The following is a 114,329-nucleotide window of genomic DNA, read 5'->3' on the forward strand; positions in this document are numbered from 1 at the left end:
GTGATCGGGGAATCGGACTCGATCACCTTCGCGGTGCGGGTGGACAACGACAAGCAGCCGTCCGCGCGCTGGTACACCGGCAGCGGGATCTATGCCCACACCTGGCTCGACGTTAAGGAAAAAGTGCATGTCCAGCGCGACGGAATTTTTATCCGCACCCAAGGCGACACCGTTGAAGTCGATACCGAAGTGGTCAACGGCTGCGAGAAGATGGGAAAGATGGAGATTCGCACCTCGATCATTGATCCATCGAACACCGTGATTGCCAACGTGCAGGCCGAGTTGGATGTCCCCTGTGGGGAAACCGGCGTTTCCAAGCAAAAGATTGCGCTTTCAAACCCGGCGCGCTGGTCGGTTGAGCATCCCGTGCTCTACACCGCCATGAGCGAGGTTTTCATTAACGGGGTCCTTGTGGATTGCGTAACGACCCGCTTCGGTGTGCGCGATGTTGAATGGAATCCGAAGACCGGCCTGTGGATCAACGGCAAGAACGTCAAGTTGCAGGGCGTCTGCAACCATCAGGACGCCGGCGCGCTGGGGGCCGCGGTGCCGGACAAGATCCTGCGCTTCCGCATCGGGCAGTTGAAGGCGATGGGTTGCAACGCCATCCGCACCGCGCACAATCCGCAAACGCCGGTCTTCTACGAAATCTGCGACGAGCTGGGCATGCTGGTGATGGACGAGATTTTCGACGGGTGGAAGCGCAAGGCCTTCGAGGACTATGGGGCGCACGCCTTCGATGAATGGTGGGAACGCGACGTCACCGACTGGATCCGGCGCGACCGCAACCATCCTTCGATCGTCATCTATAGCGTCGGCAACGAAACCCATGGCGATGTTGCGCCCGAGCTGGTGGCCAAGTGCCACGAGCACGATCCAACCCGACCGGTCACCTCCGGCCACTCCAATTCGGAAGACATGGATATCGTTGGCGTGAACGGCCACAGCGAAAAGATGGGCTGGTTCGACGAGATTGGCGACCGTACCTGGATCGGAACCGAGAACACCCACACCTGGCAGGTGCGCGGCTTCTACCGCACCAAGACCTGGTTCCGCGACGGCTTCCCGAACGCCAAGCAAAAACCCTATCCGTGCCCCGACCTCACCGACGAGGAAATCTTTACCTACGACTGGATCATCGATGCCGACCGCTCAAACCGGAAACAGATCTTCAACTCCAGTTATGACAACGCGATGGTGCGCCTGACCGCCCGGCAAAACATCGAGCAGATCCGCGACAACCCGAACTATGCCGGCTCCTTCCGCTGGACGGGCTACGACTATATCGGCGAGGCCGGCTATGTGCATGGCGGCTGGCCCTTTAAATCGTTCATGGGGGGCGCGATCGACATGGCCAACTTCGAGAAGGATCTTTACTACCTCTACCAAAGCCAGTGGACGGACAAACCGATGGTTCACATGCTTCCGCACTGGACGCACCCGTCCATGAAGCAAGGTACGCTCGTTCCGGTGCAGGTCTATTCCAATTGCGACCAGGTGCAACTGTTCGTCAATGGCAAAGGGCTCGATAAGCAGGCGCCCGGCACAGCCTGGGACAAGATGCAGTGCCAGTGGATGGTGCCGTGGCAGCCGGGCGAGCTGAAGGCCGTCGGTACGAAAGACGGAAAGCGATTTGAAGAGACGATTCGCACCGCCGGCGCACCGGCGAAGATTGCCCTTTCCGTCGATGGCGAGCCGCTGGCCACCCAGGGCAAAGACATTGTTCAGGTTCGCGTCACCACGCAGGACAAGGATGGCGAATTCTATCCCTACGGCGAAAACCGCACCTGGTTCCATGTGGTTGGCGCCGGTCGCATCAAGGCGCTCGACAACGGTAGCCCGGTGGACGTCGAGCCGCACTTCGGCACCGACAACCGCATTGCCTTCTACGGCCTTACCCGTGCCTACATCGAATCGACCGGCGAGGGCGATGTCGCGTTGCTGGCCAGCTGCATCCTCGGCGAAAAGAAACTGGTTTATTCCGATCGGGTGAGCATCGATGCCCGGTTGCTGGCATTGCGCGGCGCGTTGCCGAAGCCGAAGGTTGAAATCTTTTACACGACCGATCAGTCGGAACCGACCGATCAATCGACTCCCTACACCGGTGCGTTCAAGGTTGAGCCGGGCACCACGGTCAAGGCGCTGGTGGTGCTCAACGGCCAGCTGGTTCAGCGGCTGGAGGAACGCTTTGCCGCCGACGAAGGTTTCATCTGGGAAGGGGGCGGCCAGCCTTCGGGCACCCCGCCCGGCGAACAGGCCGAGACGGCCGCCTTCAAGGGGGCGGAGGTTATGGGCAACGGCGAATATTTCCGGGGCAAGGGGTTTCTGCGCTTCGGCAAGGATAAGGGGGCCTATGTCGAGTGGTATCAGGAAAACGATGGCGGCGCCGGCGAGGCCGACCTGTCGATCCGCTATGGCGGAAAGATCAAGACCGAAAAAGGCCACTTGGTGAAGGTCACGGTGAACGGCGCGGTTGCGCACGAAGAACTCCTGCTGCCGAACACCCGAAACCCGGGGCGCGAATGGGCAAAGATCACGGTACCGATCCAGATGGGCCGCGGCGCAAACACCATCCGCATCGAACCGCTCTCCGGCGGCGGCCTCTGCATCGACGAAATCCTGGTTCGCTAGCAAATGAAGATGACTCTACATCGACGGAATTTTATTGGTGGCCTGGTGGTTGGCGGGACGGTGCTGCCCCGGTTGGGCATGGCCAACGAGGCCGAATGGAAGCATCTGGTTCAGCGGCTTGCGGCGAAGAAGGAGCGGCTCGCGTCAATGATCGACGAAGCGCAGCGCAAGCAACTGTGCATCGATTATGCGGAAACCTCGTTCAACGTGATTACGCTATTCCAGCAGGCGGCGCAGCACGACCATGACCACATGGACCGGGTGCGCGAAATCTTCAAGACGTATGGCCGCTACCCGAAAATCGATCCCGTCCACACGGAGCGCCTGCCGCTGACCGAGTTGGAGGGGTGCATCGACGTGGCCGAAAGCGCGATGGCCGAACTCGAACTGCAGCTTGCGCGGAAGGCGCGGCCGGCCGCTCCGCCGGATCTGGGCCAAGGCCAAATGGAACTGGCGCCGTTTGCCTACAGGTTGGATGGCAAACCCGTGTTTCCCAGCTCGCTGGTTTGGGCGCCGGAAACCGACATCCATCGGCAGGCGTTCGGCCACATGGGCGGCGGCTATCTGCAGATTTCCCAGCTGGAACCGGATGGAACCCCCGACCCGCGCAATCTGCAGCGTTCGATTGAACGCACCCGGGAGCAGGTTGAAAAGAACGTGGCGCCGATCGTCTATCTGATGGGGCACTCCCCCGGCAAATGGCAGCAGGAAAAGCATCCGGAAATCCTGCACGGCGGCCGCAACTTTACCCAGTACGACATCGACAGCCCGTTGGTCCGCGGTTGGATCAAGAACCTGTGCGAGGGCATGCTGCCGGCATTGTCCAAGGCCTGCGGCGACCAGCCGATGATGCACCTCGTGGCGAACGAGCCGCACTTTGCCACGGCCAAGGGCGGGTGGAAGGCCTCGAATGGTCTCTCGGATATCACTCTCGAAAAGTTCCACCGCTGGCTGGAGGCGAAGTATGAAAGCATTGCCGCGCTGAACCAGGTTTATGGAACCTCCCATTCCGGGTGGGACGAGGTGTTGTTCCACAACCAGCCGGTTGGGAATCGGCAGATCGATCCGAGGCTGCGCGGCACCCCGGTCTGGTACGACTGGAACCGCTTCAACCAGGAACGGGTGAGCGATTGGTTCACCTATCTAAAGGAACAAAGCCAAGCCAACGACGCCGGGCGCAAGGCGCCGATGTCGATCAAGATGCTCGGCTTCACCCTCTCGCGCAACACGCGCGACGGCGGTATGGATATTGAATATCTCACCAAGCTGCAGGATGTGATGGGCGCCGATCTGCGCGTCGCCCCCAGCGGTGCCCAGTTTTTCGGCAAGCACGAAGAGGGGATGGATCCGGAAACGGGGTGGCAAGCGCACTATGCCTACGACTGGAGCGAACAGTCGATGTATCTCGATTTCTCGAAATCGCTCTGTCCGGAAAAGGTCTTCTACGATTCCGAGTGGCACGGCTTCGGCGCGGTGAGCTGGCGACACTTCGGCATGGGCCGCGCCTATGTGCGCTCCGCGCTTTGGCTGGCGTTCACCCATGGCATGGGCGTCATCAAACCGTGGCTGTGGGGGCGCGGCGAGGACGGTGCCTTGAGCTCCAAGACCGACCATGTCGGCGAGCTTGCCACACAGCCCATTGCAGTCGATGCCTTCGGCCGCACCATGAAGGAACTCAATGCGCATGCGGAGCATGTGGTTGCCCTGGTGCCGGCGCGGCGCGATTTCCTGATCTATTATTGCGAGGAATCCGCCATCCAGGATGAAGGCTACACGGCCGGATTCAAGGAACTCTACGAGGCGCTCAAACTGCTGAATCTCAACGTGGGGTTCACCACCCCGAACGAGATGGGCCGGTTGGATGCCGCAACACAAACCGTGCTCGTCCCGCCCACGCCGTTTATTTCCACCAATAGCCTTGAACGGCTAAAGGCGTTCAAGGGGCGGGTGGTGCTGGTTGGCGAAAGCTTCGGTAAAAACGAAGTGGGGGCGCCGCGCGCCGCCGGGGGCATTCCTGCGCCGTTTGCAACCCTGAAGCACGACCACTCCTTTGCGCTGGTGCAACCCCTGGAGACCGTGCTGTCCCCTGTTGCGCCGAAGCCCTTGGTTGCGGTTGCCGTAACCGACAAGGGCGGACGCAAGGCCGTGGGGGTGGCCATGGGCCAAGCGACGGATGCGAAGAGCGGAAACATGTTGCTCGTGCTCAACAACCTCGGCAAGGATCCCCGCGTCGTCTCGATTGATCCGGATCTAAAGGTTGCCGATTTGATCCACCACCGTAAAATACAGAACCGCATTAAACTCCAACCGTGCGATGTGCGGTTGCTGATGGTGGCGATGTAGCACGGTTTAAATGGGAAAGGAAACGTGATGATGAATAGACTTGTATGGTGTTGCTTCGCGATGGTGGTTTCGGGCGTGGCCTGGGGCGGGGAGGTTCCGGAACTCGACAACCCGATGTCGGTGGAATATTTGGAGGCGAACCTTCGCTCGGGGCATCCGCGGTTGGTTTTCACGCCGGAGCTTGTTGCCGACCTGAAAGCGAAAACAAAGACCGACCCGGTTTTGCGGAACCTGTATGCGGCCATCAAGCTGAACGCCGAAAAGATCCATGGCCAACCGTTGCTGGAGCGGAAGATGGTGGGCCGGCGTTTGCTGGGAACCTCGCGCGAAATGCTCTACCGAATCAATATGCTCGGGGTGGTCTACCTGGTCGATGGCGACCCGCGAACCCTGGGGCGGATCAATGACGAGCTGTTGGCGGTTTGTGCCTTCAAGGATTGGAACCCGAAACATTTCCTCGATGTGGCGGAAATGTCGCTGGCGGTGGCGCTGGCGCTGGACTGGACCGACGGCAACCTGCCGGCGGAAACCATCAAGACGGCGGAGGCGGCCTTGTTGAGTAAAGGTCTTCTGGCCGATGGAAAGCCGCAGGCGCGCATTTTTCAGAACGACAACAACTGGAACCAGGTGTGCAATGGCGGAATGATTGCCGCATCGATCGCCTTGGCGGACACGCATCCCGAACTGGCCGCGGAAACCATCCGAAGGGCAATCGATGCATTGCCCAACGCGCTCAAGGAATACATGCCGGATGGCGTCTATCCGGAAGGTTCAACCTATTGGGCGTATGCCACAAGCTATTCCACCGTGACGGCGGCCATGCTCGAAAGCGCGCTGGGCTCCGACTTTGGCCATCTCGACTATCCCGGCTTCAAGGAGAGCGCGGTCTTCCGCGCTTTGTGCAACGCGCCGTCGGGCATGTACTACAACTATGCCGACTGCGGTGATGGGCGTAACCGGAACGGGGATGTGGCCTTGGCCTGGTTCGCCGCCAAAACCGGCAACAAAACCTTTTTTGAAAAAGAGCGGTTCCTGCGAGCCCCGGAGGGGATGGACAAACTCGCGCGGTTGGATGGCGCGGGCATGGCCTGGCTTTGCCAGTATGAAGAGCGGGCCGAGGAAGCGGTGCCGACCGCCTGGAAGGGGGAGGGCGCGAACCCGATCGTGATCTTCAGGGGGGCGGAAGGCGATCCGCGTCAATACTACTTCGGTGGCAAGGGCGGCAAGGCCACCACCAGCCACGGCAACATGGATGCCGGCTCGTTCGTCTTCGAACTCGATGGCGTCCGCTGGGTGGTGGATCCCGGCAACCAAAGCTACCACGCATTGGAACAGACCGGTTTCAATCTGTGGGATCGCGGGCAGGGCAGCGATCGCTGGACACTACTGACCAAAAACAACTTTGGGCACAGCACCATTACCGTGAACGACGAGTTGTTTGTGAACGAGGGTTTTGCACCGCTGGTTGAATTCAAGGATGGCGACACGCCGCAGGCGGCGTTCGACCTCACTGCGGTCCATGGCAAAAACCTCAAGGGCGCCAAGCGGACGTTTGTGAAGGAGGGCCCGGCCGCGCTGGTAATTGCCGACTCGATCGAAATCTCCGAAACGACAAAGACGGTCACCTGGCAGCTCATGACCACGGCGGAGGTCGAGGTTGTGGATGGGGGCGCCGTATTGCGGCAGGCTGGCAAGACCCTGAAGGTGGAAAACATGACACACCCGCAGCATTCCATGTCGGTGGTGCCGCTCGATCCGCCGCCGCTGGAGCTGGATCGCCGGATCGAAGGCCTGAAGCGGCTGGAGCTGCGTCTTCCCGCCCGTGCGGCAAGCCAGCGGCTAATCAACCTGAAGGTTCGCTTGTCCGCGATGGACTAGCCCCGATGCTCCACGATTCCGTGTTCGCCATGCCGCTCGAAGAATGGCATCCCGTTCCAGCTTATACCATCTTCACTTTGTATTCGGCCAAAACTTCCCTGTCGGATTGATCCCTCGCAGAGTCGCTGAGGTCGCAGAGCCATACAGATTAGAAAGAATTCTCTGCGCTCTCTGCGCCTCAGCGAGGAATATACCGATAGCTAACTGAATGTGGTATTACGCCGGCTTTGCAAGCGGTTGGATGTGTTTTTGTGGGCGTTGTTTGGATAGTTCGTGGGTGGTCTGGAGGTTCAGCCAGAACTCAGGCGAAGTGGAAAGCGCTTCAGAGAGTAGCCAGGCCGTGTCCGGCGTTACGCCACGCTTGCCGCGAACGATTTCATTCACCCGTTGCACCGGAATGCCGATATGCTCCGCCAGCGCCTTTTGGCTGATGCCCAGCGGTTGCAGGAACTCGTTCAAAAGGATCAAGCCCGGATGGGTCGCTATTCTGTTTGTCGGGATCATGTTGTCCTACCTTCCGTTCTAATGATAATCGACGATGGCTACGTCGGTTGCATTCACTTCCTGCCATCGGAAAACAATCCGCCATTGCGAATTGATGCGTATGCTGTGGAATCCTTTGTAATCACCTTTCAGGGCTTCCAGCCGGTTTCCGGGTGGGGAGCGCAGATCCTCCAGCGACGTTGCGGCGTTCAACAAATCAAGTTTGTACAAGGCCTGTTGGATGATGCTCACGGGAATCCGCCGTGCCTTGGAACTTGAGTGCCCATGAAACAGATCCGACGTTGCCCGGTCTCCAAACGAAACGATCATGAACATGGCTTAACGGATTCACGGTATCCATGCAAGCATGGGGTTGTAATATTGTGGAGGACGGGGGAATCGCTTCGCCGGGCGAAATGATTTCCGAGCTACGGTTTCCCGCTCTGTAGCCAGACCGGAACCATGCCGAAGGGCGGACAAGTGGGACACTTGTCCCTACCCGATTGGAGCGAGAGGCTCTGTCTGAGCCAAACCGTTGCAGCGCATGGCTCGGACAGAGCCTCGCCCTCCAGTTGTTTACATCCTTTTCCCCTGATTTTCCTGTGACTTTCCCTTGGGTTTATGGCTAAATGCGCGCTTTTCATTCCAAAGTAAAAGATTCCTGCATTGGGGAAACTATGAATATTGAAGAACAATTGGATTTTCTGGCATCGCGCGCCGTTGATTTCATCAACCGCGACGACCTGAAGAAAAAGCTCGAGAAATGCGCCGCCGAAGGGCGTGGCTTGCGCGTGAAATATGGCGCCGACCCGTCCGCTCCGGACATCCACCTCGGCCACGTGGTCGGGCTCAACAAGCTTCGCGAATTCCAGGATGCCGGCCACACCGTCGTCTTCATCATCGGCGATTTTACCGGCATGATCGGCGACCCCTCGGGCAAGTCGGCCACGCGCCCCGCGCTCTCGAAGGAGCAGGTGGCGAAAAATGCCGAGAGCTACAAGGAACAGGTGTTCAAGATTCTCGACCCGGAAAAAACCGAAGTCCGCTTCAACTCGGAGTGGCTTGGGGAAATGAAGTTCGAAGATGTGATCCGCCTGACCGCCCACGTTACCGTGGCGCAATTGCTCGCCCGCGACGACTTTTCCAAGCGCTATGCGGATAACCGTCCGATTTCGCTGGTGGAGTTCCTCTACCCGCTCGTGCAGGCCTACGATTCCGTGATGGTCGAGGCCGACATCGAGCTCGGCGGTACCGACCAGCTGTTCAACCTGCTGCTCGGTCGCGAGCTGCAGAAGGTGATGGGGCAGGAGCCGCAGTGCGTCATGACCCTCCCGCTGATCGAAGGCCTCGATGGTGTCCAGAAAATGTCGAAGAGCCTCCACAACTATGTGGGAGTCGATGAAGCGCCGCGCGACATGTACGGCAAGCTCATGAGCGTTCCGGACGATCTGATGTGGAAATATTTCGAATACATCCTCTGCTGGCCGAAGGACAAGGTGCAGGAAACCCATGCAAAGGTCGCCGGAGGCGAGCTGCACCCGCGCGTCGTGAAGGATATGCTCGGCCAGGAAGTGGTTGCGCGCTTCATCGGAGCCGACGAGGCGAAGGCCGCCTCGGAAGAATTTACGCGCATCTTTGCGCAGAAGGAATTGCCGGATGAGATTCCGGAAGTGGTCGTGCCCGCCGAAGAGATCGGCCTGCTGAACCTGATGGTTCTGGCCGGCCTCTGCAAAAGCAACGGCGAGGCCCGGCGCCTCGTCAAGCAAGGCGCGGTGAAGATCAACGACGAAAAGGTAGACGACGAACGCGCGCAAATCATACCCGAGGACGGAATGATCATCCGTTCCGGCAAGCGCGGCTTCGCTCAAGTGACGATTGGATAACAACGTGAAGAGTGACGATTGAGTCGTGAAGGGAAATCACGCCTCACGTTTCACGTCTCACGAAAGCAACACGGAGGTTTAGACATGGCCGGACATAGTAAATGGGCAAACATCAAGCATCGTAAAGGCAAGGCCGACGCAGCGCGCGGCAAGGTCTTCAGCAAACTCGCCAAGGAAATAATGGTTGCGGCATCGGCGGGCGGCGGAAACGTGGACGACAACATATCCTTGCGCGCATTGGTGCAGAAAGCCAAGGGCGTCTCGATGCCGAAGGACAACATCGACCGCGCCATCCTCAAGGGCACCGGCGAGCTCGAGGGCGGCCAGCTGACGGAAGGTTCCTACGAAGGCTACGCCGCCGGCGGCATCGCCGTGGTGGTCAAGGTTTTGACCGACAACAAGAACCGCTCGATCGCGGAAGTGCGCCATGCCTTCACCAAGGCCAATGCCAGCATGGCCGACCAAGGTGCCGTCAGCCGCATGTTCCAGCGCAAGGGGCAGATCTACATTGATAAAGAGCTGGTCTCGGAAGACAAGCTGATGGGCATTGTGCTTGAAGCCGGCGCCGAAGACCTCAAGACCGATGGCGACCAGTTTGAAATCATCACCGATCCAAACGATTTTGATAATGTATCCGATGCCATCACCAAGGCCGGCATCGACATGGCCGAGTCCGAAATCACCCTGATCCCCGATCTGGTCGTTGAGGTAACCGACCTTTCGCAGGCGCAGTCGATCATGAAGTTTGTCGAAGCCCTCGAAGAGCTTGACGATGTCCAGGATGTCTATACCAACTTCGACATTTCCGACGAAATCGCCGCCCAACTCGAAGCAGAGTAGGTAACCACGAGCGCTTGAGAATGCCCGCCTTTCGAGGCGGGCTTTTTTGCTATCTAGTCAACCCGCACATCGTGTTTCGCTGCCAGCATTTTCAATGCACCATCCCGGGTCAGTAGCAGGGCGTTGTTGCGGCGGGCGAGGACGAGGTAGAGCATGTCGTATACCGGGTGCCGGGTGCGGCATGCCATTGCAAAAGCTTCCGTATAAAGTTCACGGACATCGGCCAGAGAGTCAGGAAGCTCCAGTGCCAGCTCCATGGCCGCCTCGGCATGTTCCATCGGCATGTTTTGGAACGCATGGTATTTCCAGAAGACATTGGCGACTTCTGAAGCAAACAGGTCTGGGGCAATCACCCATTTTCCTTCAGCCTGAAGATGGCTCTCTGTTTCTCTTTCGGATGGGTGAAGAACCAGGTCAACCGCGGCCGAGGGTTCCAGAACAATCCTCATCGGGCTCGGTCTTCCTTTACCATGTCCGCCGCATCCGGAAGCTCCAACGCAGGTAGATGAGCCTCTTTTATGCGGGCCAAAAGGGCCTGCCGACGCTCGCGCGGATCTACCGTCAACTCCATTCCCCGGGCCAGGGTAACCACCGCCTGTTGAGCCAGGCTTCGGTGTTCGCGTTTAGCATGTTCCTGCAAGGTGCCATAAAGCACTGCGGGCATTTCCCTTACTTGTAACGAGGGCATCGTGGGCCTCCTGTTCTTTCACTTATCGGGAGAGTTCTGCATTTTGCATGCAGAATGCAAGCGCCGTCCTGCTGGGCCGCGTTCCGGTTGTTCCGTGCTTCTTCCCATTGCCCGGTTGCGGAGACCTGGACACGGCTTTGCCCGCATCCCCTGCGACCACTGAAAAAAATCCATGCGCCAATCTGTAATCGTGCCGTGCCCATGCCGTTGTAATGGGTGGAAGAAAACAAATGAAGCACCAGGTTTGAAGCCGCTGACCGGGAGCTTCCGTGTTGAGCGGCATAAGCAGAGGAAATAGGCATGAAAATGGATGGTGGAATTGAAAAAGTTGTACGGCGGACGGTAATCTTTGCCCTGATCATTATTGGCACGTTCGGGTTAACTGGCTGCAATGGTGATGGTGGAGATGATGGGGGTTATGGAGACCTGGATTCCTCCCACCTTGGCGAATGGGTTATTGTTGAAGTTGAAGACGAAGATGGAACCCGCACCAGTTTCCCCCATGGGACTGGCCTGTCCATAGGATTTAACGACGGTTACTGCTATCTATATTTGGGTAACGTGGCCGGAACTGGAGCTCCGTATACTGCTTCCGGCAATACCGTTGAGGCAACGTGGACTGGCGATACGCTCTTCAGGGGGACGATCAGCGGCAATACAATGACCGGCACGCTTACAGATTTGGACGACGGGGGAGTCACAAGGTTCAAGGCGACCAAAGCTTAGGTCGCATTCCAACGGCATCATCAACAAATGGCACTTGCTGAACCTTTCTGCAAGTGCCTTTTGGCTTCTTTCCGAACCCGGAATACCGGGCAGCTTTTCAAATCAGCGCCGTGCTGAAGTAGCGCTCGGCGCGGTCGGGCAGGACGGTGACGATGTTCTTATCCTTGCCGATCTTGTGGGAGAGCTGGATGGACGACCAAATGTTGGCGCCGGACGAGGTGCCCACCAGCGCGCCCTCTTTCAGCGTGAGGTTCCGCGCGGTTTTGATGGCATCGTCGTCGGTAACGGTGATGACGTCGTCGATCATGGAAACATCCAGCACGTCGGGTATGAAGCCATCGCCGATGCCCTCGATTTTATGCAGGCCGGGTTCATGGCCGAGCAGGGCGGACACGTTGGCGGGCTCGACGGCAACAACCATGATGTCCGGATCTTTTTCCTTCAGGAATTTTCCGACGCCGGCCAGCGTTCCGCCGCTGCCGATTCCCGCGACGAATGCATCGACCTGCCCCTCCATCTGTTTCCAGATTTCGGCGGCGGTCGTCTTGTAGTGGATTTCCGGATTTCCGGGATTGGTGAATTGGCCGGGGATGTAGAGGTTGGGAATCTCCTGCTTCAACTCTTCCAACTTGGCCAGGCAGCCGTTGAGGCTCTCTTCGGCCGGCGTGCAGATCAGTTCGCCACCGAAGGCCTGGATAATCTTGCGGCGTTCCTCGCTCATGTTTTCGGGCATGACGATAATGACGCGGTAGCCCTTTTGAACGCCCACGAACGTCACGCCGATACCGGTGTTGCCGGAGGTCGCCTCCGCAATGACCATGCCCGGTTTCAGTTCGCCGCTCTTCTCGGCTTGCTCGATCAGGTGCCGGGCCACGCGATCCTTCACGCTACCAGCCGGGTTCAGGTATTCCGCCTTGGCATAGATGGGAAAGTCGGTGATTTTTTCAAGGCGCAACATCGGCGTGTTGCCGATCGTGTTCAAGATGTTGGTGTAATATTCCATTCCCAGTTCCCCAAAAGGAAACACGTTACGGCGGACAGGGCATGTTAGGCAAAATGATTATGAGCTAAATGAGGAAGCGGCCCAGGTTCTTGGAGCGTTCAAAATGCTGCATGAAATGTTTTGCCGATTATTCCGTTCCACAGAACCTTGGTTGACACCCATCGCTTCCTGCTGGATATTCGTGCGGATACGTGGAGATGGGTGGCGATATGGCAAAACAAACGGTCAGGATTTTGGGGATTGATACGTCGCTTCGTTCGACGGGCGTCGGGATTATCGAGGTGCGGGGCGCGGAGATGCGGGCACTGGCCTATGGCCGGATCCAGAACAAGCCCAAGGTGCCGCACTCCGAGTGCCTGGAAAACATCTACAAGACCATCTCCGACCTGATCGAGGATCATAAACCCGATTGCGCCGCGATCGAGGGGGCCTTCTTTGCCAAAAATCCGAAGACGGCCATGGTGCTGGGACAGGCGCGCGGGGCGGCCATTGCCGCCTGCGCCGTCCAGCAGTTGACCATTTCCGAGCACACGCCGCGCAAGGTGAAGTCGGCCGTTGTCGGAACCGGTACGGCCGATAAAACGCAAGTGGCCAAGATGGTGATGCGCCTGCTGAATTTAAAAGAGCAACCGCAGGAAGACGCGGCCGATGCGCTCGCCATCGCCATCTGCCACCACCACCAACTCGCCCTTCCTAAAGAGATGCAGGCAAAAACCATTTAACCACAAAGCCACGAAGGACTCGAAGAAACCGCTTTGAGACTCTTGGTGCACTTCGTGACTTTGTGGTTTAATTTTCCCATGTCCGATCAAGTAAAACCCGAGTGGCACGCGGAGCATTTGATTGCATCCTACGACGTGGATCCCAATTGCGTTGCGCGTTTGCCGGTGTTCTGCCGGTTCATGCAGGAGGCGGCCTATTTCCATGCCGAGCATCTCGGGGTGGGGCACTCGCAGCTTTCACCGTCCGGTATCTCGTGGGTGTTGGCGAGAATGCGCATCGAGATCGGACGGTTGCCGAAATGGGGCGAATCCATCCGCTTGCGGACGTGGCCCTCGAACCGCGACCGCCTGTTCTACCACCGGGATTTCGAAATTACGGATGGGGACGGCAAGCTTCTGCTACTGGCCAGCACGGCTTGGTTCGTTATCGATATCCGAAAGCGGCAGCGTATCATTCCGGACTGGTGGGAGACGGCGAATTTTCCGGTTGGGGCCAAGGTGTTCCGCTCGAAGCTGGAACGGTTGAAAAGCTACGGATGCGAGGGGGGAGAACCCATGGCCGTCAACTATGGCGACCTCGACCAAAATGGGCACGTCAACAATGTCCGCTACATGGAATGGATCCTAAACAGCCTTCCCCGCGAGTTCCATCAGTCAAACCGGCTCCAATCCATCGAGGTCAACTATCTTGCGGAAGCGGTGTACGGCCACCAGGTTTCTATTTGTGCATCGGAACCCGAACCGTTGGTTTTCGATCACGCCATCCGTGCGGATGGTGCCGACCTGTTCCGGGCAAGGTCTGTCTGGAAACCCGTTTAAGTTTCGTCTATTTTGCTGAATCACCAAACCAAGGGAAGGAAGGGCACAATGAACCGAAAAAACTTCATCAATACCGTGGCAGCCGCCTCTGCCGTATCCGCATTGGGAGCCCGGGCCGCAGGCCATGCACCCAAGTCCGAATTCAAGATTTCGCTCGCGCAATGGTCGATCCGCAACCTGCATCGCGGAAAAGAGCCGGGGGCGGATCTGCTCGATCCGCTCGATTTCGCGAAGTATGCCAAGAACACGTGCGGCATCGATGGCATTGAATATGTCAACTCCTTCTATTTCGGGAAAGAGGGCGACGCAACCTATTTCGCCGAACTCAAGAAGCGCGCCGAGGGCGAAGGGGTCAAGAGCCTGTTGATCATGTGCGACGGTTGCGGCCGCGTTGGCGATCCAAAGGAAGCCTCCCGCATTGAAACGGTTGAAAAACACAAGCCATGGATGGCCGCCGCCGCGCAGCTCGGCTGCCACTCCATCCGCGTTAACGCCGGTAGCACCGGCAGCTTCGAGGAGCAGCAAAAGCTGGCGGCCGACGGCCTGGCCAAGCTGGCCGATGCGGCCAAGCCCTACGGCCTGAACGTCATCGTCGAAAACCATGGCGGGCTGTCGAGCAACGGTGCCTGGTTGGCGGGTGTGATGAAGATGGTCGACCTGCCGACGGTTGGAACGCTTCCGGACTTTGGGAACTTTAAGATCGATCGTAAAACCGGCGAAGAATACGACCGCTATCTGGGCATGAAGGAACTCATGCCGTTTGCCAAAGGGGTCAGTGCCAAGAGCCACGCGTTCGATGCCGAAGGCAACGAAACCAAGAGCGACTATTTCCGCATCATGAAGATCGTGGCCGACTCCGGCTACCGGGGTTATGTTGGTGTCGAGTGGGAAGGCTCCAAGCCCGGTGCCACGGAAGGCATCCTGCTGACCAAGGCGCTGATCGAGCGCGCCGTCGCGGAACTTTAATTTTTTTACCACAGAGGGCGCCGAGATCACCGAGGAAAAGCCTCTGTACTACTATCCGTCAATTTCTTGTTTTCCTGGCAAATTTTTTCACCACCCGCTGCGCTAGAGGACTCTGAGGCACAGAGGGTTAGGATGCTCTGTGTCTCTGAGATCTCTGTGGTAAAAAATCCGTGTCTTCGGTGTTCATCTGTAGCTTCAAATAATTTGGTTGCGGCACCGCTGCTCCAGGCTCTCCGTGTCCTCTAGCGAAGCGGGAGGTTTAATTATTTTTCGCTTTGCCATAGACAAAGCAGTCGCAGGTTTCGCCGTTGAGCATGAGTTTACCTTTGGCGATGCCTTCTTTGCGGTAGCCGGATTTTTCTGCAACCCGCGCGCTGGCTTTATTGGCTTTTATCATGTTGATTTCGATACGTGTGATGCCGAACTCTTCAAAGGCCATCTTTTCGATGAGCTTCACGGCTTCAACTGCGATGCCTTTACCCCAGTATTCTTCATCTACAAAATAACCGACCTCTCCGCAGTAGGGCCGGTGCGACTCCCGGTGCACGCCGACAGCACCGACAATTGTATCTCCGTATAGGATCGTGAAGTTGAACCAGACCTTCTGCTCGCGCCATTCCTTGTTCTTTCGCAGGAAGTCCCGCTCTTCCTTGATGGTCTTAGGTTTGGCCGGGAAGTAGGTGAAGTTCTGGCTGTTCAGGATTTCATAAAACCGCTTGGCATCCCCGAGCTGCTGGTATCGTATGGTTACGCTCTTTTTCATGGATGGAATATGAGCAAAGAAAAAGCCGAGGTCAATGACCCCGGCTTTACTGTTTTCCAATGGTTGGAAACGCTTAGTAGTTTTCGCCCAGGACTTCGAAGTGCGCCTGCGGGTGTGCGCAGGCCGGGCACATGCCGGGAGCCTCTGCCGCCTCGTGGATGAAGCCGCAGTTACGGCACTGCCAGATGACCACGCCGTCTTTCTTGAAGACCTTTCCGGCTTCGAGGTTGGCCAGCAGATCGCGGTACTGTTTTTCATGCTGTTTTTCGGCAATGGCGATCTTTTCCCAGATCACGGCCGCGGCTTCGAATCCTTCCTCGCGGGCCTTGGCCGCGAAGGCCGGATAGAGCTCCGTCCACTCTTCGTTTTCGCCATCGGCCGAAGCTTTCAGGTTTTCAGCCGTGGTGCCGATCACACCGGCCGGGAACATGGCCGTGATCTCCACGCCGCCGCCTTCGAGCTGTTTGAAGAAACGCTTGGCGTGTTCCTTTTCCTGGTCCGCGGTTCTTTCGAACATGGCGGAAATCTGCACGAGGCCTTCCTTTTTCGCGGCGGATGCGAAGTAGGTGTAGCGGTTGCGCGCCTGGGATTCCCCCGCGAAGGATTTCAGCAGGTTCTGTTCGGTTTCCGTGCCTTTGAGGCTTTTCATGTTTTTCTCCTTGGTTAGTTAGTTCTGTTAATCCCGAACGCTTCGGCTGCCCCTGCAACCGAAGCGATTCATATACTCTCTTAAACGAGATCGAAGCGATCAAGGTTCATCACCTTGTTCCAGGCCGCAACGAAGTCGTTTACGAATTTTTTCTTTGAATCGTCCTGTGCATAGACTTCCGCCAGAGCACGAAGTTGCGAGTTTGCGCCGAAGACCAGATCCACCCGGGTTGCCGTCCATTTGCGCCTGCCCGTTTTGCGGTCGAATCCTTCGTAGAGGCCGTCCTCTTCCGCCGAAGGCTTCCATTCGGTGCCCATGTCGCACAGATTCACGAAGAAGTCGTTCGTCAGCGTTTCCTTCTGTTTGGTTAAAACGCCGTTCTTCGACTTCTTGTAGTTGGCGTTCAATACGCGGAGGCCTCCGACCAGCACCGTCATTTCGGGGGCGGTCAGTGTCAGCAGCTGCGCACGGTCAATCAGCAGTTCTTCCGCCGGGATGGAATAATTCTTCGGAAGATAGTTGCGGAACCCGTCGGCTACCGGCTCGAGGTAGGCGAACGAATCCACCTCGGTCATTTCCTGCGAAGCATCCGTCCGTCCCGGTTTAAAGGGCACGGTCACCTTTGGGCCGCTTTTTTCGGCAGCCTTTTCGATGGCCGCGCAGCCGCCCAGCACGATGAGGTCGGCCAGCGAGATCTGCTTGTTCTGTTTCTTGTGCTTGCGGTTAAACGTGCCCTGGATTTCTTCGAGCACCTTGAGCACTTTACGCAGTTGCGCAGGTTGGTTGACTTCCCAGCTCTTCTGCGGCGCCAGCCGGATGCGTGCACCGTTTGCTCCGCCGCGCTTATCGGAGCCGCGGAAGGTGGAGGCCGAGTTCCAGGCGGTCGAAACCAATTGGGGAATCGGCAGTCCAGACTTGAGAATCTGTTGCTTGAGTTCTTTGACGTCGGCTGCGCTGGCCAACTTATGGTTTACCGGTGGAACCGGATCTTGCCAGATCAGGTTTTCGGCCGGTACTTCGGAACCAAGATAGCGCGATTTAGGGCCCATGTCGCGGTGCGTCAGCTTGAACCACGCCCGTGCAAACGCATCATAAAACGCATCCGGGTTTTCCAGATAGCGCTTGGCGATCTTTTGGTATTGCGGATCGAACTTCAGCGAGAGATCCGCCGTTGTCATCATGGGCGGATGCTTTTTTGACGGATCGTGCGCATCGACAATCAAATCTTCCTCATCCACATCGATGGCATACCACTGGTGCGCGCCGGCCGGACTCTTGACCAGCTCATAGTCGTATTTAAGCAGTACCTTCAGGTAACCCATATCCCATTTCGTGGGATTAGGCTTCCAAGCGCCTTCGATGCCACTGGTGATCGTGTCGCCGCCCTTGCCGCTCTTGTAGTTGCTCTTCCAGCCCAGCCCCATCTCTTCGAGCGGAGCCGCCTCGGGTTCGGGGCCCACATGCTTGGCGGGCCCCGCGCCGTGGCACTTGCCGAACGTATGGCCGCCCGCAACAAGCGCAACCGTCTCTTCGTCGTTCATGGCCATGCGCGCAAAGGTTTCGCGGACATCCTTGCCGGAGGCCACCGGATCCGGATTGCCGTTCGGGCCTTCAGGGTTCACGTAGATCAGCCCCATCTGTACGGCGGCCAGTGGATTATCCTTCTTTTTAACGTCAAGGTCCCGGTCATCGTTTTCAAGCCAGCCTCTTTCGGAGCCCCAGTTGACGTCATGGTCGGGCTCCCATACATCCTCGCGTCCGCCGCCGAAACCGAAGCATTTGAAGCCCATCGATTCAAGCGCAACATTACCGGCAAGGATGATCAGGTCGGCCCAGGAAATGTTGTTTCCATATTTTTGCTTGATCGGCCAAAGCAGCCGCCTTGCCTTGTCTAGGCTAACATTGTCCGGCCAGCTGTTGACCGGAGCGAAGCGTTGCTGGCCGCGTCCGCCGCCGCCCCGGCCATCGCCGACGCGGTAGGTTCCGGCGCTATGCCACGCCATGCGGATCATGAGGCCGCCGTAATGGCCCCAGTCCGCAGGCCACCATGCCTGGGAGTCGGTCATCAGCTCGGTCAAATCCTTCTTGACCGCTTTCAAATTCAGTTTCTTGAACGCTTCGGCATAGTTGAAGTCCTCTCCCATGGGGTTGGACTTCGACGAATGTGCGTGCAGGAGATCGAGCCGTAGTTCATTCGGCCACCAGTCCCTGTTTGCCGTTCCCCCGCTGGAATGGCCCATTCCCGTCACCGGGCATTTGCTTTCGGTGTTCATGGTTTGTTCCTCATGGTTGGGTTGCATGTATGGCAGACGCCGCGCACCTGCACATGCAGGCTTTCGGCGCTGCCGAGAGCTTCGATGCCATCCGGCAGGGTGGGTTCGTCGTTTAAGTAGATGTCCGAAATGCTGCCGCATTTCGTGCAGATGAAATGGTGGTGCGTATCGCCGTTGGCGTCGTAGCGCGCGCGGCCGCCGATGGGATCGACCCGGCTGACGAGCCCCATTTCCTCCAGCGATGCCAGCGTGCGGTAGACCGTGTCGTGCGAGATGGTCGTCAACCGTTTTCGCACGCGCCGGAAGATGGTGTCGGCATCGGGATGCTCCCCGGTGCTCGCCACCTCGCGGAAGACTTCCAGCCGCTGGTGTGTCATGCGCAGGCCGTTTTCGCGACAGACTTCCGTCAGCCGCCCCAGCCGGGCTTCCACTTCACTTGGATCGATGTCAGGCATGTTCGATATTCGTGTGGTTCGAGATTTCCGAGTTGGTGGTGAACAGCGATTTGCTGTTCAGCCCGTGCACGTCGGCGTTGCCGGTGATGCGGGCGAAGGTTTTGAGCTCTTCGGTGCAGACGGTCAGATAGTTGGCCAGACGCTGGGCCGATTGGTCGATGTTGAGCCGCTTGCGCAGCTCGGGTTCCTGGGTGGCGATGCCCATGGGGCACTTGCCGGAGTTGCACATGCGGTATTGCTGGCAACCGATCGCCATCATTGCCGCGCTGGCGATGGCAACGGCGTCGGCCCCCATGGCGAGCGCCTTGGCCATGTCGGACGAAACGCGGAGGCCGCCGGTGATGATCAGGTCGACGGTGGCGTTGTTTGCATCGAGGAATTTCCGGGCGCGGTGGAGGGCATGGATGGTCGGAACCGAGGTGGCGGCCTTGATGTGTTTTGGTGCCGAGCCGGTTGCTCCCGCGCGCCCGTCGAAGGTGATGAAATCCGGGCCGGCCGACAGCGCGAATTCAAGATCGGCCTCAATGTTGCCGGCCGCCATCTTGATGCCGATGGGCCGCCCTCCGGAACGTTCGCGCAGCCAGTCCACCTTGGTCTTCAGGTCTGTTGCCGATTGAATGTCGCTGAAGGAGGAAGGACTGATGATATCCAGCCCTTTTTCACGTCCGCGAACCGCCGCAATTTCATCCGTCACCTTGTTGCCGGGCAGGTGGCCGCCCATACCGGGCTTGGCCGACTGGCCGATCTTGATTTCGATGGCGTCGGCGTTCCGGAGGTTTTCCTCGGTCACGCTGTATTGGTTCGGGACGTATTCGAAAATATATTTGTGCGCCAGCGCGCGGCTTTCGGGCAGGATGCCGCCTTCGCCGGAACACATGCCGGTGCCGACCATGCCGCTCCCCTTGGCCAGCGCCATTTTGGCCTCTTTCGAGAGCGCGCCGTACGACATGTGCGAGACCATCACCGGGGTATCCAGCTCCATCGGCCTGGCCGCATTTTTCCCGATGATGGTCTTGGTGGAAACGTCGGCATCGTGCGCCAGCGGCATCGGGTTGAGCTGCGCGCCTTTAATCAGGATATCGCCCCACGAAACCACCGGCAGCTTCGTGCGCATCGGCTCATGGATGGAATGGCCGGTTTGCGCCATTTCGTGGATATCCTTCATCCAGTCTTCCGTGTCGTCGGAGGGCCGCTCCCAGTCTTTCAGATAGGTGGACGGATCCTGTTCCTTGGGTTTGTCGGACGGAATCAGTTGGGTTGAATGGCCGACCGGTTCGCCTTCGGCCGGCTTCTTATTGAACAGCGCCTTGCTGGCTCCGCAGACCGGGCAGGCCCAATCGTCGGGCAGCTCGTTGCTGTCGCTGTGTTCAAAACCGCAAACTGTGCAAACGTAAGTGACCATTCTTTTCCTCGTTGTTCGGGGTGCGAATTAAAGCCCTATCGACCCCGTCTGTAAAACCTTGTTCATTGTTTTGCCTATTTAGGATTGAATCCTAATAGTGGAGTTCCTAGACCAACTCCGGGTCGCACATGATCTCCACCAGGGCTGCTCCTTCATGGGCCAATGCCGCTTTCACGGCTTCGGCAATCTCTTCGGGTTTTTCCACGCGGAATCCTTTTGCGCCGCAGATCTCGGCATATTCCGCGAAGTTTGGATTATGCAGTCCGGTTTCCCAGACTTCCATTTCGGCCATGCGTTGCTCGGTGCTGATTTTGCCAAGCTCATTGTTGTTGATCAGGATATGGGTGATGTTCATGTTGTATTTGACCGCCGTGCACAACTCGCCCATGTACTGGCCGAAGCCGCCGTCGCCGGTGAGCGCAACGATCGGCCGTTCCGGCGCGGCCGCCCAGGCGCCCATGGCGGCGGGATAGCCGAAGCCGATGGAGCCGAGGTAGCCCGACATCAGAACCGGCTGGCCCTTGCTCTCGAAATATCGACCGAACGAATAGGTGTTGTTGCCCACGTCCACGGCGATCACCGCATTGTCTGGGATCAGCTCGCTGAGTTGGGCAAAGACGGAGGATGCGTTGAGCCCCTTGCCGTTATCTTTTGTTGCGCGGTTTTCCTTCTCGGCTTTCCACTCCGCCTTCTTCGCCGCGATCTCTTCGCGCCGGTCGATGCTCTTCGGGTTTTCCAACCCTTTGGAAAGGAGGTTGGCTGTAATCCCGATTTCTCCGACCACCGGAACATCCACGGAATGGAACTTGCCCAGTGTGATCGGATCGAGGTCGACCTGGATCGTTGGGATGTCTTTATTGATGCCGGTGTGCTGCGAGAACGACGCGCCGAATACAACCAGCAGGTCGGCGCTGTTCATGAAGTGCGCCGAAACCAACGTTCCGCTACGGCCGAGAACGCCGCAACCCAGCGGGTCGTCATCGCGGATCAGCCCTTTGCCTTTAAAGGTGGTGATGACCGGGCAGTTCAGTTCATTGGCCAGTCTTTTCACGGCATCCATCTGGAAGCGTGCGCCGTGGCCGACGATGATGGCCGGGCGTTTCGCTTGGTTCAACCGTTCCAGTGCTTGGGACAGCGCGCTTTCCGGTGGGGTAATGTCGAGGGCGGGAAGCCGGCCTTCCGGGGTGCCGGCTTCTTGATCCGGCGCAGGGAGGGTCTGCACTTCGTTGGGATAGATCAGGTGGCCAACGTCGCGCTGGAGGATCGCGTTTTTCAGCGCCAGGTTCATCAACTCTGCGTGGTGGCTGGTATCGAGCACGGTCTGGCTCCAGCAGGCGACGCTGGAAAAGGCCGAGGCTAGATCGACCTCCTGGAACGCGCCGGGGCCGAGCACCTGCGTGTCGATCTGTCCGGTCAGCGCGAGGATCGGTATCCGATCCATCCGCGCATCCCACAGTCCCGTCAGCAGGTTGGTTGCGCCGGGGCCGGCGATGGAGAGGCAGGCGGCGGGCTTGCCGGTCAGCTTGCCGAAGGCCGAAGCGGCGAACGAGGCCGCACCCTCGTGGCGGATGCCGATATACTTCAATTTGCCGGCCTCGCACTGTTTGCGGATGGCATCGGCGAGTCCAAGGTTGGAGTGGCCCACCATTCCGAAGACCGTGGTGACGCCCCAGTTGATCATGGTTTCGACCATCACGTCCGAAACGGTCGGTTGCTCGGTGGATTCCGGCACCGTCTCTTCAGGGGTCTCGGAAGTCATCGGCGAAAACTCGGAGGCGGGGACGCCGCAGACGGGGCAGGTTTCCGGAGGTTCGGGGCCATCGTGTTCATAGCCGCAGACATTGCATTTCCATTTCATCGCCAATCTCCAGATTAAGGATGGTTCCTATATCGGAGATGGTCGCAATAAGCCAGAAATAAAACCCTTACATCAATATACGTATTTTATCTAAAAAGGGCTAGGCCTTGCGGGCAATGAACTGGACGACGGCGGCGGGGCCGGAGTGTTTGGTGCCTTCGTTGACTTCGCGTTCGGTTTCCAGCGCCTGCACGATGTCCAGCGCCTGGAAATCCTGCTTAAGCATTTCAGCCGAGAACAACAACTCCGGAACCGGGGGGCCACCTGTGCCGGAGGTTTTGAGCTGTTCCACGGTATAGGCTTCGAGCAGGAAGACCCCGCCGTCGGTCAGGCTCTTTGCGGAAGCTTCGTGCACTTTTTGGCGCAAAGATTCCGGCAGGTGGCAAAAGATGGATACGACGTTGTCCCAGCGATTCGGCTCGATCGCAAAGTCGTTCAGATCGGCATGGACGGTTTCAATTTCCACCCCGTTATCGGATGCAAGCTTCCGGGCTTTTTCCAGCCCCACCAAGGACATATCGACGGCGGTAACATTGAAGCCCTGCTTGGCGAGATACACGCTGTTTCTCCCTTCGCCATCCGCCAGGCAAAGCACGCTGCCCGGTTTAAGTTTGCCGACATTGGTACCTAGAAAATCATTCGGCTCGGTGCCGAAAATATATTCATCGGCTGAATAGCGTTCGTCCCACATCTATTTTTCCAAGGGTTGTATGTTGCCACGCGCGAAATCCTCGAAGGCGGAAAGCCCGGCTTTGGCTCCTTCGCCCATGGCGATGATAATCTGCTTGTAGGGCACGGTGGTCAAGTCCCCGGCGGCATAAACGCCGGTCTTGTTTGTACGGCAATGGCCATCGACCACGATCTCGCCCATGGGATTGAGTTCCACCAAATCCGCAAACGGTGCGCTGTTGGGTACGAGCCCGATCTGCACGAAGATGCCATCGGCCACGACCGTTTCGAGTTGGCCAGAAGCCCGGTTTTCGAATTCGATGCCCGTCACTTTGTCGCCATTGTCGATCACTTTGGCTGCGGCGGCGTTGGTGTGGATGGTTACATTTTCCAAAGACTGGGCTTTCTCGACCAGAACGCCGTCGGCTTTTAGCTGGTCGGCGAATTCGAGCAGGGTGACCTTGGAACAGATGCCCGCCAAATCGATGGCCGCCTCGACGCCGGAGTTGCCACCGCCGACCACGACGACGGGTTTGTCTTTATAGAAGGGGCCGTCGCAGTGCGGGCAGAAGGCCACGCCGCGGCCAATGTTTTCTTTTTCGCCGGGAATGCCGAGCTGTCGCCACTTGGCACCGGTGGCCAGAACCAATGCGCCGGTGGTGACCACTTCGCCGCCTTTCATCTGCAGCGTTTTGCGGTCGCCATCTACGATGCGTTCCACGCGGCGGTGTTCGAGAATATCGATCGGATATTCGCTGATGTGCTCGAACAGGCTGTTGGCCAGGTGCGGCCCTTCGGTGTAGGGGATCGAGATCAGGTTTTCAATGCCCTTGGTCTCGTTGACCTGGCCGCCGATCTTCTCGGCAATGATGGCGGTCTTGAGGCCCTTGCGGGCGGTGTAGATCGCGGCCGATGCTCCGGCCGGGCCGCCACCGATGATCGCCACGTCGTATTGCTTGGTTTCGGTGGTCTCGATTTCGCCGGCACCATAGTGCGCTTCCAGCTTGTCGAGCAGCTCGGCCAGATCCGCTTTCCCGGCATGCAGCAACGTATCGCCCGCAACGACGGCGGGTACGCCCTGGATTTTTCGCTCGGAAATCTCGGGTTGGAAATGGGTGCCTTCCACCATCTCGTGCTGGAAGTCGGGATGGATCAGCGCCATCTGGTTGAGCGCCTGCACCACGTCCGGGCAGTTGACGCAGCCGGTGGAGACATAGCTAACGAGCTTGATCGGCCCTTTGAGGGCGGCGATCCGGTTCTTGATTCCATCATCCGGCCACTTGCCTTTTCCGTCGGCGTTGAGGATGGCAAGAATCAGCGTCGTGAATTCGTGGCCCCCGGGAACGCCGCGGATGACGATGGGCAGCGCCTCGCCATTGCGCTCGAAGCGGGTTTCAAAGCCTTCGGCATCCTGCTCAACGAGTTCGATCTTATCGGAGACCGACGCCACGTCGTGCATCATTCCAACCAGTTCCTTCTCCGCCGCATGGCCCTTGGCGGAAACCAGCAGTCGGTAGGATGATTCGAGATCGGCATATACGGTTTTGAGTTGGTTGAGTGTGGCTTGGTCGAGCATGGGATTTCTCTTATATGTGAATTGTTTTGCTAAAGAAAATGCCGCCCCCCGCAAAAGGGAGGAGTAGCGGGGGGCGGCGGGTGTTGCGGGGTGGGGGATTGATTAGATTTTGCCGACGAGATCGAGGCCGGGCTTCAGGGTGTCGCCGCCGGGCGTCCAGTTTGCCGGGCAAACCTGGTCTCCGTTCTCGTGCACAAACTTGGCGGCTTCCAGCTTGCGCAGCGCTTCGGCGGCGGAGCGGCCGATGCCGAGGTCGTGGATCTCTGCGGTTTTCAGGTTGCCGTCGGGATCGATGATGAAGGTGCCGCGCAGCGCCAGACCTTCTTCTTCGATGTATACGCCGAACTGCTTGGAAACCGCGCCCGTCGGATCGGCGCCCATCGGATAGTCCACCTTGCCGATGGCGGGCGACTCGTCGTGCCAGGCCTTGTGGACGAACGCGGTGTCGGTGGAAACGGAGATGACTTCCGCGCCGGCTTCCTGGAATTTCGGGTAGAGAGCGGCCAGGTCTTCAAGCTCGGTCGGGCAGACGAAGGTGAAGTCGGCCGGGTAGAAAGCCAGCACGACCCACTTGCCCTTGTAGTCGGACAGTTTGATGTCCTTGATTTCGTCGTTCTGGAAGGCGGCCATTTTGAACTCTTCTACGGGTTGTCCTACTTTGATCATTTTCTTTCTCCTGTGTTGGTTGGTGTTTCTGGTCAGTTTTCTCTTCGTTTTCATCTCTAAACTACTTCTCTTGATTGGGGGTTGATGCCTTCGGCGTCTTCTCCCCTGTTTTATCCCGAGTTTTGATTGGATAAGATGGGGTCGTTCCAAGCCCTTTTGCCGCACGCAAAAAAAACAGGGAAGACCCCATGAAAAATGATCTAAGGAAACTGCTTCGCTGGGTATGTCGCAAGCTTACCTACAACGATCTGGCTTCGGTGGTGCCGGTGCTGCTCGAAGTACTCAACGGTTCAAGGCAGGATATCGAACTCAAGCCGCAGGAAGTGCGGCCTCCGCACTATCGCCAGTTCCGGGTCGATCCTCAACCGCCGCTATGCGAACCATTGCTGCCGCACGCACCGCAAAAGGACTGGGAGGAGCTTCAGGCCGACCATTTGCGCGCCACGGGAAAAACAATCGCCAAGGTAGCGCGTCGGACGGGTTCGCCCATGCCGCCTGAAAAATGCCGATGCCGGCACTGCCATGCCCCCGTGCGCTATCTCTACCTCAACAACGGAAAGCTTGGGTCGCAGGTTCAGTGCAAGATCTGCAAAAGGACTTCGCCAACCGACAAGCCCCGGCGCGAAAGCAAGGCGCGCTACTGGTGCCCGCATTGCGGCTATGCACTCTTTCGATGGAAGGAGGATGGCCTGTGCACCGCCTTCAAGTGCCCGAACGACCACTGCCCCGTCTACGTACGGAACCTCGCCCAGCTCACGCCCGAAGAGCACGCCATGCGCAAAGCCGGAAACATCAGCCAGTTCAAGCTGCGCTACCACTTCCGCGAATACCACTTCGCCTCGCAACACCTTCCGCTCAAACGCCCCGAAGACGCCCCGGTCGATCTCAACCGCATCCCCCCCAGCCTGCATACCCTCGGACTCTGCCTCACCTTCTCCATCAGCCTCGGACTCAGCGCAAGGCTCACCGCCCAGGCGCTCGAACGCGTCTTCGGGATCCGCATCTCGCACCAGACCGTCGTCAACTACATCAAGGCCGCAGCCTGCCAGCTCGCCGACTTCACCGATGAAAACAGTCCCGTTCCCGAAGGAACCTGCGCGGCGGACGAAACCTACATCAAGATCGGCGGGAAAACCCGCTACACCTGGCTCGTCATCACCGAAACACGGCGGGCCATCTGCGGCTACAACCTCTCCGAAACCCGTGGGGCCGAACCGGCGCTCGGACTCATCCAAAGCATGTGCGGCCCGCCGGACGCGCCCCGGGCCGAAGCCTTCGAACTCGTCACCGACGGCCTGCCGTCCTACGACAGCGCCACCGTCGCCTACAACACCGCCGCCGTGGTGGCCGGAGGCGAAGCAGTCCTGAATAAACGTACCGTCATCGGACTCAAGAACCTCGATCCCGAAAGCGAGACCTACCGCGTCTACAAGCAGCTCATCGAGCGGCTCAACCGCACCTATAAATACCACACGCGACCCCGCGCCGGCTTCAAGAGCTTCGACGGAGCCACGGCACTCACCACGCTCTTCGTCGCCTACTACAACTTCATGCGCCCGCACGGCAGCCTCGGCGGGCATCCGCCCGTCGCGATCGCCTGCCTCAAAGGCAAGAGGCTCTACCCCGACATGTGGGTCGAGCTCCTCCGGCAAGCCGCATGAACAATCAAAACTCGGATGTCAAAGAACACGAGGCTTTCGCCTCAGCTACCCACAGCCCCGCTGTGCGTCGCCGCCCTCATCAGGGCTAAAAAACAACAATCAAATCATCGCCGACACAGAAACCATCCCCATCAAAAGCCTTCTTTCGGCCCAGTAAGGGGACCCATCTCACCTTGCTTCTCTGCCATCGGCTCTTTCATCGAAAATTTTACAGAACCTGGTTGGTTAACGCTGTTTCTTTCGATGCGCAATAACCTGCACTAGGCCATGGGTTTTGTAAAATATATAGAATTTACTAGTATGATAAATATTGCTTATCGAACAGGGGTGTGTGATTTTTCATTTTTTGGTGAAGTAATATGAATCTACAGGCATTCAAATATCTATTGGCACTCGAAGCGGAAGGTGGGTTCCACCGAGCGGCCGAGGCGTGCAACGTCAGCCAACCCGCGTTGAGCATCCAGATCAAGAAGTTCGAGGAGGAATTGGACATCCGGTTGCTTGAGCGTGGCCACAAGGGGTTCTTCTTCACCCCCGCCGGCAAGGAGGTGCTGGAGCGCGCCCGGATCGTGATGCAGCAGGTGGCGGAGATTGAAGAACTCTCCGAGCTTTGGAACGATCCCTACGCCGGCCAGCTTTCCATCGGGGCCTTCCCGACGTTGGCTCCCTATTATTTGCCGTCGATCATCGACCACCTGGTTGATTCCTATCCCAACCTGCAGGTCAACCTGGTTGAGGAAAAGACGCATGTGTTGCTGGAGCGGTTGAAGGCCGGCACCATCGACGCCGCGTTCCTCGCGCTGCCGGAGGATGAACCCGCGCTTGAATGCGGGACGATTTTCTCGGAGGAGTTCCATGTTGGCGTTGCGCCTAACCACCCATTGGCCAAACGGAAAACCATCACGCCCGAAAAACTATCGGAAGAAAAACTGCTGTTGCTGGAAGAGGGGCACTGTTTGAGAGGGCAGGCCTTGGAATATTGCGCCACGGCGGGCATTGGCGAAGTGCTGAACTTCCGTGCCTCTTCGATGGAGACATTGCTGCAGATGGTTTCCATGGGGAGGGCCGTGTCGCTGATCCCCGACTGTGTCGCCAAGCGCAACCCGCACCTGCACTATCTCAAGCTCAAGGGCGGCGGTGCCGAGCGTACCATCGCCCTCTTCTGGCGCAGGTCCAGCGTCCGCCGCGACCTCATGCTCGAGCTCGTCGACGATCTGGGCCGCGAGTATGCGTAATGCCCGGGCTTGAACCTAATCCGGGGATAATTTGACAAATCTAAAGTATTGAATTAGATATGTCATATGAAGTTTATCGAACGCCAAATCACATCGGAGCTAAAAAGGGCCGCCATGCATTTTCCGGCGGCGATCGTTAGCGGCCCTCGCCGTTCGGGAAAGACAACGCTGTTACGGCATCTGTTCGCGGTGCCGTTTTCGAAGAGTTCGTTGCGTCAGAAATCCTGAAACATCGCTTGAATCGGGGTCTGGATCGAAACCTCTACTATTTCCGGGACCGCCAAGGCTTGGAAGTCGATTTCCTGATCGACAATGGGAACAATGCAATTCAGAGGCTGGAGGTGAAGGCTTCCAGAACTCCAAGAAGCGACGATGCCACCCCCATGCGTTCGCTCATGAAAAACATGGGCGGGAAAAACGTGTCGGCATGGCTGGCGCATGATGGGCCGAGCCAAGCGTTAACGGTGCTCGCTCCCGGGGTGAAAGCCATTGGAATTGAGGACTGACAGCCATATTATAAATGGTCGCACGAAGTCTGTCGCGAAAGCACTATGACAGTAAGGAGGGTGATGCAGAATGAACAAATGTCCAGAACGGCTCTATATGTATTTGCGATTGGATACCTTTGGGCTGAAGAAGTTAATCGCGTTGCTAAATGGAACGGTACCTTTAACCAAGGTGTCGTGGTTCAACGATCCCTTTGATTCTCAACTTTCATTTGATCATACTGGTACGCAATATGAGCAGACCGAGGATATTCAGCGATCGATTGATAGGGGGCAAATTGGAGAAGAACGGGTTCAGTCAATGGAGTCGCGCATCTTTGAAGATGGCTTCATTTCAACTCGGGCAGTCTTCTGTGTTACCGAGTGCTGGGACTCGTGTCTAATGTGGTCGCATTATGCCGATTCACATAAAGGTATATGTGTTGAATTAGCGTACGATAAGGATACGCGTTTACCTGATGGATGCGAATTTGGGAAAGTTCGTTATTCCACGCACTATCCACGTCCCGTGGCGAATCGGATTGAAGATCCATCTGAGTTCCAGACTTTGTTTTTAACCAAATCAACCGATTGGATGTATGAGCATGAGTGGCGCCTCATCGCTACCGTTGACAACCATTTGGACAAGACGAAAACCTTTGATGGCCTAATCTCGAGATCTCCGTTTACTGTAGCTCGGATCCTATGTGGGGTTAAGTGTCAAAATAGTATGGATGTCAGGGATTTGTACCAAGGGGCCGGATTGCCGGGGAGCAAAGAAATCTTGAGCGATGAGGATTGTGGCTTTGTTGAGAAACTTGAGCAGAGATATTTGGACGGAGATGTGAATGGAGCTTATACCTCATTGCTGAGGTATCTTGAAAAATTCAAAGTTGACCGGAAGAAAGATACTCTTGAAAGGGCAAGTGCCAAAGAAGAAATCATCTCAACGGCGATTCTGCAGATTCTGAATTTTGATGGCTACATCGTTAGGCTCAAGAAGTCCGATGTGAGATTCGCTATTACGCAACTGTAAGTTAAAGTTTCAAGGATACATCATCATGAGCGACGACATTAAATCCATACACGAGTTCGACCTGAACCTGATCTGCGAATATTTCGCGCAGGTGGAGCGGCAGGGCCCGGGGAGCCCGGAGATCACGCGCAAGGCGCTGGGCTTTGTTGAGGGGCTCACCGACGAATCGCGAATCGCCGACATCGGTTGCGGAAGCGGCGGGCAGACGATGACGCTGGCGCAGGCTGTGCCCGGAACCATTACGGGCGTCGATCTGTTCCAAACCTTCATCGATCTTTTCAACCGAAACGCGGCGGGGCTTGGGCTTCAGGATCGCGTGCGGGGCGTGGTCGGTTCCATGGATGCGCTCTCGTTCGCGGATGAAGAGCTGGATCTGATCTGGTCGGAGGGGGCCATCTACAACATGGGCTTTGAGCGCGGATTGAACGAGTGGCGCAAGTTCCTGAAGCCCGGTGGAACCATTGCCGTTTCCGAAGCCTCGTGGTTCACGGAAGAGCGGCCGGCCGAGATCAACGATTTTTGGATGAGCGAATATCCGGGGATCGACACCATTCCGAACAAGGTGGCGCAGCTGCAAAAGGCGGGCTACGTTCCCGTTGCTACCTTCATCGTGCCCGAGACGTGCTGGATCGATCATTTCTACGCACCGCAGGTGGAAGCCATGGAGCGGTTTCTCGAAAAGCACAAAGGGAATCCGGCGGCGGAGGGTTTCATCGCCAACCAACGGCATGAGATGAAACTGTACCATAAATACAAGGAATACTACGGCTATGTGTTTTACATCGGGAAGAAAAGGTAGAACGGTGTTTGTCTTATATGCATGAATGGGGGCTGGGCATGAAGCAAGTTTGTTTGATCGGTGTGTTGGTCTTGGCGGTTGCTGTGTCGCATGCACATGTGCAGCGGGGCACGGGGGAACGCTTTACGTGCCTGGGAAAAACCTACGAACAGGAGCTGCCGAAGCTGGGGAGCGGGGCTTATCCCAAATGGAATCCGGCAGCGGGGGCCTGCCCGTTGCATCCAACCAACGCCGTTGCCATCGCAGGCCATGCCGCAACCAACGCGATTCCCGACAGCATGGTTCGAAAAGGCTCGAATCCGAAACTCTCCCTGCATTCCGACTCGGGCGAATGGTATTATCTGGTTGGTTTATCCATAACCACGGAGGAGGCTGCCGGAAACCGGTTTCGCCGGGGCGGTTCTGCGTCGATCATGGTCGGACTCGACGGCAAGGTTCCGCCCATCAAGTTTATTCCCAAGGAAGAGCTGAATGCCGAACGGGAGGAGGTCCGCGCAAACCTGCGGCAATACCAGATGGAGGTGATCCGGGCCGGCATGCCTCCATTGGCGATTCCGTTGACGCAGGAGATGGACGACCAGCTGGTGGCGGAAGGCGTGCTCCCTCCGGCAAAAACGAACACCACCCCCCGTCGTTTTGGCAGTGGTTTTCGCCGGGCACCCGGCCCAAATCCGGAGGTGCCCCCCGGGGTAAAGCGCAAGCAGGCTCAGGACGCCTTGCGGGAATACCAGGAAGAGGCCATGCGCGCAGGCATGCCGCCGCTCGCCGAGCTGTTCCCCCAAACCAATGCACCCGCGGCCACAGGAAAATAGGTTCTAAAAACTTGAACCGCATGGCAAGTTGGCCAACATTCTGGAGCCATCATGAAATATGTTTTTAGATTTGTTGTGTCGGGTCTCGCCCTCGTGATGCTTTCCATTATGGGGGCCACGTTGTTCCAGGGCACCAAAACCGTGCAGGATCTGCTGGCCGGAAGCGAAGAGCTGAAGGAGGCGATCGCCACCCTGACCCACGAAGACCAGATCGGCTTTGCCAAGGTGGTCAAGCAGGAGGAGCGCGACGGGCAGCTCTACACCACCATCAAGTTTGTCGAGACCGCGCGCGACAACATGCTCAACCGGGTGCTCGAAAAAGAATACGAGATCGAGGGCGACGTGGTGCATTTCGATGCCCTCATCGTCACCTTTGCCGACCAGGCCGTTATGAACGGCGACAAGCGGTCGCTCTATCTCTGGCGGCGCGTCTTTGGCGAAAACATGAATCCGGCCGACGGCTTCGACATCGCAACGCCGGGAACGCACCCCGAACGCTATGCCGACCTGCTCCGCAACCTGAAGCAGTCCGAGCAGGATGTGTTTTGGGAGGCCGTCTGGAACCTGGCCAACGATCCCAACGCGCTGCAGGAATACGGCGTAAAAGCCATCTATGGCAACGCCGTCTACAAGCGCCTGCGCCCCGGCCTTATCTACGTCTTCAAAATCGGCGCCGACGGCCAGATCTATCCCGAAACCGTGCTGGATATGTGATGCGTATTTCGTATTGCTTATTGCGTAACCTGTTGCTCGGTTTGGCATGCGCGTCTTTTTGTGTTGCGGAAGAGGAACGGAAGGTGGTGGCGCTTACGTTCGACGATGGCCCGAATCCTCCCTATACGGATAAGCTCCTCCAAGTGTTGGAGACGAACAAGGTTGTGGCCACGTTCTTTTGCCTTGCCGATGATCATCAATGCCTTGAGAGAGCAGGGATATGGTTTTGTTGGTGTGAGTGAGCTTGTGCTGTAGAACGGTGCTCCGCGTTCTACTTACTTGGTGTCCTTTGTATCTTAGTGTTTAATCCCGGCCATGTTGGAAATCATTTACCAGGACGAGGCATTTATTGCCGTGAACAAGCCGACGGGGATGCTGAGCGTACCGGGCAGGGGGCCGGACAAGCAGGATTGCTGCCTGGCGCGCGTGCAGGCGGAATTCCCCGAGGCGCTGATGGTGCATCGATTGGATATGGATACCTCCGGCCTGATGCTGTTTGCCCGTTCGCTGGAGGTGCAGCGGAATCTTTCCCTGCAATTCGAGAAGCGCGAGATTCATAAAACCTATGTGGCGATCGTGGAGGGCGTGATTGAAAAGGAGGTCGGCAGGATCGATTTCCCGATGCGCAAGGATATGGAACAGCGCCTGCCGCCGAAACATATCGTGGATTGCGTGCGCGGCAAGAAGGCGGTCACCGAATGGCAGGTGCTGGAGCGGACGGCAACAACGACGCGCCTCGCGCTGTTTCCGCAGACCGGCCGCTCGCACCAGTTGCGCGTACACATGCAGAGCATCGGCCATCCCATCGTCGGCGACAATATCTACGGCACCGCCGCCGAACGCCTCATGCTCCATGCCCAGTCGTTGGAGATGCGCCATCCGCTAACCGGCGAGCCGATCCGGCTGGAATGTCCCGCAACGTTTTAAAGCAAAAAAGCGGCCCGGCATTGGTATGCCGGGCCGCACGGTCAGCTCCTTTGGCGCTCTATTCAAGAATGCCCAGTTGGTAGAACTGTTGGTGGGTTCGGATTGGTGGACAATTTAGATCGCGTCCAGTTTTTGCTATCCTACTGGCCAGCAGCTTCGTTTGTTGCGGGCGGCGGGAGAGGACAGTCAAAGGCCGGATCCACAACACACCTGTAGGATACTCTGAACCCTTCCACCGCTTGGTCGAGCCCGGGGATGGTTGCCATGACGTCGGACTCGCTGTAATAGTCCCGCGAGTAGTACGTCTGTGTGCTCCAGTCACTGAACTTGAGAATCGACATACCCTTGGCACTGTAAGGTACGCCATTGAATTGTCCGACCATCGTCCACGTCGCCGTGTAGATGTCGCCGATCAGCATTTCGTCCTCGACCGTGGTGACCAGATCGGGCGAACTGGCAAAGAGTCGCGCGAAGAAGGGCACCAGCGTGTCGAAGCCATAAATATCGACGATCGGGTCATGATACTCGTAATCGTCGGCATAGTACGGGAGCAACGATTGCCAATTTGCGGCGTTGATCTCGACAAGCTCGCGGCCGATACTTAGACGGTCCCGGCGCAACTTGAGAAAGGAGCGGAAATTGCGGCTGTATTTCTTCGGCGCCGATGCATCGGCTAGCGGATGCATTTCGGGCTGGGAGTCGGTAGTGGCCAGTTCGATGGGGCAGTCGAAGGTTGGATCGACGGCGCACCGATAGTAGGTACGGAACCCCAGGATCGCTTGATCGAATCCCGGGATATTGGACATAATGTCGCCTTCGGAGTAGTAGTCTCTCCAGTAGTAAACCTCCTTGGTCCAGCGCCGGAATTTGATAATTGAAATACCTTTAGCTTCATAGGGCACGCCGTTGAAGGAGCCGACCATCGTCCAGGTTGCCGAATACACGTCGCCCGCCAGAGTTTCGTCCTCAATCGTCGTGACAAGGTCTGGCGAACTGCCGTAGAGCCGTCCGAGGAACTGCGTCAGCATGTCGATACCGTAGACATCGACGATCGAATCATGATACTCGATATCTTCAGCGTAATATTGCAAAAGCGTAGTCCAATCGACATTCTGCACCTCGAGCATGCCGCGCCCGATCTCTAGTCGATCCTGGCGGAGTTGGTGCAGTTCACGCAACCTGCCTGCCTCCGCATCCTCAACAAAAGGAAAGAGTATGAACGTGCAAGCAAGCAATAAAGTTGTGTTGATGATTTTTTTCATTTTGATCCTCCTAAGTTTGCATTCTAGTGGGTGATTAAAGCATGTATTCCAAATGGATGGGTTCCCTGGGGCCGTCAAGCATCGCGGCCACGCATTTGGGTGTTTCATGCTGTAGCTTCATTAGGCCTTTGAGCTTGGAGATGAAAGAGCACATCCGCTCCAAGTATTGATTATGATTGAAATGCGGTAGGGCCTGGAATTTCCAGGCATCGCCTGACCGTTTGGATTGTACGGCAGTCGACATAAATAGAACGCTCGCGATGAGCACGGTAAGTATTCGGTCTTTTATAGTTTTACCTCCTGTCGTTGATGTTTCAACCGAGCCGGCCAAACTACCCCAACCCGCCCGGTCTCAGGTGTTCTCTGCGTTTAAAACGCATGTCGTTGTATATAAAGAATGTCCGAATTAGTCAACCCTTAATAAGGGTTCGGGGGAAAAGGATTTTGTCTAAGAAAGCGACCCGGCGATGCAGTGAAGGCGGTTTGCGCTTGCAACCTGTTCCCCGTTCTGAAAAATCACGCTTTATGAACGATTTACTTTATAAAGGCCATTTCAAGGGACTCGACATTGCCTTCACCTATGCGGTGACGACGCAGGCGGTGAACGAGTCCATCGTGCGGCACAACTGCGACCCCGCGGCGGCCCATATCCTCGGGCGCGCCACCACCGGCGCGCTGCTGGCGGCGGCCATCCTGCCGGAGGGGCAGCGGCTCAATGCATGCTGGAAATACCAGGGCGCGCTCAAGACCATCGTGGCCGATGCCGGGCGGGACGGCTCCGTCCGTTCCTTGATTTCGCCGACCCAACTGGGCGATTTAAGCGATGCCCACGACGGGCTCTATGGCGAGATGGGCGACCTCCAGGTGGTGGTCTCAACGGATGGGAAAATCGCCAACTCGGGCACGACGCCGGTTTCGCTGCACGATGCCGTGGGCGATCTCGCCTACCACTATTGCATCTCCGACCAGGTGGAAACCGGCATGAGCGTGATGATCGGCTTCCAGCCGGATCCCGCCGCTCCCGTCAAGCTCTGCCAGGGCTGGATGATCCAGGCGTTGCCGGGCACCGACCTGGAGCGGTTCGACCGCATTCGCCACCACATGGACGACCGCGGATTCCGCGAGCTGCTCGGGCACGATAGCGCATCGGAACACTATTTCGAGCAGATTGCCCAGGCGCTGATCGGTGATGAAAAGGGATATGAAGGCATCCAGGTTGAATCCTGCCCCGCACCCAAGTTTGCATGCACCTGCAGCAAGCAAAAGATGACGGCCGTGCTGCGAAGCATCCCGATCCCCGACCGTATGACGATCGTCAAGCGCAAGGAGCCCGTCGGCATCAGCTGCCAGTTCTGCAACGAGCGCTACGAAATGAGCATCGAAGAATGCATCGTCGCCTGGAACCAGAAACCGGAATAAACATTTTCCCACAAAAGAACGCAAAGGTCGCGAAAGCCGTTGCATCAGGATTCTTTGAGGTCTTTGTGCTGTTTCGTGGCTAGAAAAACCCATGGAATTGCCGCCCGTCATTTTTGGAACGTTGATCAAGCGCTATAAACGGTTTTTGGCCGATGTGGAATTGGACGACGGTTCAATTATTACCGCTCACTGTCCCAACACGGGGCGGATGACGACCTGCGCCGAACCGGGCTGGCGCGTGGCGCTTTCCGATAGCCAAAACCCGAAACGCAAATACCGCTACACCTGGGAGCTGGTTCACAACGGCGACTGCTGGATCTGCGTCAACACCGGCCGCGCCAACGAGATGGCCTTCGAGGCGGTTTCCAACAAGGTGATCCCGGAATTGGCCGGCTACGACGAAGTCCTGCGCGAGCAAACCTTCGGCAACAGCCGCTTCGACCTGCTGCTAAAGAGGGGCGACGACCTCTGCTACGTCGAGGTCAAGAACGTCACCCTGCTGGCGGACGACGGCTGTTATGCCTTTCCCGACGCCGTCACCGAACGCGGCCGCAAGCACCTCAACGAATTGGTCGATGTCGTAAAAGCCGGCCACCGTGCCGCGATGCTGTTCGTCATCCCGCGCTCAGACGGCACCACCTTCCGCGCCGCCCACGAAATCGACCCGCAATATGCCGACGCGCTTGAGCATGCCGCCAGTAATGGCGTTGAGGTGCACGCGTGGGGGGGCGAGGTCTCTCCTGGCGGTTTGAAGCTGGTTAAACCGGCTGAAATTATTTTTTAAAAAGGTTCGTCACTTCGGCTTCTATCGATAAGGCTGATTTATGCGTGGAGCGCATTAGGTCAATAAATGGAGGGCACCATGAACCAGAGCCGCAAGAAAACCGTCATTTCTCTTCTCGTTCTCTCCGTTGTTTGTGTTGGAACCATCCTGTTCTTCCAGAAACCCAATCAACAGGTAATAGGGGCCACGCCATCAACACCGACAACCATCCAAAATGGTGAAATCATCCCGTCATCGGAGTGGGTGGATAAAGTGGCCAGCCTTGATAGGCAAGGGGATATTGAGTGGGCTAAAGCGCGTGGACGAATGATGCGCGCCCTGATCCGGTCGAATCCAGAACAGGCCATCCTCGAAGCCTTGACGCTTTCCGAATGGAGCGCACTCCCGCCGGAAGTTCAGGCTCACGTTGAGCAACCCTTCAGTAGCATCGTCAATGTGGAGGTCATGGTTGCATGTGGTGCTGAAAGCAGCGAAACATCCATTTCCACCGAACTTCCAACCCTTGGAAACATGGAAACCTATGTTTACGGCCACCGAAAGGAGATGGGCTCGAAAAACAGCATACCTGTTCAGGGTATCCGGGTTGGAAAGGTTGGCGCTTTGCGAGAAGAAATATTCCAACCCCTGGAAAAACAGGATGAGCTGGCTGCACTGGAACTATACCCGGTAGTGACTGAAAAACCGGGCGGCCATGCGGTCGCCGCACTGGCCGGCGGAAAACTCTTCTACTTCAAGAGCCGTGCGGAACTCGAGGAGGCAAATACCCGCCTCGCGAATCTTGATAAATTGCCGTGCCCAGAGAGCGGGTCCGGCGCGCTTTTCCAGGATTTGGAAGCGGCTATGATTGGTGGTGAAATCGATTTCCAGGCGTTGGAAGAAATCGTAATGAAGGCGACCGCTGCTTGGACGGGAACGCCGCGCGATATGTATGTGGTCATGGTGGATTTCCCCGACAACACCGGACAGCCGGCCGACCCGGTTACGTTCTCCAATTCGCTGAACACGACGGTGTCGCAGCAGATTTGGGATATGTCATATGAAAAAACCCATATTGTGGCGACAGTGAATGCCAACACCTATCGAATGCCGAACGTGAGCAGCTATTATACAAACAAAACGGCCACTCTTTTTACCGATGCTAGGGACCTTGCCATAGCAGGCGGCGCGGATCTATCTTCCTATGAAACGATCTGTGTGCTCTTCAAGAAAATTGACAGCATTTGGTGGGCGGGGCTGGCCAGCATTAATGGTGAACGGCTATGGCTGAACGGTACGACTAACACGGATGTCGTGATTCACGAACTGGGGCATAACTATGGATCCTATCACGCCTCCTTCTGGGAAGTGTCAGGTTTTGATCCCGTCGATCCCTCCGGCACACCTTATGAGTATGGCGATTTCATGGATATCATGGGCGGGGGCGATGCGCCGGAAGGCCACTTCAATGCGTGGCATAAAAATAGGATCAGTTGGTTCGATGCCGACAACTGGCAGTCGGTTTCCAACTCAGGCACCTATCGGGTTTATCGCTCCGACCATCGCCAGACCACCGGGCTGGTGCGCGGGTTGGAAATTGATAAGGGTGCCGGTGATTATTATTGGGTCGGGATTCGGCAGGAATACGCCGACTACGAAACCTTCAGCCGCGGCGCCTATCTGCTCTGGAAGAAATCGGGCGACAGCCGCTCGTACCTGCTCGACACCAGCCCACAGTCGGTCGGAGGCGTATTAGATGGCGGGTTGGCGCTGGGGCAGACCTATTCCGATGCAGCTGCCGGAGTGCACATCACAGCTGTAGATCGCGGTGGACCAACCCCGAACGAGTGGTTGGATGTTGCGGTGAATCTCGGAACCTTCCCCGGCAATACGGTTCCGACCGCCTCGCTCAGTGCTCCATCAAATATTGCCGTGCAAACCAGTACCCTGCTATCGGTATCCGCTTCCGATGCCGATGGCGATGAGCTGGCTTACTATTGGGACACCGGGGACGGACTCGTGAAACCCAATGCTGCTTCTATTTCAGCGGCCTGGCTGTCTGGAGGAACCAATACCATCAGTTGTGTGGTGTCTGATATGAAGGGCGGAACCAATCGTGTTTCCCAAACCGTCGTAGTTTCAAGTCCTCTTGAAAGTTGGACTAAACGCACCACCGGGACGACTGCGCAACTTAATGATATTGCCTACGGGAACGGGCGTCTGGTCGCCGTTGGGCGTGACTGGAAGATTGTTTATTCCGATGATGGGGTAAACTGGACTGTATTCACGTTTGGCTATCCCTATGCCCCCTATTTTGAAGGCGTAGTATTTGATGGTTCTCTATTCGTTGCGGTTGGGCTCGATTATGATGGCGCGGCCTGGGGAGCAGGAATCTACACATCGACCGATGGTGCAAGCTGGACGAGAAGATACACCGGCGGTTCGGCGCTGAATGATGTGGCTTTTGGAAATGGATCCTATGTTGCTGTTGGCGGAAGCGGAACAATTCTTCGTTCAACCGATGGGCTTAGCTGGAGTCCGGTGACGTCTGGAACAACAACCGATTTGCGCGCGGTCGGCTATGGCGAAGGAACCTTTGTTGCGGTTGGCGATGCGGGAAACCTGACCCCGCATGTGGTACTGACCTCTACCGACGGGTCTTCCTGGTCGGATCAAAGCGCAGGTGTACAAATGTATGCCGGAAACTGGTTGTTTGCCGTGGAGTATTGCAACGACCGTTTTCTTGCCGGCGGTTGGAATTCGGAAATTTTCGGCTCAACCAATCAGGGCAGTTCATTTGATTATTACCTTTCCGGGGCGCTCGATCTGGAGAGCTTTGCCTTTGGAAATGGAAATTATTTCGCGGCCGGAAGGGATATCGGCAATTCGTACGCGGATATTAATCTGGTCTCGGTGGATGGTGAAAACTGGGTCGCATTGGCAACGCCGGACCAGGATGACCGCAATGCGGCGATCTATTATAACGGCACATTCATTACGGTCGGGGACAATGGATCAATCTGGCAGTCCGATAGCGTGGGTTCCATTGATCCGGGATTTGCCATGTGGCAGCTGGAAAACGGCGCGGTGCTGGGGCTGAACCGCGACCCTCTCGACGACGCCGACTTCGACGGCCACTTGAACCTGGCTGAATATGCGATGGGAACCGGTGCTGCCGATGCGGGGTCGAAGCCTGCTTCGGTCATGTTGAACTCCGGAACCTATTTTCAGGTTTCATACGAACGCGATGGTATGAAGTCGGACATCGACTACGTGGTGGAACGCGGCGTCAACCTGGTTTCCAACGAGTGGAACTCGGCGGGTACTTTGGTGTTGGTAGACAATGAGACCAATCTCACCGCTCGATCCACCTACACGATGTCCTCGCAGACGAACGAGTTCATGCGGCTGAAGCTTGAGCTGAAGTAATCGGGAATCGGCATGGAAAAGCAGCGTGTGGAAAGAGGGAGGAGAACCACACGCTGCCCAGGTGAAACCCAAACCGAGGTTTCGGTTCCAGTAAACGCCGGTAGGTGGTTTCTGTATAGAAAAAAGTGTGGGAACCCATCGTTTAAACAACAGGATTGATTAGCAGGAAAAACGGATGAAAACGGCCAAGGAATGGATCGGGGAATTGGGGTTGGCGCCGCATCCTGAAGGCGGGTGGTATCGGCGCGTCTATGAATCGGAGCTGAGGCTCGAAGGGGATTGCCCGGCCATGACGTCGATCCACTACCTGCTCGAAGGGGACGACTTTTCGGCCTTGCATCGGTTGAAGTCGGACGAGCAGTGGAATTTTTATGCCGGGGATCCGATCACGATTCATGAGATTGATCCCGATGGGGAATATTGTTCCACCGTCTTGGGGAATGGCCAGTTCCAGCACGTGGTCGCGGCCGGCCATTGGTTTGGTGCAACGGTGGAGGGTGACTATGCGCTTGTTGGATGCACGGTCGTTCCTGGCTTTGATTTCACTGAGTTTGAGATGCCGTCAAGGGATGTATTATTGGCGAAATTTCCCAATCAACATGAGTTGATTGTGCGTTTATCTCGTTGAAATCGAGTAATTTATATCGATCAAACCTGTTTGACAGACTTCATTCGCCCTCTAAAATCACATAACAGAAGCGAAAGGAGCATTCATATGCCATTTGATCAAACCAAAGACGTACTCAACCATGCCCGGAAGTTCCATCATAGGCTCAGCGAGTTTTATGAAGATCTAAAGGACTCCGCCGATATGGAGCGGACAAGGGCACTGCTCGATTATCTGAGTCGGCATGAGCAATATCTCGAGGATTGCCTTGAGGAGTTTCAGCAGGATGTCGATAAAAACGTACTGGATTCCTATTTCCAATATGGATCCGATGCATCGAAACTCAGTGGGATCAGCGACTTTGAAATCAAGGACGATATGGAGATTGAAGATGTGGTGGCCGCCGCGATGCACTTTGATGCCTGCCTGATCAAATTTTATCGGGAAATTGCGCAGAAGGCCCACACCGCCAAGGTACGGGAAGTGTTCGAGAATCTGCTCGTGATGGAAGAACACGAGCAGATCGAGCTCAGCAAAACCACGTTGGAGCTTGGTTTGGTGGAAACCGGCCATCGGGAATAGGTTCCATCTGGCGAAAACTTCGCTACACTGCGCGACATGATTTACCAATTCGAAGACCGCGAACCTGTCCTGCCGGAAGAATACTATGTCGCCGATAACGCCAGCGTGATCGGCGATGTTGTTTTGGGCGAGCAATCGAGCATTTGGTTCGGTGCCGTCCTGCGCGGCGACATTGAGCCTATCATCGTTGGCGCCCGCTCCAATATTCAGGACAACTCGGTGGCCCATACCGGCAAAGGGGCGCCCACGGTTCTGGGCGACGACGTTACGGTTGGCCACAAGGTCACCCTGCATGGATGCACGGTTGGCAACAACTGCCTCATCGGCATGGGCGCCATCCTGCTCGACGGTTGCGAGATTGGCGACAACTGCATCATCGGTGCCGGATCGATTGTGGCCCAGGGACGCAAGATACCCGCCGGATCGCTCGCGGTCGGCAGCCCCGCCCGGGTGATCCGCAAGCTTTCGGAAGAGGCCATTGCCGATATCCGGCACTATGCCGAGCGCTATGTTGATAAAATGAAGCGCTACCGCGCAGGTGCACTGAAAGCGATCTGATGCCATGTTGAAAAAATTTCGTTCCATGGTGGAAGCCCTTAAGAGTCCGGCGCAGCAGATCGATCCATCCCGGTTCAACGATTCCGTTGCCGAGCGCACGCGCTGGGTGCCCATGAAGCAGGGCGGTGCGAGTTTCCGGACGCACCGGCTGGTGCAGCAGGATCTCAACCGCATGGTCTTCCGGCCCACGTTTGGCGTGCTGCTGTTTGCGTTGCTGTTCCTGGGCATGGGGTTGGGTGCGCTGTGGTTTGCTGTTGCCGGCCTGGTGAGTGATGCGGGGGCGATGAAGCTGGGACTGCTCATTCCCTTGGTGGTCGGGGCGCTCTTTTCGGCAGCGGGCACCTATATGGTGCTGAATTTTTCCACGCCGATTGTTTTCGACCGGCGGGCCGGCTATTTCTGGAAAGGCCGGAAAAACCCTGCGGAGGTCATCAATTCCGATGAGCTGAAATGCTGTACCAAGCTCCACGATGTCCACGCCCTCCAGCTCATTTCCGAGTTTTGCTCTGGTGACAACAGCTCTTATTTTAGCCACGAGCTGAACCTCGTGCTGGGGTCGGGGGAGCGGGTCAATGTGTTCGACCACGGCAACCAGGAAAAGGCGTTCGAAGATGCCCAAAGACTGGCAGAGTTTTTAGGAATCCCGCTATGGGACGTCTCGGAGGGTTGATTCTCTTTTTTCGCCCGTATTTGGCCGGTGTTTAAAATTGTGCCGTTAGCCGGTCAGGTTGCCGGTTTGGGGCGGATTGCTCTTCTCGGGGCGATTTTGTCCGTTTTTCGCGATTTTAGGGTGAAATAAGTCCCTTCTGCTGTTGCCCTGTATTTGGCCCGTCTGTTATGGTTTCCCGATTAATTCCACTGAAAGGAAAAGGACAGCTATGTCTGAAGAACGAAACGATCCGAATGCTGATGAATCAACGAAAAAACGCGCCGCCAACAACCCCGATTCCGCAGGCTACGGCGCCGACCACATTTCCGTTCTGGAGGGCATGGATGCCGTCCGGAAACGCCCGGCCATGTATATTGGCGACACCGGTTGCAGAGGCTTCCACCACTGTGTATACGAAGTGGTCGACAACTCCATCGACGAAGCGCTCGCGGGCTACTGCTCCAACGTCGAGGTCTGCATCAACGAAGACGGCTCGCTGAGCGTCGTCGACGACGGCCGCGGCATCCCGGTCGACATGCATCCGACCGAAGGCAAGCCGGCGGTAACGGTCGTGCTGACCGTTCTCCACGCGGGCGGCAAGTTCGATTCCGACACCTACAAGGTGTCCGGCGGCCTCCATGGCGTCGGGGTTTCATGCGTGAACGCGCTGTCCGAATGGCTCGAAGTCGAGGTCAAGCGCAACGGCCAGATCTATCACCAGCGCTTTGAGCGCGGCGTGGAAGTCAGCGAACTCGTCACCATCGGAAAAACCACCGAAACCGGCACGAAGGTCACCTTCATGCCGGACATGACCATCTTCACCCATGAAGGCGGGTTCCAGTGGGACATCCTCGCCGCCCGCCTGCGCGAGCTGGCCTTCCTCAACCGCGGCGCGAAGATTATCCTGAAGGAAGAGTCCACCGGGCGCGACGAAACCTTCAAGTATGACGGCGGAATCCTGGAGTTTGTCCAGCACCTCAACCGCAACAAGTCGCCGATGCACCCGGATGTGATCTACTTCGAGCGCGAGAAGGACGACGTCGTCGTGGAAATCGCGATGCAGTATTCCGATGCGTTCAACGAAACCATCTTCACCTTCGCCAACAACATCAACACCATCGAAGGCGGCACCCACCTTTCCGGCCTCCGCTCCGCGCTGACCCGCACGGTCAATGCCTATGCGAAAACCAACAAGCTCATCAAGGACGACAAGCAGGCCATGGGCGGCGACGATATCCGCGAGGGCATCACCGCCGTCCTCAGCGTCAAGATCCCCGACCCGCAGTTCGAGGGGCAAACGAAAACCAAGCTCGGCAACGGCGAGGTGGAAGGCATTGTCCAGCAGATCGTCAACGACGAGCTCGGCACCTACTTCGAAGAAAACCCGACCGTCGCCCGCACCATCATCGACAAGGCCGTTGTGGCCGCCCGCGCGCGCCTCGCCGCCCGCAAGGCGCGCGACCTCGCCCGGCGCAAGGGCGCACTCGAAAGCGGCGGGCTGCCCGGCAAGCTGGCCGACTGCTCCAGCCGCGATCCGGCCCGCACCGAACTCTTCATTGTGGAAGGGGACTCTGCGGGGGGATCCGCAAAGCAGGGCCGTGAACGCGAGTTCCAGGCCATTCTCCCGGTCAAAGGCAAGGTGATCAACGTACAGAAGGCCCGCCTCGACAAGGTGCTGGCCAACGACGAGATCCGCACCATGATCACCGCCATTGGAACCGGTATCGGGATCGATGACTTCGACATCGCAAAGGCGCGCTACCACAAGATCGTCATCATGACCGACGCCGACGTCGACGGCGCGCACATCCGCACGCTGCTGCTGACCTTCTTCTACCGGCAGATGCCGCAGCTGATCGAGCACGGCTATGTCTACATTGCCCAGCCGCCGCTCTATAAGGTGACGCGCCGCAAACGCGAGGAATATGTCGAGTCCGACGCCCACCTGACGCAGATCCTGCTCGACCTTGGCGCCGACGGCATGTTGCTGAAAAAACTCGACGACGAGCTCCTGCTCGACACGAAGGGCCTGCGCGAGCTGCTCGATAGCATTGTTGAAATCGAGGGGATCGAAGACAAGCTTCGCCGCCGCGGCATTTCGCTGAAGGGTTATCTGGCCCAGCGCGATCCCGAAACCGGCGCCTTCCCGCTCTACTGCGTCTACATGAACAAGCTGGGCGAGGATCTCGATATCCGCTTTGCCCTCGACGACCATGGCCTGAAGGCCCTCTTTGCCGAGGTTGAGGAAGCCATGGCGGCCGCGGCCCCCGAGGTTGAAGAGGAGGTGGTTGAGGACGTGGCCGGGGTTGACGGCGAAGAGCCCGTTGCCGAAGCCGCCCCGGCCCCGGTGGTCCGCTACAAGGAACTCTTCTTCTCCCGCAAGCTCAGGGAAGTGGTTGAAAAGCTCGAAGAAGGCGGCTTTGCCTTCGACCAGTTGCTGGGCTCCGGCGTGCCGCAATTCCACCTCGACGACAAAGGCGCCAAGACGGCCGTGAACTCGCTCATGGAGCTGGCGCAGGCCGTCCGTGTTGCCGGGCGCAAGGGCATGACCATCCAACGCTATAAAGGTTTGGGGGAAATGAATCCGAAGCAGCTGTGGGAAACCACGCTCGATCCCGAGTTCCGCCGCATGACCAAGGTCGTGCTCGAGGACGCCGTCAAGGCCGACGAAATGTTCACCATCCTGATGGGCGACGAGGTTGAACCCCGCCGCGAGTTCATTCAGGAAAACGCCCTGAACGTAACCAACCTGGACATCTAAATTTTCGGAAGGCCGAAGACATGAAAGTGGAACTTGCAAAGGATAAAGACGGATATACCGCGAAGATCGCCGGCTACAAGCATTTGGTTGCATTCGGCTACACGAAGCTCGAGGCGCTCGACGAGCTCACCGGGGTGGTCGAACTCGAACTCGATTCCCAGAAGGAAATCAGCCAGATCGAAAAAAAGATTGCAGAGTATGTCCGCAAGCTGGAGCAAGACGACTAGGCCGCGCCTGAAACGGATTTAAAAACACGAAAGCCCTATTATGGAAAACACGAACGAACGTATCGACCTGATTAATATTGAAGACGAGATGCAGCGTGCATACATCGACTATTCGATGTCGGTGATTGTCGGCCGCGCCTTGCCGGACGTGCGCGACGGCATGAAGCCGGGCAACCGCCGCATCCTCTACGCCATGAAGGAACGTGGCTGGACGCACAACAAGGCCTATGTGAAGTGCGCCAAGGTGGTCGGTGAAGTGATCGGTAACTACCACCCGCACGGCGACACCGCGGTCTACGACACGATGGTGCGCATGGCGCAGGATTTCGCGATGCGCGGCATGCTCATCGATGGCCAGGGTAACTTTGGTTCGATCGACGGCGACCGCGCGGCCGCCTATCGTTACACCGAGTGCCGCCTGCGCCCGCTGGCCGAGGAGATGCTCGCCGATATCGACAAGGAAACCGTCGATATGCGCCCGAACTTCGACGAATCGCTGATGGAGCCTTCGGTGCTTCCCGCCCGCGTTCCGAACCTGCTGGTGAACGGCTCGACCGGCATCGCGGTCGGTATGGCCACCAACATTCCGCCGCACAACCTCGGCGAGGTGATCGACGGCACCATCCTGCTGATCGACAATCCCGAAGCGACGATCGACGAGCTGCACGAGCTGATCAAGGGGCCGGACTTCCCGACCGGCGGCACCGTCTACGGCCTCAACGCCGTGCGCGAGTTCTACACCACCGGCCGCGGCAAGATCAAGGTGCGCGGCAAGGCCGACATCGAAGAGGATGACAACGGCAAGGCCCGCATCATCATCACCGAGATCCCGTATGCGCTGAACAAGACGCTGTTGATCCAGAAAATGGTTCACCTCGTTCGCGACAAGAAGCTCGAAGGCATCTCCGACATCCGCGATGAGTCCGGCAAGGAGGGCATCCGCCTCGTCATCGAGCTCAAGCGCAACGCCGTGCCGAACGTGCTGCTCAACAACATTTTCAAGCACACGCAGATGGAGTCGACCTTCGGCGGCATCATGCTGGCGATCGACAAGGGCAAGCCCCGCGTCCTGAACCTGAAGGAAACCCTCCAGTGCTTCATCGACCACCGTTTCGATGTCATCACCCGCCGTACCGAGTTCGACCTTAAAAAGGCCAAAGCCCGGGCGCACATTCTCGAAGGCTACCTGCTCGCCATGGATAACATGGATGAAGTGGTTCGCATTATTCGCGATTCCAAAAACCGTGAAGAAGCCCAAGAACGCCTGATGACCAAGTTCGGGTTCTCCGAAATCCAGGCCAAGGCCATTCTTGAAATGCGCCTCTACCAGCTGACCGGGCTGGAGCGCGACAAGGTCGAGGCCGAATACGCCGAGCTGATGGAACTCATCAAATATCTCGAAGACCTGCTGGCGCACCCCGAAAAAATCTTTGACGTCATCAAGGAAGACCTCGAGCAGATCCGCGCCAAGTATGGCGAAGTCCGCCGCACCGATCTTTCGATCGACGAAGGCGAAATCGACATTGAAGACCTCATTGCCGACGAGCCGTGCGTGATCACGCTTTCCAACACCGGCTACATCAAGCGCGTCCCGACCGATACCTACCGCCAGCAGCGCCGCGGCGGCAAGGGCGTGGTTGGCATGAGCACAAAGGACGAGGACTTCGTGGAGCATATCTTCTCGGCCTCGACCCACGACTACCTGCTCTGCTTCACCGAAGCCGGCCGCATGTATTGGCTCAAGGCCTACTATGTTCCGGAAGGCACCCGCCAGAGCCGCGGCCGTTCGCTGGCCAATGTGTTGCAGATGGCGCAGGACGAAAAGCTCGCCGCCATCCTCTGCGTGCGCGAGCTCGACGACCATGCCCACAACCTGATCATGGCCACCCGCAAGGGCATCATTAAGAAGACCGTGCTGGCCGCCTACAAGAACGTCCGCGTTGCCGGCGTGAAAGCCATCAACATCGACGAGGATGACTCGCTGATCGGCGTTCAGCTGACCAACGGCAACGACCAGATCATCCTCAGCATGAAGAACGGCAAGGCGATCCGCTTCAACGAAACCGATGCCCGGCCGCTCGGCCGTGTTTCGCGCGGCGTGAAAGGCGTAACCCTGACCGGCGACGACGAAGTAGTCACCATCGAAATCGTCGACACCGAGTCGACCATGATGGCCATCACCGAAAACGGCTACGGCAAACGCACGAGCTTCGAGGAATACCGCACGCAGTCCCGCGGCGGCAAGGGCATCATCAGCATCCAGACGACGGAGCGCAACGGCAAGGTGGTCAGCGCCCACGCCGTCACCGAGGAGCATCGCCTGATGCTCATCTCCGAAGGCGGGCAGATGATCTGTATCGGCGCCAACGACCTGCGCGTGATTGGCCGCAACACCCAGGGCGTCCGCCTCTTCAACCTCAAGGAAGGCGACAAGCTGGTCTCCGCCGCCGTCCTCGATCCGGAAGAGGACGTTCCGGAAACCGAGGCCGCTGAAGGAGCCGAAGGCGAAGCCCCGGTTGAAGGTGCTGAAGCGGAAGCTCCGGCTGCAGAGTCTGCGCCGGAAGCCGATACTGCACCGGAAGAGCCTGCGGGAGAATAATTCCAAATCTCGACAGGGGTTGATGGCCACGAAAAGGCACAAAAAGCACAAGGACTGCGTGGGTATGCTCTTTGTGCCGCTTGAGCCTCTTTGTGGCCATTTTCATGTTCTATGAATGTAACCGTCAAACAGATTGGCATCATCCTGTTGGTGAGTGGTTTTTTGGCGCTGGTTTCGAACCTGGTTCATCCGCGCAGGATTCCGTGGGTGCAGGATTGGTCGGGCCATGTCGAGGCCAAGGCCCGCAAGCTGGGCATCGGGGTGATTCCGCTATCGGGGGCGCTGGAGCGCTTCAAGCAGTCCGGGTCGGTTTTCATCGATGCCCGTTCCCCGGAAGAGTATGCCAAGGGGCATATTCCCGGTTCCTTATCGGTTCCGCTCAACTCGCTCGATGAGCAGTTCGAGACGATTGGCAACCTCATTGATTCGGGCAGGGAGCTGGTGGTCTATTGCCGCAACCGCGAGTGCGATGATGCCCTGGTTCTGGCCACCGAGCTGAAGGGAATCGGGGCGACCAACCTGATCTATTATGTCGATGGATTCGACGCGTGGATCAAGTATGGAGGGGCTTCCGAATGACGCGCGACCAGAAAACCTATCGCCTGGCCTATTGGATTGCGTCGTTGATTGTTGCGGCAACCTGGTTGTCCGGCTACCACAAGATCCTGCATCCGGCCGACTTCGCCTTGTCGGTCTACCGCTTCCATCTGCTGCCGGCGGTTCTGGTGAACGTTGTTTCGCTCCATATCCAGTGGCTGGAGATGGTCTGTGCAGGCTGCCTGCTGTTCATTCCGAAACTCCGCGTTGCGGCGCTCTGGATTTCGCTCGTCCTGCTGGCGTTGTTCACCACGGGCATTGCCATCAACCTGATCCGCGGGACGGCGTTCGGTTGCGGTTGCTTCGGCAACCTGCCGACCGAACGGCCAATGGACGCGCTCAATGTCGCGCGTAACCTGGCGCTGATGGCGCTGGTTGGGTTGGCCCTGTTCGGGAAGCGGAAGTCGGGGGCTTAGCCGTACTCTTCGGTGTAGTCTTCCATCGAGGCTTCGATGACCTTGAGCGCGTGCTCGCGACCGTAGATTTCCGGGATGGTGACGTCGGAGGGCTGGCCGGGGACCAGCTTGTAGGTTTCGAAATAGTGGCGCATGCGTTCGATGAGGGCGTGGGAGACATCCTTGATGTCGTGCGCATCCTGCCAGAACTGGTCGTTGTCGAGCACGGCGATGATCTTGTCGTCGGCCTCTCCGTTATCGACCATTTGCAGGCCGCCGATGACGCGCGCGCGGAGGATGACCTCGCCGCGGTTGATGGGGCGTTCGGTGATGACGCAGATATCGAGCGGGTCGCCATCGCCGCACTTTGAAGTTGGGGAGAGTTCGTGAACGCGGGTGGAGCAGTAGGTCTGCGGGATGAAGCCGTATAGGGTGGGCGTCATGGAAGAGGTGAGCTGGGGACGGTCGACGCGCAGGTAGCCGGTGGTTTTATCGACCTCGTATTTCACCGCGTCGAACGGGGTCATTTCGATGTAGGAGTTGACCACGCCGAGGTTTTCGCCATCGCAGGCCTGCAGGCCGTGCCAGGGGTGGGGGCGCCAGCGGTAGAAGGTTTTTGGGAATGCCATGTTAAATGCCTCTTTCTTTATCGGATTTCTAGTGTTCCCGGACAATATCCGCACCGAGCGCGGCAAGTCGATCTTCAATTGCCTCATATCCGCGGTCGATGACCTGCGCATTGTGGATGACGCTTTCGCCATCGGCGCAGCAGGCGGCAATGAGCAGGGCCATGCCGGCGCGGATGTCCGGGCTGGTGAGTTTGCTTCCGCGCAACCGGGTGGGGCCGATGACCACGACGCGGTGGGGGTCGCACTGGATAATGTTGGCCCCCATGCCCATCAGGTGGTCGACGAAATACATGCGGCTCTCGAACATTTTCTCGAAGAAGAGCGCGGTGCCTTGGGTCTGGGTGGCGAGCACGATGCTGACGCTCATCAAGTCCGACGGGAAGGCGGGCCAGATGCCGTCTTCGATCTTGGGGGTGGCGTTGCCTTCGTCCGGGCGGATGCACCGTTCGGTTTGCCGCGGAACCACCAGGGTGCGGCCGGTGCGCGTCCACTCCACACCGAGTTTCGAGAACGTGCGCTGCATGACCTGTTGAACGAGGGGCTCGCCGGCATCCGGGATCGTTAGCGTTCCGCCGGTGACGGCGGAGGCCACGATGAAGCTGCCGACCTCCATGAAGTCGGGTTGCACGGTGTATTCCGCGCCATGCAGTTTCCCGACGCCGCGGATGGTCAGGTTGTTGGTTCCGATGCCGGAGATGTCCGCGCCCATCTGGTTCAAGAGGTTGGCCAGGTCTTGCACGTGCGGTTCGCAGGCGGCGTTGTAGATCGTGGAGGTGCCCTCCGCCAGGGTGGCGGCCATCATCACGTTTTCCGTGGCGGTCACGCTGGCTTCGTCGAAAACCATTTTCCAGGCGGTCAGCGGCCCCGCCTTGAACCGGAAGGCGTGGTCGGTCGAGATGTCGGCCCCGAGGGAGCGCAGCCCGTAGAAATGGGTGTCGAGCCTGCGGCGGCCGATCACGTCGCCGCCCGGCGGATAGATGGTTGCCCCGCCGTGCCGCGCGGTCAGGGGGCCGGCGAGCAGGATGGAGGTGCGCACTTTCGCGCAGAGTTCCGCGTCGAGTTCGGTGGTTCGCAGGCCCTTGGCGCAGAGCGTCAAGGTGTGGTCTTCCAGCGCAACTTCCACGCCGATGCTTTCCAGCAGCTGGAGCATCACTTTCACGTCGTTGATCAGCGGGACGTTGTGGAGGATGATGGGCTGGTCGGTCAGCAGGCAGCTGGCGAGCATGGGCAAAACGGCATTCTTGTTGCCGCGCGGGTGGAAGGTGCCCCCGATCGGTTTTCCGCCGTTGATGATGAATTTAGCCACTGCCTAAGCCCCCTTGGAACGAGAAAAAACAAATCTCCCAGACCTGTGTAAAAATGAAAAGCACAATTCCGGACATTGGGGATGAGCCTCTTGCAAAACCCTTCGAGTTTGCGAGGCGGTTTTTTGTTAAAAGTTATTGGTTATTGGGCTAAACCGCAGGTTGCGCATGACTTGTCCTGATAACCAATAACCAGTACCTGATAAATGGAACGGCAAAACCAGAGGTTTTGCAAGTTCCTCGGGATGGCTAGGTGTTTTCTTCCGCCCGCTTTTCCTCGCGGAGCTTGAGGATGCGAAGGAAGAAGAGCTGGGTGTCGTATTTGGTCATGACCACCAGGGAGACGGTGGCCAGGAAAAGCGACAGGATGCAGAGCGTCATCTGGTTGGTGAATGCCGTAATGAAGATGCAGGCAAAGCCGGTCAGGAACAGCCAGAGGTAGATGTTGCGCCGCATCTTGGCATCACGCTCCCATTTGTCGTGGAACTCGGCGTCGAACGCCTCGTTCAGGAACCGTTCACTGTTCAAATCTTCGAGTCTTGGAAGTTTCATGGGTGCTCCACCGGGTGCGAATGGAAAGAAAATAGTGCGTTTTAGGGGGGATCGCAACCCCGGCGGTGAAAATTCCGGCACAGGGGATTGAGGGCGGCGCGGGGTTCCGGTATTGCTAGGGGATGGCCATGATTCCCAAAGAAACGATTGAAGAGATACGCGCACGCTGCAACATTGTCGAGGTGGTGGGGGCCTACCTGCCCGAGCTGCGCCGCCGGGGATCCACCTATAAATGCAACTGCCCGTTCCACAAGGAAAAGACGCCCTCCTTCACCGTCAACGATGGCCGCCAGATTTTCCACTGCTTCGGCTGCGGGGCCGGCGGCGATGTCTTCCGCTTCGTGATGGACTATGAAAAGATCGATTTCGTGACCGCCGTGAACGTCCTGGCCGAACGGGTGGGGGTGGAGATCACCTACGAAGGCGGACAACCCGAAAAGAGCGGCAACAAGGATGTGCTCTACAAGCTGCACACCGATGCCGCCGCCTTCTACCACCGGATGCTGCTCGACAGCCCCGAGGGCGCCGAGGCGCGCCGCTACATGGAGGAGCGCGACCTGCCCGAGGAAATCATCAAGGCGTTCCAGATCGGCTTTGCCCCCAACGAATGGGAAGGCCTGCTGGCGCGCGCGCTCAAGAAGGGCTATGAACCGAAACAGCTCGAAGCCGCCGGGCTGGTGGTGCCCTCCGAGCGCGATGGAAAGACCAGCCACTACGACCGCTTCCGCAACCGCGTCATGTTCCCGATCTGCGACCAGATGGGGCGGGTGATCGGCTTTTCCGGCCGCATCATGAACAAGGCCGAGAAAGGGGCGAAATATGTCAACAGCCCCGAAACCCTCCTGTTCAAGAAGAACCGCGTGCTCTTCGCGTTCGACAAGGCGCGCAAGGCCATTGTCGAATCGCGCCAGGCCATTGTGGTCGAAGGGCAGATCGATGCCATCCGCTGCCACCAGGCCGGGCTGGACAATGTCGTTGCTTCGCAGGGCACCGCGCTCACCGAAAACCATGCGCGCATGCTCAAGCGCTACGCCGACGAAGTCATCCTCGTGCTCGATTCCGATGCCGCCGGGCTCAAAGCTGCGCTGGGCTCCTCCGAAATCTTCATCGCCAACGAGCTCAGCGTTCGCGTGGTCACCCTGCCGGAAGGCGAGGATCCCGACTCGCTCATCAAGAACAGCGGGAAAGAGGCCCTGATTAAGCTGGTGGGCGAAGCCCAGAGCGCGCTCGACTTTCTGATCGACGCCTTCCAGAAGCAGGAGGACATGTCGACCGAGGCCGGGCGCATGCGGGTGGTGAGGGCGGTCATCAATCTCATCAACCATTGCCCGTCCGCCGCGCGGCGCGACCCGATGATCCATTCCGCCGCCGATCGGCTCAATATTTCCCCGCTGGCGCTCAGCCAGGACCTGCACCGGGCCAAGAGCCAGCAGCGTCCCGCGCGGAAGCAGGAGGAAGCTCCTCTGCAGTCCGCCCCCGCCCGCAAGACCTATCCCCGGCAGGAGACCGCCTTGCTGGAGCTGCTCGTGCACTATTACCCCGATGTGCATCCGCTGGTGCACGATTTCCTGCCGCCGGGCCACCTGACCGATCCCACCTGCAAGCAGCTGGTGGAAATCCTCATGCTCGATCCACCCGAAACCCTCACCGAGGGCTTCCACGAGTTCGACGACGCCACGCAGAAGATCATCAGCCAGGTGCAGGTGGAGGAGTCGCGCACGATCGACAACGAAACCTCGGCCGTCGAAACCGCGCAGCGCTACATCCTGATCTTCTGGAAGCGCCACCTGGAAGGCGAGCTGGCCCAGCTGGCGCGGCGCACCAATCTCTCGAACGAGGAGCGCTTTGTCGAAACCTCCCGCATCAAGCAGGACATCCATGCCCTCGCCAAAGGCTGGGAGCATGCCCGGCCCATGCTCGAAGTCCGCCTGCACAAGGACGTGGAATTCTAGATTCTTTAATCGTGGATCTTTAGAAAGAGATCCTTGCAACCCATATGCTTTGCAAGGCCGGTATCGAGGATACGCTCTATCAATTGAGCCGCTTTTTCCGCTTTTGTTCTCTTGGCATATTCGACGTAGGCTCTAGCGATGACTGCGGGGTATTCCACGCGCCTATCCCTGTTGTTTGTATGACCGCCCTTGCCTGAACTCGGATGGCAGAAAATTCCAATGCTTGAAATGGGAAGATTTGCTTGTTGGGCAATTTCCCTCCGCCATGTTAGCAACGGCGATGTTTTTGTGTGGTCATCATGAGACGCGTAGATGGCATCAAAAGGACTGTCCGGATCGTTTTCTGGAACAGTCATCTCCATATCAACATGAAAGGCGTGTGGGGGAGTTTCATCGGAGGGCGATGCTGAGGCTTTCGTAAAGTCGATGAAAACAATTGCGGAGGTTTTGGTTTTGTATTTCTTCCCGCTGATCACATTGGTATGCAGAATTCTATTTTGGTAGTGCTTTTCCAACTCTATTTTTTTCTTTAGGAGGTTGGGGGAGGTGAGGGCGCGACTATCGACGCCTGTCCAGTAATACAGGATTCTATCAACCATTTCATGCGCCTCTGGAGGGGAGGAGATCTCTACCAGCTGGATGGCTTTACGTAGGTAATCTTCATCTCCCCATTTGGGCTTCTTTTGCTCGATGACGGAATTGATTCTAGGCAGTAGTGCAGGAAGACTGTCGCTGGTGAGGGATTCGAAGATGATTGAAGTCTCGTGGCTGTCCAGTTCCGTGGTCATGAGAGCGTGTTCAAGTGCGTTGCGGACGTTCTCTTCGACAGGTTTGGGCAGTTGTCTTGAAAAACGGATAGCTTCTTTAATGATATAAGGATTGGGTGAGTGCAACTGAAGGGCAATTACGTCGGGCAAAGCCGCTGGTGCAATTTTTTCCAGACAGCGACATGCATCCTTAAAAAGAACCGGGTTTTTAGCCTGTTTTGCCAGCGTAGCCACAACATCTTTTGCTGCTGTATATTCATGTTCTTTTATTTGTTTAATGATGGCTCGTTGTCCGCCTATGAAATTGTTCTCTATTGGCTCTGATGTTTCAGGGATTGACGAGGTAAGCTTTTCGGTTAGCAGTTCAAGCATCCTGTGTTTGTCATCCGTTTTCATGAGTCCTGAAACTGCTTCGCTTTGTACATGGCCGTTAGGATCTTCGAGTAAATCTAAAAGCAAAACTTTAGCCTGAGGGGTGGGAATCATATCACCGAGTAGTTGAGCGGAGTATTGACGCGTCAGCGGGTGCGGATTGTTTGTGATGGACTCAAGCCCCTTGATCCAATCGCGCCCACCCCAGAGCCGGTAATAAGCAATATGATCAGGGAGGCTGTTTGTATTCGTTTCCACGATTTCTTTTTGGATCGTCAGCCGAAGGTGTTGAACGCGCTCTTCATTGGGTTTGCCCTGTTCTTGAAAGAAGACGGTATTGATTATGAATTCTTCAAACTCCGCAGTGGGATGCGCTGGAAGATTCGCGAATGCAGTCGGGCTAAGCATGCAATAATTAACGGTTCCGTCTCCGTTAAGGCGCAGTATTCCGGTAGAGGGAGTCGGAACGGTATACGCATCACGCCAGTAGTGGAGAAAAAGGTACGCCTTCTGTTTCTTCCGTTGAGCCCGGTTCTGTTGCCATTCATCGGATGCACAGTTGTTGTTGAAACGCTCTACCCTAATGCTCTCATTGAGTTGTCCTTTCAGGATTTTAAGGGGAGTTACTACCGCGTCATCAACTCCCCCTTCCGTTACTTCAAAGAGACCAATAATCTCAGCATCATGGATCATTTCCTCCCATTCCGGATCTTCCCATGAGGAGGCAAAGGCATGCAGGCTTTGCATGAGCAGGACAATGGCGAAGAGAATGTGTTTCATGGCTCTAATCCACGATGTATTTTTCGAGGCGCGCTTCGTCGGCGAGGAATTCGGGGATCAGCTTTTTGCGGGCGGAGGCGCCGTGGGCGTGGACGGATGCCGGATCGCCGGTGATGAGCGGGTGCCACTGCGGCAGGGGCTTGCCTTCGTGCCGCAGGCGGTAGGCGCAGGTTTCGGGCATCCACGCGAAGTGTTCGGGATGGTCGGCGGAGAGCACGGCGCAGTCGGGCACGAGTTCGTGGCGCTGGTCGTAGTTGGTGCAGCGGCAGGTGTTGACGTCGAGCAGGCGGCAGGCGACGCAGGTATAGTGGATCTTGCCGGTCTCCTCGACCTCCAGCTTGTGCACGCAGCATTTTGCGCAACCGTCGCAGAGCGATTCCCACTCCATCTTGTTGAGTTCGTGGAGCGTTTTGGTTTCCCAGAAAGGTTTCATGTTCAAGAGGTGTGTTTGTTGATGAGGTCGATGAGCGCCTGCCGGCTGACCGGTTTGGAAATATAGTCGTCCATGCCGCCGTCGAGGCATTTCTGCTTGTCGTCCTTCATGGCGTGGGCCGTGATGGCGATGATGGGGATTGTGCTGATGGAACCGTGCATGGCCCGGATTCTTGCGGTGGCCTCGAAGCCGTCCATGACCGGCATTTGGCAGTCCATGAGCACCACGTCGTATTCAGCCATGCGGATTTGCTGGATCGCGTCCTGCCCGTTGTCGGCCGTATCGACCTTGCACCCGGCCTTGCGCAGGATGGCGGTGGCCACCTTCTGGTTCACGAGGTTGTCCTCGACCAGCAGCACGTGGGTGTCGGGTTTGACGATCGTTTTGTTCCTGAGCCGATCCGGTTCCTTGATGCTGGCCGGATTCACCGCCTGGGGCAGGGTGAGGTTGAAGAAGAAGGTGGAGCCCTTGCCATGGGAGCTGATCAGGCCGATTTGCCCGCCCATCAGCTCAACGAGCTGCTTGCAAATGGCCAGTCCGAGGCCGGTGCCGCCATAGAGCCGCTTGGCCGATCCATCGGCCTGGGTGAATTTGTCGAAGATGGTTTTCTGCTTCTCTTTCTCGATGCCGATGCCTGTGTCGATGACCTGGAAATAGAGCTCGGCGCCCTTGGCGGTTTTCGTGTGGCATTCAATGTTGAGGGTAACGGAGCCGCCGTGGGTGAACTTCAGCGCGTTGCCGACGAGGTTGACGAGGATCTGTTCGATCAACCCTTCGTCTCCCATGACATACAGCGGGACATTGTCCTGGCAGCCGCACTTGAAATCGACGCCGCTTTGGGAGGCCTGTGGCTGGAACATGTAGAACAGGGTGTCGCACATCTCGCGCAGATCGATGACCGACTCGCGGACATCCATCTGGCCGGCCTCGACCTTGGAGATGTCCAGCACGTGGTTGATGATCTTGAGCAGGCCCGTGGTGGACTGCAGGATGGTTTCAACGCAGTTGTTTTGCTCGCTGGTGAGCGGGGTGTCGGCCATGAGCTGGGCCATGCCGACGATGCCGTTGAGCGGGGTCCGGATTTCGTGGCTCATGTTGGCGAGGAATTCGCTTTTGGCCTGGCTGGCATGCTCGGCGATCTCCCTCGCGTTCTCGGCCATGGTCTTGGCCTCTTCGGCCATTTCGCGTGCGGCGTGGATTTTTTCCTCGGCCTCTTTGCGCAGGGTGGTGTCGCGCACATGCAGCTGGAGCACCTGCCGGCCGCCGATGTTCTGGAGCGTACCGGTCATTTCGATGGGGCTGATGGTGCCGTCCGCTGCCATGCTAACGCCTTCGCATTGCTCCAGCCCGCCGTTGAACCATGTTTTCATGTTGCCATCGACCTCTGCACGGAAGGCCTCCGGCACGAGGTCGTGCACCCGCTTGGTAAGCAAGACCTCTTTCTTCATCTTGACCATCTCGCAGGCCTGCGTGTTGGCCGAGACAATATGGCCTTCGCGATCAAGCACGTAGACGGCATCGGGCGACTTCTCGAAAATCTGGCGCAGCCGTTCTTCGCTGTCGGCATACTGCCGGGTACGTTCATCGACCTTGCGCTGGAGCTTGCGGTTCCATAGCAGGGTCAACGCAAGAACCACGGCCACGATCGTGGCGGCGGCGGATGCGATGCGGAGGATGGTTTCGATCGGCAGGATGTGGCGGGCGTATTCCGACCCCAGCCATTTGGCCTGGATCTTGGTCAGGGTGCCGCTCCTGCGCGCCTGCGAAATCCCCTTGTTGAGAATCGAGAGCAAGTCACGGTTCCCGTCGGCGACCGCCATGCCGAGCTTGGCGGTGTAGATGGGGTCGCCGACGATCCGCAGGTCGCCCTTGCCGGTGGAATACATGTAGTGCTGGGTCACCAGTTCGTTGCCAACCATGGCATCGACCGTGCCCGAGGCAACCAGTTCCACGCATTCCTCGGTGCTGGGGACAAACTTGATCTGGCACCGGACGCCCCGTTGCTGCAGCACCTCCATGGCATGGCCGGAACCCATGATGGCCACCTTGAGGCCTTCGAGGTCGTAGATGTTGTAGATGCCGGTGCGGTCGTGGCGGACGAACAGCGTGACCGGGGTCAGTTTAATGTTCTGGGAAAAGTCGAATTCGTTTTCCCGCGATTCCGAGTGGAACAGGCTGCTGATGGCATCGGCTTCGCCTGAACGCACCATTTCCATGGCCTCGGCCAATGGCGCCACCTCGAAGCGCACCTTGAAGCCCATGTCGGCCGCCATCCACTGCACCAGCTCGACGTTCATGCCGCTCACCTGTTTCTTGCGGATGAATTCGAAGGGGGCGTGGCGCGGCTGCATGACGAAGACGATATCCTCTTTCCCCGCAAGATAGGCCAATTCGCGCTCGCTTAGCGGAGCCGCCAGCGCGGGCGTCAAGGCTGCCAGGAGTGCGATCAATAGCGCACGTTGTAAGATTCTCGTCATCATGTAACCGTGCTTGAAACTATAAGGTTTGGCGTGGGGGCGGTAAACAAAAACACCCGGCAATTTATAACGGAATGCCGGGCTTCCAAGTACGGGCGGATTCGCCTACGATCCCGATCGTTATGCCAAAGCTGGAAAAGGTTGCCCACGTCATGCGCAGGTTCGTCCCGGGGAAATGGGGCGGCACGGAGAGCGTTGTCTACAGCCTGTCGCGCAAGTTGGCCGAGCGTTGCATCGACAGCCCCGTTTTCTGCACCGACATGTTTTCCGAATCCGGCACGCAGGAGTTCGAAGGGGTCCGGGTGCATCGGTTCGCCCATGTGTTCCCTTGGCTGGGCCTCTCGGCCGCGGTCCGGGCCCAGCTGCGGTTGAAGGGCGGCAGTCCGCTTTCGCTTCCGCTCTTCTTCGGCCTGCTGCGGGAAAAAAACATTTCGGTCATCCACGCCCATGTGCAGCACCGGCTCGGCGGAATGGCCCGCACGGTGGCGAGACTCAAGGGCATTCCCTATGTCGTCAGCCTGCACGGCGGGCACTTCACCCTGCCGCAGGAGCAGGTCGACAAAATGACCGAGCCGTTCCGGGGAAAACTGGAATGGGGCAAGGCTTTTGGAGCGCTGTTCGGTTCGCGCCGCGTGCTGCGCGATGCCGACGCCATCATCTGCGTCGGCAAAAGCGAGTGCGAAGCCGTGCGGGAACGTTTTCCGGGAAAGCCCGTTTTCTACATTCCCAACGGGGTGGACGTGGAGCGCTTCGCCCGGGCGGACGGCGCCCTTTTCCGGGCGGCCTTCGGTTTTGCGCCCTCGGAAAAAATCGTGCTGTGCGTTTCGCGCATCGACTACCAGAAAAACCAGCTGGGCCTGGTGCGGGCCTTCGCCGGATTTTCCAGGAGCCATCCCGCCCACCGGCTGGTGCTCGTTGGTGCGGTGACGGTCGAGGCCTATCGCCAGGAGATCGATCGCGAGGTCGAACGCCTGGGGCTTTCTGAAAAGGTTCTCGTTATCGAGGGGTTTCCGCCGGACGATCCGCGGCTGCCCAGCGCGTACCAGGCGGCGGAGCTGTTTGTGCTGCCCTCCCTGCACGAGCCGTTCGGCATTGTGGTGCTCGAGGCCTGGGCGGCGGGGCTGCCCGTGGTGGCCAGCCGCGTCGGCGGGATCCCCGGCTTTGCGACGGATCGGGAAAACATCCTGTTGGCCGAGGCCGGCAACGGGGAGGAGCTGGCCGCCCGCATGGCCGCGCTGGCCGACGATGCCGACCTGCGCTCCGACCTCGCTGGCCGGGCGGCGGCCGAAGTGGGGGCCCGCTACGATTGGGCAAGGATTGCCGATGCCTACCAGCGCGTTTATGTGGATCTAGTGAACAAAGGATGAGCTGGATGTTAGCATAAATTAATCCATTATAACTGGAGCCGGGCAGGTGGATTCTCCATATTTGCCCGCTCGAATCTCAAGTAACCGAAGGGGGCGCCATGCCGCATAAGGAAGTCAAGCAGTCGATCGGCGAGCTGAAAAGCGAGCTACGGAAAACAGAGCAGGAAACCGGGGCTTTCGAGGAAGTGCTGCGCCATGCGCAGGAGGGCCTTGAACGCTATACCCCCGAAGCCGTTCAAGAGTTGGCGCAAACATTGCGTAAGGAAGCCGAGGAATTCGAGGTCGAGCATCCGCGCATCACCGCGCTGATCAACAACATCATGACCTCGTTGAGCAATTTGGGAATCTAAAGAAGGAGAAAGAGGAATGACGAAAATTTGCTGTATTGGCGCCGGCTATGTCGGCGGCCCCACCATGGCGATGATCGCCAAGCAATGCCCCGACGTGCAGGTGAACGTCGTCGACATCAATGAAAACCGCATCGCCGCCTGGCAGACCGACGAGTTGCCGATCTACGAGCCCGGGCTGCTGGAGGTGGTTCAGGAGGCGCGCGGCCGCAACCTCTTTTTCTCGACCGATGTCGACCAGGGCATCCGCGACGCCGACATTGTTTTCGTGAGTGTCAACACGCCGACGAAAACCTTCGGCGAAGGCGCGGGCTGCGCGTCCGACCTGCAATATTGGGAACTCTGCGCGCGCCGCATCAAGGAGGTGTCCACCTCCGACAAGATCATTGTTGAAAAGTCCACCTTGCCCGTCCGCACGGCCGAGGCCATGGAGCGCGTGCTGCACGCCGGCGACAACCCGGTGCATTTCGAAGTGCTTTCCAATCCCGAATTCCTGGCCGAAGGCACCGCCATCGACGACCTGCACAATCCCGATCGTGTGCTGATCGGCGGGCATGAGACCGAAACCGGACGGAAGGCGATACAGACGCTGGTGGAGATCTACGCCACCTGGATTCCGCGCGAACGCATCCTCACCACCAACCTGTGGTCGTCCGAACTCTCGAAGCTGACCGCCAACGCCTTCCTGGCCCAGCGCGTCAGCTCGATCAACGCCATCTCCGCCCTGTGCGAAGCCACCGAGGCCGATGTTGCCGAAGTGGCCCACGCCATCGGAACCGACAGCCGCATCGGCCCCAAGTTCCTCAAGGCTTCCATTGGCTTCGGAGGGTCGTGCTTCAAAAAGGATATCCTCAACCTCGTCTACCTGTGCGAAACCTACGGCCTGAAAGAGCCGGCCGAATACTGGCGCCAGGTGGTCGTGATGAACGAATACCAGGAAAAGCGTTTTGTCACCACCATGCTCCACAGCATGTTCAACACGATCGCCAACAAGCGCATCGCCGTCCTCGGCTTCGCCTTCAAGGCCGATACCGGCGACACGCGCGAAAGCCCGGCCATCAAGGTCTGCCGCGAGCTGGCCGCCGAGCACGCCACCATTGTGGTCTCCGATCCGGAGGCCATGGAAAACGCCAAGCTCGAAATGCCCGAGCTGGCCGACCGGATCGGGTTCGAGGAAGATCCCTATAAAGCGGCCGAAGGCGCTCACGCCGTTGCCGTGCTGACCGATTGGAAGCTCTACAAGGAACTCGATTTCCGGCGCATCTACGACGGCATGCAGAAACCGGCCTTCCTGTTCGATGGCCGCAACATGCTCGACCACGACGCGCTGTTCGAAATGGGCTTCGAGGTCTATTCAATCGGCAAGGGCTACAAGACCCACCTGAAGTAGGGAAACGTTTTGGAGTGCGGCACTTCGGTGCCGCTTTTTAGCTCTCCGCGGTTTTTACCGAAATCGTTTCGCCGGCAAAGCCGACGCTCATCCCGGCGCGGATCTTGCGCCGTTTGCGGGTTTCAAGCTCGCCATCGACGGTCACGAGGCCTTGCGCCACCACTTCCTTGCCTTCGCCGCCGGACATGACGAGGTTGGCGGCCTTGAGCAGTTTGCACAGTTCGATGTATTCTCCGGTCAGTGGAAAGTCCATGGCTAGTTTTCCTCTCTCTTCTGCTGTTTGATCATGCCCCGGATTCCGATGACGAGCAGGATGACGCCGATCGGGAGCAGCAGGATTCCGATGGCGGTGGACGTGAGTGCAAAGCCCATTTCCTCCGCCAAGGCTTCCGGTTTTTCCACGCCTTGTCCGCCGATGGTTTGGAATGCGGAAACCATGGCGATGATGGTGCAGAGAATGCCCAGCACCGGGCCAAACGAGAGGATGGAGCCGAGAACGACCAGAACGGCTGGGGTCTTCTTCGGTCGCGTGGGTCCGGTGCTCCGGGTGGTCATGCCGGTTAGCTTCCTTCAGCTTCTTTTCGGAGTTTCTTTATGAGTTCGATGCGCTTGTAGGGCTGGCGTCCGCGATGGTAGAGGATGTCGATTTTTTCTTCGATGACATCCCAGTCCTCGGGGGTTGGGGGCGTGTCGTAGTCCCAGGCCTCTTCGTCGGAACGCTTGGTTTGCCACTTCATCAGGGTTTTGCCCATGAAGGTGATCCGGATCTTGCGCTTCACGCCATCCCCGAGCTTTTCCGTCCATTCGATATCGGCTTTCACGGGCGGCCTCTATTTCGGGTAGAACCATCGTCCGGCCGTGCCGGCAATGATGCATACGCCGGCAATCACAATGCCGATCAGCGGGAAAATCATCCGCTGCTGGCGCATGGTGACGTCGATCTCGGCCTGGCTGCCGAGAAAAAAGTAGAGGGCTCCGGATACGGCCAGCGAGATGATCGCGACCCACCAAAGCATGGCTTTCGGTTGGAACGGGCTTTTCTTTGCGGGTTTCTTCATAGGTAAGTCGCAATGTATGGTTGATGCGGGGGCTTATCAAGGAGAAACCCGGCTTATATATTCAGTCTTTAACCACCCTCGTTTGCCGTCGTATTCCAATTCGATCCACCCTTTCGGGTCGCTTCCATGCTGCCGTGCGAGCGCGCCGAGCGGCAGCTTGTAGTGCGCGGTGCTTCCCTCGACCGGGCCATACAGCGCCGTTGCCTCGCTTTTGACCACCACCCATTCCGGATGGATGGCCAGCTGGCGCCACTGCCACCACCCGCCGGCCGCCACAACCATCAGCGCAAGTGGGACAAGGCAGGCCTTCAGGGTCGGGCGCCGGGCGCCGGGCGCAACCAGGGCCGCCATGAGCAGGACGGCCAGCAGCAGATAGCCACTCGTGGCGGCAATGATCCATTCGCTGTGGGACAGCGTTTCGAAGACGCGCTCCACGAAGCCGGGCGCGGGATCGATGGCCCCGGCGGCATTCAATGCAAAGTGAAGGTTGGCCCGGATGTCGGGATCGCGCGGTGCCTCGTACCACGCCTTGCGGTAATGCCAAACGGCCTGGGGCAGGTCGCCATCCTTGAAGTTGGCGTTGGCGAGGTTGTAGTGCACCTCGGCATTGGCAATCCCGTTGTTGATCAAGTCTTCGTAGAGCAGGGCGGCCTCGGCGTAGCGCGCGTCGTCGTAGGCGGCCTGCGCCATCAGGAACTTTTCCGATGAACTCGTTTGCGCCGCGGTTGTTGAAAGGGCCGGAAGCGCGAGCAGCAGGATGAGGGGGAGGAATCTCATATCTTCATCCTTTCGCATTTTTTCAGGGTGGTCGAAAGCCGGTTCAGCAGCGCCTTCATTTCGTCCTGGGGATCGGTTTCGGGTTGGATGCCGTAGCGGCGCTGCTCGATGGTGCTGAAGAGCGATGCAATGGCGTCCTTTTCATCCGGCACGCGCGCCAGCACGGCCTGCAGGGTAACATCGCCCGGCGGGAGGTTCAGCCGATGCCCGAAATAGTCGGCCAAGGCATTCCACATGGCTTCATGGAACGCGGCGCCGTCCTGTTTCCGCAGGGCCTGTTCCGCCAGTTGGACATGTTTCCGCGCGGCCTTGGGGGCCTTCTGCCTCCGGGCCAGGGCAACATTGTTTTGCAGCGTGTTGCGGCGCGCCGTGGTGCCGGCCACGGCCAGGAGCAGCAGGGCGGGCAACGCCAGCAAAACCTTGAATAGGGTGGAGGCATGCCAAGCGGTTTCGTTGCTGCCGTTCCATTTCTTGGGCAGGGGCTTGAGGTAGACGATGTCCCGGCCCAGAATCTTGGTTTCCTGTTGGATGGTGCTGGGCATCGACGCGATCACTTGCGCGGCCTGTTGCGCGACGGCCTGGACCGAAACCGGGAACGGTCCCTGCTTAAGGGTGCGGAAGTCGGTGGTTTTCGTGTTGAAGTACGAGAACGAAACCGGCGGAATATTGGTGACGCTTCCGGACTTGGGAATCACCACCTGCTCAAAGCGAATCTCGTTCGGGTTCTTCGATTCAACGGTTCGGGCGTCGTAGAGCTTGAAGTCGTGGCTGTCGGCGATGGTCGGCGGGGTGATTTGGGAAAGGTTGCCCTCGCCGGCAATGCGCATGCGGATGGTAATCGGTTCGCCGGCCTTGACCTCGGTCGGCCCCACTTGGACATCGAAATCAAAAACACCGACGCCCCCCGTGAAGCTTTCCGGCCGCCCCACCGTGGGGACGGGGCGCACCCCGATGTCGAGCTTGTTGCAGTCGAGCACCACCGGGCGCGTCTCCTGCCGTCCGAACATATCGCCGAAGAACGGGTCGTCGAACCCCCACGAGCGGCGCTGCTGGCGGGGGATCACCACGTTGAGTTGAACTTCCGGCTGGAATGCGAACGTGCCGGCGGTCAAGGTTTTGGCGGTCGTCACCAGGGTGTAGACATTGAAGATGGAACCCTTGATTTCCTTGCGTTCGCGCCCGGCGATGTTCCACTGGAGCTCCCCATCCATCCCGGTTTCCGGCATGCCGCCGCGAATGCTGAAGTTGCCGTCGATCTGGATGCCGTCGCGAATGTGGACCTTGAGTTCCAGACCGAATGGCTCGTGCACGTGCGGCGCTTCGCGGTTGGATGATATTTCGGAAAACATCAGCTCGGAGAGTTCCTGGGCTTCCTGGTCGTCGGCCTTCTTGATGACCCTCAGCCGGCCGGTCAGTTCCTTTTCGCCGCCCTTGTATTGGGCGATGACGGGGCCAATCGGAAAGTCGCCGGTCTTGGACGGCGTGATGAGATAGCTGTGGATTACCTTCGACGAGCTGCGCATGTTCACGATGCGCGTTTCCGAGCTTTGCCCTTGGTATTGGATCTTCAGTCCATCGACTTCCGGAAAATCAACCGCGCTGCCCTTGCAGTCGATAAACTCGATCTTCAAGACCGCCCGGTCCAGCAAACTGATCAACTGCGGCTGGATGCTCATCTGAACGTCCGCCGCAAGGGCGGTTCCCGCACTAGCGAATATCGAATACAGAACAAGGAATATCGAATATCGAACCATCCTTTTCCACAACCTTGCTGCTATTCCTTCGAGATTCATTCTTCCTTGTTCGTTATTCGTCGTTCAACGGCCGGTGATCCCCGATCACCAGTCCTTATCCACCTTGACCGGGGCACCCAGTACGGGGTGCAGTTGCAGGCGTTTGTTTTCCTCTTCCTGCTTCATGGCGTCCAGCAGGCGCTCGGCTTCGTCCTGGCTCATCTGTTCCGCACGCGGCGGTTCCTGTTGTTGCTGTGGGTCCTGCTGCTGGTCTTGCTGCTGTTGATCCTGGTTTTGTTGCTGGTCTTGCTCGTTTTGTTGTTCGTCTTGGTTTTGCTGGTCCTGGTCTTGTTGCTGATCCTGGTTTTGGTCTTGTTCGTTTTGCTGATCCTGGTTCTGTTGCTGGTCGTCCTGATCCTGGTTCTGCTCCTGTTGCTGGTCGATCAGCTCCTTGAGGCGCAGCAGCTTTCCGTTCTCCGGATAGTGCGCGAGGCCCTGGACGACCAGGTTGCTGGCGCTGGCGGTGTCGCCATGGATATACATGCTGGCCGCCGGGTGGAAGTAGGTCGAATCGATATCGGCCACGTCGTTGGTGGTCTGCGCCAAGGCGGGCAGGGCCACGGCCAAAAACAGGATGGTTGCGAGCGTCTTCATTTTGCCATGTTGGTGGTTGGGAAGAGATCCTGGATAATCTTCAGCACGTCCTGGTTTTTCTGGATCGTTTCTTCATAGTTTTTTTTCAGGTCGGGTTTCAGGTCGAACGCGTATTTTCGCTCATCCGTCTCGGTTGTCAACCGTTGTGCGGCCAGCATGTACTGGTAATCGGTAATATATTGCAGTGCGGTCTTCAGGTCGATTTCCGCGGCTTCGACGGCGAGCGCCAGCATTTCCAGCCGCTCCTCGATTTTCGGTAGATACTGTTTCGACTCGGGATGCTCCGGGGCCACGTTCTCCATGATGTGCCTGAACTGTTTTTTCGCCAGGCGATAGTTGGCTTGCGCATCCTTCGCCTTGAACTGCGGGAGCAGCTCCTCCGCCTGGTCGAAATACCACTTGCCCAGGTTATGTTCCAGTTTAAGCCGCAGCTGCTGGGCGCGTTCGAAGTTTTGCTTGGCCGCGAGGTCGTCCGGTTCCAGCAGCATGCTTTTTTCATACATGTCCATCGCCAGGAACGAGAGCTCGATGGCCATGCCGATCTGCTCCTGCCCGGTCAGCGCCGTGGTGCGCGCCAGCAGGGCATTGCCCCGGTTGAAGTAGGCCTTCGCCTGCAGCTCCACGTCGGTCGAGCGCAGGGCTTCGTTGTAGGAATCGGCCGCGGTTTCGAAGTCGCCCGCGCGGTACTGCGCATTACCGAGGTTGTAGTTCCCGATGTCCGCAAACTCCAACGCGGTCTTTTCGAGATGCTCGATGGCGTTGGTGTAGTCGCCCCGCTTGTAGGCCTTCAGCCCTTTCCGCATCGAAGAGCGCGGCGTATCCTCGGCTTTCACCACGCATGGCAAGAGCAGGAGGAGTGTAACCGCGAAAGAACGCAAAGATCGCAAGGATTTCCGGTTCGTTGGCTTTTGCGTTCCTTGCGTTCTTTCGCGGTTATAATTGACCGGTCGAATGGCCGTTTCGATGAGTAGCAGAAGCAGGGCCGCGCCCAGGAACCACTGGAACCGCTCCGTCCAGGATTTCGACATGCGGGCCTCGCGCTCCTCGCGCTGCAGCTCGGCGATGCCCTGCTGGTAGACGCGCTCCAGTCCAAAGTCGCCCGGGGCGGAGCGGACATAGAAGCCGCCGGTTTCCAAGGCGATCCGTTCGAGGACGCTTTCGTCCAGCGAGCTCTTCACCACGTTGCCGGTCTTGTCCTTCACGAATCCGTCCGACGTTTGGATCAGCTCGCCTTCCTTGGTGCCGACGCCGATCGCGAACACGCGGATGTTTTCCTGTTTCAATGCGGGCAGCAGTGCCAGCGGATCGCCGGAGTGCCCTTCGCCATCGGAGATCAGGATAATCACCTTGTCGGCCTGCGTCTCCTCCGCCTTCTTGAAGCTCTCAATGGAGGTATCCAGCGCCTGGTAAAGATCGGTTCCGCCAATGGGTACGATGCCCGCGTAGATGTCTTCGAGCATCATCAGGAAGGCGGCATAGTCGATGGTTGCGGGGCATTGCAGGAAGGCGTCGCCGGCAAAGGCCACAATGCCGATGCGGTCGCCGCGCAGCTCCTTCACCAGATCGCGCACGCCCCATTTGGCCTGCTGCAACCGGTTGGGCTTGATGTCCTGCGCCAGCATGCTCTTCGAGGTGTCGAGCGCAACAATAATGCTGAGTCCGCGCTGTTTCACCTCTTCCCATTTAAAGCCCCATTGCGGGCGGGCCAGCGCGGCAATCGCCAGCGCAAGGGCCAGTACGCGAACCAGGTTCTTGAAGCGCTGGCGACGGGGCGAAAGGCCGGGGAGCATGGTGTTCCACAACGCTACATCGGCCATGCGTTTGAGCAACTGGGCGCGCCGCTTCAGCATGAGCCCGGTCAAGAGCAATAGCGGAAGCAGGGCCAGCAGCCACATCAACGTATCTGGATTATGCCATTTCATTTTTCGTATTGCGTGTTGCGTACTGCGTATTGCCGAAGAGCCTCCTGATCAAAAGAGGTTTTGCAATACGCAATACGAAGTACGCAGTATCAAGGAAGCCTCCCCAACCTCGTTAGATTCAAAAACTGTTCCAGTGCCAAAAGCACGATGCCCAAAATAATCCAGTTTGCCGCTTTCTCTTCGAAGCGGGTAAAGCGCTCCACTTCAATCTCCGTTTTTTCCAGCAGGTCGATTTCCCCGTAGACGGAGTCGAGCGTTTCAAGATCCTTCGCGCGGTAAAACTTGGCGTTGGTCGTTTTGGCAATTTTCTTAAGGGAGTCCTCGTCGACCTCCTGCCGCTGCATGAAGAAGCCGGTTCGCGCGCCGCCTGCGCCGATGGTGTAGATCTTGATGTCCAGCGCTTCCGCGGCACTCGCGGCATTCTCCGGCGAAAGGGTGCCGTGGTTGTTGGCGCCATCGGTCAGCAGGATGATCACCTTGCTTTTCGCCTCGCTGTCGCGCAGGCGGTTGATGGCCGAGGCAATGCCATCGCCAATGGCGGTGCGGTTGCCGTCGAGCATGCCCGTGTGCAGGCCCTCCATGCGTTGGTTCAGCCAGCCATGGTCGAGGGTGAGCGGTGCAATCGCGTAGGGCACGGTCGCGAAGGCCACGACGCCGATCCGGTCGCTAGGGCGGTTTTCGAGGAAGCGCGTAATCACTTCCTTCGAAGCATCCAGGCGGCTCATGCGACGGCCGAATTTCTGGAAGTCCTCCGTGTCCATCGAACCCGACAAGTCCATCAGCAGAATGATGTCCACGGCCTCGGTGCGCACGCGGCTATCCTCCAGCCCGCGCTGCGGCCGCGCGAGTGCAACCACCAGGCACACCAGCCCGAGGGCAAAGAGCACGGGCAGGACTGGTTGCAACCGAATCCGCCAGCTCTTCGGCAAGCCCTTCAGCACGGCGCTGCTGCTAAACTGCATCGTTCGCCGCTTCTGAATGAAATACCGAAGCCAAACCAGCGCCGGGATCAGCAACAGCAACAAAAGAAAAACTGGATAAGCGAGTCTCATCAGGAATATTTATTTAGCCGCGAAAGAGCGCAAAGGACGCAAAAGAAAGCAGGAAAGAAAGGGCTTTGGGAATGCTGGTTGTCCGTTTGGCCTTATCCATCACGAACTTTTTGATTTGGAATTTGTAGGAGCCGAAGTTGATTAGCAAACCATGTTCAAGATTAGCAGACCGTAGGTAACCAATAAGCTGTGCCTTATGCTCTTCCGAAAAAGTCTTGCAGGCTTTTAGTTCGATGATCAGGACGTCTTCGACAATCAGGTCGGCATAATAGTCGCCGATTTCAGTTCCGTCTTCGTCAAAGACCTTCAGTGGATGTTGTTGCTTCACATCAAATCCCGCCTTGCGAAGGCGGTGAGCGAGGGCGTTTTCATAAACCTTCTCCAAATGACCCGTACCATGGTACTCATGGATCGCATATGACGTTTCTCTTACCAGGTCGCACAGTTCTTTGATTTTCGCCTCCATCAACCTTCTCCTTCTTTGGGTTCCCTGCGTTCTCTCGTGGCTAACTCCTCAGTCTGTTTGGTTTGTTCAACGAATTGCCGGGTGGTGTTGAAGGCGGATTCCATGGTGGTGCGGTCGGGGTGGCCCTTGGCAAACTTGACCATGTCGGCCTGGCGCATGAACTCCTGCAGGATGTTGCGCTGGTTGCCATCGAGCTCCGGCGATTTGCTCATCTCCTCGACAATCTCTTCGGTGGTTTCGTCCGGGGCGTTGAGCTGGAAGCGCCCTTCGAGATAGGTGCGCAGAATCATGGAAAGTTCGGTGTAGAACGGGTTGCATTCGTCCTTTTCGAGCAGCCCCTTCCGCATCAATGCGTCCAATGCCTTGAAGGCGACGACGTGCGGTGGAACCGGTGGCGCTTTCGGAACGAGCGTCTCGCGGTTTTTCCAGAGCTTCGAAGTAACCAGGCCCACTAAAAAGGCAACCACGGCCGATCCGAGTACGATCCAGATCCACGGTGGAATCCGCCCCGGAAGCTTGTGGACTTTTTTGATGTCGGCGATCTCGCTTGAAGATATTTGGCCGAGGCTGCTGACGACGCGGATGGTTGTTTCGGGGAAGGCATTGGTTAAAGCTTTGCCACCCATGCGGTAAACGACGGGATTGGTCGTTAGCACATGTTCGCCCAGGCGGAAGGAGGTGAGGGTGTAGATGGTTTCCGTTAGAACGTTCCCGTCCGCGAGCGGCGTGCTTTCCCAATCGCGCTTAAGGACAACGATATCCTTTTCGTGGCCGATCTCCGGCAGTTCAACCACACCGTTGCTTGGACAGATCGTCGTGATGGAAAGCTCCACCTGATCGCCGATCATGATCGATTCGTGTGGAAGCGAAACGTCCAAGTTCAGCTCCATGGCATGAATGGTTGCCGATATGCAGAGCAGGTATAGGCCCGCGACTGCTAGTCGATTCAGAATGTGGCTTGGGTGGCGCATTTATTATTAACCGCGAAAGAACGCAAGGAACGCAAAGATAGGGAGTGGGAAGCTTGTTAGTTTAGTGGCAGGATTGCTTTTTTCGCTTTTGGCGAATTTCTTGATGAAAAATTTGTAGGAGCCGAAGTTGATCAGCAACCCGTGTTCTTTGCTTGCTCCTTTCAGGTAGTTGAGTAGTTGGGCTTTATGTTCGTCGTTAATGGATTTGCACGCTTTCAGTTCGATGATGAGTTCACCTTCGATCAGGAGGTCTGCGAAATATTCGCCGATTTCCGTGCCATCTTCGTCATGGATGATCAAGCGATGTTGTTGTTCAACTTGTAGCCCTGCTTTTCGGAGACGGCTGGCAAGTGCATTTTCATAAACTTTTTCAAGGTATCCCGTTCCATGGTATTGGTGGATGGCATACGCGGTTTCGCGAATCTGGTTGCTGAGTTTCATAGCTTCATTCGTATCCATACCATTCTCCTTTTGCGTTCCTTGCGTTCTTTCGCGGTTAAACCTCATCTGCGTTGTGCGCGCTGGCGGAAGAATTTAATGAATTGCTTGTCGTAGGGTTCGCCGGCGAAGAGGTGGATGGTATCGATGCCGGCCTTGCGGTGCAGCTCGTCGATGGCTTCCCCGCGGCGGGTCTGCTCCATGGCCAGCTGGTTGCGCACCTTTTTGCTGGACGTGTCCACCAGGACGGTCTCGCCGGTTTCCGCATCGTGCCAGTTGATGAGGCCGACGTCCGGCCAGGCAATCTCGCGCTTGTCGCCGACGACGACGCTGATGAGGTCGTGGCGGCGCGCGGAGATTTTAAGTAGCTGCTCATAGTCGTCCGAAAACATGAAATCGGAAATCAGGAAGGTGACGTTTTTGCGCGTGCTGATGTGGTTGAGATAGTCGAGTGCCGGAACCACGTTGGTGCCCTTGCCCTGGGGTTTGTGCGAAAGCATTTCGCGCACGAGGCGCAGCACATGGCGCGTGCCCTTTTTCGGCGGGATATATTTTTCAACCTCCTCGGCAAAGAGGATCAGCCCGATGCGATCGTTGTTGCGGATGGCGGAGAAGGCCAGCACGGCGGCCACCTCGGCGGCGAGATCGCGCTTCATCTGGTTGCCGCTGCCGAACAGGTGGGAGGCCGAAATATCCACCACCAGCATCACGGTCATCTCGCGCTCTTCCACGAATTTCTTGATGTGCGGCGCGCCGGTGCGCGCGGTCACGTTCCAGTCGATCGAGCGGATGTCGTCGCCGGGCACATATTCGCGCACCTCGTCGAACTCCATGCCACGCCCCTTGAAGGTGGAATGGTATTGCCCCGCAAACACATCGTTCACGGCGTGCTTGGTGGTGATCTGGATTCTCCTGACTTTTTTCAGGAGTTCTTTGTGGTCGATTGTTTCCATTTTTTATTAACCGCGAAAGAACGCAGAGAACGCAAAAAAACAGGTGCAGGGAATCTTTGCGTTCCTTGCGTTCTTTCGCGGTGAATTCCTACGGCACGGGGATTTCGCTCAGGATCTTTTCGATGATGTCTTCGCTGGTCATCTCTTCGGCCTCGGCTTCGTAGGAGACGATGACGCGGTGGCGGAGCACGTCCTGCGCAATGGATTTGACGTCCTGCGGGGTAACATAGCCGCGGCCCTGCATGAAGGCGTGCGCCCGGGCGCCCATCGTCAGGTTGATCGTCGCGCGCGGGGAGGCGCCGTATTGCAGGTAGTCGCGGATGTCGAGGTTGTACTTTTCCGGCTCGCGCGTGGCGAAGACAATGCTCAGGATGTAGTCCTTGATCTTTTCGTCGATGTAGATTTCGTCGACGATCTCGCGCGCCTTGAGGATTTCGTCGGGGTGGAGCACGGGGTTCACCTGGATCTCGGTGTTCGAGTGCGCCATGCGGTCGAGGATGCGGCGCTCCTCCTCGATGGTCGGATAGCCGACCTTGAGTTTGAGCATGAAACGGTCGACCTGCGCCTCGGGCAGGGGATAGGTGCCTTCCTGTTCGATCGGGTTTTCGGTGGCCATCACCAGGAACGGGCGCGGGAGCTTGAAGGTTTCGTCGCCGATCGTTACCTGCTTTTCCTGCATGGCTTCGAGCAGTGCACTCTGCACCTTGGCCGGGGCGCGGTTGATTTCGTCGGCTAGGATGACGTTCGCGAAAACGGGGCCCTTCTTAATGATGAAGTCGCCGTGTTTCTGGTTGTAGATCAGGGTGCCGATGAGGTCGGCGGGAAGCAGGTCGGGCGTAAACTGGATGCGTTGGAACGAGGTGTCGAGCGCCTGGGCGAGGGTGTTGATGGTCAGCGTCTTGGCCAAACCGGGCACCCCTTCCAGCAAGACATGGCCGTTGGCCAGCATGCTGATGATCAGCCGGTCGATCAAATATTCCTGCCCGACGATCACTTTTCCAATTTCGGTTTTTAGGGTGGGTACGAACGCGCTTTGTTCGCGCACTTTCTGGTTGATCACTTCGATTCCCGCCATTCCAGCTTCTCCTTGTTAAAAGTTGATGCGGCTTTCGACCGCATACATGAACCCATGTTCAAAAATTATTACGTATTACTTACTACGTATTTCGTCTCTCCCGCAGTTGAGTTGACGCAGCGCCTCATAAAGCACAATCGCCGCGCAATTTGACAAATTGAGCGAACGTACGCAATCAAGTTTTATGGGGATGTTCAAGACTTGCTCCAGGGGCTGGGCATCGATGATTTCATCGGGTAGTCCGTAGGTCTCGTTGCCGAAGATGAGAAAGTCGCCCGCTTCGTATTCAACCTGCTGGAAATTTTTCTTCCCGGCGGTCGTGAAGAAATATTTCTGTCCGGCGGGATTTTTTTCGAGGAACGAGTCGAAATCGGGATAGACGGTCAGGTCGACCGAATCCCAATAGTCGAGCCCGGCGCGGCGAACGGCGCGGTCGTCGATGTCGAACCCAAGAGGTTCAATAAGGTGCAAGCGGCTCCCTGTTGCAGCGCACAGGCGCGAAGCATTGCCGGTGTTGGGCGGAATGGAAGGGTAGACCAGCACCAGGTTCAACGGGACATCCGGCCACTGGAACTCCATCTCAACCCGCTTCCGATCCGAAAAGCGCATCTGTTCGTTCTTTTTCATGAGCGCAACAGAATAGCAAAGTGTGGGCAGGCTGGAAGTCCAGGGATGCGGAAAAACAGTTCAGGGATAAATGGTTTTCCAGTTGTTTTTCATGCTGACCACTATCCAGCCGCGCTCGGAGCTTTCGTCCAGTCCGCGGGCAAGTTTACCGATGTGGGAGTTGCGGTCGTAGGCATATTCACGCTTGGCATCGTCGTGGTGGATATAAACCCCCAATCGGGCTCCATCCCCCGCAGTAGTCCATTCCAGCATTTGGAAGTCGCCGTCGGAGTTGCCGAAGGCGGCGATCGGGCGGCGGCCGATATGTTGATTGATGCCGACCGGTTTGCCTTCCTTGTCGTCGATAAAGTTCATTTCCGGCAACCGGGCGAGAACCGGCTGGCCCTCGCGCAGCTCGTATTTTGTCTTTATGCTGCTTCCTATGACCTGCTCCGGAGGAATGCCATAGATGCGTTCCGTCCAAGGGCGCATGAATTCGATGCCGCCGCCCGACACAATGTAGGTCTTGAAGCCGTTTTCCCGCAGATAGGTTAGTAGTTCAAGCATGGGCTGGTAGACCATTTCGGTCAAAAGCTTGCCGGTTTCGGGGTGCCGGGCGGTCGAGATCCATTCCATGGCCAATTGATGGAATTCTTCAGTGGTTGTGCCGGCATGGGTGGCCATGGCCATTTCGATCAGGGCATGCTCACCGCCTGCCAGTGCGGTTTTGGTATCTCCCTTCAGTACGGATGCAAAAGGCTCCTGGGCCTTCCACTCCGGGTGTTGCGGAGCAAGCTGCTTGATGCGGTCAAAGATAAACAGGGCTTGGAAATACAAGGGTTGTTCGCTCCACAACGTTCCGTCGTTGTCGAACACCGCGATGCGTTCTGCCGGGGGAACATGGTTTTCCGAGCCGGGGGAGGTTGTTGATTTAACGAAGTCGAGAATCGCCTGCTTCGCGGGACCCGCGTTCCACGAAGGTAACGGGTCGGCTGCATGGACGCCCAGCACTGAAAACAGGACGAATAGGGCTATGCTCAGCGATTGGGTGAGCCGTATTTTCAAGGTATGGTTGATCGCGTTGGTTACCGTCATTTCAACTACTCCTATGTATTAGAGATTGTAGGATCTTAAAAGGAAACACGGGCGAAAAGCCCGTGTTTTCTATTTCCGGGCAACCGAAAACCTACCGTTCTCCGGCGGCTCCCTTGGTCATTTGTTCGATCACCTGGTCCAGGCTGAAGGTGGCCGCTTTCTGGCGCGGCGGAAATTCAGCAAACGTTTTCAGGAAGTCTCCGACATAGGCCTGCGCCGGAACCAGCAGGTAGGCGCGGTCGATCATCCAGTCGTAGTAGGTGTTCGACGTGATCGGTGCGCGCTCGTAGGGATCACGTCGAAGGTTCAGGATCATGGGGACGCGCAGAGGAACAAAAGGATCCATCCAGACGCGCAAGGTGCCTGCCGTTTTCTGCTCCATGAAAATCATTTTCCAGGCGTTATACCGCAAGGCGGTCAGGTCGCCGTCGTCCGAGAAATAGAAGACCTCCTTGCGCGGAGACTCCACATGGTCGGGATCCTTCAAGTGATCCATCAGGTTGTAGCCATCGAGGTGAACCTTATAGTTGCGGCCTAGCGCCTTGGACTTGTAGCCGTCGAGCAGGTCTTCCTTGATGTTGGTCTTGCCTGCCGCAGCCAGGAAGGTCGGCAACCAATCCATGTGATGCACAATTCCGTTGGAAACGGTATCCGGCTTAATGACGCCCGGCCAGCGCACGGCGCAGGGCACACGCCAACCGCCTTCCCAGTTCGTGTTTTTCTCGCCGCGGAAGGGGGTCGATGCGGCATCCGGCCAGGTGTTGTAGTGCGGGCCATTGTCGGTGGAGTAATGGACGAGGGTGTTATCGGCAATCCCGAGTTCGTCGAGCAGCTCGAGGAATACACCAATATGCATGTCATGCTCGATCATGCCGCAGGTATATTCGTCGGCATGCGGATTCAGGGCTTTGATCTGCGCCATTTTTTCTTCGCTGACGTGGGTGCGGAAATGCATGCGCGTTCCGCTCCACCAAACGAACCATGGGGTTCCGGCGGCATGCTGGCGCTTGATGAAGTCCACGGCTGCGGCAACGGTCTCGTCATCGACGGTTTCCATGCGTTTCTTGGTGAGTGGGCCGGTGTCCTCGATTTTTCCACCAGCAAAGGATTTGATGACGCCGCGAGGGCCAAATTTTTCCCGGAAGGCTGGATCTTTCGGATAATCTTCGTTTTCCGGTTCTTCCTCGGCGTTGAGGTGGTAGAGGTTGCCAAAAAACTCATCAAACCCATTATTGGTTGGAAGATGTTCGTCGCGGTCGCCCAGATGGTTTTTGCCGAACTGACCGGTGGCGTAACCTTGGTCTTTCAACAGACCGGCGATGGTCGGATCGAGCGTGCTCATGCCTTCCTTGGCGCCCGGAAGGCCGACCTTCGAGAGGCCGGTGCGAAAGACGCTTTGCCCTGTAATAAAGGAGGAGCGGCCGGCGGTGCAGCTTTGCTCGCCGTAATAGTCGGTAAAGAGCATGCCCTCATCGGTAATGCGGTCGATGTTGGGCGTCTTGTAGCCCATCATGCCCCGGGTATACGCACTGATGTTGGCTTGGCCAACATCGTCGCCCCAAATCACGAGGATATTGGGTTTGTTGCTTTTTGCCGTTCCAAGCAGTGGAACAAGTGCCGCCATCAGGCACAGGGTCTTCAGGGTCAACTTCATTGGTCTACCTCCTGTTGGGTTTTGATTGTGGATCGTGACATTCTTAAAAGATAGTGCGGTTTATAACGAAGTTGGAGTTTAGTGCGGGAAATGAGGGTGGCAAGAAAAAATCATACGGTAATGGTGCTATATGGCGGCCGGTTGAGATCCATTCATGGATGTTCCCGGGGGGCGGTGCGCCTAGAAGCCGGCGGTGTAGGTGATGAAGCCGGCGAATCCGCTTAGGTCGGTACTGCCCCCGATTTCGGTGAAGTCCATGTTCGACCAGTTTCCCCGAACGCCGACTCCGAGCATGCCTTTGTGGTGCAACCGGATCTCGACGCCGGTGCGGGCATAGAGCCCGAGGCCGAAGGCGGATTCGCTGGAGGAAACCGTAGGCGTTCCGGCATCTTCGTAATCCTGTTCCGACCGGTAGTCCGCGTAAGCCATCAGGGGCCCGCCGCCGGCATAGATGCGGATCTTGCTGCCTTTGTCGAGGAACAGGCTGGCATAGGCGCCGCCCGAAAAGTCGAACATCCACATGGAGGTGGAGAGGCTGATGTAGGCCCCGCTGCCTCCAAGGTAGAGATGGTTGATTTGGTCGAACTTGAAGCCGAGCAGGAAGGTGCATTCCAGTCCATACTGGAAGCGCTCCCCCCGGGGCAGGGTGGTCCAGGCACCGCCTAGTTGCGGCAGGGTGGAGACATCCACCTTGATATCTTCACTGCCCTCGACCTCGAATTTCAGGTCGTCGTATTTAACGGCGCCGAGCAGGGCTTGAACGGTGTAGTTTTGATCCCAGGTATCGTATTTGTGGTATTGCGCCTGGGCGACGGTTGCAACTAAAAGGGCGGCGCTGGCGATGGCGTGGATTTTCATTCTGCGTCTTCCTTGGGTACGGGCTGCTTGCTGGATTTTTCCTTCATGACCTGGACGATGTAGTAGAGCATGGGCACGAAGATCAAGCTGGCGACGGTGGCAACGAGCATGCCGCCGAAAACGGTGGCCCCGAGCACCTTGCGGCTCTCCGCGCCCGCACCGGATGCGGTCAGCAGCGGAATGACGCCGAGAATGAAGGAGAAGGCGGTCATGAGTACGGCGCGGAAACGCAAGTTGGAGGCGCTCATGGCGGCCTCGAAAACCGACTTGCCTTCCTCGTGCTCCACCTTGGCGAATTCGACGATCAGAATGGCTGTCTTGGTGCAGAGGCCGATCAGCAGCACGATGCCCACCTGGGCATAGACGTTGTTGTCGAACGCCGCCACCTTCAGCGCAATCACCGCGCCGAGCAGGGCAGTCGGCACGGAAAGGCAGACCGAAACCGGAATGCTCCAGCTTTCATACTGCGCCGCCAACACCAGATAGACGAGTATGATGGCCAGCACATAAATGATGTTCGAGGAACCCTGCGCCGCCTTTTCCTGATAGGAAAGCTCCGTCCATTCCACGCCCATGGAGGCCGGCAGTTTTTGCTGGCCCATGTTTTCGACGATGGCCATGGCTTGGCCCGTACTGTAGCCGTCGCCGGGCTGCCCCATGATCTTTGCGGAGGGATACATGTTGTAGCGGTTGACCGACTGGGGGCCGAGAATCTCCTCGATGCTCACCACGGAGCCGAGCGGAAGCATTTTGCCATCGCGGTTGCGGATCTCCATGTCGCGGATTTGGCTGGCTTCGCGGCGGTATTCGCCGGCGGCCTGGGCGCGCACCTGGAAGACGCGGTTCATGTAGGTGAAGTCGTTCATGTATACCGAGCCATAGAAATACTGCAGCGCATTGAATACCGCGCTCATGGAGACATTCTTGGTGAGCACCTGGTCGCGGTCGATGTCCACAAACAGCTGGGGCACGTTGGCCCGGAAGGTGGTGTACATCCCTTGCAGGCCGGACTGCGAATTGCCGTCGTTCATGAACTCTTCGGCAACCTGCTGCAGCGTTCCCATGCCGGCCCCGCCCCGGTCCTGCAGTTGCATGACCAGGCCGCCGGACATGCCGACGCCCGGCAACGACGGCATCGGGAAGGAAAAGGCCACGCCGTCTTTGAGCTGGGACAATTTCATGTTCAGTTCGCGGATGATTTCGGACTGGTGCCGGTTCTTGCGCTCGTCCCAGTGCTTGAACGTGGCCACGCTGAAGGCCGCGTTGGGAATGGCCGCGCCATCGAGGATGGAGTATCCGGCAATGGTCATATAGTCGGCAATGCCGTCGGTGCCGCCGATGATGGCGTTGACTTCGCGGATGAATTCATCGGTCCGTTCCAGCGCAGAGGCATCGGGCAGCAGCACGTTGACCATGCAATAGCCTTCGTCTTCCTGGGGGACGAAACCGCCCGGCAGGTCGGAGAAGCCGATGAAGGCCAGCGCGGACATGGCGAGAAAGACCACCAGGCCGATGAACGATTTGCGCAGGGCCTGGTTGACCACTTTAAGGTAGCCCTTCTTGGTGGAATCCAGCGATTTGTTGAAGAGGCCGAAAACCCCGGTCTGTGTTTCCCCTTTGGACCGGCGCAGCAGGATCGAGCAGAGCGCCGGGCTCAGCGTCAGGGCGTTGATGGTGCTGAAGACCGTCGCCACCGAAATGGTTACCGCGAACTGCTTGAACAGGGTGCCGGTGATGCCCGGCATGAACGTGGTCGGGATGAACACGGAGAGCAGCACCAGCGTGGTGGCGATCACCGGCCCGGAGATTTCGCTCATGGCCCGCAGGGCGGCCTCTTTCGGCGAGAGGCCTTCCTCGTCGATCAGGCGCGTGCAGTTTTCCACCACCACGATGGCGTCATCCACCACGATGCCGATCACCAGCACGAGGCCGAACAGGGTGAACTGGTTGATGGAATAGCCCAGCGCCGACATGGCGGCGAAGGTGCCGATCAGCGAAACCGGAATGGTGACGGAGGGGACGATCGTGGCGCGGACGTTCTGCAGGAAAATATAAACGGTGAAGACCACCAGGATCAGGGTGATGAAGAGGGTGACCACCACTTCCTTGATGGAGGCCTTGATGACCACGGTGTTGTCGTAGACGATGGTGTAGTCCATGCCTTCGGGGAAGCCGGGTTTCAACTCTTCCATCTTGGCGCGTACGCCATCGACCACGGCCAGTGCATTTTCCCCGGGAATCTGGTAGACGGCAATGGTGGAGGAGGGTTTGCCGTTGAGGCTGGAGCGGATAATGTAGTTCTGGGCGCCGAGCTCCACGTTGGCGATATCGCGGATCCGCAGCACCCGGCCATCGTTGCCGGTACGGATCACGATGGCGCCGAATTCCTCGGCTTCGAGCAGGCGGCCCTTGACTTGGATGGTCATCTGGTGGGCCTGCCCGGAAGGTACCGGGGGTTCGCCGATCTGCCCGGCGGCAACCTGCAGGTTTTGTTCCTTGACGGCATTGACGACATCGTCGGCGGTCAGCCCGCGCGCTTTCATCTTATCCGGATCGAGCCAAACGCGCATGGAATAGTTGCCCGCGCCGAAGGCCATCACTTCGCCCACCCCCGGAACCCGGGCCACTTCGTCTTTCACCCGCAGGGCCACATAGTTGGCCAGGAAGATGTCGTCGTGGTTTTCGTCGGTGCTGGTGAAGCCGATGTAGAGGTTGGCGTCGGTGGATTTTTTCTTGGTGGATACTCCCAGGCGCTGTACTTCCTGCGGCAGTTGCGGGATGGCAATGGCCACGCGGTTCTGGACCAGGACGTTGGCCATATCGAGGTCGATCCCCGTTTTAAAGGTCACGGTCAGCTTCATGGTGCCGTCGTTGGCGCTGACGGAACTCATATAGATCATGCCTTCGACACCGTTCACCTCTTTTTCGATCACGGCGGCGACGGTGTCGGCCACGGTGTTGGCATCCGCTCCCGGATAGGCGGCACTCACGGTGATGGCCGGCGGTGCAATGTTGGGGTAGCGCTCGATCGGCAGGCCCTTGAGGGCAAAGGAGCCGAGCAGCACGATCACGATCGCGATGACGGCGGCAAAGATGGGGCGTCTAATGAAGAAATGGCTGAACATGGGGGGTCTCCAATCTATTCAGTGGCCGGGGCGGCGGCTTCTTCAGTCGATGGGGTTTTTGCCGGAGCGGCCACCCGAACCGGAATGCCGGGGCGCGCCCGCTGCAGGCCGTTGACAATAACCTGTTCTTCCCCGGTGAGGCCGTCGGTAATGATGCGGTCGGTGCCGGTCAGCGCGCCGCGCTGGACATAGCGGCTTTCCACCATGTTGTCCGCATTCACGATCAGGACATAGGCGCCGCTGAGGTCGCGCTGGACGGCCAGGTCGGGTACCAGCAGGGCATTCTCGATTTCATTCGGAAGCAGGATCTTGCCAAACATGCCTGGGAGCAGCTTGAGCTCCCGGTTCTCGAACATGGCGCGAACCTGGAGCGTGCCGGTGTCGGGATCAAACCTGGGGTCGCTGTAATCGACCAGACCTTCTTCTTCATGCAGGCCGCCGTCGGCCAATTCCAGTTTGACCGGGGGCATGTTCCCTCCCGTTTTCTCTCCGCGGCTTTTGTTCCGGGCATAGGGAAGGAGGGTGCGTTCATCGACATTGAAGAAGACTTTGATCGGGGCTTCGACCACGATGGTGGTGAGCAGGGTGGATTCGCCGCTACCCACCAGATTGCCGACACTGAGCGCGCGCCGGGCAACGCGACCGTCGAACGGGGCGTGGATTTGGGTGTAGGAAAGATCCAGTTTGGCATTGTCCAGGGCGGCTTCCGCCGCCATCACGCCGGCCTCGGCCGATAGCTTGTTGGCTCTGGCGGTCAGCACATCGACTTCCGAAACCGCCTGGGACTTAAACGCGGTCTCATTCTTTTGCAATGTCGCTTCGGCCAGCGCGAGCGCGGACTTGGCCTGGGCCAGCTGAGCCTCGGCGGCGCTGACCTGGGCTTCGTACTGTTCGGGTTCGATCGTGAAGAGCAGGTCGCCTTGCTTAACGCGCTGGCCGTCTTCGAAATCGATCGTTTTCAGGAAGCCTTTCACCCGGGCGCGGATATCGACGGCGTCCGATGCCGCCAGGCGTCCGGGGAAGTTGGCGAAGACCGTCACGCTTTTCTGAACCGGTTGCTGCACGGAAACCTCCGGTGGAGGCGGAGCCTGGAATTCGTTTTTCTTGGTGCAGCCGAATACCAGCAGCAACGTGAGCGTTGGGACAATCATTGTTTTTTTCATAACAGGCATCTCCTCGGTTGAGAGCAAGAGACTAGTTTGCCCGGAGGGGGCTTGTCGAGTGCGAACAGTTTTGTTCCGGGAAACTCTTATTAGGTATTTTCCGGCGGGGGCGCGCATGCGCCGCGCGGCGGCGGTCAGCCCGCGGGGTGCTGGCGGCAATATTCATAGATGGCCATCGAGGTGGCGGTGGCCACGTTGTAGGAATAGGGCATGCCCCAGACGGGGATTTCGACGACCGCATCCAGCAGGCACAGGCACTCCTGCGAAAGCCCTTCGCGTTCCGAGCCGACCACCAGCACGGCTTTTTTGGGGAAGGCATACTGCGAGAGCTCGGTCGAGTTGGTGGTTTGTTCGAGACCCACGAGGGTGTAGCCGTCCTCTTTCAGCTTTTTCAGCACGGGCGGAAGGCTGTTGCGGGGGGTCAGTTTCACCTCGTCCGCGCCGTCGCGCGCAATCTTTCCAATCAGCTTGGCATTGCCCGTGGCAATGATTTCGCGGACGCCGCAGCACCCGGCCGTCCGGAAAATCGTGGAGAGGTTGACGTTGCTGCGCAGGGGGCTGCAGGCCACGATCAAGGGGCGTTCTTCCTTGAGCGCGGTCGGTGGCTTATGGCGCACATGCTCGAATTTATGTTGGGATTGGTCTGGTTGGTTGGTCTGCATCGTCTCTTTGCCGAATGGTTTCGAATGCGGGCAGTATATCTTGTCCGGATTCCGGATACAACCCAATCGGGACCGTTCGGCAGGCTGGCCGGATTATTCTCCGTGCGGGCTGGTCTTTTGCGTGCCGGAACCCCTATGCTTTCCCGTAATGGCATTGGAGGGTCAGGCATGGATTTCAAGACACCGGACGAAATGATCAAGCGCATCGGCGGCTACCTGCACCGCGTGGTGCCCGTGGTGGATGCAACGGGCAAGGTGCTCGACTACACCCTCAAGCCGCTGATGATCGAGTTCAAGCCGCGCGATGTGATGCAGGTGATTGTCGGCGCGTCGCTGCTCTCCATTCCGGTCTCTTTCACGGAAGAGGTCTGGGTGCTCGGCTCGGAACTGCCGTTGGCCAATGTGATTGGCCTGAGTGCCCTCTCGCTGGTGTTCATCGGCCTGTTCGTCTACTACAACTTCTATCGCTTCGACTTCAAGGGGCACACGCTGGAGTTCATCAAGCGCGTGGCCGGAACCTACTTCATTTCCCTGCTGGTGGTGGCGCTGCTGCTTTCCATCATCAACAAGTGCCCGTGGGGCACCGACTATATGACCGCCATCAAACGCATCCTGATCGTCGCCTTTCCGGCCTCCATGAGCGCGGCCGTGAGCGACTCGATCAAGTAGGGCCACGGGGTTTGGGCCTGTTCGGGGAAAAAATCCTTGGCGGCGAAGACCGGCACCGGTCCGGAGCGTGGTGCTTCCTTTTTCCGGCTATCGTTTGAAAAAGCTCTCGGCGGTGTAGAGGAACTCGCAGGTGAGCATGAGCGACCAATCTGCGGAGCCGGCCGGGGCCTCGGTGTAGGAATAGGCTTCCAGCTTGAGGTTGACCGGAATCCGGTTGGGGATCACGACTTTGCCGATGCCGCCGCCGAGGGGGATCGTCCAGGTTTCTCCGGATGCCGCTTCCCAGTTGGCGGTGTTGACCGGCGAGGTGCCGACCCACCACCCCTTGCCGAGGTTGGCATACAGAAAATATTCGATGGTGGAGAGGTTGACGTCGGGGCGGTCGTCTTTCCCGGCGAACGACCAGAGGTGGTTGGCGCGGATGCCGGCCACGATGGGACCTTTCACGAGGGTTGCCGTTGCGGCAAGCCCGGCGCTCCACTTGCGGGTGCCGAGCTGCGGATCGGTGGCCGTCGGCAGCTGGAAGGCCGGGCCGACGCCCCAATACAGACTACGTTCGCCGACCGGGCCCATGAAGCTTTCGTAGGTGGTGTCGCCCAGCCCGAACGAATCCTTTTCGCCGGCTTCGCGGCCGGGCTGGTAGATGAAGGGGAGGTTGAGCCGGTTGGCGACGATCCAGTCCTCGTTCACCTGCGAAACCATCGAGGGATGGTAAAGCAGGGAATACTTCAGCTGCTCCTTGTTGCCGTAGCCGGGTTCGAACTGGCTTTCGATCGGCAGCTTCATGGCATCGGCCATCGGGTTCTGCGCCACCCGGGCCCAGTCGGATGGGCCGGCCGCCCACGGGGTTCCCGGCAGGACGAGGGCAGAGAGTCCGAGGAGCAAGGCGATCCGGTTCCTTGGTGGAACCGCGCCGACCGGCCTTCTCCTGTTTTTTCGCGTTGCCATGGGCGGGGAATCAGAGTTCGGGGGGCGTGTCGGCAAGGGGAAGGTCTTTTTTGAAATGCGTTTCGCCCATCAGGCCGGAGAGCAGATAGAGGTGCACAACCACAAAGAGCAAATAAAAGATGAATTCGTCGATCATCAGGATGGCGGTGAGCATGAGCAGGAATACGGCGATGCGGAAGGGGATGGGCCCCGTGGTGACGACTTTCTTGAAGTGGTTGTATTTGAATCCGCTAATCATCATCAGCCCCAAGATGAAGCCATAGGCGATGATGATGAAGCCCACGGCGCGGTCTTCGACGTTGAGCCGGGTGGAGAGCAATGCCATGGAGCAGAGTATGGCCGTTGCGCCGGGGGTCGGCAGCCCTGAAAAGACGCCGTCCGACGAAGTGTCGGAAAGGGCGACGGTGTTGTAAAGCGCCAGTCGCCACATGGCGCATACCATGAAGAACCCGGCCGCCGCCCAGGCAACCCATTGCCCGGGAACGGAGCCATCGCAGCAGCCTTGCGCCACCCGGAAGATGAGGATGGCCGGGGCAATGCCGAACGAAAGCAGGTCCGAAAGGGAGTCGAGCTCCATGCCGTGCCGGCTGACCGCATTGAGCTTGCGGGCGGCGAATCCATCGAAAATGTCAAAAAACATGGCGGCCAGAATCAGCCATACCGCCGGGAGGGGAACGAGGCCCTCGCCGCCGCGCGATCCCGTCATGTAGATGATGGCGGAAAGGCCGCAAAGCGCATTGCAGAGCGTGATGGATGAGGGAATGAACGAGAGATGGTCTCTCCAGTTCAATGTTTTCGTTGGTTTCATGCAAAATCCCCGGCAAGCTGGATGCTTGCGATTACCGTGGAACCAGAACAGATTTTATCGCCAATGGCAACTCTGGCGGTCATCCAGGGTTCATTCGGCAGGTAGAGTTCCGTACGGGATCCAAATTTGATCATTCCATAAATCGCGCCCTTTTCCAGGGCATCGCCTGGGGCGGCCTCGCAAACGATCCGCCGGGCAATCGCCCCGGAAACCTGGCGCACGGCCATCGGGAAATCCTTCCCTCCGGCACGTCCGGTTCCGGCAATCACCAGCGATTCGTTTTCCTTCGCGCAGCGCGGGCTGCGGGCGTCGAGGAACCGGCCTTCCTTGTATTTCCGGTGTTCGACCTTGAAGGCGCAGGGCGCCCGGTTCACATGCACATCCAATACGGAGAGGAAAATGCCGATCCGCAGCAGCTCCAGCCCTTCGAATGCCTCGATCCCATGATCCTTCACGACTTCGATATCGCGCACGAGTCCATCCGCCGGCGAAACCAGAACGAGGTCGTCGGAGGGGATGGCTCGCACCGGCACCCGGAAAAAGGCGGCGATGGCCAGCCAGGCCAGCGCCGTCAGGATCAGCAGGACGGTCCCTGCTGCAACATTGAGTTTCAGCAGCACCAGCAACCATACCCCCCCCATGGCTAGTGCAGCCAGTCCGCTGCCCAGCCATTCCCTCATTCCATATCGACAAAGCTTCATGGGCAAACACTCTTTTCCGCCCGTTGCAGTCGCCGGGCTTTGCGTTGTTCTGTTCTTTCCCGGTAGCTGCGCACCAGGTTGGACATGACGACATACCCGATCAGCGCGGCAACCGTTCCGAACAGGAGGCCCCCCGCAAAGAAGGCGAGGACAAGGTCGGCGCCCAGTCCCAGCAACTTTGAGATGGTGGGGGTTTCGATCAGGTCTATCGATGATTCCTGCAAGGACCCGTAGGAAAGGGGGCGGCCGACCAGGTGGCTGCCCACAAAGCATTGCAGCGGGTAGAGCACCGGAATCGTGACCGGGTTGGTGATCCACGTGAAAAGCAGCGCCGGCAGCTTGGCCGCCTTGAACAGGATGGCCAGCGGAAAGGCCACCAGCATCTGGAACGAAAACGGCACAACGAACGCAACCGCAAGCCCCGTCGCAACGCCGCGTCCGACGCATTCCGGGGAGCCCTTGTGCTTCATTAGCCGCAGATAGGTCTGCAGGATTTGCTTTTTTGTGAACGGGTTCATGATTCGGACGCAAAACCTACCACGCATGATGGATTAAATAAACAGGTTTGCCATGTCGAAATGATTGGCACGGGCCATGTCCTCTGCCTACACTCGCTGGCGATGAACCCAGGGAGGAACAACACCATGAACGGCATCAAACGGCTCGCCCTGCTGGCATGCCTGCTCGCGGCGGGCCGGAGCGGACGTGCGGCGGAGGTTGTGTTCGAGTTGGATTTTTCCCAGGCCCGGGGCGATGCCGGCACCTGGTTGGAAGAGCGGGGCTGGGCGACGCAGGGAAAAATCCGGAAGATGAAGCCCCGCTTCGAAAACGGCGCGCTGGTGCTGGAGGCCATGGACGGCGATTCGGGTGCGTTCATCTACCGTTTCGGCAAAGAGGCTTTTCTGACGAACGCCCACCAGATCCAGATTGAATGGGGCGTTGAGCAATATCCGCAGGGTTCCGACTGGAGCGGCCCCATCGACAAGGCCAGGAATACGCGGGACGCGATCAATGTGATGGTTTCCTTCGGTACCAAAAAGATCGGAAGCGGCAACCTGCTGGTGCCCGCCATTCCCTATTTCATCGGTTTGTTCCCGGCCGATGGCGAGGAAACCGGCAAAGCTTATTATGGGAACTATTGGCAGAAGGGCGGGCGCTATTTCTGCATCTCGGGCAATGGCACCACCGATCCGATTTCCACCCGGTTTCCGCTTGCGCAAAAATTCCAGGAAACCTTCGGGATGCCTGCCCCGCCGGTCACCGCCGTAACCCTTGAGGTCGATGCCAAGCATACGGAAAAAAGGGACGGCCGCCATTCCAAGGCCTATGTCCGGAAAATCATGTTCCTGTCGGAATAGGGCTAGAAGTGTACGCCGATGACGAGGCCGAACCCCTCCCAGTCGCCGAAAACATACTTGGCTTCCACGAACGCGCTGAACGGTTGCGCCAGGTTGAAGCTGAGGCCCGCGCCGAGATTGCCACCGATCCGGTTTTCCTTGCTGCGGATCGCGAAATCGACGCCCGCCAGCGGATAGATCCGCAGCGGCGAGTCGGGCGTCAGGATGAAGTGGTAGTCCGCGTCGAAGCGGAAGGTGAACCGGTCCTGGTTGTAGCCGCCGGCCAGCACCGCAACTTCGGAGCGCTGGCCCAGCTGGAAATCCTTGCCGATCTGCATGCCGGGATCGCCGTCGAAATAGCCTAGGCCGAACCGGATGTCCATCGGTTCCGCCGCCGCCGTGCTGTTGGTTTTCGTGTCGGCAAACGAGCCGATGGCCAGCAGGCCAATCACAAGCATCAGGGTTTGGGTATACAGCGGCTTCATGGCGATATCCTCAGTGAACGTTGAAAGACGGTAGACCGGAAGACGGCGGGGCGGCAAATGAATTGTTTTAAAACTTCCCTTCATCGAAAAACGTTCGCCGCGGATTCGGAGGATGCTCTCCAATGGGTTTGGGTTGGCTTCCCCCGTCTGCAAAAGGAAGACCCATTTTAAAGAGACGTGCCGAAGGCGAACTTGACGGAAAACTGGATGCGGATGTCGTCGAAGCTTTCGATCAGTTCGGCGGTGCCGTCGCCGTCCACATCCTCCATCTGCCCGTCGCCCTTGTTTTCGCGCTTGCCGTATTGAAGCTCCAGGCCGTAGGTGAGGTTGGGGGTTGGGTGGTGCAGCACGTTGGCGAGGGCATAGTGGCCGGTCTTGAACGCGCTGGCGGTCTGGGCGGAAGAGTTGTCGATGTTGTACATCGAGTAGCCGAGCGAGGTGGTCAACTTGTCGCTCCACGAATGGTCGTAGAACGCCACGATGCCCAGCAGCGGCAATGTTTCCGCCTGCCCGGCGCCGGTTGCTCCAACATCCGGTGCGCCATCGTTGAGATAGTTGCCAACGCCTTCTCCGTAGAGCAACTGCAGACGAACGGTGTCGGCCTTGATCTTGTAGTTGCCGCTCAGGTTGAGGCCCCATCCGATAAACTCGTCCTCCACGCCGCCGCCCTGGTCTTCCAGTTCGCCATAGCGCAGAATGCCGGCGAGCTGAACATGTCCCCAGTCCTGCATATGGCGATAATGCGCGGCCAAGTCGGGGAGCGGGTAGTGTGCGGCGGTATTGGCGAACGAGGCTCCTTCATAGCCGGGATCTCCGCTGCCACCGGGTTTTTCCAGCGAAACGGCAACATAGTCGTGGTCGGCTTTAACCGGGATATAGCGGAACTGGACGTTGCGGTAGAAGATCATGCCGCTTGGGCCCCAGTATTCGATGGTGTTCGGAAAGACATCCGGATCCATGAAAACGCTCCAGTATTGGCCGGCCCCGAAATGCTTGTATTCACCGTAGGCATGGCGTAGGCGGAAGGTGGTCTGGCCTTCGTCAACTCCCGTGCCGAAGAGTTCGAATTCGAAAATGGTCTTGATTTCCTCGTCGCCGAGCGGCGTGGAGGTTTTGAAGCCGAGCCGGCTTTGGCGGACGCCCATGAACCAGTTGCCGTCGGCGCCGTATTGATCCTGGTAGACCGGAAGCTTTGCCGGGCGCACCACGTCGAACCAGTTCGGATCGTTTTGTTTGGCCTGGTAGCCCATGTCGAGCATCACGTGGCCATAGATGTCCATCTTGGTTTCGCCCAGCTCCAGCTCGGCATGGGCAGCACCCGCAACACCGATCGCAATACATAGTGATAGTGGTTTTTTCATCTCAGTTCCTCCGTATTCTCTGTGGTGGAAACCTATTCCGGGTTGGCGCCGTAGACGCCTACGCCCAGCTCACCTGAGATCTGGCGGATGGCCTTCATCGCCTTGATCGAATTGCCCGCTTCGTTCAGGCGCGGCGAAAAGGCGGCGATGGCGAACTTGCCGGGCACCACGGCAACAATGCCGCCGCCAACCCCCGTCTTGGCCGGGAGCCCGGCGGAATACATCCATTCGCCGGATTCATCGTAGAAGCCCGCCGTGGCCATGATCGCCAGCAGCTCCGGCACATGTTCCGCCGGCAGCACTTCCTTGTTCGTGAGCGGGTTGACCCCGCCGTTGGCCAGCGTGGCCCCCATGATGCCCAGATCCTTGGCGCTGACGCCGACCGAGCATTGCTTGGTGTAGACGCGCAGCGCCTCCTCCGGATCGCAATAGAGGCGGCCATAGTTGTAGAGCAGGTTGGCGATGCCGCGGTTGCTCCAGGAGGTGTCGTATTCCGATTTGTACACCTTGTCCAGAACCTCGAGGTTGGTTCCCGAGAAATCGTTCAGGTTTTGCAACACCTTGGCCCAGCGCCGCTCCTCGTCGGAGGCTTCCACCAGGCTGACCGATGCAATCGCCCCGGCATTCACCAAGGGATTGACCGAGCGGTCGTCATAAATCTCGAGTGCCATCTTCGAGTTGAACGGGAGCCCGGTCGGTTCGACCCCCACTTTTTCATACACGGCTTCCGGGCCTTGCTGTTTCATGATGAGCGCCGCCGTGAAGGGTTTGGAAACCGACTGGATCGAAAACTTATAGTCGATGTCGCCCGCCGTGAAGAGCTGTCCGTCGCACGTGGCGATCACCACACCGAACAGGTTGCTCGGGGTTTCGGTGAGGATCGGAATATAGTCCGCATTCTTGCCTTCATCCAGATCCTTGTATTTCGTGTAGGCGTCATCGACGACCTGCTGCAGCTCGACAGCCGTGAACCCGGCAATTCGAACTTCTTCGTTGGCTTTGGAGGCAGCATCGACCGCTGCCGGTGAACGACTCGCTCCCGCCAGCGTGGTGTGGACCGCGAATGCCGCCAAAGCGATCAGAATTGAACGGTTGAACATGGAACCCTCCTTCGTTGGGTAGGTGAATCATTCCGTCTAAGCGGAGAAATAGTCCTTCTTTTTGAATGCCTTGTCAATTCGCCAGAGGGACAGGCGCTGGCTCATTCTTTGGTGTTCTTTTCTGACTTGGGTTCCAGCGCGCGGCGTACGATGAAGAAACCCGCCGCAAGCGAAACAACCAGCGCCGAAACCGCGTAAAGCATTTGCGGGGAGACTTCATAGTAATCGAGGATAATGATTTTGCGCGCCACCGCCACCACCGCCACCAGAAGAACGACCTCCACATGAACCACCTTTTTGTCAAGGTAGGCCTTGATGGTTTCCAGTAGCTCCAGCCCGATCACGACCATCAGGATAAAGCCGAATACCTCCATCATCTCCTTCACGTTCAGAAGCATGACGGGCGGTTCCTTCAGCTGTTGCCATAAGATGACGCCCACTTCCACCGTGGCCACAAACACCGCGATCATCATGAAGACCAATAGGGTCAAAACAACGACCCGCTCGAACCGTTTCAAAATTTTCTGCATGGCTGTTCCTTTCGTGGCGGCGGACTCCGATCCGCCGTAGTCCGTTTGTATCGGGTCACTATGCGTAAGGCAAGGGCGGCGGATCAGAATCCACCGCCACGATTAGCTCTTGATCGGGCGGTAGCGGACGCGGTGGGGAGTCCAATTGTCGCCCTTTTGTTTGCACATGAACTCCTTGAAGGATTCATAGTTGCCTTCGTGCCAGAGGACGTCCTCTCCTTCGAAGGCGAGGATGTGCGTGGCGACGCGGTCGAGGAACCAGCGGTCGTGGCTGATCACCACGGCGCAACCGCCAAAGTTCATCAGGCCTTCCTCCAGCGAGCGGAGGGTGGCCACATCGAGGTCGTTGGTCGGTTCGTCGAGCATCAGCAGGTTGCCGCCGCCGCGCAACAGCTTGGCCAGATGGACGCGGTTGCGTTCGCCGCCGGAAAGCACGCCGACTTTTTTCTGCTGTTCCGCCCCCTTGAAGTTGAAGCGCGCGCAGTAGGCGCGGCTGTTCATATCCCGCCCTCCGACCTCGATCGTTTCCTCGCCTCCCGAAATCTCTTCCCAGATGGTTTTATCGGCATCGAGATCGTCGCGCGACTGGTCGACATAGGAAATGTCCACGCTTTCGCCCAGCTCCAGCGAGCCGGAGGTCAGTGGTTCCATGCCGAGGATCATTTTAAAAAGCGTGGTTTTGCCGGCACCGTTTCCGCCGATGATGCCGACGATGCCGCCGGGCGGCAGATCAAAGTTGACGCCGTCGAACAGGAGCCGGTCGCCAAATGCCTTGGAGACATCGCGCGCCTGAACAACTTTTTGGCCGAGGTGCCTGCCGACCGGAATCTGGATGGCCAGGTTTTCCTCGGCGGTGTCGAATTCCTGCGCCGCCAGCTCGTCGTAGCGCTTGAGACGGGCCTTGTTTTTGGTGAGTCGGCTCGATGCATTCATGCGCACCCATTCGAGTTCCTGCTTCAGCATTTTCCGGCGCGAGGCATTGAGTTTCTGGGTCTGTTCGGCAATCAACTGCTTTTGTTCGAGCCAGGCTTCATAGTTGCCCTTGTAGGGGAAGGTGCGGCCGGCATCGAGTTCAAGAATCCATTCGGTCACGTTGGAGAGGAAGTAGCGGTCGTGCGTCACCACGATCAATGTTCCGGTGTAGCGCTTGAGATGCTCCTCCAGCCAGCCGACCGATTCCGCATCGAGGTGGTTGGTCGGCTCGTCGAGCAACAGCACGTTGGGGTTTTGCAAAAGCAGGCGGCACATGGCCACCCGGCGTTTCTCGCCACCCGACAGGATATCGACCGGCTGATCGCCTTCAGGAAGGCGCAGCGCATCCATCGCCATCTCGACATGCCGGTCGAGCTCCCACAGGTTGTTCGCGTCGATCTCGTCCTGCAGCTTCGCGACTTCGTCGTTGAGCTTGTCCGACTCCTCTTCGGAGACGTCACCACCGAGCAATTCCCAGATTTCGTCGTAGCGGTCGAGCTTGGCCTGTTGTTCGGCCACCCCCTCCATCACGCATTCCTGGACGGTCTTGCCCGCCGTCAGTTCCGGTTCCTGCTCCAGGTAGCCAATGTTGGCCCGCTTCGCAATGATGCACTGCCCCATGAACTCCTCGTCGAGCCCGGCCATGATTTTCAGCAGGCTCGACTTGCCCGACCCATTGCCGCCGATCACGCCGATGCGCGCACCGAAAAAAAACGACAAATTGACGTCTTCCAGAATGGTTTTTGCCCCATGCTGCTTCGTCAGGTTTTCGAGGGTATAGACATATTCTCCGGCCATTAGAAATCTCCTTGTAAATCGGCATTGGGTTTTACCCATCCTGCCGCCGCTCTGCAAGCCGCCGATGCGCCAAAGCCCACATGGTATATCATCCAGCACCCACGATCGTGGGTGCTGGATGATATACTTTCGGGGGGTGGACGCCTTCGGGCCGATTCTGCGTTTGCGAAAGAGGGTCAGGCGCCCTCCATTGCCTGGAAGCCCGGAACCAAACAAAAAGGCAGGCCGTTGGGCCTGCCTTTTGAATCGGGGGTTGGTTTGCCCGCTAGGGCAGGCTGTCGGGCAACGGCGGTTCCGGCGCCCATTCGCCAGTCTCGCCCTTGCGGAAGATCACACGCAGTTCCTTGGTGTGGCCACTCTTGACATATTTGAGTTTGAACGGCTCCGCGGTCGGGTGCGGGTCGGCCGGGGGCATCGGAATAACCGAAACTTGGACCTCCGGAAATTTTTCATTGAATACCTGGATGGCGCGTGCATCGCTGGGGCGAACCTTGGCCAGCAACGGCGCAACGGACGGATCGTCCAGTGCGATGACAAGATCAAGAAACTCGCTTCCGGTGATTTCGGCACCGGCCTCCGCCTTGGCGGTGAAGGCGGCAAGGAGGTGCTCTTTGGCCTGTTCGCGGTTGATCTGCAAGAGCACCTTCGCGCAGCTCGAGGCAATGGAAATGTCTTCGGCGTCGAGTCCGGCCACGAGTGGGTTGAAGGCTTTATCCCCGATGAGGATCAGGTTCTTTTCTGCCAACGGTATGTTTTGCTTGGCGTTCTTGCTTTTTTCGCGATTCGAAAATTCGGGCGGGGTCTTGGTTTGGGCGATGAGCAGCGGGATGTATTCCGGGGATGGCTTGAACTTGGAGGAGTTCATCAATGAGCGCGCGTCGGCCTCGAACGTGGCCAGGGTTTGGGCCTGCAGTGGATTGAGGCTGAACCTTGGGTTCAGTGCCGTGATTGCACCCCAAAGGTCGAGCCGCCAGGATGGTGCGCCGCTCCAGTTGGAACGTCCGGCGAACCAGCTCTTCGGCGCATTGTCCGAAAGTTTGCCAACGGCAGCCGTTGCGGGGGCGGCGGCGGGCTCGCCGATGGTTTCGAGGGCCTGGACGGCATATTCGTATTCGGCGGGAGTCGGGTGCACGGCGGCTTCGAGCAGGCCGTCGATGTTGTTGTCGAGCGCCACGAGCTCCGCCACGAGTGCGGGGTCTACTTCGGCCTTGGGATCCTGGGGGATCTTGGCGAGCGTGTACCAGACCAGATCGTTCCCGGTGGTGGGTTCCTTGCCGGTTCCCTTGAGGATGGCGGCGGCGGCCGGGCGGGTGAATTCGCCCTTGCTACGTAGTGCCTTGAGGGCGAAGGGTACGGAGGGTTCGCCGATGCCCACCATGGTTTCGATGACCGCAATCCGGATTTTTTCGCTAAAGTCGCCGATGGCGGGGGCGAGTGCGGCGGCGGCTTCGTCGCCACCGATTTGGCCAATGGCGGCAACGCTGGCAAACCGGATATCGAACGAGCGTTTCTTGAGCTGTGCGGCCAGCGGGTCGATGGCCTTGGGGCTGCCGATCTGCCCCAGCGATTGGGCGGCGGCGCAACCCACCGTGAGGTGTTCGTCGTCCAGCAGGCCGATCAGCGCATCGACCGCCCCGGAGACCTTCCACTCGCCCAGGGCCTTGGCGGCGGTGAGGCGCGCGCGGGCGGTTTCGTAGTTGAGCAGCTTCACCATGTGCGGTATTGCGGCGTCCCCGCCGATGGCCGCGATGGCTTCGATGGCTTCGTGGACAATCACCAGGTCGGGGTCGTTGAGCAGGCCGGCCAGTGGCCCAATGGCGTCCTTGGCCTTGAGGTCGGCCACGGCCTCGATGGATGCAATGCGGATATCCTGCTGGGGGTTGCCGAAGGCGGTGATCAATTTTTCGGTATTCCCCTCGGTTTTCCATTTGGCGATGGTTTCCACGGTGGTTTCCCCGCAGCCGGCAACACCCAGTAGCAGTGCAATGGCAATCCCGGCTTGGACAATTCTTTCCTTCATGACAGACCCCTCTGTGTTTCGTGGTTAATGAACAAACATGGCTAGCTATTTGGGAATTAATCATATTCCAGCCATGCTTGTCATGCTGTAATTGTTAGTGCCGCATTAGCCCTTGAACAGGATTCGGCCGGATTCCCGGGGATTAGGCACAAAAAAAGGCAGGCGCTGAGGCCTGCCTGAAACGGTCCGGGTTAAAAAAACTACCTATCCTTCGGGATCGGTTTCCAGTCGCCGGAGCCGTCTTTCATGAATTTGATTTCCTCTCGGTCGACCCGGCCATCTACGATGTAGCCAATGTCGAAGGCAATGGGCTGGGAGTAGTGGCCGGTGTCATCCTTGGTATCTGCGCTCATGGCGCGTGTTCCTGGATTGAGTCGCTCGAAGACGTGCATGGCGCGGTCGGGATTCGGGCGGATCTTCAGCAGGAGCGGCTCGCCGGACGGATCGTCGAGTTTTTGCAGCGCGTTGTAGAAGGGCGAGGTGGTCAGCTGTTCGCCGGCCGCCAGCTTTTGGGTGACAACGCGGATGACCGGCCCGAGCGCCCGCTTTTCGCCCAGCTCGCCGAGGATCTCGGCGGCATGGCCGGCGATCAACTCGTCTTCATCCTCGATGGCGGCGAGCAGGGGGTAGATGGCGGTGTCGCCGGCGGCGTTGAGTTTGTTCATCGCCATTTGCTGGTTGGCTTCTCCGCGGAAGCGATCGATCGCCTTCTTGACGACCGGAACGCCGTCGGCATCGTAATCGGGCTGCTCCGGCGGCGGCTTGGTGGTATCGCCGAGGAGGGAGATGAGCAACGGGATATATTCGCGGGTCGGTTTGAATTCCGGTGCAACAATCACGGTGAAGGCCGGACGGCCCTGCGCTTGCATATGGGCCACCTTGGCGCCATCGAGATCGAAGTCGGGATTCATGGCGGTGAGCGCCCCCCAAAGATCCAGGCGCCAGGAGGGGGCCCCTTTCCAGGCGGAACGGTTCTTGAACCAGGCTTCCCCGTCGGCACCGGCGGTCGCTTCCGCCGCCTTGACGGCATCGGCCGTGCAGGATTCGCCGATGGCTTCCAGCGCCCGGGAGGCATGTTCGCGGAAGTCGGCGACGCTATGGGCGCAGGCTTCGAGCATGGTGTCGGTTTCGCCCGTCATTTTGATGAGCTTCTCGACGGTGGCCGGGTCGATGGTATCCGTGTTGTCGACCGAAATCTTGGCGAGTGAATACCAGATGGCATGGGCCCCGGTGAGCGGGATGGCCTTGAGACCCTTGATGACGGCAATGGAGCCGCTGCGGACTTGCTCTTGATCGTTCTTAAGCCCTTCCAATGCATAGGGGGTGGAAATGGTTCCGATCTCCACGAGGGATTTGACGGCGGCCTTGCGGACGGCCCCGCTGGAGTCGGCCAAGGCACCGACCAGTCCATCGGCGGCCACTTCGCCCCCGGTGCTGGCGAGCGATTGCGCGCAGTTGAGGCGTAGCTCGTCGGAGCCGGAAGAGAGTTTTTTCACGAGCGCCTTGCTGGCGGCCTCGTCCCCGATCTGGCCCAGCGAAACGGCGGCGGCGTTGCGGACCGACTCCTCGGAATCGTCGAGGGCCTCGCAGAGGGGCTCCACCGCGCCGGTGGCCTTCAGTTTTCCGAGGGTGACGGCGGCGGTGTTGCGGGCCTGCGTCTGGTCGAGTTTAAGGGCGGCGATCATGGGGGAGGTGGTGGCCTCCGTGCCGATGGCGGCGAGCGCATCGACTGCGGCGAGCACAACCCCTTCCTCGGGATCGTTGAACAGGGCGGCGAGCGCATCGATGGCAGGTTCGGCCTTCAGCTCGCCGAGGGCCTCGGCGGCGGACTGGCGCACTTCGGTCTTGGGATCGGCCAGGGCCTTGATCAGTTTTTCGATATTGCCCTTGGCCTTCCATTTTGCGACGTCGTCGATGGTGCGGCTGCAGCCAACGAGGCCCAGCGTGAAAACGAGTGCAAGCAAGCTGAACAGTATAAGCGGTCTTCTTTTCATGATATGGTTTCCCCTTCGGTCAGTTAACGTACCCATCTGCGATGTTTGGACGGAGAACGCTAATTTGCGCATATACTACAGGGAGGGCATGCATGATTCAAGCGGCTTGGCTCGAATATTCGAATGGCCTTCGGGCGGGTAGATCATGCGTGTTTCGGTCTTTCCGAACGCTGGAGGATCCGGCAGAGTGGCTCCATGAAAATATACAACCATCCATCTTTATCCCGGGGTGTTCTGGCACTGGCCGGGCTGGTGTTTTGCTCGTTGAACGCGGGGGCGCAGGGCTGGCCGGAGTTCCGCGGGCCAGGGGGAAGCGGCCAGGTCGAACCGGGCGCGCGGCTTCCGTTGCAATGGAACGAGACGTCCCATGTGAAATGGAAAACCGCGATTCCCCAGGTCGGCTGGTCGACGCCGGTGGCCATGGAGGGCCGGATCTGGCTGAGCAGCGCAACGGAGGAGGGGCGCGATTTTTTTGCTTTCTGCGTGGATGCCGCAACGGGGGAAATCCTTTTTGAAAAGAAACTGTTCCATTGCGACGAGCCAGAGCCGCTCGGCAACAGCGTGAACTGCTATGCCGCGCCTTCGGCGGCGCTTGAACCGGGCCGGGTCTATATGCATTTCGGCAGCTATGGAACGGCCTGCCTGGATACGGCTTCGGCCAAGGTGCTCTGGAAACGCGACGATCTCCCCTGCCGGCACTACCGCGGCCCCGGCTCCTCCGCGATCCTCTACAAAGACCTGCTCATCCTGACGTTCGATGGCGTGGACCGGCAATATGTGACCGCGCTCGAAAAGCATACCGGCAAAACCGTCTGGAGAACCGACCGTACGACCAAGTGGAACGATCTGGATGAAAATGGACAACCCAAGCGGGAAGGCGATTTCCGCAAGTCCTTCACCACGCCGATCGTCGTGAATGCCGACGGCAGGGAGCTGCTCGTTTCCCCGGCGTCGTCGGTGGTCTATGCCTACGACCCGAGCACCGGGAAGGAAATCTGGAAGGTTGCCCACGAGGGGCACACCGCCCAGGTCAGCCCCATCTTCGCCGATGGGATGGTGCTCGCGGCAACGGGCGCGCGCACATCCGAAATCCTCGGCATCCGCCCCACCGGCGATGTTGCCTGGCGCTTCGGCGGCAAGGATGTTCCCACCACCCCATCGCCGATTGCGGCCGAGGGGCTTCTCTACATGGTCAGCAACCGCGGAACCATGACGTGCCTCGAAACCGGAACGGGGGAAACCGTGTGGCGCGAACGGGCTGGCGGCAACTATATTGCCTCCCCGATCCTTTGCGGCGACCGCATCTATTTCTTCGGAAATACCGGGAAAACCACCGTCATCCGAACGGGCCGAACCTTCGAACTGCTGGCCGAAAACGAATTGGATGCCGGCTTCATGGCTTCGCCCGCCGTTCTGGGCAACTCGCTGATCCTGCGAACCAAGACGCACCTCTACTGCATCGAGGGGCCATAAGGCGCGGATGGATTTTTCGAGGGTAATGGATGTTTTGGTGATCTGTGTCCCGGTTTTTGCCGTGCTGGGCCTCGGGAAGCTGCTTGGGATCAAGGGCCGCATTAAGGAAGACCATTGTCAGTTCATCAACTGGCTGGTCTACACGTTTTCCCTTCCGTCGTTGATCTTCAACGAAGTGGCAAGGCAACGGTTCGATTCCTTTCTCGATCCCGCCGTGGTGCTGATGCCGCTGATCGGGCTTGCCCTGGTTGCCATGCTGACCATGGCCGTTGCCAAGGTGAGTGGCTACAAGGGCGGTTTTGCCGCCGCCTTCGTGTTCGGCACGTTCTGGGCGAACGCCACCTACATCGGCCTTCCGCTCTGCCAGAATGCGTTCGGTTCCTCCGGCCTGGCCAAGGCCGCGATCTATAACGGCTTTGTCCTTCCGTTCTTCATTCTGACCGGCTACCTGCTGATTGGTTTCTATGGCGCGGGAACCGGCGATCAGAAAATCGGGGCCCGTCTCAAGAAGGCGTTCCTCAACCCCATCCTGCTATCGGCGGTGGCCGGCATTGCCGTGGCGTTGGTTGCGGAACAGTTCCGCAATACGGACGGCTCGCTTAACCTGCCGTTGCCGGTGGTTGCATCGGCCACGCTGTTTGGATCGTTCCTGAAAATGATCGGCGCCATGGGCCTGCCGCTGGCGCTGCTTTCCATCGGGGCTTCGTTGCGGTGGGAGCAGACGCGGACGCACCTTGGGGCGTTGGCCTGGACGGTGGGGTGCAAGCTGGTTGTGCTGCCGCTCGTGACGCTGCTGCTGATCCGGTTCCTCTGCCCGGATACCAGTCCCGTGGCCATGGGGGTGACGGTGATCCTGGCTGGCACGCCCAGTGCGGTGGCCATGTATGTGATCAGCTGCCAGATGGGCGTCGAGCGCGGCTTTGTTTCGTCGATGCTGGTGCTGAGCACGGCGCTCAGCGTCTTCACGATTCCGGTCTGGGTCTACGTCGTTAAAGGCTTGTAGCTTTTTCAAGCTCGTCCTGTTCGGTGATGAGCGGCAAGTCCAGGCAATAGAATTCAGGAACGCTTGAATCATCCCATTTAAAAACCAAATGCCCCGTGAACACGGTGATGAAATGACCTTCATGGTGGGTCAGGTCGCACGGGCTCGGTTCGGGCATTTTCAAGGTTTTTCGAGCCATCAGGGTGGCATCGCGGGCAAACTTCCGCATTTCCTCGGGAATCACCAGGTCGAAGAGATCCTTGTTGACGGCTTCGTCTTCCCGATAGCCATACAGCTCGACCGAGGCTTGGTTCCAAAAGAAAACCTTGCCATAGGCATTATAGCCCTGGACGGCAATGAACGGATTCTTCTGAACCATGGCCATAAAGGATTCCCGTGAATCGTATTGCCCGGCCTTCGCGGCATCGCACAGGGTTAGAATGATCGCTTTGGCGTCTTGGAACGAATAGTTCTTCTTCATAGTGGAAATTTCCTCGTGAATCCCATTTTGTATCGTACCCACAAGATCGAGGTCAAAAACTTTTAGAACCTTAGTTGGTGTGTTTTTCCGGCGGCGGTTTTGAAAGCTCTGGGAAACCGGCTATTCTTTCCCCTGCCGGAAGCTACGCGGCGATTCGCCGAGGATGCGCCTGAACTGGCGCGTGAAATAGTTGCTGTCGTTGAAGCCGACCTCCAGTGCGATCTCGGTGACGGAGAGGTCGGAGTTGCGCAACATTTCCATGGCGCGCTGGATGCGCAGGCGCACCAGGTATTCGATCGGGGTTTGCCCGGTTGCCTTCCGGAAAACGCGCATCAGGTTGCTGCGCGACATATGGGCGATCTTCAGCAGGTCTTCGAGCTTCCAATCCTTGGAAAAGTCGTTTTCCAGCGCGCCGATCACATTGCCGACGCGGAGCAGGGCGTGGGCCTCGGTGGTGTCGGAGCTCGTGTAGGCGCGGGAAAGGTAAACCATGAGTTCGAGTAATTTGGCGCGCAAGGCCACTTCCTTGCCTGGCGCGTCCTCTTCGCACTCCTGCTCCATCTCCTCGGCCAGACGTTCCACCCGGGCGAGCGGCACGCGCTTGAGATGCAGGCGGCTGGCAAAGCGGTGCTGCCGGCGGTAGGTCGGTTCGAGCATGAACATGGCGCAATAGCCCGGCATGCGGCGCAGCTCGTTCTCGGGCAGTGCGATTTTTTCGGGATCATACATGATATTGATCAGGTCGAGCCCCTTGCGCTCATAGAAATAATGGCGCTGCCGCCCTTGCAGCAAAAAGACATCGCCCGCCGTTACCGGAAACACCGAACCTTCGAGCATGTGCATGGCGCCGCCGCGCGTAACAATCACGAGTTCGCAAAAATCGTGGCTATGCTCGATTTCGGTTAGATCGTGCGGGTGCGATGGCGTATGCGCCGAGTCGGTTTCCACCCGCCGCACAGCCAAAGGGAAGCCAGAAAGGCCGAAATAATGGATTCCATCTGCAATAGTTGATTTCATAACGTGGGATTATAGTGCTTGTATTTGGGAAGATATTCAAGGCGGTAGTCGGTGTAATTTGAAACAGTGCACCATCGAATTTTAGCGAGGAGTATGGAATGAACTATTTATTAGGTATTGATGTGGGCAGCTCGTCGGTGAAGGCGTCGTTGCTCGATGTGGCCACCGGCACCTGTGCCGGAAGCGCGTTTTATCCGAAAACCGAGCAGGTGATCGAATCGCCGCAGCCAGGCTTCGCCGAGCAGGACCCGCAGTGTTGGTACGACACCGCCCGTAGCTCCGTCCGCGACGCCATGGAAGAGGCCGGAGCCAAGCCGGAGGACGTCAAGGCCATCGGCATCGCCTACCAGATGCACGGGCTCGTCTGTGTCGACAAGGACCAACAGGTGCTGCGCCCGGCGATCATCTGGTGCGATTCCCGCGCGGTTCCGTATGGCCAAGCCGCCTTCGACGCCCTCGGTGCCGGGCAGTGCCTCGGGCACCTGATGAATTCGCCCGGCAACTTTACCGCCGCAAAGCTCGCCTGGGTGAAGGAAAACGAACCCGAACTCTATGCGAAGATCGACAAGATCATGCTGCCCGGCGACTGGCTGGCCATGAAGCTGACCGGCGAAGCCTGCACCACCGCCTCCGGTCTTTCCGAAGGCATGTTGTGGGATTTCCAGGACGAGGCGCCCGCCAAGTTCCTGATGGACCATTGGGGCTTCGATGAATCCCTGCTCGCGAAAATCGTTCCGACCTTCGGCCTGCAAGGCGGCGTTTCGAAGGAAGCCGCCGAAGCATTCGGGCTGAAAGAAGGCACGCCGGTTTCCTACCGCGGCGGCGACCAGCCGAACAACGCGCTTTCGCTCAATGTGCTCAACCCCGGCGAGATTGCCGCCACCGCCGGAACCTCCGGCGTGGTCTACGGCGTGACCGATGCGAAGAAGTATGATCCGCAATCGCGCGTCAACACCTTTGCGCACGTCAACCACGAAGCATCCGATCCGCGCCTAGGCGTCCTGCTCTGCATCAACGGCACCTCGATTTTTATTGCGTGGCTCAAGCGGCTACTGGGCGATCTGTCCTACCAGGACATGGACCGGCTGGCGGAAAGCGTCGGCATCGGTTCCGACGGCCTGGTTGCCTTGCCTTTCGGCAACGGCGCCGAACGGGTGCTGGGCAACCGGAATGTCGGTTCGCAGTTTGTGGGGATCGATTTCAACCGCCATGGCCGCGAGCACATTTGCCGGGCCCTGCAGGAAGGCATTGTTTTCTCGTTCATCTACGGCATGGAAGTGATGGAGGAGGCCGGGATCGAACTCAAGACCATCCGCGCCGGTTTCGCCAACATGTTCATGAGCGATGTCTTCTGCCAGACGCTGGCCGGAGTCAGCGGTGCAACGATCGAACTTTACAAGACCGACGGCGCGCTGGGCGCGGCGCGCGGCGCGGGATATGGCGCGGGCATCTACGGTTCGCTGGAGGTTGCCTTCTCCAACCTGGAGCTGAAAAAGAAAATCGTGCCCGGCGAGGGCGGCTACAAGGCGGCCTACGCCGCCTGGAAACAACATTTGGAAAATGTATTAAACTAACGGAGGTACTAAAATGAGTATTGTAACAGGCAACACCGAATATTTCCCCGGCATCGGGAAGATTGGATTCGAAGGCAAAGACAGCGACAACCCGCTGGCTTTTAAATGGTACGACGAAAACGCCATGGTTGGCGGCAAGTCGATGAAGGAAACCCTGCGCTTCGCGATCGCCTACTGGCATACGTTCTGCGGAACCGGCGGCGACCCGTTCGGCGGCGGAACCCACGCCTTCCCGTGGTTTGCCGGCGAAGACGCCGACGCCCGCGCGAAGAACAAGATGGACGCCGCCTTCGAATTCATCACCAAGATCGGCGCGCCCTACTACTGCTTCCACGATATGGACATCATGGAAGAAGGCGCCACCTTCGCCGAGACCTCCCAGCGTCTCCAGACGATCGTTGACTATGCCAAGGAAAAGCAGGCCGCCTCCGGCGTCAAGCTGCTCTGGGGAACGGCGAACCTCTTCTCCAACCCGCGCTACATGAACGGTGCCGGAACCAACCCGGACTTCAACACCGTCGCCTATGCCGGTGCGCAGCTGAAGAACGCCATCGATGCCACCATCGCCCTCGGCGGCGAAAACTATGTGTTCTGGGGCGGCCGCGAAGGTTATATGAGCCTGCTCAACACCAACATGAAGCAGGAACTCGATAACTTCGGCAACTTCCTGCGCATGGCGCGCGACTATGCCCGTGCAAACGGATTCACCGGAAACTTCCTCATCGAGCCCAAGCCGATGGAGCCGAGCAAGCACCAGTACGACTTCGACGCCGCAACCGTCGTCGGCTTCCTGAATGCCCACGGCCTGCAGGACGACTTCAAGCTCAACATCGAAGTCAACCACGCCACGCTCGCGCAGCACACCTTCCAGCACGACCTTCAGGTGGCGGCCGACAACAACATGCTCGGCAGCATCGACGCCAACCGCGGCGACTACCAGAACGGCTGGGACACCGACGAGTTCCCGGTTTCCATCCGCGAAACCGTCGAAGCCATGCTCGTCATCCTCGAAGCCGGCGGCCTGCAGGGCGGCGGAACCAACTTCGATGCGAAGATCCGCCGCAACTCGACCGACCTCGAAGATATCTTCATTGCCCACATAAGCGGTATGGATACCTTTGCCCGTGCGCTCGTGATTGCGGACAACATCCTCGCCAACTCGCCGTACAAGAAGATGCGTGCCGATCGCTACGCCACCTTCGGCGAAGGCAAGGGCGCGGAGTTTGCCGCCGGCAAGATGACCCTCGAAGAACTCGCGGGCATTGGCGCGGCCGGTGGCGAGGTTGCCCCGATCAGCGGCAAGCAGGAGCTCTACGAAGCCCTGATCAACCAGTACATCTAATCGGCATTTCAAGAAATGTTTGAGATGCGGGGCAAGCCATCGGCTTGCCCCGTTTTTCGTAGACGGAGCATTCTGCTCCGTCTGCGGGCAGTGGCTATTTCCTCGTTTCGAGGAAGGCGTTCCAAAGCTTGGAATTGATGTGGATGGCGAGCAGGGAGTCGGCGCGCAGGCCATAGTATTCGGACAGGAATTCGCCCGGGTCGGGTTCGAACCCGGTTCCCGAAATGATGAGGTCGGGCTTGGGGGCGCGGGGGACGGAGGCCGCATCAACCCAGTAGCCGATGTTCGGATATTCCCGTAGATAGAACGGCAATGGCCAGGTGGTTTCCGGTTCGGCGATCACCTGGATATAGATGTTCTTGCCCTTGGGGCTGACCGCTGCGATTTCCCCGACCCGTTTGACGAGGTTTTTGAAGTCGGGTGCCGTATGGGCGTAGACATAGGGGTTTCGGTAGTCGGCGGCGAAGCGGTAGACGGTGCGGTGGGCCAGCTGGTAGGTGGCGTAGGTCGGATAGGCCAGCAGGCCAAGAACGGTCAATTGGCAAGCGATGGATGCGCGGCGCAGGGTCACCGTTCGCTTGCACCATTCAAGGACCGAGGCCACGCCAATGCCGGCGAGAATGATCCATCCATGCAGGAACGAAAGAATGCACCAGGGGGTCTTGTAGGAGATAACCGAGTAGGCCGCCGTGAGCAGCAGGGTGTAGAACATCAGGAAGCGCGCCAGGCCTGGATCGCAGTTTGCGGGAAGTTTGTTGCGGACAATGAAGCCGCAGCCGACCAGGCCAAGCCCCAAGGCCAGTCCTTCGCTCCAGGCCGGGCCGCCATCGAAATGGTAGCGGACCAGCATTTTCAAATAGAAGTCCCAGGCGTGGATGTGCTCGGTTTCAACGCCCGTACCCCGCGCAAAGTAGCCCTTGTAGGCGAGAATGGATTGCAGGGGGCCGTCCAGGTTGGTGAGGAACGAGGAAAACAGAACGGTCGAAATGAAGAAGGCGCAAAGGGCGGCAAGAATCATGTTCTTGATCGGAAGGTGTACCCTGCGGGCAACCAGCGCGCACAGCAAACCGGCGCCAAGCATTGCGGCGTAGGCAATGATCGCGGTCTCCTTGGTGGCGAACATCAGGCCGGCGGCAAGTCCGCAGACCATGGCCCATGTCCGCGATCCGCTCTTGACCGAGAGCCACCCGGCCGCCACGGTTAGCAGGGTGAAAAAGACGAGCAATATTTCCTGGATGTAGAAGCGGCTGTAATAGGCCAGCCCCGGTGAGATGGCGGTGAACAAGGCCGTTGCCAGTACCGCAATGCAACCGATCCCGCTCCTGAGCAGGGGGATGGCGAGGATCAATAGCATGCCGAAGACCACCGGCAGATAGCGGTAGGTGGTTTCGTTGCTATCAAGAAAGGATTCCACGCCGGTCAGCCAGGCAATGGGGAGGGTGAGGTAGTAGAGGGTCGGGCCGTGGTGGTCGTTCGAATCGTATTCGTAGGTTCCATCCTCAAGCAGCATGCCGAACCGATAGGCCTGGTTGGCCTCGTCGTGATGCAGCGGCCGCTCCGCAAGCCTTGGCGCACGGAGGCTAAAACCCGCAACGAGGATCAGCAAGAAGGCAATGGGCATCCATTTCATAAACCGCGAATCCTAAGCTCTAAATTCCAAATCCCAAACAAATTCTAAAAACAAAACCCCAAGTGCCAATAGGGCAGTTGGGGTTTCGTTTAGAAATTTGGGATTGGGAATTTAGAAATTCCAATCCTCTGATGGGCTATTGGCCGAAAACTTCGACTTCGATGTAGTGGTTCATGTCGGAACCGGTCGAGCCGTTGGAGTACAGGCGGAGGAACTGGCCTTTGATGCCCTTGGCATCAACCAGCTTGCCTAGGTTGGTTTCAATATATTCACGATCCTTGCCCACGCCGAGTCCGGCGGAGTTGTCGTGGTCGTTGTTGAAAACAGTCTGTACGTTTTCGATGAAGTCCGCATCGTCGGCCACCTGGATGATCACGTCGCGGTAGGCACGGGCCTGTGCGTGGTAATGCCATAGGGCAACGGCAAAGATGGTCTTCTTTGCGCCGAGGTCGATCTGTACCCACTGTACGCCCGGTCCGAGTTCAACGTAGGAACCATCGGCGCCGTCCTTGTCGCCATCGGTCACGTATTCGAGTTCACCGATCACCGGGAAGTCGTCCGAGCTGGTTACGGCCTTTCCTGATGCGATGTTTTCGGTGCCCTTCGGGACCATGATTTCCGGAACAACGGCCTTGCGTTCGAGGTTCGGGGTTTTGATGGCTTTCGGGGTTCCGGCGAACAAGGGCTTCGGAAGTTCAAGTTCGAGCTTTTCCATTTCCTGCGCAACGGCGGAGCCTGCGATGACTGCCGCAACAGCGGCCACGGTTACAATTTTCAATTGATGTTTCATATTATTATGCCTCCATTAAAAGGCGGATAACCTAATACCGCCATTGGTTTGGTGTCTTGTATATAAAACGCTGTGCGTTGTACATTTCAGACACCGATTTTTATTAACGATTCGTCCTGTTTAACCACAAATGCAACAACGCCCGGATTTTCCCGGCAAAGCTGCACAATCAAATCCTGTTCCATCATCATGAACGCGGTGGAAAGGGCATCGGAATGGGCTGCCGATGGATGAACCGCCCACGCCGCCAGATGACGTTTCGCCGGTTTGCCGGTCTTCGGGTTGATGATATGGGAGCCCTTGATCTCCGTGCCCGAACCGCTGAGCGCCTGGTCTTTGAGCTTAATCTCGGAAAATCCGGCCTTTTCGCCCCACGGCCCGCCAACACCCAGGTTCCATTCGCGGCCCAAAGCGAGCACGGTGCTGGTTCCGCCGTTAATGATGACTTCCTCGACATCCCAGTCGGCCAGGATTTCCGCAGCCTTGTCGATGGCATAGCCTTTGCCGATGCCGCCGAGATCCAACTCGCCTTTACCGTCCTTTTTCCAACCAACGGAAAACCCGGCGCGATCAATCTCCAGCCATTGGAACCCGGTGCCCAGGGTTGGATCGAACAGGCCACCGGAAACGTGATGGGCCCAGGTTGCAATCTCAAGGCACTCCAGGGTTTCAAGCCCAACGCGAACCGAACCGCCCGGGGCAAGCAGGTTGATCTGGCCGACGTCGCTTCCCTCGTCATATTTGCTGAGCACTTTTTCAAGGCGGTCGAGCTCGCGGAACGCGGCCCCCGCAGCCTGCCGGGCGTATTCGCGTTCCTGCCCGGCAACGATCACCTCGAATGCGGTGGTCATGGCCTCGTGCTCATAGCTGTACGTCTGGGTCTTCATGGGTTAAGCAAAATCATTTAATGCAAAATGTTGATCAGGTCAACGTCCTGAACTCGATTTTGGCATGGTTGAGATTGATCCATTGAATGGCTTTAATGTCGGTGTGGTCTAGGAAGCGCTGAATATGGTTTTGGTAGTATCCTGGGTTCTTCGTTGTGGCCGAAACAATGAAGGCCGTTGCTGGATTCAGAAGGTGGACGTTCTGCTTACCCAAGACTCGGTTTCCCTTGGATACTGGAATGGCCTGAACAACTTGTTCTTCTCCTCCCAGGAAATGGGTGATTGCCTCCGTGTATAGATTGCTATCCAAAAAGGCTCCCCAGTCTTGAAGTAGGTTGCTCATGATGGTTCTGAGCTTTTCCGAATCGCCATCCAGTTTCTTCCACCCATCATCAACAAGGGTATAATCCAAGCGCTGTTCCATGGTAAGTCGGGTGGAGGCGAATTCATGAGCAACCGAAGCTGGGCGGAAATTGATCAAGGCCCCATGGGCAAGATTGGCCAGTAGTAAATAGTTCAGTATTTGCTTCCGGTGTTCCCCGTTTAGTGTTTTTGCGGTCTTTAGCTCGTATACGATGCTATTGCTCAATAAAAGGTCGATGAAGTAGCTTTTGTGGAACGTATCGTAGGAAACCCTGATTTCAACTTCTGAATGTCCTTCAATTCCCGCTGAAATGCAGCGCTCCATCAATTCGGCTTGATAGATGTTTTCATCGCAAAACCGGCCAAACTCATTGTGGATGTCGAAGGCCATGCCTGTGACCAGCTTATCCACTGCATGAAAGTTTTCCTGCGAAATCCGCGAAACACATATTGGAAGTTCGATTGGCAAAGCCCAGACCCTCATTTTGCATTAAATGATTTTGCTTCAGTTAGCGTCTGTAATGTTGCCGGTGCCCGTCGGGCACCGGCAACTTATGCTCTTAATCGTTATGCTTCTTCGCCACTTTGCAGGCCAGCAGGGCTGCAACCACGCTGACGATGGCGGCAATGCGGTGAATGACGATCGCCACATGCTGCCCGTGTGTCCCGAGGATCGGGAACATCGCAATCAGAACGCTGAGAATCAGCACGATGCCGCTCACGATCAGCACCCAGCCCCACAACCCGCCCGACTTGGCACGCAGTGCGGCCCAGACCAGCAGGAGAATCGCATAGAGCGCGCCGAAGCCCACATGCGACAGCAAGGGGAAGCCGCCTAGCGGATAGCTCAACGGCCAGCCGAACAGGAATCCGGTAATGATCAGCACCAGCATCGCACCCATCAGGCCCATCTTGATGAGCTTGGCATTAATCTCTTTTTCCTCGAGACCGGCGATGAGCTTATAGATCACTGGAAGTCCGACCGCCAGTGCGATCAGGGTCAGCAGCAGGGCAATGTTGCCCATCATGCACTTGAAATATTTGCGGACCTTGAAGGTGGTGCCGAACAGCTTGTTGAAGTTGCTGTCCACATCCTGGAACGCGTGCATTGGAACCACCTTGGCATTGTCGGTAAGCAGCGGGCCGGTGGCGGTGACGTTGCCGAACAGGAAGGCGGAATCGGACGCGTGGCATTCCTTGCAGCTCTTGGCGCCGAGCGATTGGGCGGTGCCGCGTACGTCGTGGCCCAGCGGCCAGGAGACCGGTTCCGCAGCTTCGTGGTCGGAATCAACCAACGCATCGCCGGAAAGATCGAACTTGCGGCCGTTGGAGATATAGGACGCCCCCTTGCCAAGCTTCTTCAGCATGAGCGCAACCTGCTCTTCGTTGAACGACTTGGTGCTGCCGACCGTATCGACCACGGCACGTTCCGCGAACTCGGATACGAGGCCGTTGCCATCCTTGGTATACCAACCGGTCGCCAGGGCGCTGTTGGTTCCAACCAGGTAGCCGTCGGCATCGACTGCAAACTGTTTGCCCTTGGAAACAACCATCATTTCGAGCGGTTTGAATGCATCCATCACACCAATGAGCGCCCCCTCGGTGTCATAGTCGATTTCCTCGGCGTTCACATCGAAGTCCGGAATGGTGGAAACCAGGTTGGAATCGGTCTGCCAGACAAAAGCCACGTCGAGGTCGGTTTCGCCGATGAGGTCGAGGCCGCCGTCCATGTTGAGTCCGTAGGCCTTGCCGTTGGAAACAAACAGCGGTTCGCCCAGCGCGGTTTCCACAATGGCAAACTTGGAGAGCACGGCGCCGATCTGGTTCTGCACGTCGAGAATTCCGATGGCCGCTTCGGCCACGGTTTCTTCCGGCAGGGGATGGCCTTCGGCATCCGACCAGAAGGCCGGCCACATCATGCGGCGCGGCTCAATTTTTCCGTCGTCGTTGCGGACGTAGACGGGCTCAACAATGAAGGGTGATTCGGTGTACCACTGCGCCCGGCCGTAGATGCCGAGTTTGTTTGCACGGGAAGTCCGGACCAGTTGCGGCTCTTCGCCCGGAACGGAACCGGAGTGGCAGGCCGTGCAGGTCAGCTCTTCAAAGTGAACGGGGGGCAGTCCCTTGTGGTGGGCAACCGGCGCGCCGGCCTGGCCGGCGATCATGCCGTCCTCGGCATGGCACGCCGCGCAGCTCATCGTTTCGGTGGTGCCGCGCAGGATCTGGTGGTCGTCGCCGTTGCGGTGGCAATCCACGCAGGAAAGGCCGGCCGCCGCGTGCACGTCGCCGGGCACATCCATGCGCTGCGCCGTTACCGGGTGGGTGGAGTGGCACTGCAGGCAGTTCTTGTCCATCGGCTTGCCGATGTCGAACCAGATCCGGTGCTTGGAGTCGAACATGCCGCTGTCGTAGTTCACGGACGGGGGAACCCGGTAGGTGTGATCGTCCGGGCTGCCGCCCATATACATGTCCCACCATTCGGGCATGCGCGAGGCCATGCCGTCCACTTCGCCGATGCCGGCCGCCGCAGTGGCCGCCCAACGGAAGTTTTCGCGAGCGATCTGCTTCGCCCACTCCGTCATGTCTTGGCGGTGCGACTGGTTATGGCAGGCCAGGCAGTTCATTTCGAGTCCACCGGAAATCTCCCACCGCGCATCGGGATCGGCCAGCTTGTCCTCGGGATCGCTGATCGCCCCGCCGGGCAGGTGCGTGCCGAAACGCTTGGTGAACTCCCAAGCGGAAAGCCCCATGCGATCGGCCGGAATCTGCGTTCCGGTCGTTTCGTCAACGGCGATCCACGGTTCGGTTGCGCGGCCTTGGCCGGCGCCCTTGAAGTGGGTGCCGCCATGGATTTCTTCATAGTCGTGGCAGGCGCCGCAGGTCATTCTGGCCGAGAACGGCATGGTGTGCGGAACGGAGGAGACAATCTTCTGACCATCTTCAGCCGTCAGCGGAATGCGGTGAACGGGCGTGGTTCTGCTTCCATCGAAGTGACTCGCGAAAACAGATACCACCGTTCCTAGGATTGGAAGTATCAGGTTTTTCGTTTTCACACGTGGAAGTCCGATTTGTTGAAGTTGATTTTCTGGCCGGATGCAACGGCGCGGTTAACGGCCAATACGGCCACAGCGGTTTCGAAGCCTTTTTCGCCCGGGCAGTTGAGCTCTGTGCCGTAGCGGATGGCATTGAAGAAGTTTTCGAGATGCGGCTGATGGGCCGGCTTGGTCAGGTCGACCGGCAGGGGCCAGGCCGCAGCGGCGGCGGTAACGCGGACGTCGACCGCAACGTTCTTGGTTGAGGCTTTCTTGATCGGTGCGGCCATCTGCTTAATCAGCCCTTTCTGCGCCAGCGCATCCCATTCCGGGGCGTGGGCTTCGCGAAGCGCGGAGTTGCCGCGAGCCGGAACCTCGGCAATTTCGATGGTGCCTTCGGTGCCGCGGAAGGCTTCGGAGAAACCGCGATGACCGGTGGTGGTCTGCGTTTCATAGAATGCACGGGCTGTGCCGTCCGGTGTGTCGTATTCGAAGATGCACATCACGTTGTCGTACCACTCGCGGTGCTTGTAGAAGTCGGTGCCTCCGGAAGCGATAACGGATTTCGGGTTGGTTTCCCAGATCCACTCGAAAAGATCGATCTGGTGGGAGCCGAGGTCGACGATCGGGCCGCCGCCATATTTCTTGTACCAGCGCCAGTTTCTGAACTCCATCATGGAGTTGTAGCCATACTTGTCGAGCTGTTCGGCGGACATTTCGAATTTTTTAGGGAAGCCGATGTCGTCGGCTTTCGCCCGGTTCCACTGTGCGACGGCTGTGGTGACGGTTCCCAGCAGTTTTTCCTGATGGATCAGGGTTTCAATCGCGTGAATGTAGCGCGGGTTCGAGCGGCGCTGATGGCCGATCTGCAGCAGCTGGCCGGTGGCCTTGGCCGTCTGGACCATGGTGGCGGCTTTTTCAAGCGAGTTGGACATTTCCTTTTCGGAATAGACATGCAACCCCGCTTCCATGCAGGCGTTGGCATGTTCGGCATGCATCCAGTCGGGGGAGGCCACCACAACCGCATCGAGCCTATCCTTCTCGTTGGCGATCAGTTCCTTGTAGTCCTCGTAGATGTTGATGTCGTGGCCATATTTCTTGATCACGTTGCCGGTGTAGGTCTGGGAGTATTCCCAGATATCGCACAATGCCACGAAACGGATGCCGGGGATACGAAGACAGGATTCGGTTAGAATTCGGCCCTGGGCTCCGGCGCCGATCAGCGCAATATTCAGTTGGTCGGGATTCTTCTTCGCCGACAATTCGGCATTCTCGATGGCGCGCGCCTTCAGCGTCGCCAACGTGGCGCCTGCAACGGCCGCCGTTTGCATGAACTCGTTTCTATTCATCATCTTTCCCCTGGACAATTTGTGAAATTAATTAACAAACCGCTTTTCTACTGCGATTCTAAGCCCTCTTCAACAAAAAACAACCAGCCTTTCCGCCTGGCGGATGCTGCATATTTCTTGTATTTATGCCGTGTAAGATATACTCGTTCACAGCCATAGTCTTGTAGAATAAACGCCAGGACCTGTATGGAATGGACAAGACGGGATAAGGCGGGGGACGGGGGTTGCCAGGGATGAACCCCCAGAAAACCGACCCGAAATTAAATCCGGATTGACGATCGTCAATCTAGATTTAATGGGTGAAGGGAGAGATGGCGATGGAAAAGGTTGAGCTGACGAGTGAGATCGAGGCGGTGCTGGTGGCATATTCGACGCTCCAGCAGGAGGAGCGGGTGCTACGGGAGCGAAAGCATGCGCTGCAGGAAAAGCTGAAGGCGCATCTGCGCGGCGAAGCGAAGCGGGTGTGGTTCCCGGAGGTGGGGGGCGAGCGCCTGAAGATTAGCTACCGCAGCGTCCCCCAGGTGGAGTATGACGAAGAGGTGCTTCGGTCCCGTCTTGGCGCCCGCTATGAATCGATCCTCGAACCGGACTTGCGGAAGTTGAAAGCGGAGCTTCCAAACCTTGGAAGCGAGCTGGCGCCGTTGCTTGGGCGAATCGGGAGTCCTTCGCCCGAAAAGGTGAAGGAGGCCCTTCACGACAAAACCATGACGGCCGATGAATTCAAGGGCGCGTTCACCAAGACGATGAAGGAATACATTTCCGTGGCGCACGTCCCGTCGGAATAATCGGCAATTCTTCTGAGAGCTGTTTTTGGGGATAAAAAAACCAAAGTGACGATCGCCACTTTGGTTTCACCAATCCGCTGAACGGGGAGGGCTAGTTTTGGTAGTCCTTGATCCTGCTGTTAGCTTCGTTGGCCAGCTTTTCGTCCTTGGTTTCGGCGATGCGCCGGAGGATCGGGATGGATGCTTCCTTGAGGTTCCAATGGTTGGAAACCTCGCAGATGGCCCAGGCGGCTTCGGTGAAGACCTCCGGGTTATCGAGCTGCGCGGCCAGGAAGCCGAGCACCTCCGGGGTTTTGTTTTTCTTCACGCAACCAATGATGCTTTTCAGTTCCGGGGCGCGGTCGGTCGCGGCGGCGGCCTTCATGCACATTTCGAAGTTTTTGTTTGGATCGGTCTCCGTGTTCGCAAGCCGGATATAGCCGCGCAGGGCAATCACCTGGTGTTTTTCGCTGTCGGTGGTGGTGGCCAATTCAAGCAGCTGGCCTGCCGCGTCGAGGCTCGGCCAGTTGGCCAGGCCGCGGATGGCGGCATCCTTGATTTCGGGAACCGGGCTTCCGAGGGCTTGGGTCAGCATGGCCTTGGCGGCCTCGCCACCGATTCCCCCGAGCGTGCGGATGATGGCATAGTTGGCTTCCCCCTCGGCGTTGGGGTATGCATCGATCAGGGGCTGGGCGCAGGCGTTGGCATCGGGCAAGCGTTGGGCCGCCAGCACAATCGCCTTTTCCACGGCCTGTATGGTCTTCGTGTTGCCGGAGGTGAGCAGCAGGTCGGCGAACAGGCTGAAGTCTTTTTCCCCGACAAGGTTCGGCAGGGCGTTGATGGCGGCGGCCGTGATCCGGCTCCAGTCGCCTTTGGCCAGGTTGGCGATGGCGGGCAGGCTTGCGTTGGCCTGGCGCGCCGAAAGGCATTCGATCATTTTGATCTTCAGTTTTTCATCGGTGCTGGTTTCGAGAACCTGGCAGAGTTGTGCATCCACCCCGTTGGCTTGCAGGCCGCATAGGGCATCGGAAGCCGCCGGGGAAGTGAGGCAGGCCGCCAGCAGGGTCTCGATGGAGCCGGCTCCCCCGACCTGCGCCAGCGCCTGGAAAGCGGCATGCTTGATCGTGGCGTTTTGGCTGGCGGTGAGCTGGAGCATTTTTATCTCGGACTCCTTCGCCTGGCGGTCGGCGAGTATGCCGATGACCCGGACTTGCTGCCCGGGTTCAAGGCCATCGATGCCTTCGATCAACATGGCGGTCGGCAGTGTTGCCAGCAAACCGGTTGCGGTCTTGGCCAGCCGGGCGCTGTCCGAATCCAGCGAAGCCAGCACGGTCGATGCCGTGGCTTCGGGGTTGGCCCTTGCAAGGCCGACCAGTGCGGCGCAGCGGATCGTTTCGTTGTTGTCTTTCAACAACTCCCCATGGATTTTTCGGGCCAGTTTGGAGTCCATGCTTTGCCCGGCCTGCAGCTGGGCCTGCTTGAGTTCAACCACAAGCTCCGGCGACACCTTTTTCGCTTTGGAAAGGGCCTTGAGCGCATCCTTGCCGCCGATGTTCCCCAAGGCGGCGATGGCGGCGCGTTGAAGCTCCGCATTGGCATCCTTCAGGTAGGGGGCAATGGGCTTGACGGACGTTGACGACCTGCGCTGGCCGAGCGTTCCGATGATTCCCGGCTTCAGGGCATCGGAGGCGTTCGCCAGCGCGGCAACGAGTGCCGCATCGGCAGCGGGGGCTTGCAGGCTTTGGAATACACGGCGGACAAACTCCGAGAGTTCGGGGTTGAGCAGCTCCGGCGCAAGCACCGGAACGCAGGCCTCCGACGCGCAATGCCGCAGCATCCGGCAGGTGTATTGCTTCCCTTCGAGCGTGGTGCCATCCGCCTGGAAGATTTCGAGCAGTTCCTTTTCGAGCGCTGGGAGCTCATTTAGGGTCGCGCCGAAGAGTTTCGCTTCGATGGGGCGGCGCACCTCCTGGCCCTGTTCGGGGGTGAGCGTGCGCAGGGCATCGAACTGTGCATGGGCGGCGGTGGCTGCCAGCAACAGGCTGAGTGTGAGTATGCGTTTCATTCGAGGGGTTCCTATTTGATTTCGTCGGGCACATCGTAGTCGCCAAGGGCATACTGGATGCCGGCGAGATAGTGCTGCAGAATGCGCGCATCCCAGAAGATGTGGTGGTTGTGGCCCATCGAGCAGTAGAAGACCCGGCCCTTGCCTTCCGGGCGAACCCACGTGATGCCGAAGTCGCCATCGGTGCGCTCGATCTTATCGGCCTTGCCACCCTTGACGGCCTTGGTGTCCGGGTCGTCCATGTCGAGGCTGGTAATGATGCGCTGGTTTTCGCGGGAGTAGGGATCCTTGAACTGGTAGATCTCGTCCTTCACCTTGAACGATTCGCCGTGGAAGCATTCGTTGATGGGGTGGTCGGGTTCGTCGAGCTTGACCTGCACGGTGCACCCGGCCGTCCAGGGGTGGCCGCAGAACAGGCCGCCCATGATCTTGGCGCCCTCTTCCCACTTGTAGAAGTTGTCGGTGGCGGCGTGGATGCCGATGATGCCCTTGCCGCCGCGGATGAACTTCAGCAGCGCGGCGCGCTGTTCCGGTGTCGGGTCGAGCCGGGTGGTGCTCATGAAAAGGACGGCATCGTATTCCGCCAGATCCTTGTCGTTGAACACGTCGAGCTCCTGGGTTTCGACGGCGGTGTAGGCACCGGTCTTTTCGCCCAGCAGCTTCAAGGCTTCGACTCCCAGCGGAATGTTCTTATGCACAAAGCCTTCGCAGCGCGAGACGATCAGGATCTTGCGCGCCTTCTTTGGCTTCGCCGGGGCCTTGGCGGGCAGGGCGGCCTTGACCTTCCCGATGTTTTCCTCTTTGGCAGGGCCTAGGTTGTTTTTGTTCGGGGCCGCAGTGACGCCGGCGGCGATGGCGATAATGGATAGGGTTGTGAACATTTTTTTCATTTGAATCGTCCTTATGTGAGTTATAGCACCCAGGGTTCGCGATATGCACGGGTCAGCAGGCCGTTGGCCGCCGAATCGCCGATCACGTGTTCTTTTTCCGGATCCCACTTTAGGGTGCGACCCGTGTAAATTGCCATTTCGCCAAGCAGGCCGGCGCTGATCGAGCGGTGGCCGACTTCCGCCGGGCAGATGCACTCCTTGCGGCTGCGGATGCAGTCGAGGAAGTTATGGTGGTGGTCGCGGCTCTCGTAGAGATGGATTCCGTTGGAGGGAATCGGATCCTTGAGGATGCTCGGGTCGCTGGCCTCGATCTTGGTGCGCGTAACCAGGATTTCGCCCTCTTCGCCAACAAAGCGGACGCCGGGGCTATGTTTGCTGGTCACCTTGATCAGCGAGCCATCGGCATAGTTGAGGTCGAAGTCGTAGGAGGTGATCACGTTGAACAAATCCTTGTCGGCAAAGGTTCCGGTGCCGGACACCTCGACGGGGCCGGTGCGGTCGAGGCCGAGCGCCCAGTGGGAAATGTCG

104 protein-coding genes and 1 pseudogene (2 of these 105 only partly in view) are annotated in these 114,329 nt (G+C 58.1%); 41 read left to right on the forward strand and 64 right to left on the reverse strand.

From position 1 onward, the window contains the following. The 3 genes in view from E9954_RS31425 to E9954_RS31435 are tightly spaced (at most 27 nt apart) and all read left to right on the forward strand, a layout consistent with a single transcriptional unit that may run on beyond the window. Positions 1-2,631, forward strand: partial view of a glycoside hydrolase family 2 TIM barrel-domain containing protein gene (locus tag E9954_RS31425; protein WP_136083264.1) — the 3' portion only. It extends 405 nt beyond the left edge of the window; 2,631 of the gene's 3,036 nt are visible here — the last part of the coding sequence; its start codon lies off the left edge, out of view; its stop codon occupies positions 2,629-2,631. Between the two features lie 3 nt (positions 2,632-2,634). Continuing rightward, positions 2,635-4,974 (forward strand): beta-galactosidase, encoded by a 2,340-nt coding sequence (locus tag E9954_RS31430; RefSeq protein ID WP_222847391.1) that lies wholly within the window; start codon positions 2,635-2,637, stop codon positions 4,972-4,974. 27 nt (positions 4,975-5,001) lie between these two features. Further along, positions 5,002-6,852 (forward strand): heparinase II/III domain-containing protein, encoded by a 1,851-nt coding sequence (locus E9954_RS31435; protein WP_136083265.1) that lies wholly within the window; start codon positions 5,002-5,004, stop codon positions 6,850-6,852. 216 nt (positions 6,853-7,068) lie between these two features. Here E9954_RS31435 and E9954_RS31440 read toward each other — a convergent pair whose 3' ends face one another. Both E9954_RS31440 and E9954_RS31445 read right to left on the reverse strand, forming a co-directional pair. Next, on the reverse strand, positions 7,069-7,356 hold the full coding sequence (locus E9954_RS31440) for a HigA family addiction module antitoxin (RefSeq protein WP_136083266.1): 288 nt from the start codon (positions 7,354-7,356) through the stop codon (positions 7,069-7,071). A gap of 18 nt (positions 7,357-7,374) precedes the next feature. Continuing rightward, complete coding sequence (locus E9954_RS31445; RefSeq protein WP_407947781.1) at positions 7,375-7,587, reverse strand: type II toxin-antitoxin system RelE/ParE family toxin; 213 nt, start codon at positions 7,585-7,587, stop codon at positions 7,375-7,377. 425 nt (positions 7,588-8,012) lie between these two features. Between E9954_RS31445 and tyrS the strand changes: the two genes are divergently transcribed. Next, positions 8,013-9,218, forward strand: coding sequence for a tyrosine--tRNA ligase (tyrS, locus tag E9954_RS31450; protein ID WP_136083267.1), 1,206 nt, complete (start codon positions 8,013-8,015; stop codon positions 9,216-9,218). An 84-nt stretch (positions 9,219-9,302) separates the two neighbouring features. Next, positions 9,303-10,058: a YebC/PmpR family DNA-binding transcriptional regulator gene (locus tag E9954_RS31455; RefSeq protein WP_136083268.1), complete on the forward strand. Its 756-nt coding sequence runs from the start codon at positions 9,303-9,305 to the stop codon at positions 10,056-10,058. A 53-nt stretch (positions 10,059-10,111) separates the two neighbouring features. Here E9954_RS31455 and E9954_RS31460 read toward each other — a convergent pair whose 3' ends face one another. Both E9954_RS31460 and E9954_RS31465 read right to left on the reverse strand, forming a co-directional pair. Continuing rightward, on the reverse strand, positions 10,112-10,411 hold the full coding sequence (locus E9954_RS31460) for a type II toxin-antitoxin system VapC family toxin (protein ID WP_168442731.1): 300 nt from the start codon (positions 10,409-10,411) through the stop codon (positions 10,112-10,114). A gap of 92 nt (positions 10,412-10,503) precedes the next feature. Beyond that, positions 10,504-10,746 carry a hypothetical protein gene (locus E9954_RS31465; protein WP_136083270.1) on the reverse strand — a complete coding sequence of 81 codons (243 nt, stop codon included), beginning with the start codon at positions 10,744-10,746 and terminating at the stop codon, positions 10,504-10,506. 300 nt (positions 10,747-11,046) lie between these two features. On the opposite strand from E9954_RS31465, the gene E9954_RS31470 reads away from it, so the two are divergent. Next, positions 11,047-11,472 (forward strand): hypothetical protein, encoded by a 426-nt coding sequence (locus E9954_RS31470; protein WP_136083271.1) that lies wholly within the window; start codon positions 11,047-11,049, stop codon positions 11,470-11,472. 97 nt (positions 11,473-11,569) lie between these two features. Here the strand turns inward: E9954_RS31470 and cysK are convergent, their stop codons facing one another. Beyond that, positions 11,570-12,475: a cysteine synthase A gene (cysK, locus tag E9954_RS31475; protein ID WP_136083272.1), complete on the reverse strand. Its 906-nt coding sequence runs from the start codon at positions 12,473-12,475 to the stop codon at positions 11,570-11,572. A gap of 209 nt (positions 12,476-12,684) precedes the next feature. Between cysK and ruvC the strand changes: the two genes are divergently transcribed. The 3 genes from ruvC to E9954_RS31490 all read left to right on the forward strand — a co-directional run bounded on the left by ruvC (position 12,685) and on the right by E9954_RS31490 (position 14,982). Next, positions 12,685-13,197 (forward strand): crossover junction endodeoxyribonuclease RuvC, encoded by a 513-nt coding sequence (ruvC, locus tag E9954_RS31480; protein ID WP_136083273.1) that lies wholly within the window; start codon positions 12,685-12,687, stop codon positions 13,195-13,197. 78 nt (positions 13,198-13,275) lie between these two features. Further along, complete coding sequence (locus tag E9954_RS31485) at positions 13,276-14,016, forward strand: acyl-[acyl-carrier-protein] thioesterase (RefSeq protein WP_136083274.1); 741 nt, start codon at positions 13,276-13,278, stop codon at positions 14,014-14,016. Between the two features lie 48 nt (positions 14,017-14,064). Continuing rightward, a complete protein-coding gene (locus E9954_RS31490; RefSeq protein WP_136083275.1) occupies positions 14,065-14,982 on the forward strand; it encodes a sugar phosphate isomerase/epimerase family protein in 918 nt (305 codons plus the stop codon). Between the two features lie 259 nt (positions 14,983-15,241). Here the strand turns inward: E9954_RS31490 and E9954_RS31495 are convergent, their stop codons facing one another. From E9954_RS31495 to E9954_RS31535, 9 genes are all read right to left on the reverse strand, one after another. Next, positions 15,242-15,745, reverse strand: coding sequence for a GNAT family N-acetyltransferase (locus tag E9954_RS31495; RefSeq protein WP_168442732.1), 504 nt, complete (start codon positions 15,743-15,745; stop codon positions 15,242-15,244). A 73-nt stretch (positions 15,746-15,818) separates the two neighbouring features. Next, the gene (rbr, locus tag E9954_RS31500) at positions 15,819-16,394 is read right to left on the reverse strand and encodes a rubrerythrin (RefSeq protein ID WP_136083277.1); all 576 of its coding nucleotides are present in this window, start codon (positions 16,392-16,394) and stop codon (positions 15,819-15,821) included. Positions 16,395-16,474: 80 nt separating this feature from the next. Continuing rightward, on the reverse strand, positions 16,475-18,667 hold the full coding sequence (gene katG / locus E9954_RS31505; protein WP_136083278.1) for a catalase/peroxidase HPI: 2,193 nt from the start codon (positions 18,665-18,667) through the stop codon (positions 16,475-16,477). Then, entirely contained in the window at positions 18,664-19,122 is a 459-nt protein-coding gene (locus E9954_RS31510) for a Fur family transcriptional regulator (protein ID WP_136083279.1), read from the reverse strand. Before E9954_RS31510 ends, katG begins: the two co-directional genes overlap by 4 nt. Next, positions 19,115-20,524 (reverse strand): glutamate synthase-related protein, encoded by a 1,410-nt coding sequence (locus tag E9954_RS33405; RefSeq protein WP_136083280.1) that lies wholly within the window; start codon positions 20,522-20,524, stop codon positions 19,115-19,117. Before E9954_RS33405 ends, E9954_RS31510 begins: the two co-directional genes overlap by 8 nt. A gap of 106 nt (positions 20,525-20,630) precedes the next feature. Beyond that, complete coding sequence (locus E9954_RS31520) at positions 20,631-22,382, reverse strand: thiamine pyrophosphate-dependent enzyme (protein WP_136083281.1); 1,752 nt, start codon at positions 22,380-22,382, stop codon at positions 20,631-20,633. 100 nt (positions 22,383-22,482) lie between these two features. Beyond that, a complete protein-coding gene (locus tag E9954_RS31525) occupies positions 22,483-23,073 on the reverse strand; it encodes an SAM-dependent methyltransferase (RefSeq protein ID WP_136083282.1) in 591 nt (196 codons plus the stop codon). Continuing rightward, complete coding sequence (ahpF, locus tag E9954_RS31530; RefSeq protein ID WP_136083283.1) at positions 23,074-24,627, reverse strand: alkyl hydroperoxide reductase subunit F; 1,554 nt, start codon at positions 24,625-24,627, stop codon at positions 23,074-23,076. It abuts the gene before it with no gap. A 102-nt stretch (positions 24,628-24,729) separates the two neighbouring features. Next, the gene (locus E9954_RS31535; protein ID WP_136083284.1) at positions 24,730-25,293 is read right to left on the reverse strand and encodes a peroxiredoxin; all 564 of its coding nucleotides are present in this window, start codon (positions 25,291-25,293) and stop codon (positions 24,730-24,732) included. Positions 25,294-25,481: 188 nt separating this feature from the next. Here E9954_RS31535 and E9954_RS31540 point away from each other — a divergent pair, with 188 nt between their 5' ends. The 9 genes and pseudogenes from E9954_RS31540 (at position 25,482) to E9954_RS31580 (ending at position 32,962) form a co-directional block, all read left to right on the forward strand. Continuing rightward, positions 25,482-26,954: an integrase core domain-containing protein gene (locus E9954_RS31540; RefSeq protein ID WP_136083285.1), complete on the forward strand. Its 1,473-nt coding sequence runs from the start codon at positions 25,482-25,484 to the stop codon at positions 26,952-26,954. A gap of 359 nt (positions 26,955-27,313) precedes the next feature. Further along, the gene (locus E9954_RS31545) at positions 27,314-28,189 is read left to right on the forward strand and encodes a LysR substrate-binding domain-containing protein (protein ID WP_136083286.1); all 876 of its coding nucleotides are present in this window, start codon (positions 27,314-27,316) and stop codon (positions 28,187-28,189) included. A gap of 185 nt (positions 28,190-28,374) precedes the next feature. Continuing rightward, positions 28,375-28,695, forward strand: a pseudogene (locus E9954_RS31550) (DUF4143 domain-containing protein); the annotation flags it as partial. A gap of 70 nt (positions 28,696-28,765) precedes the next feature. Beyond that, positions 28,766-29,710 carry a DUF2971 domain-containing protein gene (locus E9954_RS31555; protein ID WP_136083288.1) on the forward strand — a complete coding sequence of 315 codons (945 nt, stop codon included), beginning with the start codon at positions 28,766-28,768 and terminating at the stop codon, positions 29,708-29,710. A gap of 25 nt (positions 29,711-29,735) precedes the next feature. After that, positions 29,736-30,509 carry a class I SAM-dependent methyltransferase gene (locus E9954_RS31560; RefSeq protein ID WP_136083289.1) on the forward strand — a complete coding sequence of 258 codons (774 nt, stop codon included), beginning with the start codon at positions 29,736-29,738 and terminating at the stop codon, positions 30,507-30,509. A gap of 38 nt (positions 30,510-30,547) precedes the next feature. Beyond that, entirely contained in the window at positions 30,548-31,321 is a 774-nt protein-coding gene (locus E9954_RS31565) for a hypothetical protein (protein ID WP_136083290.1), read from the forward strand. 51 nt (positions 31,322-31,372) lie between these two features. Further along, entirely contained in the window at positions 31,373-32,035 is a 663-nt protein-coding gene (locus tag E9954_RS31570) for a hypothetical protein (RefSeq protein WP_136083291.1), read from the forward strand. Further along, positions 32,035-32,277 carry a polysaccharide deacetylase family protein gene (locus E9954_RS34010; RefSeq protein WP_136083292.1) on the forward strand — a complete coding sequence of 81 codons (243 nt, stop codon included), beginning with the start codon at positions 32,035-32,037 and terminating at the stop codon, positions 32,275-32,277. Before E9954_RS31570 ends, E9954_RS34010 begins: the two co-directional genes overlap by 1 nt. 73 nt (positions 32,278-32,350) lie before the next feature. Then, entirely contained in the window at positions 32,351-32,962 is a 612-nt protein-coding gene (locus E9954_RS31580; RefSeq protein WP_136083293.1) for an RluA family pseudouridine synthase, read from the forward strand. Positions 32,963-33,102: 140 nt separating this feature from the next. Here the strand turns inward: E9954_RS31580 and E9954_RS31585 are convergent, their stop codons facing one another. Continuing rightward, positions 33,103-34,224 (reverse strand): nuclear transport factor 2 family protein, encoded by a 1,122-nt coding sequence (locus E9954_RS31585; protein ID WP_168442733.1) that lies wholly within the window; start codon positions 34,222-34,224, stop codon positions 33,103-33,105. Between the two features lie 525 nt (positions 34,225-34,749). Here E9954_RS31585 and E9954_RS31590 point away from each other — a divergent pair. The 12 genes from E9954_RS31590 to E9954_RS31645 all read left to right on the forward strand — a co-directional run bounded on the left by E9954_RS31590 (position 34,750) and on the right by E9954_RS31645 (position 48,828). Continuing rightward, the gene (locus tag E9954_RS31590) at positions 34,750-35,643 is read left to right on the forward strand and encodes an Hsp33 family molecular chaperone HslO (RefSeq protein WP_168442734.1); all 894 of its coding nucleotides are present in this window, start codon (positions 34,750-34,752) and stop codon (positions 35,641-35,643) included. 91 nt (positions 35,644-35,734) lie between these two features. Then, positions 35,735-36,427, forward strand: a complete 693-nt coding sequence (gene sfsA, locus E9954_RS31595; RefSeq protein ID WP_136083296.1) for a DNA/RNA nuclease SfsA — start codon at positions 35,735-35,737, stop codon at positions 36,425-36,427. Positions 36,428-36,505: 78 nt separating this feature from the next. Then, positions 36,506-39,832: a PKD domain-containing protein gene (locus E9954_RS31600; protein WP_168442735.1), complete on the forward strand. Its 3,327-nt coding sequence runs from the start codon at positions 36,506-36,508 to the stop codon at positions 39,830-39,832. A 175-nt stretch (positions 39,833-40,007) separates the two neighbouring features. After that, positions 40,008-40,460 (forward strand): cupin domain-containing protein, encoded by a 453-nt coding sequence (locus E9954_RS31605; RefSeq protein ID WP_136083298.1) that lies wholly within the window; start codon positions 40,008-40,010, stop codon positions 40,458-40,460. Positions 40,461-40,547: 87 nt separating this feature from the next. Continuing rightward, a complete protein-coding gene (locus tag E9954_RS31610; RefSeq protein ID WP_136083299.1) occupies positions 40,548-41,021 on the forward strand; it encodes a ferritin family protein in 474 nt (157 codons plus the stop codon). A 36-nt stretch (positions 41,022-41,057) separates the two neighbouring features. Then, the gene (locus E9954_RS31615; protein ID WP_136083300.1) at positions 41,058-41,579 is read left to right on the forward strand and encodes a gamma carbonic anhydrase family protein; all 522 of its coding nucleotides are present in this window, start codon (positions 41,058-41,060) and stop codon (positions 41,577-41,579) included. A gap of 4 nt (positions 41,580-41,583) precedes the next feature. After that, complete coding sequence (locus E9954_RS31620; protein WP_136083301.1) at positions 41,584-42,249, forward strand: hypothetical protein; 666 nt, start codon at positions 41,584-41,586, stop codon at positions 42,247-42,249. A gap of 208 nt (positions 42,250-42,457) precedes the next feature. Continuing rightward, positions 42,458-44,989, forward strand: a complete 2,532-nt coding sequence (gene gyrB, locus E9954_RS31625; RefSeq protein ID WP_136083302.1) for a DNA topoisomerase (ATP-hydrolyzing) subunit B — start codon at positions 42,458-42,460, stop codon at positions 44,987-44,989. A 20-nt stretch (positions 44,990-45,009) separates the two neighbouring features. Further along, positions 45,010-45,216: a hypothetical protein gene (locus tag E9954_RS31630; protein ID WP_136083303.1), complete on the forward strand. Its 207-nt coding sequence runs from the start codon at positions 45,010-45,012 to the stop codon at positions 45,214-45,216. Between the two features lie 40 nt (positions 45,217-45,256). After that, positions 45,257-47,815 (forward strand): DNA gyrase subunit A, encoded by a 2,559-nt coding sequence (gene gyrA, locus E9954_RS31635; protein ID WP_136083304.1) that lies wholly within the window; start codon positions 45,257-45,259, stop codon positions 47,813-47,815. Positions 47,816-47,926: 111 nt separating this feature from the next. Continuing rightward, complete coding sequence (locus tag E9954_RS31640) at positions 47,927-48,394, forward strand: rhodanese-like domain-containing protein (protein ID WP_136083305.1); 468 nt, start codon at positions 47,927-47,929, stop codon at positions 48,392-48,394. Further along, a complete protein-coding gene (locus E9954_RS31645) occupies positions 48,391-48,828 on the forward strand; it encodes a MauE/DoxX family redox-associated membrane protein (RefSeq protein ID WP_136083306.1) in 438 nt (145 codons plus the stop codon). The genes E9954_RS31640 and E9954_RS31645 overlap by 4 nt, the downstream gene beginning before the upstream one ends. On the opposite strand, the gene E9954_RS31650 is transcribed toward E9954_RS31645, so the two are convergent. The 3 genes from E9954_RS31650 to E9954_RS31660 form a co-directional block, all read right to left on the reverse strand. Further along, entirely contained in the window at positions 48,825-49,436 is a 612-nt protein-coding gene (locus E9954_RS31650; protein ID WP_136083307.1) for an inorganic pyrophosphatase, read from the reverse strand. The genes E9954_RS31645 and E9954_RS31650 overlap by 4 nt on opposite strands. A 28-nt stretch (positions 49,437-49,464) precedes the next feature. After that, a complete protein-coding gene (murA, locus tag E9954_RS31655; protein WP_136083308.1) occupies positions 49,465-50,742 on the reverse strand; it encodes a UDP-N-acetylglucosamine 1-carboxyvinyltransferase in 1,278 nt (425 codons plus the stop codon). A 247-nt stretch (positions 50,743-50,989) separates the two neighbouring features. Continuing rightward, positions 50,990-51,292 carry a hypothetical protein gene (locus E9954_RS31660; protein ID WP_136083309.1) on the reverse strand — a complete coding sequence of 101 codons (303 nt, stop codon included), beginning with the start codon at positions 51,290-51,292 and terminating at the stop codon, positions 50,990-50,992. 128 nt (positions 51,293-51,420) lie between these two features. On the opposite strand from E9954_RS31660, the gene dnaG reads away from it, so the two are divergent. Next, positions 51,421-53,244 (forward strand): DNA primase, encoded by a 1,824-nt coding sequence (gene dnaG / locus E9954_RS31665; RefSeq protein ID WP_168442736.1) that lies wholly within the window; start codon positions 51,421-51,423, stop codon positions 53,242-53,244. A 5-nt stretch (positions 53,245-53,249) separates the two neighbouring features. On the opposite strand, the gene E9954_RS31670 is transcribed toward dnaG, so the two are convergent. Genes E9954_RS31670 through E9954_RS31680 form a run of 3 tightly spaced genes read right to left on the reverse strand, consistent with a single transcriptional unit; the run spans position 53,250 to position 58,076 of the window. Continuing rightward, on the reverse strand, positions 53,250-55,163 hold the full coding sequence (locus E9954_RS31670; protein ID WP_136083311.1) for a HEAT repeat domain-containing protein: 1,914 nt from the start codon (positions 55,161-55,163) through the stop codon (positions 53,250-53,252). A 4-nt stretch (positions 55,164-55,167) separates the two neighbouring features. Next, positions 55,168-55,596 carry a YcgN family cysteine cluster protein gene (locus E9954_RS31675; RefSeq protein WP_136083312.1) on the reverse strand — a complete coding sequence of 143 codons (429 nt, stop codon included), beginning with the start codon at positions 55,594-55,596 and terminating at the stop codon, positions 55,168-55,170. A 2-nt stretch (positions 55,597-55,598) separates the two neighbouring features. Next, the gene (locus E9954_RS31680; RefSeq protein WP_136083313.1) at positions 55,599-58,076 is read right to left on the reverse strand and encodes a response regulator; all 2,478 of its coding nucleotides are present in this window, start codon (positions 58,074-58,076) and stop codon (positions 55,599-55,601) included. 119 nt (positions 58,077-58,195) lie between these two features. On the opposite strand from E9954_RS31680, the gene E9954_RS31685 reads away from it, so the two are divergent. The 3 genes from E9954_RS31685 (at position 58,196) to E9954_RS31695 (ending at position 61,177) form a co-directional block, all read left to right on the forward strand. After that, a complete protein-coding gene (locus tag E9954_RS31685) occupies positions 58,196-59,440 on the forward strand; it encodes a glycosyltransferase family 4 protein (protein WP_168442737.1) in 1,245 nt (414 codons plus the stop codon). Between the two features lie 98 nt (positions 59,441-59,538). After that, on the forward strand, positions 59,539-59,790 hold the full coding sequence (locus tag E9954_RS31690; protein ID WP_136083315.1) for a DUF4404 family protein: 252 nt from the start codon (positions 59,539-59,541) through the stop codon (positions 59,788-59,790). Between the two features lie 16 nt (positions 59,791-59,806). Continuing rightward, the gene (locus tag E9954_RS31695; RefSeq protein WP_136083316.1) at positions 59,807-61,177 is read left to right on the forward strand and encodes a UDP-glucose 6-dehydrogenase; all 1,371 of its coding nucleotides are present in this window, start codon (positions 59,807-59,809) and stop codon (positions 61,175-61,177) included. Between the two features lie 37 nt (positions 61,178-61,214). On the opposite strand, the gene E9954_RS31700 is transcribed toward E9954_RS31695, so the two are convergent. The 21 genes from E9954_RS31700 to E9954_RS31800 form a co-directional block, all read right to left on the reverse strand. Then, a complete protein-coding gene (locus E9954_RS31700; protein ID WP_136083317.1) occupies positions 61,215-61,430 on the reverse strand; it encodes an RNA-binding S4 domain-containing protein in 216 nt (71 codons plus the stop codon). A gap of 2 nt (positions 61,431-61,432) precedes the next feature. Then, on the reverse strand, positions 61,433-61,732 hold the full coding sequence (locus tag E9954_RS31705; protein WP_136083318.1) for a MotA/TolQ/ExbB proton channel family protein: 300 nt from the start codon (positions 61,730-61,732) through the stop codon (positions 61,433-61,435). A gap of 5 nt (positions 61,733-61,737) precedes the next feature. Further along, positions 61,738-61,998: a hypothetical protein gene (locus tag E9954_RS31710; protein ID WP_136083319.1), complete on the reverse strand. Its 261-nt coding sequence runs from the start codon at positions 61,996-61,998 to the stop codon at positions 61,738-61,740. A gap of 9 nt (positions 61,999-62,007) precedes the next feature. After that, the gene (locus tag E9954_RS31715; RefSeq protein ID WP_136083320.1) at positions 62,008-62,235 is read right to left on the reverse strand and encodes a hypothetical protein; all 228 of its coding nucleotides are present in this window, start codon (positions 62,233-62,235) and stop codon (positions 62,008-62,010) included. A 36-nt stretch (positions 62,236-62,271) separates the two neighbouring features. Further along, the gene (locus E9954_RS31720; protein ID WP_136083321.1) at positions 62,272-63,012 is read right to left on the reverse strand and encodes a tetratricopeptide repeat protein; all 741 of its coding nucleotides are present in this window, start codon (positions 63,010-63,012) and stop codon (positions 62,272-62,274) included. After that, positions 63,009-64,688, reverse strand: a complete 1,680-nt coding sequence (locus E9954_RS31725) for a BatD family protein (RefSeq protein WP_168442738.1) — start codon at positions 64,686-64,688, stop codon at positions 63,009-63,011. Before E9954_RS31725 ends, E9954_RS31720 begins: the two co-directional genes overlap by 4 nt. Before the next feature lie 162 nt (positions 64,689-64,850). Continuing rightward, positions 64,851-65,399 (reverse strand): hypothetical protein, encoded by a 549-nt coding sequence (locus tag E9954_RS31730; protein WP_136083323.1) that lies wholly within the window; start codon positions 65,397-65,399, stop codon positions 64,851-64,853. Beyond that, positions 65,396-67,321, reverse strand: coding sequence for a VWA domain-containing protein (locus E9954_RS31735; protein ID WP_136083324.1), 1,926 nt, complete (start codon positions 67,319-67,321; stop codon positions 65,396-65,398). The genes E9954_RS31730 and E9954_RS31735 overlap by 4 nt, the downstream gene beginning before the upstream one ends. An 89-nt stretch (positions 67,322-67,410) precedes the next feature. After that, on the reverse strand, positions 67,411-68,373 hold the full coding sequence (locus E9954_RS31740) for a vWA domain-containing protein (RefSeq protein WP_136083325.1): 963 nt from the start codon (positions 68,371-68,373) through the stop codon (positions 67,411-67,413). Between the two features lie 13 nt (positions 68,374-68,386). After that, a complete protein-coding gene (locus E9954_RS31745; protein ID WP_136083326.1) occupies positions 68,387-68,839 on the reverse strand; it encodes a GxxExxY protein in 453 nt (150 codons plus the stop codon). Next, the gene (locus tag E9954_RS31750; RefSeq protein ID WP_136083327.1) at positions 68,839-69,729 is read right to left on the reverse strand and encodes a hypothetical protein; all 891 of its coding nucleotides are present in this window, start codon (positions 69,727-69,729) and stop codon (positions 68,839-68,841) included. Before E9954_RS31750 ends, E9954_RS31745 begins: the two co-directional genes overlap by 1 nt. Before the next feature lie 87 nt (positions 69,730-69,816). Continuing rightward, positions 69,817-70,269 (reverse strand): GxxExxY protein, encoded by a 453-nt coding sequence (locus E9954_RS31755; protein WP_168442739.1) that lies wholly within the window; start codon positions 70,267-70,269, stop codon positions 69,817-69,819. A 44-nt stretch (positions 70,270-70,313) separates the two neighbouring features. Beyond that, on the reverse strand, positions 70,314-71,201 hold the full coding sequence (locus E9954_RS31760) for a DUF58 domain-containing protein (protein WP_222847393.1): 888 nt from the start codon (positions 71,199-71,201) through the stop codon (positions 70,314-70,316). 88 nt (positions 71,202-71,289) lie between these two features. Beyond that, positions 71,290-72,276, reverse strand: coding sequence for an AAA family ATPase (locus E9954_RS31765; protein ID WP_136083328.1), 987 nt, complete (start codon positions 72,274-72,276; stop codon positions 71,290-71,292). A 75-nt stretch (positions 72,277-72,351) separates the two neighbouring features. After that, positions 72,352-72,903: a tRNA (cytidine(34)-2'-O)-methyltransferase gene (locus E9954_RS31770; RefSeq protein WP_342793923.1), complete on the reverse strand. Its 552-nt coding sequence runs from the start codon at positions 72,901-72,903 to the stop codon at positions 72,352-72,354. A gap of 60 nt (positions 72,904-72,963) precedes the next feature. Then, complete coding sequence (locus tag E9954_RS31775; protein ID WP_187357975.1) at positions 72,964-73,977, reverse strand: HAD family hydrolase; 1,014 nt, start codon at positions 73,975-73,977, stop codon at positions 72,964-72,966. Between the two features lie 91 nt (positions 73,978-74,068). Next, positions 74,069-75,601, reverse strand: coding sequence for an arylsulfatase (locus tag E9954_RS31780; protein WP_342793929.1), 1,533 nt, complete (start codon positions 75,599-75,601; stop codon positions 74,069-74,071). A gap of 210 nt (positions 75,602-75,811) precedes the next feature. Continuing rightward, complete coding sequence (locus E9954_RS31785) at positions 75,812-76,489, reverse strand: hypothetical protein (protein WP_136083330.1); 678 nt, start codon at positions 76,487-76,489, stop codon at positions 75,812-75,814. Continuing rightward, on the reverse strand, positions 76,486-79,614 hold the full coding sequence (locus E9954_RS31790; protein ID WP_136083331.1) for an efflux RND transporter permease subunit: 3,129 nt from the start codon (positions 79,612-79,614) through the stop codon (positions 76,486-76,488). Before E9954_RS31790 ends, E9954_RS31785 begins: the two co-directional genes overlap by 4 nt. A 14-nt stretch (positions 79,615-79,628) precedes the next feature. After that, entirely contained in the window at positions 79,629-80,777 is a 1,149-nt protein-coding gene (locus E9954_RS31795; protein ID WP_168442740.1) for an efflux RND transporter periplasmic adaptor subunit, read from the reverse strand. A 134-nt stretch (positions 80,778-80,911) separates the two neighbouring features. After that, positions 80,912-81,439 carry a TrmH family RNA methyltransferase gene (locus E9954_RS31800; RefSeq protein ID WP_136083333.1) on the reverse strand — a complete coding sequence of 176 codons (528 nt, stop codon included), beginning with the start codon at positions 81,437-81,439 and terminating at the stop codon, positions 80,912-80,914. 168 nt (positions 81,440-81,607) lie between these two features. On the opposite strand from E9954_RS31800, the gene E9954_RS31805 reads away from it, so the two are divergent. Then, positions 81,608-82,108 (forward strand): DUF2391 family protein, encoded by a 501-nt coding sequence (locus tag E9954_RS31805; RefSeq protein WP_168442741.1) that lies wholly within the window; start codon positions 81,608-81,610, stop codon positions 82,106-82,108. Between the two features lie 87 nt (positions 82,109-82,195). Here E9954_RS31805 and E9954_RS31810 read toward each other — a convergent pair whose 3' ends face one another. The 4 genes from E9954_RS31810 to E9954_RS31825 are packed head-to-tail and all read right to left on the reverse strand — an operon-like array spanning position 82,196 to position 85,083. After that, entirely contained in the window at positions 82,196-83,056 is an 861-nt protein-coding gene (locus E9954_RS31810) for a hypothetical protein (protein ID WP_168442742.1), read from the reverse strand. Between the two features lie 10 nt (positions 83,057-83,066). Further along, entirely contained in the window at positions 83,067-83,864 is a 798-nt protein-coding gene (locus E9954_RS31815; RefSeq protein ID WP_136083336.1) for a CDP-alcohol phosphatidyltransferase family protein, read from the reverse strand. Continuing rightward, complete coding sequence (locus E9954_RS31820; RefSeq protein ID WP_136083337.1) at positions 83,861-84,565, reverse strand: phosphatidylserine decarboxylase; 705 nt, start codon at positions 84,563-84,565, stop codon at positions 83,861-83,863. The genes E9954_RS31815 and E9954_RS31820 overlap by 4 nt, the downstream gene beginning before the upstream one ends. Continuing rightward, positions 84,562-85,083 carry a DUF2062 domain-containing protein gene (locus tag E9954_RS31825; protein ID WP_168442743.1) on the reverse strand — a complete coding sequence of 174 codons (522 nt, stop codon included), beginning with the start codon at positions 85,081-85,083 and terminating at the stop codon, positions 84,562-84,564. Before E9954_RS31825 ends, E9954_RS31820 begins: the two co-directional genes overlap by 4 nt. A gap of 126 nt (positions 85,084-85,209) precedes the next feature. On the opposite strand from E9954_RS31825, the gene E9954_RS31830 reads away from it, so the two are divergent. Continuing rightward, the gene (locus E9954_RS31830; RefSeq protein WP_136083339.1) at positions 85,210-85,923 is read left to right on the forward strand and encodes a hypothetical protein; all 714 of its coding nucleotides are present in this window, start codon (positions 85,210-85,212) and stop codon (positions 85,921-85,923) included. Positions 85,924-85,925: 2 nt separating this feature from the next. On the opposite strand, the gene E9954_RS31835 is transcribed toward E9954_RS31830, so the two are convergent. From E9954_RS31835 to E9954_RS31865, 7 genes are all read right to left on the reverse strand, one after another. Then, positions 85,926-86,387: a hypothetical protein gene (locus tag E9954_RS31835; protein ID WP_136083340.1), complete on the reverse strand. Its 462-nt coding sequence runs from the start codon at positions 86,385-86,387 to the stop codon at positions 85,926-85,928. A 167-nt stretch (positions 86,388-86,554) separates the two neighbouring features. Further along, the gene (locus tag E9954_RS31840) at positions 86,555-87,748 is read right to left on the reverse strand and encodes a DcaP family trimeric outer membrane transporter (protein ID WP_136083341.1); all 1,194 of its coding nucleotides are present in this window, start codon (positions 87,746-87,748) and stop codon (positions 86,555-86,557) included. Between the two features lie 32 nt (positions 87,749-87,780). Beyond that, positions 87,781-88,848, reverse strand: a complete 1,068-nt coding sequence (gene glsA / locus E9954_RS31845) for a glutaminase A (protein WP_136083342.1) — start codon at positions 88,846-88,848, stop codon at positions 87,781-87,783. Between the two features lie 101 nt (positions 88,849-88,949). Next, the gene (locus tag E9954_RS31850; RefSeq protein WP_136083343.1) at positions 88,950-89,378 is read right to left on the reverse strand and encodes a phosphate-starvation-inducible PsiE family protein; all 429 of its coding nucleotides are present in this window, start codon (positions 89,376-89,378) and stop codon (positions 88,950-88,952) included. A gap of 102 nt (positions 89,379-89,480) precedes the next feature. Further along, positions 89,481-91,148: an energy-dependent translational throttle protein EttA gene (gene ettA, locus E9954_RS31855; protein WP_136083344.1), complete on the reverse strand. Its 1,668-nt coding sequence runs from the start codon at positions 91,146-91,148 to the stop codon at positions 89,481-89,483. A 265-nt stretch (positions 91,149-91,413) separates the two neighbouring features. Continuing rightward, the gene (locus E9954_RS31860) at positions 91,414-93,168 is read right to left on the reverse strand and encodes a HEAT repeat domain-containing protein (protein WP_136083345.1); all 1,755 of its coding nucleotides are present in this window, start codon (positions 93,166-93,168) and stop codon (positions 91,414-91,416) included. Between the two features lie 200 nt (positions 93,169-93,368). Further along, a complete protein-coding gene (locus E9954_RS31865) occupies positions 93,369-95,162 on the reverse strand; it encodes a HEAT repeat domain-containing protein (protein ID WP_168442744.1) in 1,794 nt (597 codons plus the stop codon). Between the two features lie 195 nt (positions 95,163-95,357). On the opposite strand from E9954_RS31865, the gene E9954_RS31870 reads away from it, so the two are divergent. Together E9954_RS31870 and E9954_RS31875 are read left to right on the forward strand one after the other, a co-directional pair. After that, complete coding sequence (locus E9954_RS31870; protein ID WP_168442745.1) at positions 95,358-96,635, forward strand: outer membrane protein assembly factor BamB family protein; 1,278 nt, start codon at positions 95,358-95,360, stop codon at positions 96,633-96,635. Positions 96,636-96,660: 25 nt separating this feature from the next. Continuing rightward, positions 96,661-97,638 carry an AEC family transporter gene (locus E9954_RS31875; protein ID WP_168442746.1) on the forward strand — a complete coding sequence of 326 codons (978 nt, stop codon included), beginning with the start codon at positions 96,661-96,663 and terminating at the stop codon, positions 97,636-97,638. Here the strand turns inward: E9954_RS31875 and E9954_RS31880 are convergent. Both E9954_RS31880 and E9954_RS31885 read right to left on the reverse strand, forming a co-directional pair. Further along, positions 97,625-98,098, reverse strand: a complete 474-nt coding sequence (locus E9954_RS31880) for a PAS domain-containing protein (RefSeq protein ID WP_136083349.1) — start codon at positions 98,096-98,098, stop codon at positions 97,625-97,627. The two genes, E9954_RS31875 and E9954_RS31880, sit on opposite strands and share 14 nt — an antisense overlap. Positions 98,099-98,218: 120 nt before the next feature. Beyond that, positions 98,219-99,115, reverse strand: coding sequence for a helix-turn-helix domain-containing protein (locus E9954_RS31885; RefSeq protein WP_136083350.1), 897 nt, complete (start codon positions 99,113-99,115; stop codon positions 98,219-98,221). 98 nt (positions 99,116-99,213) lie between these two features. Here E9954_RS31885 and E9954_RS31890 point away from each other — a divergent pair, with 98 nt between their 5' ends. Continuing rightward, entirely contained in the window at positions 99,214-100,689 is a 1,476-nt protein-coding gene (locus E9954_RS31890) for a xylulokinase (RefSeq protein WP_136083351.1), read from the forward strand. Positions 100,690-100,702: 13 nt separating this feature from the next. Continuing rightward, positions 100,703-102,031, forward strand: coding sequence for a xylose isomerase (gene xylA, locus E9954_RS31895; protein WP_136083352.1), 1,329 nt, complete (start codon positions 100,703-100,705; stop codon positions 102,029-102,031). A 94-nt stretch (positions 102,032-102,125) separates the two neighbouring features. Here the strand turns inward: xylA and E9954_RS31900 are convergent, their stop codons facing one another. The 6 genes from E9954_RS31900 to E9954_RS31925 form a co-directional block, all read right to left on the reverse strand. Continuing rightward, the gene (locus E9954_RS31900) at positions 102,126-103,661 is read right to left on the reverse strand and encodes a flippase activity-associated protein Agl23 (protein WP_136083353.1); all 1,536 of its coding nucleotides are present in this window, start codon (positions 103,659-103,661) and stop codon (positions 102,126-102,128) included. A gap of 136 nt (positions 103,662-103,797) precedes the next feature. After that, positions 103,798-104,451, reverse strand: a complete 654-nt coding sequence (locus E9954_RS31905; protein WP_222847394.1) for a discoidin domain-containing protein — start codon at positions 104,449-104,451, stop codon at positions 103,798-103,800. Between the two features lie 86 nt (positions 104,452-104,537). After that, a complete protein-coding gene (locus tag E9954_RS31910; RefSeq protein ID WP_136083354.1) occupies positions 104,538-105,338 on the reverse strand; it encodes an FAD:protein FMN transferase in 801 nt (266 codons plus the stop codon). A gap of 34 nt (positions 105,339-105,372) precedes the next feature. Beyond that, positions 105,373-106,113, reverse strand: coding sequence for a GxxExxY protein (locus E9954_RS31915; RefSeq protein WP_168442747.1), 741 nt, complete (start codon positions 106,111-106,113; stop codon positions 105,373-105,375). A 148-nt stretch (positions 106,114-106,261) separates the two neighbouring features. After that, positions 106,262-108,754, reverse strand: coding sequence for a cytochrome c3 family protein (locus tag E9954_RS31920; RefSeq protein WP_136083356.1), 2,493 nt, complete (start codon positions 108,752-108,754; stop codon positions 106,262-106,264). Further along, on the reverse strand, positions 108,751-110,085 hold the full coding sequence (locus tag E9954_RS31925; RefSeq protein WP_136083357.1) for a Gfo/Idh/MocA family oxidoreductase: 1,335 nt from the start codon (positions 110,083-110,085) through the stop codon (positions 108,751-108,753). Before E9954_RS31925 ends, E9954_RS31920 begins: the two co-directional genes overlap by 4 nt. 314 nt (positions 110,086-110,399) lie before the next feature. Here E9954_RS31925 and E9954_RS31930 point away from each other — a divergent pair, with 314 nt between their 5' ends. Next, the gene (locus tag E9954_RS31930; RefSeq protein ID WP_136083358.1) at positions 110,400-110,867 is read left to right on the forward strand and encodes a hypothetical protein; all 468 of its coding nucleotides are present in this window, start codon (positions 110,400-110,402) and stop codon (positions 110,865-110,867) included. A gap of 91 nt (positions 110,868-110,958) precedes the next feature. On the opposite strand, the gene E9954_RS31935 is transcribed toward E9954_RS31930, so the two are convergent. The 3 genes in view from E9954_RS31935 to E9954_RS31945 are tightly spaced (at most 20 nt apart) and all read right to left on the reverse strand, a layout consistent with a single transcriptional unit that may run on beyond the window. Next, positions 110,959-112,911 (reverse strand): HEAT repeat domain-containing protein, encoded by a 1,953-nt coding sequence (locus E9954_RS31935; protein ID WP_136083359.1) that lies wholly within the window; start codon positions 112,909-112,911, stop codon positions 110,959-110,961. Between the two features lie 11 nt (positions 112,912-112,922). Next, positions 112,923-113,801, reverse strand: a complete 879-nt coding sequence (locus E9954_RS31940) for a ThuA domain-containing protein (RefSeq protein WP_136083360.1) — start codon at positions 113,799-113,801, stop codon at positions 112,923-112,925. A 20-nt stretch (positions 113,802-113,821) separates the two neighbouring features. Further along, positions 113,822-114,329, reverse strand: partial view of a Gfo/Idh/MocA family oxidoreductase gene (locus E9954_RS31945; protein ID WP_136083361.1) — the final stretch only. It continues 779 nt past the right edge of the window; 508 of the gene's 1,287 nt are visible here — the last part of the coding sequence; the start codon falls outside the window, past its right edge; its stop codon occupies positions 113,822-113,824.

Source organism: Pontiella desulfatans, assembly GCF_900890425.1.
GTDB lineage: Bacteria > Verrucomicrobiota > Kiritimatiellia > Kiritimatiellales > Pontiellaceae > Pontiella > Pontiella desulfatans.

What these genes read in the sequence shown, in the direction of transcription:
- E9954_RS31570 (WP_136083291.1), top strand. Translation starts at nt 31,373, where the DNA reads ATGAAATATGTTTTTAGATTTGTTGTGTCGGGTCTCGCCCTCGTGATG.
- sfsA (WP_136083296.1), top strand. Translation starts at nt 35,735, where the DNA reads ATGGAATTGCCGCCCGTCATTTTTGGAACGTTGATCAAGCGCTATAAA.
- E9954_RS31430 (WP_222847391.1), top strand. Translation starts at nt 2,635, where the DNA reads ATGAAGATGACTCTACATCGACGGAATTTTATTGGTGGCCTGGTGGTT.
- E9954_RS31870 (WP_168442745.1), top strand. Translation starts at nt 95,358, where the DNA reads ATGAAAATATACAACCATCCATCTTTATCCCGGGGTGTTCTGGCACTG.
- dnaG (WP_168442736.1), top strand. Translation starts at nt 51,421, where the DNA reads ATGATTCCCAAAGAAACGATTGAAGAGATACGCGCACGCTGCAACATT.
- E9954_RS31560 (WP_136083289.1), top strand. Translation starts at nt 29,736, where the DNA reads ATGAGCGACGACATTAAATCCATACACGAGTTCGACCTGAACCTGATC.
- E9954_RS31875 (WP_168442746.1), top strand. Translation starts at nt 96,661, where the DNA reads ATGGATGTTTTGGTGATCTGTGTCCCGGTTTTTGCCGTGCTGGGCCTC.
- E9954_RS31775 (WP_187357975.1), bottom strand. Translation starts at nt 73,977, where the DNA reads ATGACGGTAACCAACGCGATCAACCATACCTTGAAAATACGGCTCACC.
- E9954_RS34010 (WP_136083292.1), top strand. Translation starts at nt 32,035, where the DNA reads ATGCGTATTTCGTATTGCTTATTGCGTAACCTGTTGCTCGGTTTGGCA.
- E9954_RS31555 (WP_136083288.1), top strand. Translation starts at nt 28,766, where the DNA reads ATGAACAAATGTCCAGAACGGCTCTATATGTATTTGCGATTGGATACC.
- E9954_RS31615 (WP_136083300.1), top strand. Translation starts at nt 41,058, where the DNA reads ATGATTTACCAATTCGAAGACCGCGAACCTGTCCTGCCGGAAGAATAC.
- E9954_RS31770 (WP_342793923.1), bottom strand. Translation starts at nt 72,903, where the DNA reads ATGAAAAAGAACGAACAGATGCGCTTTTCGGATCGGAAGCGGGTTGAG.
- E9954_RS31705 (WP_136083318.1), bottom strand. Translation starts at nt 61,732, where the DNA reads ATGACCACCCGGAGCACCGGACCCACGCGACCGAAGAAGACCCCAGCC.
- E9954_RS31465 (WP_136083270.1), bottom strand. Translation starts at nt 10,746, where the DNA reads ATGCCCTCGTTACAAGTAAGGGAAATGCCCGCAGTGCTTTATGGCACC.
- E9954_RS31495 (WP_168442732.1), bottom strand. Translation starts at nt 15,745, where the DNA reads ATGAAAAAGAGCGTAACCATACGATACCAGCAGCTCGGGGATGCCAAG.
- E9954_RS31740 (WP_136083325.1), bottom strand. Translation starts at nt 68,373, where the DNA reads ATGAGACTCGCTTATCCAGTTTTTCTTTTGTTGCTGTTGCTGATCCCG.
- E9954_RS31940 (WP_136083360.1), bottom strand. Translation starts at nt 113,801, where the DNA reads ATGAAAAAAATGTTCACAACCCTATCCATTATCGCCATCGCCGCCGGC.
- katG (WP_136083278.1), bottom strand. Translation starts at nt 18,667, where the DNA reads ATGAACACCGAAAGCAAATGCCCGGTGACGGGAATGGGCCATTCCAGC.
- glsA (WP_136083342.1), bottom strand. Translation starts at nt 88,848, where the DNA reads ATGTTCAACCGTTCAATTCTGATCGCTTTGGCGGCATTCGCGGTCCAC.
- E9954_RS31545 (WP_136083286.1), top strand. Translation starts at nt 27,314, where the DNA reads ATGAATCTACAGGCATTCAAATATCTATTGGCACTCGAAGCGGAAGGT.
- E9954_RS31850 (WP_136083343.1), bottom strand. Translation starts at nt 89,378, where the DNA reads ATGCAGAAAATTTTGAAACGGTTCGAGCGGGTCGTTGTTTTGACCCTA.
- E9954_RS31745 (WP_136083326.1), bottom strand. Translation starts at nt 68,839, where the DNA reads ATGGAGGCGAAAATCAAAGAACTGTGCGACCTGGTAAGAGAAACGTCA.
- E9954_RS31760 (WP_222847393.1), bottom strand. Translation starts at nt 71,201, where the DNA reads ATGGAAACAATCGACCACAAAGAACTCCTGAAAAAAGTCAGGAGAATC.
- E9954_RS31765 (WP_136083328.1), bottom strand. Translation starts at nt 72,276, where the DNA reads ATGGCGGGAATCGAAGTGATCAACCAGAAAGTGCGCGAACAAAGCGCG.
- ruvC (WP_136083273.1), top strand. Translation starts at nt 12,685, where the DNA reads ATGGCAAAACAAACGGTCAGGATTTTGGGGATTGATACGTCGCTTCGT.
- E9954_RS31900 (WP_136083353.1), bottom strand. Translation starts at nt 103,661, where the DNA reads ATGAAATGGATGCCCATTGCCTTCTTGCTGATCCTCGTTGCGGGTTTT.
- ettA (WP_136083344.1), bottom strand. Translation starts at nt 91,148, where the DNA reads ATGGCCGGAGAATATGTCTATACCCTCGAAAACCTGACGAAGCAGCAT.
- E9954_RS31590 (WP_168442734.1), top strand. Translation starts at nt 34,750, where the DNA reads ATGAACGATTTACTTTATAAAGGCCATTTCAAGGGACTCGACATTGCC.
- E9954_RS31605 (WP_136083298.1), top strand. Translation starts at nt 40,008, where the DNA reads ATGAAAACGGCCAAGGAATGGATCGGGGAATTGGGGTTGGCGCCGCAT.
- E9954_RS31905 (WP_222847394.1), bottom strand. Translation starts at nt 104,451, where the DNA reads ATGAAACATCAATTGAAAATTGTAACCGTGGCCGCTGTTGCGGCAGTC.
- E9954_RS31640 (WP_136083305.1), top strand. Translation starts at nt 47,927, where the DNA reads ATGAATGTAACCGTCAAACAGATTGGCATCATCCTGTTGGTGAGTGGT.
- E9954_RS31835 (WP_136083340.1), bottom strand. Translation starts at nt 86,387, where the DNA reads ATGAAGCCGCTGTATACCCAAACCCTGATGCTTGTGATTGGCCTGCTG.
- E9954_RS31715 (WP_136083320.1), bottom strand. Translation starts at nt 62,235, where the DNA reads ATGAAGAAACCCGCAAAGAAAAGCCCGTTCCAACCGAAAGCCATGCTT.
- E9954_RS31730 (WP_136083323.1), bottom strand. Translation starts at nt 65,399, where the DNA reads ATGAAGACGCTCGCAACCATCCTGTTTTTGGCCGTGGCCCTGCCCGCC.
- E9954_RS31735 (WP_136083324.1), bottom strand. Translation starts at nt 67,321, where the DNA reads ATGAAATGGCATAATCCAGATACGTTGATGTGGCTGCTGGCCCTGCTT.
- E9954_RS31680 (WP_136083313.1), bottom strand. Translation starts at nt 58,076, where the DNA reads ATGATGACGAGAATCTTACAACGTGCGCTATTGATCGCACTCCTGGCA.
- E9954_RS31690 (WP_136083315.1), top strand. Translation starts at nt 59,539, where the DNA reads ATGCCGCATAAGGAAGTCAAGCAGTCGATCGGCGAGCTGAAAAGCGAG.
- E9954_RS31790 (WP_136083331.1), bottom strand. Translation starts at nt 79,614, where the DNA reads ATGTTCAGCCATTTCTTCATTAGACGCCCCATCTTTGCCGCCGTCATC.
- E9954_RS31755 (WP_168442739.1), bottom strand. Translation starts at nt 70,269, where the DNA reads ATGGATACGAATGAAGCTATGAAACTCAGCAACCAGATTCGCGAAACC.
- E9954_RS31785 (WP_136083330.1), bottom strand. Translation starts at nt 76,489, where the DNA reads ATGAAAATCCACGCCATCGCCAGCGCCGCCCTTTTAGTTGCAACCGTC.
- E9954_RS31810 (WP_168442742.1), bottom strand. Translation starts at nt 83,056, where the DNA reads ATGGCAACGCGAAAAAACAGGAGAAGGCCGGTCGGCGCGGTTCCACCA.
- E9954_RS31820 (WP_136083337.1), bottom strand. Translation starts at nt 84,565, where the DNA reads ATGAAGCTTTGTCGATATGGAATGAGGGAATGGCTGGGCAGCGGACTG.
- E9954_RS31585 (WP_168442733.1), bottom strand. Translation starts at nt 34,224, where the DNA reads ATGAAAAAAATCATCAACACAACTTTATTGCTTGCTTGCACGTTCATA.
- E9954_RS31660 (WP_136083309.1), bottom strand. Translation starts at nt 51,292, where the DNA reads ATGAAACTTCCAAGACTCGAAGATTTGAACAGTGAACGGTTCCTGAAC.
- E9954_RS31540 (WP_136083285.1), top strand. Translation starts at nt 25,482, where the DNA reads ATGAAAAATGATCTAAGGAAACTGCTTCGCTGGGTATGTCGCAAGCTT.
- E9954_RS31815 (WP_136083336.1), bottom strand. Translation starts at nt 83,864, where the DNA reads ATGAAACCAACGAAAACATTGAACTGGAGAGACCATCTCTCGTTCATT.
- E9954_RS31800 (WP_136083333.1), bottom strand. Translation starts at nt 81,439, where the DNA reads ATGCAGACCAACCAACCAGACCAATCCCAACATAAATTCGAGCATGTG.
- E9954_RS31440 (WP_136083266.1), bottom strand. Translation starts at nt 7,356, where the DNA reads ATGATCCCGACAAACAGAATAGCGACCCATCCGGGCTTGATCCTTTTG.
- E9954_RS31435 (WP_136083265.1), top strand. Translation starts at nt 5,002, where the DNA reads ATGATGAATAGACTTGTATGGTGTTGCTTCGCGATGGTGGTTTCGGGC.
- xylA (WP_136083352.1), top strand. Translation starts at nt 100,703, where the DNA reads ATGAGTATTGTAACAGGCAACACCGAATATTTCCCCGGCATCGGGAAG.
- rbr (WP_136083277.1), bottom strand. Translation starts at nt 16,394, where the DNA reads ATGAAAAGCCTCAAAGGCACGGAAACCGAACAGAACCTGCTGAAATCC.
- E9954_RS33405 (WP_136083280.1), bottom strand. Translation starts at nt 20,524, where the DNA reads ATGGTCACTTACGTTTGCACAGTTTGCGGTTTTGAACACAGCGACAGC.
- E9954_RS31890 (WP_136083351.1), top strand. Translation starts at nt 99,214, where the DNA reads ATGAACTATTTATTAGGTATTGATGTGGGCAGCTCGTCGGTGAAGGCG.
- E9954_RS31525 (WP_136083282.1), bottom strand. Translation starts at nt 23,073, where the DNA reads ATGTGGGACGAACGCTATTCAGCCGATGAATATATTTTCGGCACCGAG.
- E9954_RS31520 (WP_136083281.1), bottom strand. Translation starts at nt 22,382, where the DNA reads ATGAAATGGAAATGCAATGTCTGCGGCTATGAACACGATGGCCCCGAA.
- E9954_RS31610 (WP_136083299.1), top strand. Translation starts at nt 40,548, where the DNA reads ATGCCATTTGATCAAACCAAAGACGTACTCAACCATGCCCGGAAGTTC.
- E9954_RS31650 (WP_136083307.1), bottom strand. Translation starts at nt 49,436, where the DNA reads ATGGCATTCCCAAAAACCTTCTACCGCTGGCGCCCCCACCCCTGGCAC.
- E9954_RS31750 (WP_136083327.1), bottom strand. Translation starts at nt 69,729, where the DNA reads ATGGAGCTGAACTTGGACGTTTCGCTTCCACACGAATCGATCATGATC.
- E9954_RS31860 (WP_136083345.1), bottom strand. Translation starts at nt 93,168, where the DNA reads ATGAAGGAAAGAATTGTCCAAGCCGGGATTGCCATTGCACTGCTACTG.
- ahpF (WP_136083283.1), bottom strand. Translation starts at nt 24,627, where the DNA reads ATGCTCGACCAAGCCACACTCAACCAACTCAAAACCGTATATGCCGAT.
- E9954_RS31880 (WP_136083349.1), bottom strand. Translation starts at nt 98,098, where the DNA reads ATGAAGAAGAACTATTCGTTCCAAGACGCCAAAGCGATCATTCTAACC.
- E9954_RS31485 (WP_136083274.1), top strand. Translation starts at nt 13,276, where the DNA reads ATGTCCGATCAAGTAAAACCCGAGTGGCACGCGGAGCATTTGATTGCA.
- E9954_RS31830 (WP_136083339.1), top strand. Translation starts at nt 85,210, where the DNA reads ATGAACGGCATCAAACGGCTCGCCCTGCTGGCATGCCTGCTCGCGGCG.
- E9954_RS31580 (WP_136083293.1), top strand. Translation starts at nt 32,351, where the DNA reads ATGTTGGAAATCATTTACCAGGACGAGGCATTTATTGCCGTGAACAAG.
- E9954_RS31795 (WP_168442740.1), bottom strand. Translation starts at nt 80,777, where the DNA reads ATGAAAAAAACAATGATTGTCCCAACGCTCACGTTGCTGCTGGTATTC.
- E9954_RS31600 (WP_168442735.1), top strand. Translation starts at nt 36,506, where the DNA reads ATGAACCAGAGCCGCAAGAAAACCGTCATTTCTCTTCTCGTTCTCTCC.
- E9954_RS31675 (WP_136083312.1), bottom strand. Translation starts at nt 55,596, where the DNA reads ATGAAACCTTTCTGGGAAACCAAAACGCTCCACGAACTCAACAAGATG.
- E9954_RS31685 (WP_168442737.1), top strand. Translation starts at nt 58,196, where the DNA reads ATGCCAAAGCTGGAAAAGGTTGCCCACGTCATGCGCAGGTTCGTCCCG.
- E9954_RS31535 (WP_136083284.1), bottom strand. Translation starts at nt 25,293, where the DNA reads ATGATCAAAGTAGGACAACCCGTAGAAGAGTTCAAAATGGCCGCCTTC.
- gyrB (WP_136083302.1), top strand. Translation starts at nt 42,458, where the DNA reads ATGTCTGAAGAACGAAACGATCCGAATGCTGATGAATCAACGAAAAAA.
- E9954_RS31695 (WP_136083316.1), top strand. Translation starts at nt 59,807, where the DNA reads ATGACGAAAATTTGCTGTATTGGCGCCGGCTATGTCGGCGGCCCCACC.
- E9954_RS31720 (WP_136083321.1), bottom strand. Translation starts at nt 63,012, where the DNA reads ATGAGATTCCTCCCCCTCATCCTGCTGCTCGCGCTTCCGGCCCTTTCA.
- E9954_RS31620 (WP_136083301.1), top strand. Translation starts at nt 41,584, where the DNA reads ATGTTGAAAAAATTTCGTTCCATGGTGGAAGCCCTTAAGAGTCCGGCG.
- E9954_RS31565 (WP_136083290.1), top strand. Translation starts at nt 30,548, where the DNA reads ATGAAGCAAGTTTGTTTGATCGGTGTGTTGGTCTTGGCGGTTGCTGTG.
- E9954_RS31510 (WP_136083279.1), bottom strand. Translation starts at nt 19,122, where the DNA reads ATGCCTGACATCGATCCAAGTGAAGTGGAAGCCCGGCTGGGGCGGCTG.
- E9954_RS31725 (WP_168442738.1), bottom strand. Translation starts at nt 64,688, where the DNA reads ATGAGCATCCAGCCGCAGTTGATCAGTTTGCTGGACCGGGCGGTCTTG.
- E9954_RS31935 (WP_136083359.1), bottom strand. Translation starts at nt 112,911, where the DNA reads ATGAAACGCATACTCACACTCAGCCTGTTGCTGGCAGCCACCGCCGCC.
- E9954_RS31490 (WP_136083275.1), top strand. Translation starts at nt 14,065, where the DNA reads ATGAACCGAAAAAACTTCATCAATACCGTGGCAGCCGCCTCTGCCGTA.
- gyrA (WP_136083304.1), top strand. Translation starts at nt 45,257, where the DNA reads ATGGAAAACACGAACGAACGTATCGACCTGATTAATATTGAAGACGAG.
- E9954_RS31630 (WP_136083303.1), top strand. Translation starts at nt 45,010, where the DNA reads ATGAAAGTGGAACTTGCAAAGGATAAAGACGGATATACCGCGAAGATC.
- E9954_RS31925 (WP_136083357.1), bottom strand. Translation starts at nt 110,085, where the DNA reads ATGATGAATAGAAACGAGTTCATGCAAACGGCGGCCGTTGCAGGCGCC.
- E9954_RS31840 (WP_136083341.1), bottom strand. Translation starts at nt 87,748, where the DNA reads ATGAAAAAACCACTATCACTATGTATTGCGATCGGTGTTGCGGGTGCT.
- E9954_RS31780 (WP_342793929.1), bottom strand. Translation starts at nt 75,601, where the DNA reads ATGGCGGCACTTGTTCCACTGCTTGGAACGGCAAAAAGCAACAAACCC.
- E9954_RS31470 (WP_136083271.1), top strand. Translation starts at nt 11,047, where the DNA reads ATGAAAATGGATGGTGGAATTGAAAAAGTTGTACGGCGGACGGTAATC.
- E9954_RS31645 (WP_136083306.1), top strand. Translation starts at nt 48,391, where the DNA reads ATGACGCGCGACCAGAAAACCTATCGCCTGGCCTATTGGATTGCGTCG.
- E9954_RS31670 (WP_136083311.1), bottom strand. Translation starts at nt 55,163, where the DNA reads ATGAAACACATTCTCTTCGCCATTGTCCTGCTCATGCAAAGCCTGCAT.
- cysK (WP_136083272.1), bottom strand. Translation starts at nt 12,475, where the DNA reads ATGGAATATTACACCAACATCTTGAACACGATCGGCAACACGCCGATG.
- tyrS (WP_136083267.1), top strand. Translation starts at nt 8,013, where the DNA reads ATGAATATTGAAGAACAATTGGATTTTCTGGCATCGCGCGCCGTTGAT.
- E9954_RS31885 (WP_136083350.1), bottom strand. Translation starts at nt 99,115, where the DNA reads ATGAAATCAACTATTGCAGATGGAATCCATTATTTCGGCCTTTCTGGC.
- E9954_RS31700 (WP_136083317.1), bottom strand. Translation starts at nt 61,430, where the DNA reads ATGGACTTTCCACTGACCGGAGAATACATCGAACTGTGCAAACTGCTC.
- E9954_RS31455 (WP_136083268.1), top strand. Translation starts at nt 9,303, where the DNA reads ATGGCCGGACATAGTAAATGGGCAAACATCAAGCATCGTAAAGGCAAG.
- E9954_RS31910 (WP_136083354.1), bottom strand. Translation starts at nt 105,338, where the DNA reads ATGAAGACCCAGACGTACAGCTATGAGCACGAGGCCATGACCACCGCA.
- E9954_RS31865 (WP_168442744.1), bottom strand. Translation starts at nt 95,162, where the DNA reads ATGAAAAGAAGACCGCTTATACTGTTCAGCTTGCTTGCACTCGTTTTC.
- E9954_RS31825 (WP_168442743.1), bottom strand. Translation starts at nt 85,083, where the DNA reads ATGAACCCGTTCACAAAAAAGCAAATCCTGCAGACCTATCTGCGGCTA.
- E9954_RS31805 (WP_168442741.1), top strand. Translation starts at nt 81,608, where the DNA reads ATGGATTTCAAGACACCGGACGAAATGATCAAGCGCATCGGCGGCTAC.
- E9954_RS31930 (WP_136083358.1), top strand. Translation starts at nt 110,400, where the DNA reads ATGGAAAAGGTTGAGCTGACGAGTGAGATCGAGGCGGTGCTGGTGGCA.